Source organism: Collinsella sp. An7 (assembly GCF_002159335.1).
Classification (GTDB): Bacteria; Actinomycetota; Coriobacteriia; order Coriobacteriales; family Coriobacteriaceae; genus Coprousia.
On record NZ_NFHP01000008.1, the window covers coordinates 1 to 83060 of the forward strand.

General features: G+C 66.2%; 68 protein-coding genes and 1 tRNA gene. 59 read left to right on the forward strand and 10 right to left on the reverse strand.

Going from position 1 to position 83060, the window contains the following annotated elements; genetic code table 11:
• Positions 1-146 precede the first annotated feature (146 nt).
• The 4 genes from purF (at position 147) to B5G20_RS08870 (ending at position 5946) form a co-directional block, all read left to right on the forward strand.
• Positions 147-1799 (forward strand): amidophosphoribosyltransferase, encoded by a 1653-nt coding sequence (purF, locus tag B5G20_RS08855; RefSeq protein WP_087356553.1) that lies wholly within the window; start codon positions 147-149, stop codon positions 1797-1799.
• A 156-nt stretch (positions 1800-1955) separates the two neighbouring features.
• Entirely contained in the window at positions 1956-3071 is a 1116-nt protein-coding gene (gene purM / locus B5G20_RS08860) for a phosphoribosylformylglycinamidine cyclo-ligase (RefSeq protein WP_087356554.1), read from the forward strand.
• Positions 3072-3522: 451 nt separating this feature from the next.
• Complete coding sequence (gene purN / locus B5G20_RS08865; protein WP_239286957.1) at positions 3523-4119, forward strand: phosphoribosylglycinamide formyltransferase; 597 nt, start codon at positions 3523-3525, stop codon at positions 4117-4119.
• Between the two features lie 192 nt (positions 4120-4311).
• The gene (locus tag B5G20_RS08870) at positions 4312-5946 is read left to right on the forward strand and encodes a UDP-N-acetylmuramoyl-L-alanyl-D-glutamate--2,6-diaminopimelate ligase (protein WP_087356555.1); all 1635 of its coding nucleotides are present in this window, start codon (positions 4312-4314) and stop codon (positions 5944-5946) included.
• 59 nt (positions 5947-6005) lie between these two features.
• Here B5G20_RS08870 and B5G20_RS08875 read toward each other — a convergent pair whose 3' ends face one another.
• Positions 6006-7535: a UDP-N-acetylmuramoyl-L-alanyl-D-glutamate--2,6-diaminopimelate ligase gene (locus tag B5G20_RS08875; protein ID WP_087356556.1), complete on the reverse strand. Its 1530-nt coding sequence runs from the start codon at positions 7533-7535 to the stop codon at positions 6006-6008.
• A gap of 230 nt (positions 7536-7765) precedes the next feature.
• On the opposite strand from B5G20_RS08875, the gene B5G20_RS08880 reads away from it, so the two are divergent.
• Positions 7766-7856: transfer RNA gene (locus B5G20_RS08880), tRNA-Ser, on the forward strand.
• 455 nt (positions 7857-8311) lie between these two features.
• Here the strand turns inward: B5G20_RS08880 and gluQRS are convergent.
• Together gluQRS and B5G20_RS08890 are read right to left on the reverse strand one after the other, a co-directional pair.
• Positions 8312-9283: a tRNA glutamyl-Q(34) synthetase GluQRS gene (gluQRS, locus tag B5G20_RS08885; protein WP_087356557.1), complete on the reverse strand. Its 972-nt coding sequence runs from the start codon at positions 9281-9283 to the stop codon at positions 8312-8314.
• 205 nt (positions 9284-9488) lie between these two features.
• On the reverse strand, positions 9489-10007 hold the full coding sequence (locus tag B5G20_RS08890; protein ID WP_087356558.1) for a ferritin: 519 nt from the start codon (positions 10005-10007) through the stop codon (positions 9489-9491).
• Between the two features lie 455 nt (positions 10008-10462).
• Here B5G20_RS08890 and B5G20_RS08895 point away from each other — a divergent pair, with 455 nt between their 5' ends.
• From B5G20_RS08895 to B5G20_RS08915, 5 genes are all read left to right on the forward strand, one after another.
• Entirely contained in the window at positions 10463-12397 is a 1935-nt protein-coding gene (locus B5G20_RS08895) for a DUF2207 domain-containing protein (RefSeq protein ID WP_158094431.1), read from the forward strand.
• Between the two features lie 182 nt (positions 12398-12579).
• On the forward strand, positions 12580-14223 hold the full coding sequence (gene purH, locus B5G20_RS08900; protein ID WP_087356560.1) for a bifunctional phosphoribosylaminoimidazolecarboxamide formyltransferase/IMP cyclohydrolase: 1644 nt from the start codon (positions 12580-12582) through the stop codon (positions 14221-14223).
• 509 nt (positions 14224-14732) lie between these two features.
• Complete coding sequence (locus tag B5G20_RS08905) at positions 14733-15416, forward strand: hypothetical protein (protein WP_087356561.1); 684 nt, start codon at positions 14733-14735, stop codon at positions 15414-15416.
• A gap of 196 nt (positions 15417-15612) precedes the next feature.
• The gene (locus B5G20_RS08910; protein ID WP_087356562.1) at positions 15613-16278 is read left to right on the forward strand and encodes a response regulator transcription factor; all 666 of its coding nucleotides are present in this window, start codon (positions 15613-15615) and stop codon (positions 16276-16278) included.
• A 7-nt stretch (positions 16279-16285) separates the two neighbouring features.
• Positions 16286-17338, forward strand: coding sequence for a sensor histidine kinase (locus B5G20_RS08915; protein ID WP_087356563.1), 1053 nt, complete (start codon positions 16286-16288; stop codon positions 17336-17338).
• Between the two features lie 412 nt (positions 17339-17750).
• On the opposite strand, the gene B5G20_RS08920 is transcribed toward B5G20_RS08915, so the two are convergent.
• Positions 17751-18188 (reverse strand): universal stress protein, encoded by a 438-nt coding sequence (locus tag B5G20_RS08920; protein WP_087356564.1) that lies wholly within the window; start codon positions 18186-18188, stop codon positions 17751-17753.
• Positions 18189-18393: 205 nt separating this feature from the next.
• Here B5G20_RS08920 and B5G20_RS08925 point away from each other — a divergent pair, with 205 nt between their 5' ends.
• From B5G20_RS08925 to nhaA, 6 genes are all read left to right on the forward strand, one after another.
• Positions 18394-19335: an undecaprenyl-diphosphate phosphatase gene (locus B5G20_RS08925; RefSeq protein ID WP_087356565.1), complete on the forward strand. Its 942-nt coding sequence runs from the start codon at positions 18394-18396 to the stop codon at positions 19333-19335.
• A gap of 298 nt (positions 19336-19633) precedes the next feature.
• A complete protein-coding gene (locus B5G20_RS08930; RefSeq protein WP_087356566.1) occupies positions 19634-22483 on the forward strand; it encodes a UvrD-helicase domain-containing protein in 2850 nt (949 codons plus the stop codon).
• Positions 22484-22588: 105 nt separating this feature from the next.
• Complete coding sequence (gene brnQ / locus B5G20_RS08935) at positions 22589-23938, forward strand: branched-chain amino acid transport system II carrier protein (protein ID WP_255377037.1); 1350 nt, start codon at positions 22589-22591, stop codon at positions 23936-23938.
• Positions 23939-24234: 296 nt separating this feature from the next.
• Positions 24235-25194, forward strand: coding sequence for an ROK family protein (locus B5G20_RS08940; RefSeq protein WP_087356568.1), 960 nt, complete (start codon positions 24235-24237; stop codon positions 25192-25194).
• A 199-nt stretch (positions 25195-25393) separates the two neighbouring features.
• The gene (locus tag B5G20_RS08945; protein ID WP_087356569.1) at positions 25394-26326 is read left to right on the forward strand and encodes a DHHA2 domain-containing protein; all 933 of its coding nucleotides are present in this window, start codon (positions 25394-25396) and stop codon (positions 26324-26326) included.
• A 328-nt stretch (positions 26327-26654) separates the two neighbouring features.
• On the forward strand, positions 26655-28037 hold the full coding sequence (gene nhaA, locus B5G20_RS08950; RefSeq protein WP_087356570.1) for a Na+/H+ antiporter NhaA: 1383 nt from the start codon (positions 26655-26657) through the stop codon (positions 28035-28037).
• Between the two features lie 123 nt (positions 28038-28160).
• Here the strand turns inward: nhaA and B5G20_RS08955 are convergent, their stop codons facing one another.
• On the reverse strand, positions 28161-28415 hold the full coding sequence (locus tag B5G20_RS08955; RefSeq protein WP_087356571.1) for a hypothetical protein: 255 nt from the start codon (positions 28413-28415) through the stop codon (positions 28161-28163).
• Between the two features lie 323 nt (positions 28416-28738).
• Between B5G20_RS08955 and B5G20_RS08960 the strand changes: the two genes are divergently transcribed.
• From B5G20_RS08960 to B5G20_RS09025, 15 genes are all read left to right on the forward strand, one after another.
• Complete coding sequence (locus B5G20_RS08960; protein WP_087356572.1) at positions 28739-30061, forward strand: aminotransferase class I/II-fold pyridoxal phosphate-dependent enzyme; 1323 nt, start codon at positions 28739-28741, stop codon at positions 30059-30061.
• Positions 30058-30612, forward strand: a complete 555-nt coding sequence (locus tag B5G20_RS08965) for a hypothetical protein (protein ID WP_087356573.1) — start codon at positions 30058-30060, stop codon at positions 30610-30612. The genes B5G20_RS08960 and B5G20_RS08965 overlap by 4 nt, the downstream gene beginning before the upstream one ends.
• Before the next feature lie 8 nt (positions 30613-30620).
• Positions 30621-31337 (forward strand): hypothetical protein, encoded by a 717-nt coding sequence (locus tag B5G20_RS08970; RefSeq protein ID WP_087356574.1) that lies wholly within the window; start codon positions 30621-30623, stop codon positions 31335-31337.
• A gap of 96 nt (positions 31338-31433) precedes the next feature.
• The gene (locus tag B5G20_RS08975) at positions 31434-31748 is read left to right on the forward strand and encodes an STAS domain-containing protein (protein WP_087356575.1); all 315 of its coding nucleotides are present in this window, start codon (positions 31434-31436) and stop codon (positions 31746-31748) included.
• A 129-nt stretch (positions 31749-31877) separates the two neighbouring features.
• Positions 31878-32573, forward strand: a complete 696-nt coding sequence (locus tag B5G20_RS08980) for a twin-arginine translocase TatA/TatE family subunit (RefSeq protein ID WP_087356576.1) — start codon at positions 31878-31880, stop codon at positions 32571-32573.
• A complete protein-coding gene (gene tatC, locus B5G20_RS08985; protein WP_204207750.1) occupies positions 32573-33355 on the forward strand; it encodes a twin-arginine translocase subunit TatC in 783 nt (260 codons plus the stop codon). The genes B5G20_RS08980 and tatC overlap by 1 nt, the downstream gene beginning before the upstream one ends.
• Before the next feature lie 475 nt (positions 33356-33830).
• Complete coding sequence (locus B5G20_RS08990) at positions 33831-34190, forward strand: hydrogenase maturation nickel metallochaperone HypA (protein ID WP_239286959.1); 360 nt, start codon at positions 33831-33833, stop codon at positions 34188-34190.
• Positions 34191-34265: 75 nt separating this feature from the next.
• Entirely contained in the window at positions 34266-34946 is a 681-nt protein-coding gene (gene hypB / locus B5G20_RS08995) for a hydrogenase nickel incorporation protein HypB (protein WP_087356578.1), read from the forward strand.
• Between the two features lie 200 nt (positions 34947-35146).
• On the forward strand, positions 35147-35815 hold the full coding sequence (locus tag B5G20_RS09000; protein WP_087356579.1) for a helix-turn-helix transcriptional regulator: 669 nt from the start codon (positions 35147-35149) through the stop codon (positions 35813-35815).
• A gap of 5 nt (positions 35816-35820) precedes the next feature.
• Positions 35821-36816, forward strand: coding sequence for a DUF4097 family beta strand repeat-containing protein (locus B5G20_RS09005; RefSeq protein ID WP_087356580.1), 996 nt, complete (start codon positions 35821-35823; stop codon positions 36814-36816).
• 327 nt (positions 36817-37143) lie between these two features.
• Positions 37144-40683, forward strand: coding sequence for a pyruvate:ferredoxin (flavodoxin) oxidoreductase (gene nifJ, locus B5G20_RS09010; RefSeq protein WP_087356581.1), 3540 nt, complete (start codon positions 37144-37146; stop codon positions 40681-40683).
• A 311-nt stretch (positions 40684-40994) separates the two neighbouring features.
• Positions 40995-41606: a DUF389 domain-containing protein gene (locus B5G20_RS10610; protein WP_239286953.1), complete on the forward strand. Its 612-nt coding sequence runs from the start codon at positions 40995-40997 to the stop codon at positions 41604-41606.
• Positions 41607-41621: 15 nt separating this feature from the next.
• Positions 41622-41999: a hypothetical protein gene (locus B5G20_RS10615; RefSeq protein WP_239286954.1), complete on the forward strand. Its 378-nt coding sequence runs from the start codon at positions 41622-41624 to the stop codon at positions 41997-41999.
• Between the two features lie 384 nt (positions 42000-42383).
• Entirely contained in the window at positions 42384-44654 is a 2271-nt protein-coding gene (locus B5G20_RS09020) for a DUF6020 family protein (protein WP_087356582.1), read from the forward strand.
• Between the two features lie 78 nt (positions 44655-44732).
• Positions 44733-45746 (forward strand): glycosyltransferase family 2 protein, encoded by a 1014-nt coding sequence (locus tag B5G20_RS09025; RefSeq protein ID WP_239286955.1) that lies wholly within the window; start codon positions 44733-44735, stop codon positions 45744-45746.
• A gap of 63 nt (positions 45747-45809) precedes the next feature.
• Here the strand turns inward: B5G20_RS09025 and B5G20_RS09030 are convergent, their stop codons facing one another.
• Complete coding sequence (locus B5G20_RS09030; protein ID WP_087356584.1) at positions 45810-46589, reverse strand: alpha/beta hydrolase family protein; 780 nt, start codon at positions 46587-46589, stop codon at positions 45810-45812.
• A gap of 275 nt (positions 46590-46864) precedes the next feature.
• Entirely contained in the window at positions 46865-47770 is a 906-nt protein-coding gene (murQ, locus tag B5G20_RS09035; RefSeq protein ID WP_087356585.1) for an N-acetylmuramic acid 6-phosphate etherase, read from the reverse strand.
• A gap of 464 nt (positions 47771-48234) precedes the next feature.
• Here murQ and B5G20_RS09040 point away from each other — a divergent pair, with 464 nt between their 5' ends.
• The 8 genes from B5G20_RS09040 to B5G20_RS09075 all read left to right on the forward strand — a co-directional run bounded on the left by B5G20_RS09040 (position 48235) and on the right by B5G20_RS09075 (position 57772).
• Positions 48235-49080, forward strand: coding sequence for a MurR/RpiR family transcriptional regulator (locus B5G20_RS09040; RefSeq protein ID WP_087356586.1), 846 nt, complete (start codon positions 48235-48237; stop codon positions 49078-49080).
• A gap of 45 nt (positions 49081-49125) precedes the next feature.
• A complete protein-coding gene (locus B5G20_RS09045) occupies positions 49126-50439 on the forward strand; it encodes a PTS transporter subunit EIIC (protein WP_087356587.1) in 1314 nt (437 codons plus the stop codon).
• 136 nt (positions 50440-50575) lie between these two features.
• Positions 50576-51670 carry a MupG family TIM beta-alpha barrel fold protein gene (locus B5G20_RS09050; RefSeq protein WP_087356588.1) on the forward strand — a complete coding sequence of 365 codons (1095 nt, stop codon included), beginning with the start codon at positions 50576-50578 and terminating at the stop codon, positions 51668-51670.
• 59 nt (positions 51671-51729) lie between these two features.
• Positions 51730-52731: a BadF/BadG/BcrA/BcrD ATPase family protein gene (locus B5G20_RS09055; protein ID WP_087356589.1), complete on the forward strand. Its 1002-nt coding sequence runs from the start codon at positions 51730-51732 to the stop codon at positions 52729-52731.
• Positions 52725-53900, forward strand: coding sequence for an anhydro-N-acetylmuramic acid kinase (locus B5G20_RS09060; protein WP_087356590.1), 1176 nt, complete (start codon positions 52725-52727; stop codon positions 53898-53900). The genes B5G20_RS09055 and B5G20_RS09060 overlap by 7 nt, the downstream gene beginning before the upstream one ends.
• A 104-nt stretch (positions 53901-54004) precedes the next feature.
• On the forward strand, positions 54005-54448 hold the full coding sequence (locus tag B5G20_RS09065) for a hypothetical protein (RefSeq protein ID WP_087356591.1): 444 nt from the start codon (positions 54005-54007) through the stop codon (positions 54446-54448).
• Positions 54449-54546: 98 nt separating this feature from the next.
• A complete protein-coding gene (locus B5G20_RS09070) occupies positions 54547-54843 on the forward strand; it encodes a PTS sugar transporter subunit IIB (protein WP_087356592.1) in 297 nt (98 codons plus the stop codon).
• A gap of 1462 nt (positions 54844-56305) precedes the next feature.
• Positions 56306-57772 carry a CapA family protein gene (locus B5G20_RS09075; RefSeq protein ID WP_087356593.1) on the forward strand — a complete coding sequence of 489 codons (1467 nt, stop codon included), beginning with the start codon at positions 56306-56308 and terminating at the stop codon, positions 57770-57772.
• Positions 57773-57821: 49 nt separating this feature from the next.
• On the opposite strand, the gene B5G20_RS09080 is transcribed toward B5G20_RS09075, so the two are convergent.
• Positions 57822-58493 (reverse strand): C39 family peptidase, encoded by a 672-nt coding sequence (locus tag B5G20_RS09080; protein WP_158094432.1) that lies wholly within the window; start codon positions 58491-58493, stop codon positions 57822-57824.
• Between the two features lie 823 nt (positions 58494-59316).
• On the opposite strand from B5G20_RS09080, the gene B5G20_RS09085 reads away from it, so the two are divergent.
• Positions 59317-60204, forward strand: a complete 888-nt coding sequence (locus B5G20_RS09085; protein ID WP_087356595.1) for an aldose 1-epimerase family protein — start codon at positions 59317-59319, stop codon at positions 60202-60204.
• A gap of 275 nt (positions 60205-60479) precedes the next feature.
• Here the strand turns inward: B5G20_RS09085 and B5G20_RS10205 are convergent, their stop codons facing one another.
• Positions 60480-60830, reverse strand: coding sequence for a hypothetical protein (locus tag B5G20_RS10205; RefSeq protein ID WP_143750263.1), 351 nt, complete (start codon positions 60828-60830; stop codon positions 60480-60482).
• A gap of 322 nt (positions 60831-61152) precedes the next feature.
• Between B5G20_RS10205 and prfA the strand changes: the two genes are divergently transcribed.
• The 16 genes from prfA to B5G20_RS09165 all read left to right on the forward strand — a co-directional run bounded on the left by prfA (position 61153) and on the right by B5G20_RS09165 (position 76824).
• The gene (gene prfA, locus B5G20_RS09090; protein WP_087356596.1) at positions 61153-62220 is read left to right on the forward strand and encodes a peptide chain release factor 1; all 1068 of its coding nucleotides are present in this window, start codon (positions 61153-61155) and stop codon (positions 62218-62220) included.
• 364 nt (positions 62221-62584) lie between these two features.
• Positions 62585-63772, forward strand: coding sequence for a HemK/PrmC family methyltransferase (locus B5G20_RS09095; protein ID WP_087356597.1), 1188 nt, complete (start codon positions 62585-62587; stop codon positions 63770-63772).
• A gap of 308 nt (positions 63773-64080) precedes the next feature.
• Positions 64081-64845, forward strand: coding sequence for an L-threonylcarbamoyladenylate synthase (locus B5G20_RS09100; protein ID WP_087356598.1), 765 nt, complete (start codon positions 64081-64083; stop codon positions 64843-64845).
• A 4-nt stretch (positions 64846-64849) separates the two neighbouring features.
• The gene (gene glpK, locus B5G20_RS09105; RefSeq protein ID WP_087356599.1) at positions 64850-66391 is read left to right on the forward strand and encodes a glycerol kinase GlpK; all 1542 of its coding nucleotides are present in this window, start codon (positions 64850-64852) and stop codon (positions 66389-66391) included.
• A gap of 268 nt (positions 66392-66659) precedes the next feature.
• Positions 66660-67115: a ribose 5-phosphate isomerase B gene (gene rpiB, locus B5G20_RS09110; protein ID WP_087356600.1), complete on the forward strand. Its 456-nt coding sequence runs from the start codon at positions 66660-66662 to the stop codon at positions 67113-67115.
• Positions 67116-67349: 234 nt separating this feature from the next.
• On the forward strand, positions 67350-67676 hold the full coding sequence (locus tag B5G20_RS09115; protein WP_087356601.1) for a hypothetical protein: 327 nt from the start codon (positions 67350-67352) through the stop codon (positions 67674-67676).
• Between the two features lie 13 nt (positions 67677-67689).
• A complete protein-coding gene (gene atpB / locus B5G20_RS09120) occupies positions 67690-68487 on the forward strand; it encodes a F0F1 ATP synthase subunit A (protein ID WP_087356602.1) in 798 nt (265 codons plus the stop codon).
• 104 nt (positions 68488-68591) lie between these two features.
• Positions 68592-68783 carry an ATPase gene (locus B5G20_RS09125; protein ID WP_087356603.1) on the forward strand — a complete coding sequence of 64 codons (192 nt, stop codon included), beginning with the start codon at positions 68592-68594 and terminating at the stop codon, positions 68781-68783.
• Positions 68784-68823: 40 nt separating this feature from the next.
• Entirely contained in the window at positions 68824-69438 is a 615-nt protein-coding gene (atpF, locus tag B5G20_RS09130) for a F0F1 ATP synthase subunit B (RefSeq protein WP_087356604.1), read from the forward strand.
• On the forward strand, positions 69428-69913 hold the full coding sequence (gene atpH, locus B5G20_RS09135) for an ATP synthase F1 subunit delta (protein ID WP_087356605.1): 486 nt from the start codon (positions 69428-69430) through the stop codon (positions 69911-69913). The genes atpF and atpH overlap by 11 nt, the downstream gene beginning before the upstream one ends.
• Complete coding sequence (gene atpA / locus B5G20_RS09140) at positions 69906-71513, forward strand: F0F1 ATP synthase subunit alpha (protein WP_087356606.1); 1608 nt, start codon at positions 69906-69908, stop codon at positions 71511-71513. The genes atpH and atpA overlap by 8 nt, the downstream gene beginning before the upstream one ends.
• A 6-nt stretch (positions 71514-71519) precedes the next feature.
• Positions 71520-72425 carry an ATP synthase F1 subunit gamma gene (atpG, locus tag B5G20_RS09145; protein ID WP_087356607.1) on the forward strand — a complete coding sequence of 302 codons (906 nt, stop codon included), beginning with the start codon at positions 71520-71522 and terminating at the stop codon, positions 72423-72425.
• A gap of 1 nt (position 72426) precedes the next feature.
• Complete coding sequence (atpD, locus tag B5G20_RS09150) at positions 72427-73884, forward strand: F0F1 ATP synthase subunit beta (RefSeq protein ID WP_087356608.1); 1458 nt, start codon at positions 72427-72429, stop codon at positions 73882-73884.
• On the forward strand, positions 73885-74277 hold the full coding sequence (gene atpC / locus B5G20_RS09155) for an ATP synthase F1 subunit epsilon (RefSeq protein ID WP_087356609.1): 393 nt from the start codon (positions 73885-73887) through the stop codon (positions 74275-74277).
• Between the two features lie 51 nt (positions 74278-74328).
• A complete protein-coding gene (gene murA / locus B5G20_RS09160; RefSeq protein WP_087356610.1) occupies positions 74329-75612 on the forward strand; it encodes a UDP-N-acetylglucosamine 1-carboxyvinyltransferase in 1284 nt (427 codons plus the stop codon).
• Between the two features lie 12 nt (positions 75613-75624).
• Complete coding sequence (locus B5G20_RS09165; RefSeq protein ID WP_087356611.1) at positions 75625-76824, forward strand: LCP family protein; 1200 nt, start codon at positions 75625-75627, stop codon at positions 76822-76824.
• 907 nt (positions 76825-77731) lie between these two features.
• Here B5G20_RS09165 and pepT read toward each other — a convergent pair.
• Positions 77732-78976, reverse strand: a complete 1245-nt coding sequence (gene pepT, locus B5G20_RS09170) for a peptidase T (RefSeq protein WP_087356612.1) — start codon at positions 78974-78976, stop codon at positions 77732-77734.
• Positions 78977-79215: 239 nt separating this feature from the next.
• Here pepT and B5G20_RS09175 point away from each other — a divergent pair, with 239 nt between their 5' ends.
• The 3 genes from B5G20_RS09175 (at position 79216) to B5G20_RS09185 (ending at position 82256) form a co-directional block, all read left to right on the forward strand.
• The gene (locus B5G20_RS09175) at positions 79216-79653 is read left to right on the forward strand and encodes a metal-dependent transcriptional regulator (protein ID WP_087356613.1); all 438 of its coding nucleotides are present in this window, start codon (positions 79216-79218) and stop codon (positions 79651-79653) included.
• 6 nt (positions 79654-79659) lie between these two features.
• Positions 79660-80667 (forward strand): homocysteine S-methyltransferase family protein, encoded by a 1008-nt coding sequence (locus tag B5G20_RS09180; protein WP_239286956.1) that lies wholly within the window; start codon positions 79660-79662, stop codon positions 80665-80667.
• 197 nt (positions 80668-80864) lie between these two features.
• Positions 80865-82256: a phosphoglucomutase/phosphomannomutase family protein gene (locus B5G20_RS09185; RefSeq protein ID WP_343283997.1), complete on the forward strand. Its 1392-nt coding sequence runs from the start codon at positions 80865-80867 to the stop codon at positions 82254-82256.
• Positions 82257-83060 lie beyond the last annotated feature (804 nt).

Consider the following 83060-nt stretch of genomic DNA (forward strand, 5'->3'; position numbering starts at 1 on the left):
CCCAGCGGCCTCGCCCGCTCCGCCCCCGCAGCCGCCGCGTCCCTCGGCAACCCGCCCCTCTCGTGTGAAAAACCGCGCACGACCGCCCCTGCTCCCGCTCGCTGGCATAGAATATGCGGGTCCATTTCACCAACCAAAGGAGCGCCATGCCCGAGCGGAGCTGTCGAACCGTCTGCAACCCTGTGCCCGCCGCGACCGACCCCGCGCCCGACGACGCCCTCCACGAGGAGTGCGGCGTTTTTGGCGTGTGGGCACCCAGCCGCGACGTGGCGCGCCTTACCTACTTTGGCCTCATGTCGCTCCAGCACCGCGGCCAGGAGTCGGCCGGCATCGCCGTGGGCGACGGCGGCACGGTTATGGTCCGCAAGGAGCTTGGCCTCGTGAGCCAGGTCTTTACCGACGCCGACCTTGCCGCGCTCCCCGGCCAGCTCGCCATCGGACACGTGCGCTACGGCACTGCGGGCGCCAAGAGCTGGGAGGCCGCGCAGCCGCACCTCTCGACCATCAACGACGTCATCATCGCGCTTGCTCACAACGGCACCCTCGTTAACACCGACGAGCTGCGCCGCCAGCTGATCGACCTCGGCGTGCACTTTCTCTCCAACTCCGACTCGGAGGTCGCGGCCAAGCTCATCGGGTACTTCACCCAGCGCACGCGCCATCTGCGTGAGGGCATCCGCAAGACGATGGAGCTCGTGCGCGGCGGCTACGCCATGGCGCTCATCAACGAGCAGGCGCTCTACGCCTTCCGCGACCCCTTTGGCATTCGTCCGCTCGTCCTTGGCTACCTGCCCGCCGACGATGGTGCAGTTGGGGACGTGTTCCATCTGACCCATTCGGACGCCTCCGATACGTCCACCAACGTGGCCGGCTGGGTCGTTGCCTCCGAGACCTGCGCGCTCGACATCGTGGGCGCCGTCTACGTGCGCGACATCCGCCCCGGCGAGATCCTGCGCATCAGCGCCGAGGGCCTCGTCTCCGAGCAGGGCGTGCCTGCCGCGCGCGAGACGGCCGAGTGCATCTTTGAGCAGGTCTACTTTGCGCGGCCCGACTCCATCATGGCGGGCAAGTCGGTCTACGCGTGCCGCTACGACATGGGTCGCCAACTCGCCCGCGAGGCGCCCGTCGAGGCCGATATGGTCATCGGCGTGCCCGATAGCGGCCTGCCGCCGGCGGAGGGCTTTGCGCACGAGAGCGGCATTCCCTTTGGCGAGGGGCTCATCAAGAACCGCTACGTGGCGCGCACTTTTATCCAGCCCACGCAGGAGCTCCGCGCGATGGGCGTGCGCATGAAGCTCAATCCGCTGCGCGATAACATCGCCGGCAAGCGCCTGGTGGTGATCGATGACTCCATCGTGCGCGGCACCACCATGGTGCAGCTCGTGCGGATGCTGCGTCAGGCGGGAGCGGCCGAGGTTCACGTGCGCATCAACTCGCCGGAGGTCGTGTGGCCGTGCTTCTATGGCATCGATACCGACGTTCAGGCGCAGCTCATCAGCGCCAACCGGCGCGTGGAAGAGATCCGCGACTATATCGGTGCCGACTCGTTGGCGTTTCTCTCGGTTAAGGGGCTGCTTGCGTGCATGCCGCCGTGCGGGGCGACCCCCGAGGGCGGCGTGCGCGGCTACTGCACCGCCTGCTTTACCGGCGTGTACCCGGTGGCCATTCCCGAGAGCTTTGGCCGCGACAAGTTTATGCCCGGCTACGACCCCTGCAACCTCACGCAGCCGACGGTGCTGCCCCGCGACGTGGTGGAGCAGAAGGACCGCGACCGCACCTGGGAGTCCGAGCACCTCTAAGGCGCCGATGGGTCACTTGGAACGCGTCCCCAAATGACCCATTTTGACCCCGCCCCAGAATGAGCTATGCGTGCCGGCTTGCTCGGCGGGCGCGTGCTGGCCCGGCGTACCTGCTATGATTTGGCTATCTGAGAGCATCTTCAGAAAGGACCGCCGATGAGCGATACACCCAAGCATGTGACCTACGAGGACGCCGGCGTCGATACGGCCGAGGGCGGCCGCGCGGTCGACGCGATCAAGCAGATGGTCGCCGCCACCAACCGCCCCGAGGTCATCGGCGGCATCGGCGGCTTTGGCGGGCTGTTCTCGGCCGCGGCGCTCAAAGACATGGAAGACCCGATTCTCATCAGCGGCACCGACGGCGTGGGCACCAAGCTCGTACTCGCCCAGCTGCTCGACCGCCACGAGACCGTGGGCCAGGACCTCGTGGCCATGTGCGTCAACGACATTCTCGCCTCGGGTGCCGAGCCGCTCTTCTTTCTCGACTACGTGGCCATCGGCCACATCGAGGCCGGGCACATGGCCAAGATCGTCAAGGGCGTGGCCGACGGCTGCAAGCTTGCGGGCTGCGCGCTCGTGGGCGGCGAGATGGCCGAGCACCCCGGCGTCATGCGTCCGGACGACTACGACCTCGCCGGCTTTACCGTGGGCGTGGTCGACCGGCCCAAGATGCTCGACCCGGCAAACGTCCGCCCCGGCGACGTGATCCTGGGCCTGCCGAGCTCGGGCGTGCACTCCAACGGCTACTCGCTCGTGCGCAAGGTCATCGGGGTCGACGGCATCGTGCCGGGCACGCCCGAGGCCGAGGCCAAGCGCGCTGAGCTGGAGGCGCCGCGGGACGAGCTCGCCGGCATGAGCCTGGCCGATGCGCTGCTGGCTCCCACCCGCATCTACGTCAAGCCCGTGCTCGAGGTGCTGCGCGGCGCGGCGGCCGGCAAGGTGCACGCCATCGCGCACATCACGGGCGGCGGCATTACCGAGAACCTCAACCGCGCGCTGGCCGGGGACGTGGACGCCGTAGTCGACCGTCAGGTCGACGGGAGCTTTGGCTGGGACGTTCCGCCCGTTATCTCCTACATCTGCCGCGAGGCCGGGCTCACGCCCAACGAGGCCTGCAAGACCTTCAACATGGGCGTGGGGCTCTGCCTCACCTGCGCGCCCGAGGACGAGGCCACGGTGCGCACCGCGCTCGAGGCTGCCGGCGAGCGGCCGTTCCGCGTGGGTGCGTGCGTGGAGGGTTCCGGCAAGGTGGTGTACGCCGATGAGCGCTAACGACGAGCGCCGCGTGCCGGCGGCCACCGAGGACATTGCCGCCGCGGCCGCCCGGGCAGACGAGACGGGTACCTCGGCCGATACCTACCGCGAGCTGGTAGAGGCTGCCGAGCTGCCGCCCGAGGCGCTGCCGAGCGGCGAGTTCTTTACCGCCACGGCGGAGCAGGAGGTCGACCTGGCCCGCGCCGCCGCGGTGGCGGCCGCCCGCGCGTCGGCGCTTGCGGGTGCGGCGGGGGCCTCTGCCGGCACGGGCAACGCGCCTGCCGCCGAGCCCGCCGCTGCCGAGTCCGCTCCCCAGCCGACCGGCTCGCTCTACGAGGCCGCCTTGGCCGACGCCGAGCGCCGGCTCGCCCGCCTGCGTGAGGCCTTTGCCGGCGTTGAGGACGGCAACGACCTCGAGGCCCGTCGCGCCGCAGCGCGCGAGGCCGGCAAGGAGCTCCCGCCCCTCAAGATCGGCGTGCTCATCTCGGGCTCCGGCACCAACCTCCAGGCGCTCATCGACCGCATCGCCGCAGGTACGCTCAACGCCGAGATCGTGCTCGTTATCTCGAGCCGTCCCTCGGCCGCGGGCCTCAAGCGCGCGGCGGCCGCGGGCATCCAGACGCTTGCGCTCTCCAAAGAGATCTACGCCGACCCGTGGGACGCCGACGAGGTCATTGCCACCGAACTCAAACGTGCGGGCGCCGAGTACATCATCATGGCGGGCTACATGCGCATGGTGCACGAGCCGCTGCTCGCGCTTTGGCCCAACCGTGTGGTCAACCTGCACCCGGCGCTGCTGCCGAGCTTTCAGGGGGCACACGGCATCGCCGACGCCTACGAGCGCGGCGTCAAGGTCACCGGCGTGACGGTGCACTTTGCCAACGCGGCGTACGACCAGGGTCCGATCATCGCGCAGGAGCCCGTCCACGTTGAGGAGGGCTGGACGGTCGACGAGCTCGAGGAGCACATTCACGAGGTCGAGCATCGCCTCTACCCCGACGTGGTGCAGCTCCTTGCCGAGGGCCGCGTGCGGGTGCGCGAGAACCTCACCGTGGCGGTGGGGTAGCGAGTCCGCGGCAGCTCGGCGCCGCGGAGGCGAGCCCGCGAGGACGCGGGGCGTCCGGTGCCCATTCCGGGCGCCGCGTCGCCCCCGTTTTAGGTTTACGCCAGCCTTTGCCGATAATATGATGTCTAGGCAGCGGTTACAGCCGCATCTGGTGAGTTCCCGGACGCAGGAGATGGTGACAAGGTGGATACCATGAACGGGGTTGGTACGGCGAGGCTCGAGGGGCCTGCGGCCGAGCCGCCAGTTGCGGCCGAGCTGCCAGACATCTCCCTGGGCGATCTTGTGCAGGAGCTGGCAAGGTGGGGTATCGCGGCGGTTGCCTCGGACCCTTCTGCGGCGGTCCACGGGGCGTCCATCGATTCGCGCGCGGTGGATGCGGGCTGCCTGTTCGTTTGCAAGGGTGCCGGCTTTAGGCCGCAGTTTCTCTCCGGGGCGCTCGGCGCCGGCGCGGCGGCATATATGTGCGAGGCCGTCGCGGCTCACGACGGCGAGCCTCTCAGGCCGCCCCAAGAGCTGCGCGACGCAGCCCCGGGCGCTCCCTACCTTGCCGTCCGCGGCATCCGAAAGGCCATGGCCCGGGTCTCTCCGCTGATCTTCGGCCACCCCGAGCGCAAGCTGACCATCATCGGCATCACGGGTACCAAGGGCAAGTCGACCACGGCCTACATGCTGCGCTCGATCTTGCGCGCGGCCGGGCAGGAGCCGTCAATCTTGGGTTCCATCGAGACGGACGACGGCGCGGAGCGCTTTGAGAGCCATAACACGACTCCCGAGGCGCCCGACCTGTGGCGCCACCTGTTTCACACGGTGCAGGCGGGTCGCACGTGCATGGTCATGGAGGTCTCGAGCCAGGGGCTCAAATACGACCGCGTGCTCGGCCTGCCGCTCGACATCGCGTGCTTTCTCAACATCGGGCGCGACCACATCTCGCCCATCGAGCACCCCACGTTTGAGGATTACTTCGCGAGCAAGCTGAGGATATTCGACCACGCCCAGACGGCCGTCGTGAACCTTGCGACCAAAGAGCTCGAACGCGTTATGGCGGCTGCCGCGCACGCTCGCCGGTGCGTAACCACGCTCGCCGAGATGCCGGGGCACGAGGACGGGCTGGCCAAAGACCGCACCGCTCACCTCCCGGCTAGCCTGGGGGCCGACCATATCGCGGCATCTGCCGGTGGCGTTGACTTTGAGGTGGCGGAAGGGTCGGAACGGCACCGTATCCGCTTGGGAATTCCCGGACTCTTTAACGTCGAGAACGCCCTGGTCGCCATTGCGTGCGCGCGGCAGCTGGGCATCGGCTACGACGCGATCGCCGCCGGGCTCGCGCACGTGCGCGTTCCGGGGCGCATGGAGCCCGTGGTGTCTCCGGACGGCAAGATCCTCGCGCTCGTTGACTACGCGCACAACGAGCTGTCGTACGAGACGCTCTTCCACTCGGTCAAGGCGGAGTATCCCAAACGCAAGGTGGTTGCGGTGTTTGGCGCGCCGGGCGACAAGGCGCTCGAGCGCCGCGAGGTGCTGCCGCGCGTGGCGTCGCGCTATGCCGACCTGCTGATTTATACCGAGGAGGATCCGGCGCACGAGAGCGTCGAGCAGATCTGCGCGGAGCTTGCCGCGCACACGCCGGATTCGGTGGAGCACCGCATCGTCTGTGACCGCACCGAGGCGATACGCCAGGCGTTTGCATGGGCGCAGCAGGCTGGCGAGGCGGTCGTGCTGCTGCTGGGTAAGGGTGACGAGACGCGTCAGCACCGGGGCGACTCGTATCCCGAGGTAACGAGCGATCTCGAGCTCGCGCGGGAGATGCTGGGGGTTGCGGAGCGGTAGGCCCGGTGGGCCGGCGCCGGCTCCGATCCGCCCCGCTTGCTCTGCGCGGCTTACTCCGCCTAACCGACGATCGACCTGATCACGGCGGCGTCCCCCTCGTAGGGGAGGCGCTCCGTGCCGCGGACCACAAACGTCTCATGGCCCTTGCCGGCCAAGATCACGACCGCCGGACGCCGCGCGCCCTCGATGGCATGCCGCGCGGCCTCCCTGCGGTCGAGGATGGTCGTGATGTTCGTTGCCCCCGCCTCGCGCGCAGCCTGCTCAATCTCCTGCGCGATGAGCGCGGGGTCCTCCTTGCCCGGGTCGTCCTCGGTAACGATGATCCGGTCGGCGAGGCGGCCGGCGGCCTCGCCCATACCGTACCTCCGCTCGACGCCCTTGGTTCCCGTGGCACCAAACACGCAGGTCACCTCGTGGTTGGGATAGGCGTCGCGCACGTCGGTGAGCAGCGCCTCGAGGCTCGAGCCGTTGTGCGCGTAGTCCACGATAACGGTGAGCCCGTCCTCCTGATGGGCAATTTCCATGCGCCCGGGAACATGCACCGCCTCCAGCCCCGCGCGGATATCGGCGGCGGTGGCGCCAACGGCGAGCGCGCACGCCGCGGCGATGAGCGCGTTCTCTGCGTTGTAGAGGCCGAGCATGGGGAGCCGCACGGCAAGGGGCTCGTTCAGCTCGGGCACATTCGGTCCGGCGGTCAGCTCAAAGGCGATTCCGCCCCGCTCATGCCGGATGTTCGCGGCACGGAGGTCTGCCTCGGCCTCGGTCGTGGAGCATGTGATGGTTCGCTCACAGGCGCTCGCTGCGCTGAGGACGCGCTCCCGGCACTCCGGTTTCATGTCGAGGTTGACGACCGCGGTGCGCGCTTTCTCAAACAGCCGCAGCTTGCTTGCAAAGTAGTCCTCAAACGTGGGGTGTTCGATGGGCGAGATGTGGTCCTCAGAGATGTTGGTAAACGCGCCGACCGCGAGCTTGACCCCCCGCATGCGCCCGTATTTGAGCGCCTGGCTCGAGGCCTCCATAACAAGTGCGGACGAGCCGGACGCCATCGCGTTGGCGATATGACGCTGCAGGTCAAAGGGCTCGGGGGTGGTGAGGGTGGAGGTCTCTACCTCAATGCCGTCGTCGAGCGTGATGGTAGAGAAGAGGGGACACCGCGGCAGGCCGAGCCGCTCGGCGCGCGCCTGCAGGATGGCGCGGAGGCAGTAGGCCGTGGTCGTTTTGCCCCTGGTGCCCGTGATCGCGCAGATGTCGATATGCTCCGAGGGGTGGTTCCAGGCAAGGTCTGCCGTTATGCCGAGCGCGCGGCGGATGTCCGAGACGATGATCGCGGGGATGGAAACGCCAAAGTCCTGCTCGGCGACATAGGCAACGGCACCCGCCTCGATTGCATCGAGCAGGTACTCGCGCCGGAAGGTCGCTCCCTTGCAAACAAAGAGCGTCTGCGGGCGGACGTCGCGGGAGTCGTCGGTTGCGTTGGCAATGGTGAGGGACGCGCTGGTGGCGTCGGGGCTCGAGAGGAGGATGCCCTCCCGATGGAGTGCGTCCAGGTATTCCTGGAGCGGTCTGGTGGTTTGCGAGGTGTGTGACATGGTGGCTCCTATGTGGGGCGCGGGCAGGGCTGGCGGGTGCCGCCTGCGCGGGTAAGTGCGTACCGAGATGGTACCGCAACTGATGTGGCGGGGCGTTGTTCTACAGGGGGCCGCGCGTGTGACTCCCGGAGCGGGGTCGGGACGAGCGCGGCGTGCGCCGGTCTTTTGGAAAGTTGGGTGCGCTTCTTGTGCGACGGCCTGCTCATACGCTAATATATAGCACTGCTCACGGAGAGCTGACCGAGAGGCCGAAGGTGCTCGCCTGCTAAGCGAGTATTCCCCTAAAGGGAATCTGGGGTTCGAATCCCCAGCTCTCCGCCAGCCGATTATGCAAGCCCGGTGCCCCAGCGGTGCCGGGCTTTTGCTGTTGCGGGGCGTCTCCGCCGCCCGATCGCGCCCGGCGCGTTGCTGGCGCTTGGACGTGCGCGCCGTCGCCGTTCTTCCATGCCGTCGAAACGCCGGTTTACAAGGGGTCATACGGTCGAATCGCCGTTTTACAGGGGGTCAATACCAAAACCTCGCGCCAATGTAAGGATGAAATCGGCACGCGCAATGTAGACCGATTTTGCCCAACGTCTCTACCAGCGGTTTTGTTCATCGAATTTTGCTCTCTACTCGATAAACCGCAATTCCATCCTTACATTGGCGCGAGGTTTTGATTCTGACCCCCTATGAGCGCGCGACGGCCCTCGACGCGCGGGCGCAGGCCCGGTGGCGCGTGCGGCGTGGCGCAGCGGCGCCTCGTGGGGCCGGGGCGGCGAGCAGGGGCGCTTGCCCTAGCCAATCACCAGGTCGTCGCGGTGCGCCCGCACGGTATCCCAGCTAAAGAGCCCAACCAGCTCGGAGGCACTCCGCGGCGCGCGATCGGGCGCGAGGCCCGTGCTGCCGGCGAGCCAGCCCAGCAGGCGTTCGGGCGTGCCAAACTGCTCGCGCAGCCCTTCCATGTCGAGGTCACGGTCGCGCTTGGAGAGGCGCCGCCCGTCGGGTGCCATCAACAGCGGAACATGGGCGTATGCGGGTTGCCTATAGCCGAGCAGACGCTGCAGGTGAATCTGCCTCGCGGTCGAGCTCAGCAGGTCGTGGCCGCGCACGACCTCGGTCACGCCCATCTCGGCGTCGTCTACCACCACGGCAAGCTGGTAGGCAAAGACCCCGTCGCTGCGCTGCACCAAAAAGTCCCCGCATTCGCGCGCGAGCACCTCGCGCTGCGGCCCATAAACGCGGTCGACAAACGCGATGGTCCCGGTCGGGTCGTCCGCCGTGGGCACGGCAAGCCGTTGCGCCGGGGGTCGCCGCCGGGACCGCTCGGCAACCTCGGCGGGGGAGAGCCCGCGGCAGGTGCCGGCATAGATGGGGGTTCCGTCGCTCGCGTGCGGTGCCGACGCCGCATGCAGCTCGGCGCGCGTGCAAAAGCACGGATAGACCGTGGCCGCCTCTTTGAGCGCGTTGAGCGCCGCCTGGTAGCGATCGATGCGGTCGCGCTGGTAATAGGGGCCTTCGTCCCAGTCGAGGCCAAGCCAGTGCAGGTCGCTAAGCAAAAGGTCGGCCCACGGCCCGCTTTGCGTGCGCGGGTCGAGGTCCTCGATGCGCAGGATCACGCGGCCGCCCGCGCTGCGGGCCGAGAGCCACGCCACGAGCGCGGCAAAGATGTTGCCCAGGTGCATGCGCCCCGAAGGTGTGGGCGCAAATCGCCCGACGACGGGACGCTCGGCGGCGGTGTGGGTTGCGGTGGCGCGTGAGGTATCCATGCGCACAGTATGGGCAACGGGTGGCGCGTTTGTAAAGCCCCGGCTTGGCATGTGTCCGAGCCAAAATGGGTCACTTGGAACATGTCCCCAAATGACCCAAAACGGCCGGAGCCCCCGGGTCTGCATACCCGAGGGCTCCTGGAAAAGGGGGGACTATGGGTGCGCGGGGCGGCTAGGGGGGAGCCGCCCCGCGCGGAAAGGGAGGCTAGAGCGGAAGCGCCGTGAGCTGCGTGTAGACGCGCGCCTGATACTCGCGGTCGAGGTCGTAGAGGCCCTTGGGGTCGCAGCCAAAGAGCTTCATGTTGGTGATCATGTCGCGGGCGTTGGTCTCCTCCTCGCCCTGCTCGCTCACAAACCAATCGAGGAACTTCATCGTGCGGACGTCGTGCACCTCGTGCGCCACCTCATAGCAGCGGTGGATGAGACCCGTGACGTACTCCTCGTGCGCCAGGCCGGCCTCGAGCGGCTCGATGTCCGAGCTAAAGGTCTTGTCGGGCTTGGCGATGGCCTCCATAGTGGGGGTAAAGTCGTTGTCGAGGAGGTAGCGGCGGATGGCGAGCGCGTGGTCGGACTCCTCGCGCGCCTGGATCATGTACCAGTTGGCAAAGCCCTTGAGGCCGCGGTCCTCGTAGTAGTCGGCAAAGGTGAGGTAGAGATACGCCGAATAGAACTCCGCGTTGATCTGATCGTTGAGAATCTTTGTGACCTTGCTGTCGAGTGCCATGGGACGTTCCTTCCTCACCATTACCGGCTACGTGCGTTTCGAGTCGCACTCAACGTATACCCGCCTTTGCCGGTTCAAACGCATCCACAATTCCCTCACGCGGACTTCAACGTTTCGCCTTAATTCGTTCGGTGCGGAGCGCGCGGGCCGCTGCGCGGCGGGATGGGGCAAAACGAACACGTCCCCAACCGACCCATTGGCCGAATCTTCCATGGGGCGGCCGGGAGCTGTCCGCGCCGCCCGGTACAATGGCGCCCATAGGGGAGGCACCCGACGCCTACGAAGGGATGGTTGCCATGATGCGATTGGGCTCGTATACGGTGGGAGCGTCGACCGCGGCAGATCGAGATGCGGCGGGCTGCGGGCCACTGCGGCAAGCGCCGGGCCGCCGTTCGTCAGCTGCCCGTCCGGCCCCGAACTGCGGTTTGGCGTTGTCGGCCGCGAGGCCTCGCCTCGTGCGTCTCGTCATCGTGTTCGCGACGGTGGCGCTCGCCCTGCTCTTTGCCGCGCCGCGCCCAGCCCTCGCCTACGACATGCCGCGCGTGCGGATCGACGCTGTGGTGGAGGAGGACGGCAGCCTGCAGGTCGAGGAGGAGCGCACCTTTGCCTTTGACGACGACGTCAACGGTGTCTTCTGGACCATCCCCATCACCCAAAACGAGCAGGGCGGTCGCTCGTGGCCCGATGTCGCCTCGCTCGAGGCTGCGCTCGTCGTGCGCGGCGCCGACGAGCCGCTCGAGCGCGTGGGCTCGGCCGAGCCCGGCGAGAACGGCGTCTTTACCGTCGAGGAAGACGGCGACGCCCTGCGCATCCAGCTCTTCTCGCCGCACGCCGACGGCGAGGAGGCCACCTTCCGCCTGTCGTACCGCTTAACGGGCGCGGTCATGGCCTGGGCCGACACGGCCGAGCTCTACTGGCAGTTTGTGGGGCCCGGCTGGGACGAGCCCTCGGGCGACGTGTCGCTCACCGTCTCGTTTGCGGGCGCCACGGCGCCGGGTGCGCAGGCGGCGACGGACGAGACCTTCCGCGCGTGGGGCCATGGCCCCTTGGAGGGCAGCGTCGAACCTGACGTGCAGACGGCGACGGTGCACTACAGCGTCCCGACCGTGCGCGACGGGGAGTTTGCCGAGGCGCGGACCGTCTTCCCAGCGTCGTGGGTGCCGGGGCTCGTTGCTGCGAGCGGCAGCTCCACCGAGCGCCTGCCGCAGATCCTAGAGGAGGAGGCGGCATGGGCAGCCGAGGCCAACGCGCGCCGCGAGCAGTTGCAGACGGTCATCGGGGTGGGCAGCGTGCTGCAGATTGCGCTGCCAGCCGCCCTTTTGGTGGCTGCGGTGGCGTTTCGCCTCACGCACGGTCGGGCGCCCCAGGCCTCGTTTGACCAAAAGTACCTGCGCGAGCTGCCTTCCAACGACCATCCGGCCGTCATCGCCGCCTTTATGGAGGGCGGCGAGGCGGGTGAGCGCGCATTTGCCGTCACGCTCATGAAGCTCACCGACGAGGGCGTGGTGGGCATCGTGACGGATGGCGATGGTTCCGGCCGCGGCAAATCGCCGGCGTATCGTTTGCGTTTGCTCAAGCCGCACGCGCACGACGGGGAGGGTATCGACGCCGCGGTGCTCCGCGTGTTCTTCCGGGGCGGGCGCACCGAGTCGAGCTTTGAGGAGCTCCGCTCGTATGCCGAGTCTTCGCCCGACACGCTCAACGAGTTTATGGACGACTTTGCGGCGGAGGTTGCGGCGGAGCTGGCGAGCCGCGGGCTCAGCACCCCGCGCGGTGGCTTCCCCACGGCGGTGACGGTGGCCGGGGTGGCACTTCTTGCGGCGTCGTTTATCCTGGCCGCCTTCACCGATGGTGCGACCCTGCTTGCGCTCGGCATTGGGTTTACGCTCACGTTGGTGGCCCTCATCGTTGCGGCTCGGTGCCGCAGGATCACGCCAGAGATGGCCGAGCTCCGGGCGCGGTGCGAGGCGTTTCGCCGGTGGGTCGAGGATTGCTCGAGTTTGGGCGAGAGCATCGATGTGGACCGCCCCGAGGGCCGGTGCATGCTCGTGATGGCAACCGCCGTGGGGGTGAGCGACGAGGTCATCGCTGCATTTGCCGGGCCTCGTTCGGCAGCGGCGGATGTTGCCGAGCAAGCGGAGCAGGCGGCCTTCGAGGCGGAAACCTTTGCGTACGGTTACGGTGGCCTCTACTACCCATACCCGCTCTTCTGGTGGTATTTCCCCTGGTACGGGCATCGTCACAGCCCACACGAGAGCGTGGACTCGGCATACGAGAGTGCGGCTTCGAGCATTGCCTCGAGCCTGAGCGCCTCGGCCGGTGGCAGTGGCGGTGGGTTCTCTGGCGGCGGCGGGGGCGGCGTTGGCGGAGGCGGCGGCGGAACGTTCTAGCGGCGGCCGCGGCGAGCCGCCGCATCGGGGTGGGGTGTTGCGCACCTGCCGCGCCGGGGGTGCGGCCCCGTGTCCGACCCCCGCGCGTCCTGCGCACCAAGCGCGCCGCGTTGCGCTACATTATAGGTTCCTAGTGTTTGCCGGCGCCGCACGCGCCGGCGCCTGTTGCGCAAGGAGGGCGTATGGGAGCTGAGCGAAAGATCGCGCGTGCGCTGATCTCGGTGACCGACAAGACGGGCGTGGTCGACTTCGCCCGCGCTCTGGTCGACGAATTCGGGGTTCAGATCATCTCGACGGGCGGCACGGCCAAGGTCATCGAGGAGGCGGGCGTGCCCGTGACCCCGATCGAGGACTTCACCGGGTACCCCGAGATGATGGACGGGCGCGTTAAGACGCTCCATCCCAAGGTCCACGGCGCGCTCCTCGCCCGCCGCGATTTGCCCGAGCACATGAGTCAGGCCGCCGAGCACGGCATCGAGCTCATCGACCTCGTGGTGGTGAACCTCTACGAGTTTGAGAAGACCGTGGCCGACCCGGCTGTGACCTTTGCCGACGCCATTGAGCACATCGACATCGGCGGCCCCTCCATGCTCCGTTCCGCCGCCAAGAACAACGACGCCGTGACCGTGGTCTGCGACCCGGCCGACTACGACGCCATTCTCGAGGAGATGCGCCTGCACGAGGGTGCCACGCTGCGCTCCACGCGTCGTCGCCTCGCCGCCAAGGTCTTTACCCGCACCGCCGCCTACGACTCGGCGATCTCCACCTGGCTCAACGATTACCTCGCCGCCGAGGAGCCTGCGGTTGCCGCCGCTGCCGGCGAGGAGGGCTTCCAGCCGCCTGCGGCCCTCACCCTCAACCTCGCCAAGACGCAGGAGCTGCGCTACGGCGAGAACCCGCACCAGTCCGCCGCGGTCTACCGCTTTGCCGACGAGTTCTCGCGCTACGGCAGCTCCGCCAACCCGCTGGTGGGCGCCGAGCAGATTCAGGGCAAGCCGCTCAGCTACAACAACTTCCTCGACGCCGACGCCGCGTGGAACGCCGTGCGCGAGTTTGACGAGCCGGCTGTGGTGATCCTCAAGCACCAGAACCCCTGCGGCTCGGCCGTGGCCGAGGACGTCACCACCGCTTACGACCGCGCCTTTGCGTGCGACCCCAAGAGCGCCTTTGGTGGCATCATCGCCGTCAATCGCGAAGTGCCGCTCTCGCTCGTCGAGCATTTTGCCGACCAGAACAAGCAGTTCGTCGAGGTCATTATCGCGCCGAGCTACACCCCCGAGGCCCTCGAGCGCCTCTCCAAGCGTTCCAACCTGCGCGTGCTCGCCACGGGCGGCGCCGCGGGCCACGCGCGCCTTGAGCTGCGCTCCGTCGACGGCGGCATGCTCGTGCAGTGCGTCGACACCGTTGAGGAGGACCCGGCCAACTTTACCTATCCCACCGAGCGCAAGCCCACCGACGCCGAGATGCGCGACCTGCTCTTTGCGTGGCGCGTGGTAAAGACCGTCAAGTCCAACGCCATCCTCATCGCCAAGAACGAGGCCGGTATCGGCATGGGGCCGGGGCAGCCCAACCGCGTGGACTCTGCGCTTTTGGCCTGCGAGCGCGCCGAGGACGCCTGCAAGCGCATGGGCATCGAGGCGAGCGAGTTTGCCTGCGCGAGCGATGCGTTCTTCCCGTTCCGCGACAACGTTGACGTGCTCGCGGCGCACGGCGTGACGGCGATCATCCAGCCGGGTGGCTCGGTCCGCGACGACGAGTCCATCGAGGCTTGCAACGAGCACAACATCGCCATGGTGTTTACGGGGACCAGGCATTTCCGCCACTAGCGGGTCGACGCTGTGCGCCGGCCTGGCGGGCACCTTGCCGTTCAGCTTCGAGGGCATGGGCGTAAGCCCTATGCCCTCTCGCTTCGCGGCAATCTGCCTCGCCAAGCCGTCGCTCGCTGTCTTTAATCATTTGGGGACGGGGTTGTTTTGGGTTATTTGGGGACGTGTTCCATCTGCCCCATTTTCAGCTCGCCCGCTTGTATCGGCTTGATACAGGCGGGCGGGCTGTTTTGTTGTCCCGATAGTTAGGTACCCGCCCATTACACCAGCGTCAAATCGTGTCCAAAAACACTCACGATTTGCCGCTCATGTAATGGCCGGGTACCTAACTTTCTGGGTTGGCTGAGGGCGGGCTTGTCGGGGGCACGGGCCGGTTGGGGATGTGTTCGCTCCAACCCATTGCTGGAAAATGGGTCAAACGGGGCACGTTCCCAACTGACCCATTTGTTTTCTGGCGGGTGAGAGACCATAATGGGGCCGATTTAGGACGCGTTGTTGAGGAGGCCAAGATGTCCGAGACCGCGGAGCAGCCGGTGGAGAACGGCGCCTTTCAGCTGGGGGAGCCGGTGCTGGTGTGCCGCTGGCGCCTGCATGCGCGCAAGATCCCGCTGCTCAACCGGCATATCCGGGCGCTTGCAGCGCGTCGCGTTGCGGGCGAGCCTCTCAGCCGGGGGCTCCTCTCGTGGGCAAAGCAGCACGTAGAGTGGTCGCTCGCAGACGACACGACCGTCCCCGTACCCGAGGACGGCGTGCTCATGCTCGTGGTGGACGAGACCGGTCAGGCGGCTATGAGCACGGGCGCTTACGAGCCTCTGCCCGACACGTCTGCCGAGGCGCTTGCACAGCGGGCCATCAACGCGCAGCGCGAGGCGCAAGAGACGGATGTGGCGCCCGAGGTGCTAGCCTGCGTGGCCGATGGAGCCCTGACCTTGGGCGTTGCCGAGGAGGCGACGCTTTGCGGCGCGGCATCGCTTGCCGAGCAGCTGGCCCGGGCGCGTGGATGCGCGGTGACGCGCGACCCGGCGCTTCCGTTTCGCGCGCTCGCGGGCATGGGAGAGGCGGCGCAGGGAGCGCTCCTGCTCTCGGACGAACACGGTGCGGTCTTGGCGAGCGACGCCGACGAGCTCGCTCCCGCGGCGGCCGACCTCGCCATACTGCTGACCGAGGGCTACGAGAAGCTTCTCCGCTGCTAGGGGCGTCAGGCCGGCGCGCTGCAAGCCTCAGCGGATCGGCGGGACACCCTCCCAACCCCTCTCTTCCTTAGCATTTCTTAAGCGAGGGGGCGGTAATTTGCTGGGGCATAATAGACCCATCGACCGTTCGGCGAGCTGCAGTCGCACGCCTCATCCCCGCGGCGGCTCCGCCCCAAGTGCATGCAAGGGAGCAGCCATGGCCCTCATCTACGTGGTAGAAGACGATGCCGCTATCCGCGGCGAACTCGTGCAGGTGCTCGAGCGCAACGGCTTTACCACGGCTGCGGCCACGGACTTCTCCCATGTGGTCGAGAGCATCCAGGAGGCGAGCCCCGACCTCGTGCTGCTCGACCTCACCCTCCCCGATACCGACGGGCAATTTATCTGCCGTGAGCTCCGCGCCGTCTCCGACGTGCCCATTATCGTCCTCACGAGCCGCGTAACCGAGATCGACGAGGTCATGAGCATGACGATGGGCGCCGACGACTTTGTGCCCAAGCCCTACAGCGCCCGCGTGCTCGTGGCGCGCATCCAGGCACTGCTGCGGCGGACGTCGGGCGGCGAGGGCAAGAGCGTGCTCGAGCACAACGGCCTCGCGCTCGACCTGTCGCGCTCGGTGGCGCAGGCCAACGGCAAGCAGGTTGAGCTCACCAAAAACGAGCTGCGGATCCTTGCACTGCTCATGCGCCGCGCGGGCACGATCGTCTCGCGCGAGGCGCTCATGCGCGACCTCTGGGATTCCGATGCCTTTGTGGACGACAACACGCTCACCGTCAACATCAACCGCCTGCGCGGTACGCTCGAGAAGATCGGCGTTATGGGCTACCTCACCACGCACCGCGGCCGTGGCTACTCGGTCTAGGTGTCCCATGTCGCCGCGCGCCTACCTTAAGAGCAACCTGCCGATCCTGGGGATCTTGCTGGCCGCTGCGCTGCTCATCGTTTTTGTTCTGGAGGTAGCGGGCGTCAACCGCTACATCACGGCGCTTGCCGGCATCATCGCGCTCGCCGGTGCCGTTGCCGCGTTTAGCATAGATTACCTGCGCAAACGCTCGTTCTACAGCGACCTTGCCGAGGTTTTGGCCGATGATGTGCGGCCCCAGTGGCTGGCCGAGTTTATCGAGCGGCCCGACTTTGCCGAGGGGGAGCTCACCTACGACGCGATTCGCGCCATTGCCAAGGGTGCGAGCGACGAGACGGCGGCGGCCGAGCGTCAGCTTGTGGAGTACCGCGAGTACATCGAGACGTGGGTCCACGAGGCAAAGTCACCCCTGGCGGCAGCGCATCTCATGCTTGAGAACCTCGGCGAGACGGCGGGGGACGTGCTCGGCTACGAAAAGCTCGATGCGGTGGGCGACGAGCTCCGCCGTGTGGAGGGCTACATCGAGCAGGCGCTCTTCTATGCGCGCTCCGAGGCGCTCGACCGCGACTACCTCATTCGCGCGTACCGCCTCGGCGACCTGGTAAACGCGGCGATTAGGGCCAACGCGCCGGCTCTCATTGCGGCGCGGGTGGCGCCAGTGGTCGAGGGGCTCGACCTCGAGGTCTTTACCGACGAGAAGTGGATCGAGTTTATCCTCGGGCAGATCATCCAGAACAGCGTCAAGTACGCGCATGCCGACCGGCCGACCATCAGCTTTACGGGCCGGCTCGTAGACGAGGGGCTCGCCACGGAGGCGGTGGAGCTCTCTGTGGCAGACAACGGCTGCGGCGTCTCTGAGGCGGATTTGCCGCGCGTGTTTGAGAAGGGCTTTACCGGCGACAACGGTCGCACGGGCAAGCGTTCCACAGGCATAGGCCTTTACCTGGTAAAACGCCTTTGTGACAAGATGGGTGTCCAGCTCGAGGCAAGCTCAAGGCCAGGTGAGGGCTTCACCATCCGTTTGAGGTTCTCCACCAACAAGTTCCAATATTTTGAGTAGGCTCTGTCGCCACGTGCAGATACCTGCCGGTGCCCTCGCACCCGGGCGTGTGGGGACCCGCGCCGCTAGCGAGAGGTTCGGCCAGCGATCTCCTTTGCTCGGACGCACGGGAATTCATGCGTCCATGGGGGGCTGACCGTGCGTCTACGGCGGCTAAACCGCGTTGCGCCCCACGTTTCCAGCCGCCCTTCCCGCACCCCCATCAGGTCAAAGCTACCCACATCCTTCAACGCCCCTCCCATTCACCTCGGAGAAGCAGGCAAGCGCAACGGTGCCGCGAGGGCTGACGGCCGGGCTTCCCTCTGAACGAGTTCCACAGGAAAGGGCGCCGAAGCGCCCTTTCCGAGGACTGTTTGGAGTTCAGAGGGAAGCCCGGCCGTCAGCCCTCTCGGCATCGGGTACGGAAGCGAGCCTACTTCACGACCAAAATGTCGCACTCCGAGCTCCGCAGCAGGAAGGTCGAGATGGAGCCCAGGAGCGCGTACTTGATCGACGAGAGGCCGCGCGCGCCGCACATCACAAGGTCGGGCTGCACCACGTCGAGCATCTCGTCTTTGAGCGTCTCGCGAATACGCCCGGCGCGGATCATGATCTCCACCTCGGGGATGTCGGGGTTCTCGCGGGCTTCTTCAACCTGTGCCTCAATGGAGGTGCGGAACGCCTCCTCGAGCCCGCTGACCAGGTCGGCCGGATAGGCGCCTGCAGACTCGAGTGCCGTGGAGTCGATGACGTGCCCGATGATGAGTTTGGCGCCGTTGTTTGCCGCGACCTTGATGGCGCGCGCCAGGACGAAGTCCTGCTGCTCGGTCCCGTCGAGCGCCACGAATACCTTGGAATAGCCTTCGTTCATGAGAGCCTCCTTTTCGTGCGACGGCGAGCCGCCGCCAGCAGCCTACTTGCGGACGTTATACCCGCGTCCGCCCCAATCGTTCTTATGTTTCCGTGAACGTAGCCCATCGACCCGCCGGGGGTCTTTGCGCTGGTCGATAATGGCTTGCAACTGAGGCGCCGCCCCGCGCGGTCGAGCGCCGGCAATCGCGATAGGGGAGGCTCTGTTGAATCCCATCGAACTGCTCAAATCGGCATTTCTCGGTCTGGTCGAGGGCATCACCGAGTGGCTGCCCATCTCGAGCACGGGCCACATGATCTTGGTGGACGAGTTCATTAAGCTGAACGTCAGCGAGGAATTCATGAACATGTTCCTCGTGGTGATCCAGCTGGGCGCCATCCTTGCGGTGTGCGTGCTGTTCTTCCACGAGCTCAACCCGTTTAGCCCGAGCAAGGGTCGCGAGGGCCGGCGCGCCACGTGGTCTCTCTGGGGCAAGATCGTGCTCGCGTGCCTGCCGGCGGCGATCATCGGCATCCCGCTCGACGACTTTATGGAGGAGCACCTCTACAACAGCGTGGTGGTGGCCGCGGCGCTCATCGTCTACGGCATCGCGTTTATCGTGATCGAGATGTGGCGCAAGCGGGTGCTCGCGCGCCGCGTCGAGGAGGAGGGCGTGGTCCCGGGCAGCCGTCCGGCCGGCACGCACTTTGCTCGCCCCGCCGAAGCGGTCGAGCCCACCGAGGGCGGCGACTTTGGCGCGATCACCCGCGTGGAGGACCTGCCGCTCAAGACCGCCTTTGGCATCGGGTGCTTCCAGGTGCTATCGCTCATCCCGGGTACGTCGCGCTCCGGCTCGACCATCATCGGCGGCCTTCTGCTTGGCTGCACGCGCTCAGTGGCCTCTAAGTTCACGTTTTTCCTGGCGATTCCCGTCATGTTTGGCGCCAGCGCGCTCAAGCTGGTGAAGTACGTGGTGCTCGACGGCGGTACGTTTGGCACCAACGAGCTCGCCATCATGGGCGTGGGGTGCCTCGTGGCCTTTGTGGTGTCGCTTCTGACCATCAAGTGGCTTATGAACTTTGTGCGCAAGCATACCTTCATTGCCTTTGGCGTGTACCGCATCGTGCTCGGCGTGGTGGTGATTGCGTACTTCTTGCTGCTGGCGTAGCGCTTGCGGCTGCGCTTGCACGCGCGTGCTCGTTCGCACCCGTCCCCGCCCGTAGCGGCTGGGGCGGGTGCTTTTTGCGTGCGGGCTGCGGCGCTGGCGTCGGGGCAGCGCTGCTGAGGCCGTCGCTGTCACCGGCACCCGCCCCGCGCCGCCGTGGTGCCCGTTGTGCCCCGCGCCGCGCGCGTGCACCCTTCCTCCACAGCGCGTCGCCTGTGTCCGCGCGGCCCGGTATACTGGGTAGGCTCAAGACCACGGCTCGCCGCAGCGGGCCTTCGTATCATCCTGACGGGAGACGACCATGTCGGTTTCGCAGCCTCTACCTTGGGAAACACCACATAACGGCACGCCGGGCTCCACCTCCGCGGCCGCACCTGCGGGCGCATCGGACGCCGCCCCGGCAGCCACCGCCCCGGCCTACGAACAGGTCCCGCTCGACGTCTACGACGCCCCGGCGCCCGCTCCCGCGCGGCGCACGCCGGCCGTCGACATCGACTCGCTCAACCCCGCCCAGCGCGAGGCCGTCCTCACCACTGAGGGGCCGCTCCTGGTGCTCGCGGGCGCCGGCTCGGGCAAGACGCGCGTGCTCACCTATCGCATCGCCCACATGATCGCCGACCTCGGTGTCCGTCCGTGGCAGATCCTCGCCATCACCTTTACCAACAAGGCCGCGGCTGAGATGCGCGAGCGTCTGGGCGCCCTGTTGCCCGACGGCACGCGCGGCATGTGGGTGTGCACGTTCCACGCCATGTGCGTGCGCATGCTCCGCGAGGACGCTGACCTTCTGGGCTACACGGGGCAGTTCACCATCTATGACGACGACGATTCGCGCCGCATGGTGCGCGACATCATGCAGGCGCTCGGGATCGAGCAGAAGAGCTACCCGCTCAACATGATTCGCTCTAAGATCAGCGCCGCCAAGAACGCCATGGTGGGGCCGGACGAGTTTCAGGCGCGCGCGAGCTCGCCCCAAGAGCAGAAGGCTGCCCAGGTCTATCAGGAGCTCGAGCGCCGTCTGCGCGCGGCCAACGCCATGGACTTTGACGACCTGCTCGTGCGCGCGCTCGAGCTCTTGCGCACCCGCCCCGAGGTGCTCGAGCGCTACCAGGAGCGCTTTCGCTATATCTCGGTGGACGAGTACCAGGACACCAACCACGTGCAGTACGAAATTGCCAACCTGCTCGCGGCCAAGTACCAGAACCTCATGGTCGTGGGCGACGACGACCAGTCTATCTACTCCTGGCGCGGTGCGGATATCTCCAATATCCTCGACTTTGAGAAGGATTTCCCCGCGGCCAAGGTGGTCAAGCTCGAGCAGAACTACCGCTCGACGGGCCACATTCTCAACGCCGCCAACGCCGTGGTGCGCCATAACTCGCAGCGCAAGGAGAAGCGCCTCTTTACCGCGGCGGGCGATGGCGAGAAGATCCAGGCCTACCAGGCCTCGGACGAGCGCGACGAGGGCCGCTGGATCGCCGGCGAGATTGAGAAGCTGCACGCCGGCGGCACGAGCTACGACGATATCGCCGTCTTCTACCGCACCAACGCGCAGTCGCGCATCTTGGAAGATATGTTCCTGCGCGCGGGCGTGCCCTACAAGATTGTGGGCGGCACGCGCTTCTTTGACCGCGCCGAGATTCGCGACGTGATGGCCTACCTCAAGATGGTCGTGAACCCGGCCGACGAGATGAGCGTCAAGCGCGTCATCAACACGCCGCGCCGCGGCATCGGCTCCACGTCCATCGCCAAGATCGAGGAGCTTGCGCGCGAGAACCGCTGCAGCTTCTTCCAGGCGTGCGAGATCGCCACGGCCGAGACGGGTCGATTCTCGGCCAAGGTGCGCTCGGCGCTCGGCGACTTTGTGGCGCTGGTGCGCGAGGGCCGGCGTATGGACGGCGAGCTGCAGAACGTGGTCGAGGCGATTGTGGAGCGCTCGGGCCTTATGCAGGCGCTCCGTGCCGAGGGGACGGTCGAGTCCGAGGGACGCGTAGAGAACATCCAGGAATTCCTGGGTGTGGCGGCCGAGTTTGAGGAGACGCACGACGATATCGAGGGGACGCTCGAGAGCCTGGAGGAGCTGCGCGCGGCGGGTGTCTCGGATGTGCCGGCAGCGGATGACCTGGTCGGAGCGGGGGCGGGTGTGCCCGGCACTGCGGCGCCTGCGGACGAGGCCGGTCCGGCAGCTGTGGCGCCGGCAAGCGCATCTGCCACCGCTGCGGCACCCACCGGCGCGCAAGCCCAGCTCGCCGCGCTCATCGCCGGCAACACCATGGCGGCGGCGCCCGCCCGCGCGGTGCCCGCCGCCCAGACCGAGGCCGAGATCGATCGGACCTACGGAGCGCTCGCCTGTCGGGCACTGCCGGCGCTCCTCGAGTGGCTCGCCCTGCGCAGCGACCTCGACTCCCTTGCTGGTGAGACGCACGCCATCACCATGATGACCGTGCACTCGGCCAAGGGCCTTGAGTTTCCGGCGGTTTTTGTGGCGGGCCTTGAGGAGGGGATCTTCCCGCACGTGGCGGGCTTTGCCGCGGCGGACGACCCGGCCAAGCTCGAGGAGGAGCGCCGCCTTGCCTACGTGGCCATCACGCGCGCACGGCAGCGGCTCTTTCTCACCTACGCCGCGACGCGCCGCACCTACGGCTCCACGCAGGCCAACCCGCGTAGCCGCTTTTTGAACGAGATTCCCGATGCCGACATTGAGTTTACGGGTGTGGGCTCTGCCGGCTTTGAGGGTACGGGCTGGGAGAAGCGCGGCGACCGCCGCGGCACGTACGGCTCGGGCGTGGGCGAGGATATGTACGGCGGCCGGGTCTTTGGGTCGTACACCCGCTCGACCGGTGGGAGCGTCTCGCGCCATACGGGCATCAGCCCCGACGCCGGCCGCAAGCCGGCAACGTTTGGTAGCGGTGCGCCCCGCGCGCGAGCCGGGGCGGGCTCCGGTGCCGCCGGTGGGCACACGGTGGAGCAGCGTCGGCCCGACGCCGCCAAACGTGCCGAGACCTTTGCGCCTGGTGATATGGTGAGTCACAAGACCTTTGGCACGGGTACTGTCATCTCGGTGTCGGGCGACATGCTCGAGGTCGCGTTTGAGAAGAGCGGCCAGACCAAGAAGCTGATGAAGGGGTTTGCCCCCATCGTCAAAATCTCCTAGCCGGCCGCCCTGGGCACGCCACCTTTCCTTTCAGGCGTTCGGGCATGGCGCGAAGGCCTATTACTCATTTTGGGACGGGGTTATTTTGAATGGGGGATGGAGCGCGTGGAGAGTCGAACGGAGCGCCTGAGCGGGCGGGCGAGCCTCCTGGTGGGGGCGACGCTGTTCTCGATGTTCTTTGGCGCGGGGAATCTCATCTTGCCGCCGCTTCTGGGCGTGCAGGCGGCGTCTGAGTCGGTGCCCGCCATCATCGGCTTCTTTGTTGCGGGCGTGGGGCTGCCCGTGCTCGGTATCGTGGCGGTGGCACTTGCCGGCACGGTGCGCGAGCTCGCCGACCGCGTCCATCCGATGTTCTCACGCGTCTTTGTGGCAGCGGTCTACCTGGCCATTGGGCCGTGCCTTGCCATCCCGCGCACGTCGTCCACGGCCTTTGAGATGCTCGCCCCGTTGCTGCCCGCCGGGGTGTCGCTCGACGCCGTACGCTTGGGGTTCTCGGTGGTGTTCTTTGCCGTAGCGTACCTGCTCGCCATGCATCCGGGTCGCCTCACGCGTTTCTTGGGCCGCGTAACGGGCCCGGCGCTCATTGCGCTTGTGGTGGCGGTTGTGGGGGCTTCGATATTCTCGCTTGTCACCGCTCCTGAGCTGCCCGCGCGCGCCGCCGAGGCGCCATATAACACGGGTGCGGCGGTGCAGGGTTTTCTCACGGGCTATCAGACCATGGACCTTCTGGCGTCGCTCACCTTTGGGCTGGTGATTGCCACCAACATCCGCTCGCTCGGTGTGCGCGAGCCGCGCGGCGTCATGTGTGAGGTCTGCCGCGCCGGAGTGGTGGCGGGCGTGCTTATGATGGCGCTCTACGGCGGGCTTTGCGCCGTGGGCTTTGAGCTCTGCGAAGAGCTTGCGGGAGCGGCCAACGGGGCCGTGATCATCACCGCCTCGGCCACGCTGCACTTTGGCATGGCGGGCACGATTGTGGTCGCGGCGATCTTTCTGCTTGCCTGCCTGAACGTCTGCACGGGGCTCATCAGCTGCTGCGGCAGCTACTTTGCCGAGGAGGTGCCGCGCGTGCCGTATCGCGTATGGGCCGTGACGTTTGCGGTGTTCTCGTGCGCCGTCTCTAACATCGGGCTCGACGCGATCCTGGCGTTCTCGGTGCCGCTCCTCAATGCGCTCTACCCCATGGCGATCGTGCTGGTGCTGATGGGTATGGCGCACCGCGCGTGCGACGCCGCGCCGCTCACCTGGCCGGTAACGGTGGGTCTTGTGGGTGTGGCGAGCGTGGTTACGAGCCTGCGCGATACCTTGGCGCCGGGGATGTGGTTGCCGTTTGATGAGCTGCCCTTTGCCAGCGTAGGTCTTGGGTGGGTCGTGCTTGCGGTGGTGGGGCTGGTGATAGGCGCCGTGCTCTCGCGGGCGGCAGGTGGTCACGGTACCTCAAAGAGAGGCGCACGGTAGAACCTGCTCGTCATCGGATCATTGCAGAACGGGCGCGATGCCGGTCATTGCGCCCGTTCTGCAATTTCTGCAATTTCTGCAATTTCTGCAATTTCTGCAATTTCTGCAACGGGGTTCGTGATGTCTGTATTGCCCGACTCTGTCTCGCCGCCTGCCCGGCTGTGCTGACGTTCGCCTAAAAGACGGCGCGGCCGCCGGGCGCCTGTGCCACAATCGATGCGGTATGTTCAGCTGAGCCGGAGCGGATGCGGGCCACGGGGGCGCCGCGGCACGGCTCGTTGCGAAAGGGGCTCGCCATGGGTGAGGACACCAAGGTGTACGTGGGTATCGATGTGGGCGGCACCTCCGTCAAGGAGGGGCTCTTTGACAGTGAGGGCAATCTGCTCGGCAAGGTGAGCGTGCCCACGCCCCCGCTCGTCGACGAGACGGGCTATGCGGCCGTTACGGGCGGCATCGACCAGCTTCTCGCCGATACGGGCCGCCAGATCACCGACGTGCTTGGCGTGGGCTTTGCCCTGCCGTGCCCCGTGCCGGCCTCGGGCGAGATCACCCTTGCCGCCAACATCACGGTCGACGGCGCGGGTCTCAAGGACGCCGTCGCGGCGCACTGCACCGAGGCTGCGGTCCGCTACGTTAACGACGCCAACGCGGCGGCCATGGGCGAGCTCTGGCGCGGCGCGGCGGCCGGTCGCCGCAGCATGGTCATGGTGACCATCGGCACCGGTCTCGGCGGCGGCGTGGTCGTTGACGGCAAGGTCATCGACGGCGCGTTCGGTGCGGGCGGCGAGATTGGCCACATCACCGTCAACCCCGCCGAGGAGCGCGAGTGCGGCTGCGGCCGTCACGGCTGCCTCGAGCAGTACGCCTCCGCCACGGGCATGGTCAACGACTATCTGCGCGCCTGCGAGGCCCACGGCGCCACGCCGCACGAGCTCTCGGGTCCGAGCGATTCGCGCACGGTCTTCCAGCTCTGCCGCGAGGGCGATCCCATTGCGCTCGAGGCCGAGGGCGTCTTTACCGATTACCTCGCCCACGGGCTCGCCATCATTTCGGCCGTGGTCGACCCCGAGATCTACGTCCTCGGCGGCGGCGCCTCCGCCTCGAGCGACGTCTACCTCGACGACCTGCGCCGCAAGTTTGCCGAGCGCGCGCTCTCGGTGAGCACCACCACGCCGATCGAGATCGCCTCTCTCGGCAACGACGCGGGCATCATCGGCGCCGCGTACGTGTCGCTCCAGGCCGCTCGCGAGGCGTAAACCCAAGGGCGCGACGGGTTGCGCCATGCGGGCCGTCGCCGCTTTGCGCATAACGCGCCTCTCCACATGCCGGGTCCCCGCGCTCGCCGCAGGGGTCCGGCGTGTTTCGTTGGGCTGCACCGCGCCGCCATCTGCCACCGCGGCGCTCGATGGGCTAAGATAAGAGCGTTACGAACACCCAGCGAAAGGGGCTCAACTCATGAGCAACGTTCTCGTCTTCGGACACCTCAACCCCGATAACGACGCCATCATGTCGTCGGTCGTCCTCAGCCAGCTTCTCAACCAGGTCAACTACAACGGCGACACCTACGAGGCGCGCCGCCTGGGCCCACTGCCCGCCGAGGCCGAGAAGCTCCTCGCCGAGACCGATACGCCCAAGCCGCGCATGCTCAACGCCATCAAGGAGAAGGCCAACCCGCAGCAGGTCGTGCTCACCGACCACAACGAGGCCGGCCAGTCCGTTGAGGGTCTTGAGTTTGCGCAGATCATCGGCGTGGTGGACCATCACCGCATCGGCAACTTCACCACGGCGGCGCCGCTCCACTACATCGGTCTGCCCTGGGGCTCCAGCTGCACCATCGTGGCCTGGCTCTTTGGCATCCTCGGCCAGCGCCCGACCGATGCTCAGGCAAAGCTCCTGCTCTCGGCCATGATGACCGACACGCTTATGCTCAAGAGCCCCACCACCACCGAGTTCGACCGCATCTTTGCCGCGCAGCTCGGCGAGCAGCTTGGCGTCGACCCCATCAAGTTTGGCATGGAGGTCTTCCTCAGCCGTCCCTCCGGCTCGTTTACGCCCGAGGAGATGGTCGGCAACGACATCAAGCTCTTTGAGGTGGGCGGCACCAAGCTGCTCATCGGCCAGTACGAGACCGTGGACAAGTCGCGCGCGCTCGGCATGGTGCCCGAGATTCGCGAGGCCATGAAGGCGTATATGAAGAAGAAGGGTGCCGACGGCATCGTGCTGTGTGTGACCGACATCATGGAGGAGGGCTCGCAGGTGCTCCTCGAGGGCGAGACCGCGGTGGCGCAGAAGGGCCTCGGCATCGAGGACGTGGCCGAGGGCGTTTGGATGCCCGGCGTGCTCTCCCGCAAGAAGCAGGTGGCGGCCCCCATCATGGCAGTCAAGTAGGCATTGCCTGACCTGCGCGACCTTCTGTAGCACCCGATCTTGGCCTTCAATCGTTGGTCGGCGCCCTGAGGCGCCCCCCCTCCTCTTTCAGGTTAATCTCGGGCACTACAGGAGGCCGTTTCCGTTGTCGATTGGTCAGTTGGGGACGTGTTCCATTTGACCCATTTTGTTCCATGGCGATCTTTCTGGGCCTTTTCCCACATGCGGTTGTGAATTCCCGTTGGAATGGGTTTAGCGGGCGCGACCATGTGGTACAAAAGATGTGGCATATATCGTAGATGCGGCGGAGAGTCCAGCGGGCCCTCCGCCGCTTTTTTGAGAGGAACCGATGTCCACCAACACGACCAGTTCGCAGGGCATGGCTGCGCTCGTTGACGATCGCGCGCGTCGCCGTCTCGAGCGCAAGAGCACGCTCGAGCGCATCACCAGCAACGGCACCATCTCGGCGCTCGTGATGATCGCCGCCGCCGTGGCGGCCGTCATCTGCGCCAACACCGACGCCTACGAGACCATCCACGCGGCGCTGCTGGAGCCCATCACCGTCGCGCTCGGCCCCTGGAGCTTCTCGCTCTCGGTCGAGCTCTTTGTCAACGACTTCCTCATGGCGATCTTCTTCTTGCTGGTGGGCATCGAGCTCAAATACGAGATGACGGTCGGCGAGCTCCGCCGCCCGCGCCAGGCGCTGCTGCCCATGCTTGCCGCGGTGGGCGGCGTGGTGGTGCCGGCGTGCATCTACGGCATCGTCAACCGGGGCGGCGCGGTGTACGGCTGGGCCATCCCCATGGCAACCGACATCGCCTTTGCGCTCGGTGTGCTGTCGCTCCTTGGCAGCCGCGTGCCGCCGGCGCTCAAGGTGTTCTTCTCCACCCTCGCCATCGCGGACGACCTGCTCGCCATCGCTGCCATCGCGATCTTCTACGGCCACGCGCCGAGTCTTCTGTGGCTCGCCGCCGCCGCGGTGGTGACGATCCTCTTGGTGTTCCTCAACGTGAGCAAGCGCTACCGGCTCGCCCCGTATCTGGTGCTGGGCCTGGCGCTTTGGTTCTGCCTCTTCCAGAGCGGCGTACACGCCACGCTTGCCGGCGTGATCTTGGCCTTTACCATTCCGGCGCGCTCCGACATCAACGCGGGCGAGCTGGTGAGCTGGCTCGGCTCTAAGCTGCCGGTGCTCGAGGAGCGCTTCGACAACGAGGCGCACATCTTGGGTCAGCATGACTTTACGCACGCCACGCGCGGGGTCGAGCGCGTGATGCACCGCGTCACGCCGCCGCTGGAGCGCCTTGAGCACTACATTTCCACGCCGGTGAACTTCCTCATCCTGCCGATCTTTGCCTTTGTAAACGCGCAGGTGCGCCTGGTGGGTGTGGAACCGCTCGCGCTCGTGCTCGACCCGGTGGCCATCGGCGTGTACGTGGGCATGCTGCTCGGCAAGCCGCTCGGCATTGCGGGCGTGACGTTCCTGATGGTCAAGGCGCGTCTGGCTGAGCTGCCCACGGGCGTGGGGATGCGCCACATCGTGGGCATCGGTATCCTTGGCGGCATCGGCTTTACCATGTCGATCCTCATCTCGGGGCTCGCGTTTACCGAGATTCCCGCCGAGCTTCTGGCTGCCAAGACGGCGATTCTTGCCGGCTCGGTCTCGGCCGCGGTGATTGGGCTCGTCTTTATGCACTTTGCCTGCCGAACTAAGCCGGCAAAGCAGCAGTCATAGCCCGGACGCACTCCTGCGCTACGTATGAGCCGCCCGGCTCGCTCGCAACCTGCCCTGTGCAGGCGTGAGCGGGTCGGGCGGCTTTGTTTTTGCCGCGATGACGTTGCTGCCTGGCGACCGAATTTACTCCACGGTGCCGTAGGTGCCGCCCCAGCCGTGCGCGGCGAGGGCGGAGTTGAGCTGGTCGCAGAGCCGTTGGCGGCTGTAGCGGCCGGGTGGCAGCAGATCCACGATCTCGATTAGGTCGCGGTCGAGATCCTGCAGCTCGGCTTGGACCACCACATCGAGCCGGTCGACCTCGTTGCGCCCCAGGTAGAGCGCGTCTACCAGACGCTGCAGGTCGCCAAACGCCTCGGATTGAAACGACGCGAAGTCCATATGCGCTCCTCCCTCGGGGTCGATGCTGCGGTCCGCGTGCTGTCGGCGGGCGCCCACTGTCGCTACGGCGTGCGCCGCTGGCGACTGTCTGCCGCCGTGGCCCGCAACCCGGTTGGCCCATTCTGCCCGTTTGCCGCGCGCGGCGCAAGATGCCGATGCCACGCGGCGCCGCGCGTCGGCCTGCCGCGCAACTTGTGTTTCCCCCGTTTGAACGCGCGCCCGCCGCAGCCGACCCCGCGGCGTTGCCGGTATACTTTTGAAGAATGACTATCGGCGCAGCGGTGGCGAGTTCATCGCCCGCGCGCCTTCAAGGGGGTATTCGCATGCAGACGGCGTACGAGAAAGCCGAGGAAGAACTCACCCGCACGATATACGAGAAGATGCCCGACGACGAGCTCGCGCGCACCGTTGAGGAACTGCGCGCCGAGGTCGCCGAGGTCAAGGCCCGCGGCCTTAAGCTCGACATGGCCCGCGGCAAGCCGAGCCCGGCGCAGGTGGACATCTCGCGTCCCATGCTCGACATTCTCACGTCCAGCGCCGACCTTACCGACGGTGGGGTGGACTGCTCCAATTACGGTTGCTTTGACGGTATTCCCTCGGCCCGCCGCCTCGCGGGCGAGTTTCTCGGGGTGCCGCCCGAGCAGACGATCGTGCTGGGCTCCTCGAGCCTCAACATCATGCAGTCCGTCCTCATCCATTACTGGGAGAAGGGTGTGCCCGGCTACACCCCGTGGAACAAGCTCGACCACGTCAAGTTCCTCTGCCCGAGCCCCGGCTACGACCGGCACTTTGGCCTCACCGAGGACCTGGGGATCGAGAACATCCCCGTTCGCATGACCGAGACCGGCCCCGATATGGACCAGGTTGAGTACCTCTGCGCCACCGACAGCTCCATCAAGGGTATGTTCTGCGTGCCCAAGTACTCCAACCCTACGGGCATCACCTATTCCGACGAGACGGTCCGCCGCCTTGCGGTGATGAAGGCCGCTCCCGATTTTCGCATCGTGTGGGACAACGCCTACGTGGTGCATGACCTCTTTGACGAGGGCGACAAGCTGCTGAACATCCACGACGTGGCGCGCGAGGTGGGCAACGAGGACCGCATCCTCGCAGTGGCCTCGACCTCCAAGATCACCTTCCCGGGCGCGGGCATTGCCTTCTTTGGGTCGTCGCCGGCCAACGTTGAGGAGGTTGCCGCGACGCTCCAGGTGGGGCTCATCAGCGCCAACAAGCTTAACCAGCTCATGCACGTGCGCTTCTTGCCCGATATGGACGCCGTCCGGGCGCACATGCGCAAGCACGCCGAGTTCCTCCGCCCGCGCTTTGCGGCGGTGGAGCGCAAGCTCACCGAGGGTCTGGCCGGCACGGGCGTGGCGCGCTGGACGCACCCGCGCGGCGGGTACTTTGTCTCGTTTGACGGGCCCAAGGGTTCGGCCAAGCGGGTGTGGAAGCTCTGCCGCGAGATGGGCGTTACGCTCACCACGGCGGGTGCTACCTGGCCGTATGGCAACGACCCCGACGACACCAACATCCGCATCGCGCCGACGTACCCCACGGTTGACGAGCTCGAGCAGGCGCTCGACGTGCTCGTGCTAGCCGTTAAGCTCACGGCGGCCGAGCTGGCGCAAGAGGAGCGTGCCGCATGACGGAGCCGCAAAACGACACGATGGACGACTTCTTTGACGACGAGCTTGAACTCGAGGCGGCGGCCGAGCAGTCTGCGGCCAAGGTGAGCGCCGGGGCGGCCGAGCAGTCGACGGGCGAGGACACGGCGGCTGCTTCTGCGGGCGGGTCCGATGCCGGCGCGGCCGACGCGCCGAGCGAGCCCGCGGGCACGGACCCTGCTGCCAGCTCCGAGCCCGCGCCGGAGCCCGCCGCCGCGGGCCCCACGCCGCCGCCCTTCTGGATGGTGCTCGTCATCACGGCGATTGCCCTTGTGCTGGGTGTCATCATCGGCTACCTGCTCGGCTCGTCGGCGGCGCTCGCTTCGCTCGAGTCGATGCAGTCGCAGGCGCAGGCTGAGCAGGCGACCGATGCCGCCGACAGCTCGGCTTACGAGCTCCCCGAGGGGCACCCGCAGCTCGAGGTCGATACCGACGGCACAGCCCATGTGGCCGACGGGTCGGACGCTTCCGACGGCAGCGCCAACAGCGCAAGCGACAGCTCCGCAGCCACTGACGCCGCGGGTACGGAGTAGGGGGCACCATGGCGTTCAACTCCCAGCAGACAACGCGCGCCCGCGCCATCGTGCTCATCGCGGCGCTCGTGGTGGTTGTGGCGATCGCCGTGGCCGTGATCGCGGGCGGGCTCAACCCGGCATCGCAGGCCGCGCAGGGTGCGGACACCTCGGCTGGCACCACGGCGGGCCAGGCCTCAACCGACGGCACCTCCTCCGACGCTGCGGATAGCGACGCCGACGCCATGGAGACGGTCGACGCCCAGTACGGCACTGCCGCGCAGTCGCTCCGCGCTCAGCACGAGGCCGACCCCACCAACCCCACGACCCTGCTCAACCTGGCCAACGGCTACTTTGACTGGGGCGTGGCGGCGCTCAACCACGCTGCAGACGATGACGACGAGGCCCATGCGACCGAGCTTCTCAACGAGGCCATCGGCTATTACGATAGTTACCTCGCCGATAACGCGGGCGCCAAGTCGGCCATCGTCGACCGCGCCATTTGCGTCTTCTACACCGGCGACCACGCTTCGGCCATTGCCGCGCTCGAGGACCTCGTAACCAATCTCGACGCCGGCTTTGCCCCCGCGTGGGCCAACCTCGGCATGTTCTACGAGGCCGAGGGCCGCGCCGAGGAGGCCTCGAATGCCTACCAGACCGCTATCGACGCGGCGGGCGACGAGGACGCCTACGGCGTGCGCGACTACGCCGAGAGCCGCCTGGCCGCGCTCAATGGCGCCTCGTAGAAGCACCCGATCCGCCTGCGCCCGCGGCCCAGAGCGCCCGGCGCGCCACCTCTCCGCGCTCGAACACCCGAGCGCGTGCTTAACGATTGGAGACCTATGGAACTCAGCATCACCACCAACCCCACCCCCGAGCTCTACACCATCACCGTGACGGGCGAGGTTGACATCTCTAACGCCGACCGTCTGCGCGAGGCCATCAACTTTGCGCTCGAGCAGCCCACCGAGGAGATTCAGCTCGACCTGGCGCAGGTCGCCTACATCGACTCCACGGGGATCGGCGTGCTTGTGGGCGCGGCGCACCATGCGGCCGAGCACGGCAAGGGCTTCTCGGTTGTTAACGCTCAGCCCGGCGTGATGCGCGTGGCTCAGCTGTTGGGTGTTGATCAGGAGATTTCCATCAGGGCTCAGTAAGGTTGAGCGCCCGTGGCTGTGCGTGCGGTCGCGGGCGCTATACTGTTTCGGTTGCACCTACCGCGCTTTACGCGGTGCAAGGTCCCGCGGCGTCAGCGCGGCGGGCAGGTACGATTCAGGAGGTTTCACGTGAGCATCGGTGGTACCGAGCTGCTGATCATCGTGATCTTTGGCTTTTTGCTTTTTGGTCCAGACAAGCTGCCCCAGATGGGTCGCACGATTGGCCGCGCGCTCAGGCAGTTCCGCGAGACGCAGCAGCGTATGACGTCGATGGTGCAGTCCGAGGTCATCGACCCTATGGCTGCCGTGGTTAACGGTCCGGCCTCGCCGGCCGCCACCGCCGCGCGTGCCGACGACGCCGATGCCGAGGATGGCACCGACGCCCCAGCTGAGGGTGCCGCGCCCGCCAAGAAGGAGACCTTTGCCGAGCGCCGTGCCCGTCTGGCCGCCGAGAAGGCCGCCCGCGAGGCCGGGGCTGCTGGTGAGGGAGCCGAGGCTGCGGCCGATGTGCCTGCCGGGGACGCCGCGCCCGCTATGGCGGACGACGACAAGGCCGCCGCGTCTGCGGAGCCTGCCGCTGCTGCCGATGTCGCGGCGCCCGCGAGCGCTCCTGCTGCCGAGGAGCAGAAGGCCGCCGCGCCGGCCGAGCCGGAGGAGGAGCCCGCCGTCAAGACCACTGCCGACCTCTACGCTCGCCGTCCGCGCCGCAGCCGCGCTGCCGAGGAGGCCGCTGAGGAGGCCGCGCCCGCTGCGGACGCCGCCGCTCCCGCCGAGGCCGCTGACACGGCCACGCCCGCCGCGCCCGCGGAAGGGGGTGAGCGCTAATGCCCATCGGACCTGGACGCATGCCGCTTCTGGACCATCTTGGTGAGCTGCGCCGCCGCCTCACGATCGTGGTCGTTACGCTCATCGCCTTCACGCTCATTATGTACTTTGCCGCACCCACGGTGATCGACCTGCTCACCGACCCCATCAAGCCCTTCGTGCCCGATGGCAAGTTCTACATTGGCTCGGCGCTCGGCGGCTTTACCACGCGCTTCTCCATCGGCTTCCGCACAGCGCTTGTGATGTGCTCGCCCATGATCGTATGGCAGGTGCTGGCGTTCTTTTTGCCGGCGCTCAAGCCCAACGAGCGCAAGTGGGTCGTGCCGACGGTCCTCGCCGCCACCTGCCTCTTCTTTGTGGGCATGATCTTTTGCTACTTCTTTATCGTGCCGCCGGCGTTTGAGTGGCTCACCGGCGAGGTCGAGGCCGTGGCAAGTGCCTGGGCCATGCTCGATGATTACATCGGCACCGAGATGCTCCTCATGATTGGCTTTGGCGTGGCCTTTGAGCTGCCGCTTATCGTGTTTTACCTGGCTGTCTTCCACATTGTGCCCTACGCTTCGTTCCGCTCCGCATGGCGCGTGATCTACGTGGTGCTCGCCGTGGTCGCGGCCTGCATCACGCCCGACGCGAGCCCCGTTACCATGCTCCTCATGTTTGCGGTGCTCGTGACCCTCTACGAGCTCGCCCTCTTCATCACGCGCTTCGTGATTGTGGCGCGTGAGGGCAAGGACGGCCTCAAGGCCCGCCGCGTGAGCCTGTTTGCAGACGACGACGAATAGCGCGCGCTCCTCGACGACGAGGACATAACGCGACCTTGCAAGCGCCCTTCGGGGCGCTTTTGCGTTACGGGGATCTTGGTGCGTACATTGCAAGGCATTTTGCCGAACCCCTCTGTACATAATTCCGCGCCATGAACCCGGAAATGCGCTGTAGGGGCATAATCCTACCGCCAGGTGCATAGCACGGAAAATGTACAGGCAGCTACCTGCGCTTTCCCCGGTCGCGCATTTGCGGGTTCACCGACGGGTTCATTGCCGCGAGAAATGTACACCCAGGCGGGACAAAACACGCCGCCATGAACCCGGAAATGCACGATGGAACGCGGCGGCGCACGGTGACGGGGCGGCCCTGCGCGCACGACGCACCTGCGGCGAACGGGTAAGATATGGGGGCGAATCGCATTACCCCGCAAGGGCGGCGGACAAGATCTCCCGTCCCCGCTGCAGGGGAGAGAGGACGGCTTCCGTGCACGAGATGAGTATCGTGAGCGGCATTTTGGAGAGTGTGACCGAGGTCGCGCGCCGCGCCGGCGCCTCGCGCCTCTGCCAGGTAAACCTTCGCATCGGTGTCATGCGCGAGGTGGTGCCCGAGGCCATGGACCTCGCATGGGAGGTCCTCTGCGAGGAGGACCCGCTCACGGACGGCTGCAAGCTCACGGTGGAGGACGTGTATCCCGAGAGCGTGTGCAACGCGTGCGGCGAGCGATTCACCCACGACCGCTTCCACCTGCGCTGCCCCGTGTGCGGGAGCGCCGATACGCGCCTCATCCACGGTCGCGAGCTCGATATCATCTCCATCGAGGTCGAGCATCCCGACGAGCCCAGCCAACCGTAACGGCGCCGCATCGCCCTCTCCAACAGGCGGGCATCACCCCGTCCAGCCAGCTGCAACCGTAAAGGAGTATGACCGATGTCCTCCGAGACCCTTACCATCGAAAGCCCCATCTTGAACCGCAACGAGCGCTTGGCCGCCGAGCTGCGCGAGCGCTTCCGTGCGGCGGGCGTCTACGTGATCAATGTGCTCTCGAGCCCGGGTTCCGGCAAGACCTCCACGATTCTCGCGACCGACGCGCGCCTGCGCGAGCATGGCCTGCGCTCGGCGGTGATCGAGGGCGACATCGCCTCGGACGTGGACGCCCAGACCATGAAGGAGGCGGGCATCCCCGCGGTGCAGATCAACACGGGCGGTCTCTGCCACCTCGAGGGCAACATGATCGGGCAGGCGGTCGATGCGCTCGACCAAGGCGTGGGGCTCGCCAACATCGACGTCATCTTTATCGAGAACGTGGGGAACCTCGTGTGCCCCGTGGACTTCGATCTGGGCGAGAACCTCTCCGTCATGATTCTCTCGGTGCCCGAGGGCGACGACAAGCCCGTCAAGTATCCGGGCATCTTCCAGCATGCGGGCGCGCAGCTGCTCAATAAGGTGGACGTGGCACCGGCGTTCGATTTCGACATGGCGGCCTACCATGCGGTGCTCGACGACCTCAATCCCACCGCACCGCGCTTCGCCGTGAGCGCGCGCACCGGCGAGGGGATGGACGCGTGGTGCGCATGGCTGGCCAACGAGATCGAGGCGGCCCGCGCCTAGCGCGCCCGCGCGAGGGCGCGCCCCTTCCATTTTGGCGGCAAGCGTCTGTCCGACACCGCAAAAGGCCTCATCAGGGCCCCCGCAACCGATGGTTGCGGAAATTCTTACCAGAGTAGGTGGCCTCTCTTGCGCTGTTTCCGTAGATTGAGGCTAACGGATCCGCGTGTGCACCAGTCGTAGAACAGCGGAAGGGATGCAGCATGAACGTGCAGATAGCTCAGCGCTTGGCCGAGCTCCGGCGCGCCAAGGGATACAGCCAAGAGTCGCTTGCGCGGGAGCTGGGGCTCTCGCGGCAGGCGGTGAGCAAATGGGAGCGGGCAGAGAGCTCGCCCGATACCGAGAACCTCATCGCACTCGCGCGCCTCTACGGGGTGAGCCTGGACGAGCTGTTGAGCGTCGACGCCGACATAGCGGACGACATCGCGTTTGAGAACGCCGAGCGCGCCGACAAGACCGCCGCAGATGATGCGGCCCGCGCGGCAGACCGCGAGACCGCGGCGCAGGCAGCGGCTGCAGCGGCCCAGGCGAGTCGGGCTGCGGCGCAGGCGGCGGAGGCTGCGACGCGCGCGAGCAGTCAGGCGACGCGGGTGAGCGAGTCGGCGGCAGAGGCGCACCGGCGCGGCGCGTGGCGGTCGTTCCCGTATGCGACGTTCACCGTCATCCTCTTCTTTGTGTTCGGATTCTTCTTCCACGCGTGGGCGACGGCGTGGCTCATCTTCCTCACCGTGCCGATTTACCGCTGGGTGGCGAGCATCTTGGACGGTGCCGCGGCGCGCGCCCGCGGTGAGCGTGTGGCCGATGACCGGGGGCCGACGCCGGCTCCGCCGCATCTCGGCGCCATCAACCGTGCCGACGAAGAGGGGAGGTAAGGGCCATGGCGACCAAGAACAACCAGCGCCCCGAGGTACCGCAGACCCCGGCAACTGCCGGCACGGCGCGGAGCGGGCGCCGCTTCAGCTTCACCCGCGGCGAGGCCGTCAAGGTCGGCATCGGTGTTGTCCTCATCGCGGTGCTCGCGCTCGGCGCGGCTGCGCCCTCGTGCACTTCAACTGTGCTCGGAGGTGCGCTCCGCGTCATTCCCGGCGTATCGTTCAACCTCGGTTCGTGGAGCCTCAATCCGGGTAACCCCACGACCCTCTCCGAGCCCATCGATACCACGAACGCATATAGCACCGACGAGGTGACCGACCTGCGCGTAACATGGCGCGGCGGCACGGTGCGCATCGTGCCCACCGAGGGCGCGGAGCTCGTGGTGCGCGAGGAGGTCGCTGCGGGCGACTATCAGATGGACCCCACGCAGGCCACCTTTGAGCTCAACGGCGGTACGCTCGCCATCGCAGATGGCCTGCCCGAGTCGGACAACGGCTACGACTATCCGGACATGCGCCTTACTATCGAGGTGCCGGTGCGCGAGGGCTGGCGGCTCCACCATGTGAGCATCAGGAGCACCTCCTCGGCGCTCGACTTCAGCAGCCTTTCCTGCACGGTGCTCGATGTTGACGCGGTGAGCTCCGATCTTTCAGTCGCAGACCTTGTTGCCGAGCGGGCCGAGCTCTCAAGTGTGAGCGGCAACATCAAACTGTCGGGCAGCGTGTCGGCCGATCTTGCCGTCGATACCGTTTCGGGCGCGCAGGACCTCACGCTTGCGGGCGCCCTGCCGCCGCAGGCGTCCTGCGACACCGTGAGCGGCGATATCTCGCTTCAGATGCCGGCGGACGCTGGCGCCACGGTCGAGGTTTCGAGTATCTCGGGCGGTTTTTCGAGCAACCGGCCTGCGAGTGCGCAGTCGGGCGACACCTACGTCTACGGCGACGGCTCGTCGCGCATCACCATCAACACCGTGAGCGGCGGTATCCGCATCCTGCCGTAGCGGGATAGGGCGAATGGCCCGGGTGACAGGGGCGGCTCCTATGTCACCCGAATCGTTTGCCGCAGCAAACGATTCGCGGCAGTTCCGTGGCCGGGCCCCGCTTGTCTAAAACGTTGTGACGCGAGCGAATTATTCCGGCGCCGTCGCGGTACAATAACCCTGCATGCGGATTTCTGCCGGCCGTCACGCTCGACCTTGTCGCCTGAGTCGCGCACGGACCCGCCCGCAGGGGCGCTCACCAGCAGAAACCCCGCAAGCGCCGTTGACTGCTCGGCGCGTACCGTGCGCGCCGGGGGACTGTATACCTACACGAGAGGAGAGGGGTATATGGCGCGTTCGTTCAAGTCCATGGACGGCAACGAGGCGGCCGCATACGTATCGTATGCGTTCACCGAGGTTGCGGGTATCTACCCGATTACGCCGTCCAGCCCTATGGCCGACCATGTCGACCAGTGGGCAGCTCAGGGCAAGAAGAACATCTTTGGCACGAAGGTGAACGTCATCGAGATGGAGTCCGAGGCTGGCGCCGCGGGCACCGTCCACGGCTCGCTCTGCGCGGGTGCGCTGACCACCACCTACACCGCCTCGCAGGGTCTTCTGCTCATGATCCCGAACATGTACAAGATCGCGGGCGAGGGCCTGCCGGGCGTCTTCCACGTCTCGGCCCGTACGGTCGCCAGCCACGCGCTCAACATCTTCGGCGATCACTCCGACGTCATGGCTTGCCGTCAGACCGGCTTTGCCATGCTCGCCGAGACCAACGTCCAGGAGGTCATGGACCTCTCGGCCGTTGCACACCTCTCTGCCATCAAGGGCAAGGTGCCGTTCCTCAACTTCTTCGACGGCTTCCGCACCTCGCACGAGATCCAGAAGGTTGCCACCTGGGATTATGATGACCTCGCCGACATGGTCGACATGGCTTCGGTCCAGGCCTTCCGCGATCACGCGCTCAACCCCGAGCATCCGCACAACCGCGGTACCCACGAGGACGGCGACGTCTTCTTCCAGCACCGCGAGGCGTGCAACACCGCCTACAACGAGCTCCCCGCTGTGGTCGAGGACTACATGAACCAGGTGAACGCCAAGCTCGGCACCAACTATCACCTGTTCGACTACTACGGTGACCCCGAGGCCGAGAACATCGTGGTCTGCATGGGCTCGTTCGTCGACACCCTCGAGGAGGTCATCGACTACCTCAACGCTCACGGCCAGAAGGTCGGCCTCATCAAGGTCCGTCTGTATCGTCCGTGGTCCATCAAGCACTTCATCGCGGTGCTCCCCGAGACCGTGAAGAAGATCGCCGTGCTCGACCGCACCAAGGAGCCGGGCTCCCTCGGCGAGCCGCTCTACGAGGACGTCGTCGCCACGCTCTACGAGACCGGCCTCACCAACATCAAGGTTGTCGGCGGCCGTTACGGCCTCGGTTCGAAGGACGAGCCGCCCGCGGCTGCCTTCGCCGTCTACAAGGAGCTCGAGGCTGACGAGCCCAAGCAGGAGTTCACCATCGGCATCGTGGACGACGTTACCAACCTCTCGCTCCCGATGGACGCCGACGCGCCCAACACCGCGGCCGAGGGCACCATCGAGTGCAAGTTCTGGGGTCTCGGTGGCGACGGCACCGTTGGCGCCAACAAGAACTCGATCAAGATCATCGGCGACCACACCGACAAGTACGTCCAGGCCTACTTCCAGTACGACTCCAAGAAGACGGGCGGCGTGACCATCTCGCACCTGCGCTTTGGCGACCAGCCCATCAAGAGCCCGTACTACATCACCAAGGCCGACTTTGTGGCGTGCCACAACCCGAGCTACATCACCAAGCACTTCAAGATCGCCCAGGGTGTCAAGCCCGGCGGCACGCTCATGATCAACTGCCAGTGGAACTTCGACGAGCTCGCCGAGCACCTTTCCGCGGCCGAGAAGCGCTACATCGCCAAGAACGACATCCAGCTTTACACCATCAACGCCATCGACCTGGCCGTTCAGGTGGGCATGGGCAAGCGCACCAACACCATCCTCCAGTCCGCGTTCTTTACGCTCGCCGGCGTGCTGCCGCAGGAGGATGCTATCCGCTACATGAAGAAGGCCGCCGAGAAGTCCTACGCCAAGAAGGGCCAGGATATCGTCGAGGCCAACTGGAAGGCCATCGACGCCGGTGCCACCGCCTTCGTCAAGCATGAGGTCCCGGCCGAGTGGGCCGACTGCGCCGACGACGCCCCGGCTGCCGCCCTCAAGGGCCCCGAGATGCTCGTCAAGCAGGTCAAGGAGATCATGGAGCCCATCAACCGCATGGAGGGCGACGAGCTCCCTGTGTCCGCGTTTATGGACCACGCCGACGGCCAGTTTGAGCAGGGCGCCTCTGCCTACGAGAAGCGCGGCGTTGCCGTTATGGTGCCGCATTGGGACGCCGACAAGTGCATCCAGTGCAACCAGTGCTCCTACGTCTGCCCGCACGCCACGATCCGTCCGTTCGGCCTCACCGAGGAGGAGGTCGCCGCGGCGCCCGAGGGTATGCGCACGCTCGACATCAAGATCCCGAAGGACACCGGCCTGAAGTTCACCATGGCCATCTCCCCGCTCGACTGCATGGGCTGCACCAACTGCGCCAAGGTCTGCCCCAAGGGCGCCCTCACCATGGTGCCGCAGGAGCAGGAGCTCGAGGAGCAGAAGACCTTCGACTACTGCGTCGAGAAGGTCGCTCCCAAGCCCGTGCTCGAGTCCGGCAACGTCAAGGGCAGCCAGTTCAAGCAGCCGCTGCTTGAGTTCTCCGGCTCCTGCGCCGGCTGCGCCGAGACCGCGTACGCGCGTCTCGTCACGCAGGTCTGCGGCGACCGCATGTTCATCTCCAACGCCACCGGCTGCTCCTCGATCTGGGGCAACCCCGCCGCCCGTTCGCCCTACACCGTCAACAAGGACGGTCACGGCCCGGCGTGGAACAACAGCCTCTTTGAGGACAACGCTGAGCATGGTCTGGGCATGGCCCTCGGTTACGAGGCCGTCCAGAACAAGCTCGTCGAGGACTGCCAGGTGCTCTGCGAGAGCGACGCGGTGAGCGACGAGTGCAAGGCTGCCGCCAAGGCCTGGATCGACGCCCGTAAGGACGCCGAGGCCTCCAAGACCACCGCGGCCGCGCTCGTGGCCGAGCTCGAGAAGGTCAAGGACGTGCCCGCTGCCGAGCAGATTCTTGCCGACAAGGCGTACCTCACCAAGAAGAGCTTCTGGATCTTCGGTGGCGACGGCTGGGCGTACGACATCGGCTTCGGCGGCCTGGATCACGTCCTCGCCTCCGGCCACGACGTCAACGTCTTCGTCTTCGACACCGAGGTCTACTCCAACACCGGTGGTCAGGCCTCCAAGGCCTCTAACCTCGGCCAGGTCGCTCAGTTCGACGCTGCCGGCAAGACCACCAAGAAGAAGAGCCTCGCCGAGATCGCGATGAGCTACGGCTACGTGTACGTGGCGCAGGTCGCCATGGGCGCCAACCCGGCTCAGACCCTCAAGGCCATTCAGGAGGCCGAGGCCTACGACGGCCCGTCCATCATCATCGGCTACAGCCCCTGCGAGATGCACTCCATCAAGAAGGGCGGTATGCAGAACTGCCAGGCCGAGATGAAGAAGGCCGTGGACTGCGGTTACTGGAACCTCTTCCGCTTCAACCCCGCCGCCGAGGTGGGCAAGAAGTTCACCCTCGACTCCAAGGAGCCGAAGGGCGGGTACCAGGAGTTCCTGATGAACGAGGCCCGTTACGCTTCGCTGACTCGCTCCTTCCCTGAGCGCGCTGAGGTGCTCTTCAAGGAGAACGAGGAGGCCGCTATGGCTCGTTATCAGCACCTGCTGAAGCTCAAGGACGTCTACGCAGAGGTCTAATGCTTCGGGCCTAATGCGACGTTAGTCGTGCGGGGGACCCCAAAGCTCATCCGGGCTTTGGGGTCCCTTTGTATGTGGGGGCTCTGGTGCGGCACGGCGGGCGCGATGGGGCGGCCGCGGCGTGGCGCGATGGCTGCAGCGAGGCGGCGGCCCGGCGGCGTGGAGTGGCATCGCGACGACTGCGGCGGTGTGGTGGCAAGCAGCGGCTGCGGTGGTTCGACACGGTGGCGCGGTGGGCTGGTAACACCTCGCACACGGGCCTGTGGGATAGGGATACTATCGAGAGAAGAGGCGCGTGAGGGGTGGCTGCGATGAAGAGAATCTCACAGGTGCTGCTGGGCGGCTCGCTCGACGAGGCGGTGCTGCGTAATGCCGAGCGCTCGATGCTCATGCTGGTTGACGAGCCGCTGCGCCAGTACTCGTCGTTTGTGTTGCGCCTCTTGGCCGCAACGGTGGTGGCCACGGCTGGCGTTGCCGCCGACTCCGCGACGACCATCATCGGCGGCATGCTCATCGCCCCGCTCATGTCGCCTATGCTCGGCACGGCGCTGGCGACGGCGCTGGGACGCCCGCGCGAGGCGGTGCGCACGCTCGCCATCACGGTGCTGGGCGTGGCACTCGTGGTGGGCGCATCCGCCCTCGTGACGGCCATCATTCCCGTGGCCGCCAACATGGAGACCAACTCCCAGGTTCTGGCGCGCACCTCGCCGCGCCTCGTCGACCTGATCATCGCGCTCGCGTCGGGGTTCATGGCCGCGCTCGCCTCCATGCGCCGCGACATCCCCGATGCGGTCCCGGGTGTGGCTATCGCCGCGTCGATCGTGCCGCCGCTATGCGTGGTGGGCTCCGCCCTGTACGAGGGCGCTCCCGTGCAGGCGCTCGGTGCCTTCGTGCTCTTTCTTGCCAACTACGTGGCGATCTAGGTGATGGGCGGGGCGGTGTACCTTCTGATGGGCTTGGGCGCCAAGAGCTTCTCGGTGGTGAGTGATAAGGCGCGCAAGCTCTGGTACACGATCGTGGCCGTCTGCGCCGTGGTGCTCGTTTCGCTCCTGTTTAACGAGAGCGTGGGCGTGCTGAGGACGTCGATGCAGGAGCGCGCCGCGCAGGATGCCGCCGTGGCCTGGCTGGAGGGGACCGACTACCGCGTGGTGGACCTTACGCTCGATGAGGGGGAGCTCTACATTCAGATTGCGGGAACGGGGGCAAAGCCGCCTCTGAGCAAGCTGGCGCGTTCGCTCGAGGGCAGCGAGGTGGGCCTTACGGGCCTGTCGGTATCGGTGGTGGACGAACGGCGGATATCCCTGAGCGAGGAGTAGGGGCGCCCCATGCCGGGTGGTCCGGGTGCAAGGCGCGTGCAAGGTCCTCGCGGGCTGCCCCATGGGGATGCCGGGCGTGATGTCCGGATAGGTCTCTGCCGCTGCGCGATAACCCCTTAAAAACTCCTCAGTTACTAAATAAACCCTAAGATATCCTGACGTTTTCCCGCTGAGGGCGGCTGCAAAAGAATCCGGCACGGTGCTTTGCTATAATCCCGTCAATCTGGACAATAGTGGCTCCAAGCTGGACCGATTGTTTTCTTTCCGATGCAAGATGCGTCGGGGGGGGGCATGTCAAAACAACAGGACGGGTGTCGTGCGGCCATGCGCATGCGTTCAAAGAGCGAGTCGACTTTAGATATAACCCCCTATGAGACAGACGATATGCACTTGCGTGCGCTCGGCGCACGGCAGCTTGCGGCAGGTGCCGTGCTGGGCGTGGTGCTTGCGTGCTGCGCGTCGATGAGCTTGGCGCCGGTTGACTCGAGCGATGTGTTCGCTCTCGTAAAAGACGCCACCGGTGCGGGCTATATCGTGCTCGAGGTGCTGTGCGGCCTCCCGGCGCGCGATGCGTGCCTCGTGCCCGTGGCGCTGGGCGCCCTGTTGGCGCGGCCGTGCTACCGGGTGTTTCTGGCGCACGGGCGCCATCGGCGGACAGCCATGCCGTCGCCGGGTTTCGCCGCGGCATGGGTGCTGCCCATGCTGTTTGCCGCGACGATGGCCTTTGGGCAGAGCTTTGACGGCTGCGGCTCGGCCGAGTGGATCACCGACGGCATCTCGCAGGGCGTCAAGGGGCTGCTCTTGGGTTTGGGCTGGTTTGGGCTCGCACGGATGGGCCTGACGTACCTCTTTGCCGCGCTCGACCGGGTGCGTGGCCGGGCGGGGGAGCGCGAGACCGCGGGCGGGGCATGCCCGCCGCGACCGGCGGAGGATGCCTCTGGGGTACGCGGGGCTCAGCCCGGAGAGGCCGCGCGTACGGCGGACGCCTGCGCGTACGCGGACGACGAGGGGCATGCCACCGCCACGCGCGAGGCGTCGGCGCGGACGGTCTCGCTCCCGCGGCGCTACGTGGCCGCTGTGTGCCTGCGCCGGGTGCGCCGTCGGCTGGGTGCGTGGTGCGCGCGCCATCCGTTTGCCGCGCCGGCGCTCGCCCTCGGCCTTCTCTGGCTGCCGACGCTCATCGGGTACGCCCCCGGCCTGGTGATGTGGGACACCAAGACGCAGCTTCTACAGTGGTTTGGAATGGAGAACCACGTGAGCGCCTCGATGGGGCTCGACCCGGCGACGGCGCAGACCATGGTCACCCAGCATCACCCGCCGCTGCATACCGCGCTGCTCGGCCTGTGCATGCAGGCGGGGCTCTACCTTGCGCACAGCGCGACGGCCGGCGCCATGCTCTATTCCGTGCTGCAGTACGTGGTGGTCGTGGCGTCGCTCGGCTACGCGTTCTCTACGCTGCGGCGCCTCGGTGTGCGCCCCGGCGCGCGGCACGCGGCCTTTGCCGTGATCGCGTTCGTTCCGGTGTTCTCGGGCTACGCGGTGCTGATGAGCAAGGACGTGCCATTTGCCGCGGCGCTGCTCGCGCTGCTCATGGCGCTCGTGCGCGTGCTGCGCGGGGCGGCCGCGCACCACGACCGGGCGCTCCTGGTGCTGAGCGCGCTCGCGGCGAGCCAGCTGCGGAGTGCGGCGGCAGTGGTGGTCGCGGCGGCGCTCGCCGTTGCGTGCGGTGCGGCGTGGCACCGGCGCGCGGCGCGGGCGAAGGAGCGGGCGCAGGCGCGCTCCACGGCATCCGCCCTCGGGCGCTCGTCGCTTCCCCTGCTCGCGGGTACGCTCGCTGCCGTCCTTGCGCTCACCATCGCGCTCGGCTCGGTAATTTACCCCGCGCTCGGCGTTTTGCCCTCGAGCACGCGCGAGATGCTCTCCATCCCGGCGCAGCAGGTGGCCCGCTACCTGCGTGACAACCCCGATGGCATCACGGCCGAGGAGCGTCGGGCCATCGGCGCCGTTTTGGACGTCGATCAGCTCGGGGAGCTCTACAAGCCCAGCAAGTCCGACCCGGTCAAGAACACGTTCAACAACAACGCGTCGTCCGCCGACCTCGCGCGGTTCTTCCAGGCGTGGGCAGACATCGTGGCGCGCGACCCCGAGAGCGCCGTCACGGCCACGGCGGCCAACTACTACGGGTACCTTTATCCGCCGCACACCGTGCGGTGGTCGTACACCTCGGACTTCAGCCAAAAGGTCATGGAGAACATCGACGAGGTCACCTCGGAGCCCGGCAGCACCGTGCACCTGCAGATCGCGCAGCCGGACTACCCGCTCGTCCGCATATGCGACACGCTCGTCAGCATGTACCGGGCGGTCTGGCAGCGGCTCCCGGGGCTCACGCTGTGCATGCAGGCGGCGCTGTGGTGCTGGCTGCTTGCGGTTGCCACGGTGTACGCCGCGCGCGTCCGGGCGGGCGCGGCGCCGCTGCTCATGCCGCTTTGGCTCGTGTTCGGCATGGCGCTCGTCGGCCCGTGCAACGCGACGACGTACTTCCGCTATGTGTATCCCATCGCGGTCTGCCTGCCGTTTATCTGCGCGCTCGTGCTGGGTGCGCCAAACGCCGCGCGCCGCGGGGCGCCGCGGCCGCAGGCAGGCTCCAAAGCCTGACGCAAAGGCGGTCTGACCTGCGATGAGAACGATTCAATCAAGAAAGACGGGTGGTGCTCGATGACGGCAAGGCAATCCATGGAGCAAGCGATGGGGCGGGAGGCGCCGGCCGACACGGCGGGCCTCGCGCGCGTGGCGGTGCTCATCCCGTGCTACAACGAGGCACTCACGGTGGGCAAGGTCATCGACGTTTTTCGCGCGGCGCTCCCCGGGGCGACCATCTACGTGTACGACAACAACTCGACCGACGATACCGCCGCCATCGCCCGGGAGCACGGCGCCGTGGTGCGCTTTGAGCCGCGTCAGGGCAAGGGCAATGTGGTGCGCTCGATGTTTCGCGACATCGAGGCCGACTGCTACCTCATGGTCGACGGCGACGACACCTACCCCGCCGAGCAGGCGCTCGAGCTCTGCCGGCCCATCCTCGAGGGCGCGGCCGACATGACGGTGGGCGACCGCCTCTCCAACGGCACCTACGCGGCCGAGAACCAGCGCGCCTTCCACGGGTTCGGAAACAACCTCGTGCGCGGGCTCATCCGCATCATTTACGGCTACACCTTCAACGATGTCATGACCGGCTACCGGGCGATGTCGCGTCTGTTCGTCAAGACGATGCCCGTGCTCTCACCCGGGTTTCAGATCGAGTGCGAGCTGTCGATCCATGCGGTCGACAAGCGCTGGCGCATCGTAGAGGTGCCGATCGTCTACCGCGACCGGCCCGCGGGCTCGGAGTCCAAGCTCTCGACGGTGCACGACGGGGTGCGCGTGGTCTCGGCAATCACGGGGCTCTTCAAAGATTACCGACCGCTCAAGTTCTTCATGCTGGTCGCGGCGGTGCTGATGCTCTTGGGGCTCGTGGCCGGCGTGCCGGTGATCGCGGAGTTTGCCGCGACGGGCCTGGTAACCAAGCTGCCTTCTGCCGTGCTCGCGGTGGGGTTGGTGTTCTGCGGCGCGCTGGCGCTGGCAACGGGGGCCATCTTGGACACCTCGGCCAAGAATGCCCATCGCCAGTGGGAGCTCGAGGTCCTGCGTCTCACCGAGGAAGAAGCGCGGGAGAGGGCCGGCCGCGGCGGGGTGCCGGGCGGAGAGTGATGCCCGCTTGGCAGCCCGGCGCGCCGGCTGGCGTGCGCCCGACCCCATGGCGCCCGGCTTCAATCACCGAGCGGTAAGCCAGGTAAAGGCCGGCAAAATCGCCTGCGCCCAGGTGGTCCAGCGATGTTCGCCCGGACCCTCGACGTACTCGTAGCCGATTGCACGGCTCTGCGCGTATTGGGCAAAGCGGCGCGATTCCTCGAGGAGAATGTCTTCCGTTCCGCAGAAGCTGTAGAGCCCCGGTAGTGCATATCCCGCGTCAAGGTCGCGGTCGAGCAGGTAGAAGAGGTCGTTTGCGGTGCCGGCAACACCGAGGTCGTCGCCAAACGCAAGGCGCGGGTCAAACCCCTCCTGCGTAAACGTGGTAACAAAGCGCTGGATGTCGAGTGCCCCCGAGAGCGCGGCGGCCCGGCAGAAGCGCTCCGGATAGGTGAGGGCGAGCTTAAAGGCGCCGTAGCCTCCCATGGATGCACCGCAGACCATAGTGTCCTCGCGCCGGGTGGAGAGCGGCAGAATGCTTGCAAGGTAGCGGGGCAGCTCGTCGGCCACAAACGAGAAGTAGGGCTGCCCGTGTGCCATATCGGTGTAGAACCCGTGCTCGACCTGCGGCATCACCACGGCAACGTCGGTGGTGCGCGCAAGGTCCTCGATCGTGGTGTTGCGCAGCCAACTGGTGCGGTCACCGCCCAGCCCGTGCAGCAGGTAGAGCACGCGGTACGGTCGCATTGCCTCCGATGCGCCGCCGCGAGGGCCGAATTGCTCGTCGCGCTCGGGAAGCAACACGACCACATCGGCCTGCCGGGCAAGCACGCGGCTCGCAACGTTGATCGTAAGCAGCGCCATGATGTCCTTTCGTTGGAGCGTGAGGGGTTAGGCGGAGTGTCGCGCTGTAACGAAACGCGGCCGTGGCCAAAAGTCGTCTCGAAAAAGTACATTGCAGTGCGGCGCAGACGTTCCTAGCGGGCACAGGCGCGTCATCCGGGCAATCCGGGGCGTTCAGCAAGCATATTAAGGCACCCGATCGCGTCAACAGCCCGCGCCAAGGCCCCTTTTCGCGCAGCCAAGTCGGCGGTACATACTTTTTCGGCGCCAGTTTTGGCCATCCGCTCTCGTTTTTCCTAGTTTCCAGCTTGCGCAAGCGCCGTGCGGACCTTGCCGCCCGCCGCCTCCAGCGCGTCTTTGGCTTCAGCGGGGGAGACCCCGAGCAAAATCGAGGCGATAGCGAGCTTTACGCTGCCGTCCGCGGCGTCGAGCGCGGCGTGGGCCTCGCCCTCGGTGCACTCGCACGCGGTCGTCACGATGCGGAGCGCTCGGGCGCGCAGCTTCTCGTTGGTCTGCTTAACATCGACCATCAGGTTTTGGTAGACCTTGCCCGAGCGGGTCATGGCCCCGGTCGAGATCATGTTGAGCACGAGCTTCTGCGCGGTGCCCGCCTTGAGTCGCGTGGATCCGGTCAGTACCTCGGGGCCCGTTACCGGCTCGATGGCGAGCTCGGCCACCCGCCCGACCTGCGACTCGGGTACGCACGCGATGGCCGCGGTCTTGCAGCCGAGTTTGCGCGCGTAGGTAAGTCCGCCGATCACATAGGGGGTGCGCCCACTCGCGGCAAGCCCGATAACCAGGTCGCGCGGCTCGAGTCCGATGCGTTCGAGGTCGCTCGCGCCCTCCGCGGGGTCGTCTTCAACGCCCTCACGCGCCACAGTAAATGCGTCCTTGCCGCCGGCGATGAGCCCCACCACGGTGCTCTCGGAGACCCCGAAGGTCGGCGGGCACTCCACCGCGTCGAGCACGCCGAGGCGTCCACTTGTGCCGGCGCCGAGGTACACCATGCGTCCGCCGGCCGCGAGCGCGTCCGCCGCCCACTCGATGGCGGCCGCAACCTGCGGCAAGACGCGCTGCACCGCTGTCACGGCGTTTGCGTCCTCGGCGTTCATGGCCTCGGCAATCTGAAGCGGAGTCATGGTGTCGAGATTCATGGTGCGTGGGTTGCGCTGCTCGGTGGTAAGACGGGAGAGGTCGACCATTGCTGTTCCTTATCAAAATCGGGTGCGATGTCGGGTGTTCGCCACGGGGGCGGGTCGCGGTGTGTATGGTGCGCGCCCCCGAAAGAAACGTGGGCGCGCTGCCAACCGAAAGATAGAGCAACTCCCCGGGCCGAACAAGAAAGCGCGACTCCGCCCGCAGCGCCGGTGCCGCCGCGCCCCTTTTGCGGACGCATCGCCGGTGCAAGCAGCCATTAAAGTGTGAAAATCTGCAGGTCAACGGCAACATGTTCGTGCACCGCACCGCCCGCCCTCATCGTTTCGGACCGCGCGGCCGCATCCGCTGGGGCGCGTTGCGTTTCATTCCGCAGTGCCGCGAGCGGATGTTTTCGACCGTTTACCGACGCGTCGTGTCATAATATGAAATTAAATTTCAAACTCGCCATAAAACAATGACAAAATATTTGCTGCTCTCTAGAGTGGGTCGCAGGTTGGAGGACAAGCCCATGGCAAGTCTCTTGGCACGTTTACAGCAGTATAGGGAAAGCGCAAGCCCGGCCGAACGCGGGCTGGTCAGACAGATTCTCGAGGATCCCGCGAGGCTTTCGGGGTTGAGCATCCACGAGCTCTCCGAGCGCACGTTCGCCTCACCGTCCACGGTGAGCCGTCTGTGCCGCAAGCTCGGGCTCAGCGGGTACCGCGATTTTCAGCGGCAGCTCATCTACGATCTCGCGATCTTGCGCGAGTCCGAGCGCGCGATCATCGGCGACCTGCACCCCACCGACACGACGGCCCAAACGGCCACCAAGGTCATTGGAGGCAACATAGCCGCCCTTACCCTCACCGAGAAGCTCAACGACCCTGCGGTCTTCGACGCTTGCGTGGACCTAATGACTGCTGCACGGACCATCAACCTGTTTGGCATGGGGGCGTCGCTGCTCTCTGCGCGGGATCTGCACTACAAGCTCCTGAGGATCGGGGTGGTCTGTAATCTGATTGACGACTGGCACGGGCAGCTGCTCTACGCATCGAACAGCATGCCCGGGGACGTGGCCATCGCCATTAGCTACTCGGGCTCGACCCGCGAGGTCAACACCTGCGTGCGCAAGGCGAGAGAGCGTGGGGCCAAGGTCATCTCCATCACGGGGAGCGGGTTCGATTCCGAGCTCGCCCGCAACTCGGATGAGGTGCTGCTCGTGGCCTCTACGGAGCCTCTGATGCGATCGGCGGCAACCGCCTCGCGCATCGGACAGCTCGGCGTTATCGACATCCTCTTCAAGTCGTTTGTCAATCGCGATTACGAGCGCTACTCGGAGATTCTGGAGCGCAATCAGATCCTCAAGCAGAAGTAGGCCTGCGCGGGAGGGCGCGCCTCGAGGAAAAGGAAAGGGAGAAGCATGGAGAAGTTCCAGCAGTTTCTCGAGCGGGTCCTCGGGCCCGTTATGTCCGTGCTCGGCAGCAACCGCTACCTGCTCGCCGTGCGCGACGGCGTGGTCGGCGCTCTGCCGCTGATCATCGTCGGCTCGTTCTTTATGATTCTGGCCAACCCGCCACTGCCCTCCGACTGGGGCGTGTACCAGTGGCTCGTCGAGAACGCGGCCGTGATCCTGCTGCCGTACCGCATGACCATGTACATCATGGCGCTCTATGCGGTCTTTGGCATGGGCCACAGCCTCGCGCGCTCGTTTGACCTCGACGCGCTGCAGGGCGGCGTTCTCTCAGCCATGGCCTTCCTGCTCACCATCAACCCGGTGAACATCCCGGCGGAGGCTGCCGAGGTCGCGGGTGCTTCGGGCTTTGTGCTCCCCATGGCGAGCCTCGGCTCGGGTGGCCTCTTTGTGGGCATCGTGGTGACCTTCTTCTCGGTGAACGTCTATCGCTTTACCCAGCACTCTAAGTTCAAGATCACCATGCCCGATCAGGTTCCGCCGGCGGTGACCAAGTCGTTTGAGGCCCTCACCCCGACGCTCATCGTGATGCTCGTCATCGGCGCCATCACCTACTGGATCGGCTTTGACTGGAACGGCACCATTACGGCCATCATCTCGCCGCTCGTCGTTGCCACCGACTCCATCCCCGGCGTGCTCGTGATCACCTTCCTCTACGGCTTCTTCTGGTTCTTTGGCATCCACGGCGCCTCCATCGTGGGCTCCGTTGCCCGTCCGCTGTGGCTCACCCTCCTCGAGGCCAACGCCACCGCTGCCGCCGCAGGTGTTCCCGGCACCGAGCTGCCTGCTATCGCCGCTGAGCCGTTCTTCCAGTGGTTCGTGTTCATCGGTGGCGCCGGCTGCACCATCGGCCTCGGCATCATGCTCGTGACCGTGTGCAAGTCTAAGTATGCCAAGGACCTCGGCCGCATTGCCTTCCTGCCGTGCATCTTTAACATCAATGAGCCGCTGATCTTTGGCACGCCCATCATGCTGAACCTCACGCTCGCCATCCCGTTTGTGCTGACCCCGATGATCCTCGGCGTGTTTGCCTACATCGTGACTTCGCTCGGGCTCGTCAACCGCGTGATCGTGAGCGCTCCGTGGACGCTTCCCGGACCGATCGGTGCCTTCCTCGCCACCGGCGGTGACTGGCGCGGTGCGGTGCTGTGCATCGTCTGCATCCTGATCGCACTCGTGATTTACTACCCGTTCGTCAAGATCTGGGACAAGCAGTACCTCGCTCAGGAGTCCGAGGACTCCGCGGCGGTGGAGGCTGCCTAGCCGCAACTCGGTAAGAGGCGGGGCGCTCGCATGCGTGCGGGCGCCCCGTTGCGGAGGGGGCGCTGGTTGATGACGGTGCTCTCGGGGCGGCCTCTCCGCCGCCCGTGTGTTTTGGTACGCGTTGGAAAGGACCGACATGCAACGACTCGGCATCTCCATCTACCCCGAGAAGGCTCCGCACGAGGAGACTCTCGCCTACCTGGAGCGCGCGGCCGCCGCGGGCGCCACGCGCGTCTTCAGCTGCCTGCTCTCCGTCGAGGCGGGCCGCGAGCAGGTGCGCCGCGACTTTAGCGAGATCAACGCCCGCGCCCACGAGCTCGGCTTTGAGGTTGTGCTCGACTGCAACCCGCGCGTCTTCTCGGAGCTTGGGGTCTCGTACCAAGACCTCTCGTTCTTCCGCGAGATCGGCGCCGACGGCATCCGCCTCGACATGGGTTTTACCGGCAGTGAGGAATCGCTCATGACCTTTAACCCCGAGGGGCTCCTCGTTGAGGTCAACATGAGCAACAACACGCACTACATCGATACCATCATGGATTACTGTCCCGACCCGACGCATCTCATCGGGTGTCACAACTTCTATCCGCACGGGTACTCGGGGCTCGGGCTCGACTACTTCAACCGCTGCACGGAGCACTTCCGCCGCTACGGGCTGCGCACCGCCGCCTTTGCCACGTCGCAGGCGCCGGATACCTTTGCCAACTGGCCCGTCACCGACGGCCTGCCCACGCTCGAGATGCACCGCCACCTGCCGCTTTACGTGCAGGTTGAGCACTTTATCTCGATGGGCACGATCGATGACGTCATCATCTCCAATTGCTACCCCACCGATGAGGAGCTCGCCCAGGTGGCGGCGCTGCCGTGGAACCTCGTGAGCTTCTCGGTGGAGCTCGTGGAGGGGCTGCCCGAGGTCGAGCGTTCCATCATCCTCGATGAGCTGCACTTTAACCGCGGCGATGTTTCGGAGAACTTCCTGCGCTCCACGCAGAGCCGTGTGAAGTATAAAGGTCACGAGTTCGCGCTCTTCCACGCGCCCGAGACCATCCGTCGCGGCGACGTGGTGATCGAGAGCAGCGAGTACGGCCACTACGCCGGTGAGCTGCAGATTGCGCTCTCTGACATGCGCAACTCCGGCAAGAGCAACGTGGTGGGGCATATCCCTGAGGTGGAGCACTTCTTGTTGGATGAGGTGCGCCCGTGGCAGAAGTTCCGCTTCCATGAGGCGTGGTAAGCGCGACGGCGTGCGGGCGCCCGGAGGACGATTCGGCAGATGCAGGTGAGGGGACTTCTATGATGTGGCTCGGGGTCGACGGCGGCGGGACCAAGACGGAGTTTGTGCTCTTTGACGAGGAGATGCGCCCGCGGGAGCGCTTCCGCCTGGGCACGTGCCATCCCGGTCAGGTGGGCTACGACGGCATGACCGCCGTGCTCGGCGAGGGCGTGGGCTTGGCCTCTGCCGCCGCCGGCGCTGCCGGAGACACAATCTGCGGCGTGGGGCTCGGGCTTGCCGGCTATGGGCAGGACCCGGCAATCCGCGCGCGCATGGCCGAGGCGGTGCGCGCCGCGGTGGGCGACGTGCCGACCGAGCTCATGAGCGACGTTGAGGCGGCGTGGGCATCGACCCTGGGGTTGCGCGACGGCGCCGTGGTGATCTGCGGCACGGGTTCTATCGCCTTTGGGCGCCGGGGCGACGAGACCACGCGCGCCGGCGGTTGGGGTTACCAGGTGGGCGATGAGGGCAGCGGCTACTGGATTGGCCACGAGGTGCTGCGCCTCTTTAGCCGGCAGGCCGATGGGCGCGACCCGCGCGGTGCGCTCTTTGACACGGTGATGCGCGAGCTTGAGTTCTCGGCACCTTACGACGTGATCACCTATGCGCGCGATGTGCTTGCGGGCGACCGCACGCGGATAGCCTCCCTCACGCGCGTTCTGCGCGCCGCGGCCGACGCGGGCGATCCGGCGGCACTCGCGTGCTACCAGCGCGTTGCCGCGGAGCTGGCCGACATCGTACGCGCTGTGGTCGAGGCGCTCTACGGGCGCGATGCGGTTGCGGGCGGCTTGGCGGTTGGCGATGGCGCCGCCGATACCAAGATTCCCGTCGGGTACGTCGGCGGGGTGTTTGAGGGTGCAGGCGAGTTTTTGCTCGAGCCGCTTGCACAGGCGCTACCTGCCGGGTGCGCGCTTGTTGCCCCGGCCTATGAGCCGGCCGCGGGGCCATGCCTTATGCTGCGCTGCCGCCTTGGCGTCTCGGGGCCGGCGGACAGGGCGGAAGGGGCAGATGCCTCGTGCTAGCCGTTGGCCTTATGAGCGGCACGAGCCTCGACGGGGTGGATGCGGCGCTCGTGCGCATCGATGGGGTGGACGCTGCCACGACGGTCGAGCTCGTGGCGTTTGAGACGTACCCTCTGCCCGAGGCAACCCGCGCGCGCATCCTCGAGGCGTGCCGTCCGGATGGTGCCGACGCGCGGTTGCTGTGCTCGCTCAACATGGAGCTCGGCCACCTTTACGCGCAGGCCGTGCAAGCCATCTGCCAAGAGGCGGGTGTGGAGCCGGCAAGCCTTGGTTTTGTGGCGTGCCACGGCCAGACGGTCTGGCACGAGCCGGATGCCTCGCGCGACTACGTGGACGGCGCGCGCTACCACGCGGGCACGTTCCAGCTGGGCGAACCCGCTGTCATTGCTTATACGTGTGACGTGCGGGTGGTGTCCAACTTCAGGGCGATGGACCTTGTGGCTGGCGGGCAGGGGGCGCCCCTCGTGCCATTTTCCGAGGTGGTGCTCTATGGTTCGGCATCGCGCAACCGCGCGCTGCTCAACCTTGGCGGCATCGGCAACGTGACGGTGCTTCCGCGCGGCCGGGGTGCCGAGGGCGTTTTTGCCTTTGACACCGGCCCGGGCAACATGATGATCGATGAGGCTTGCCGGCGGCTCTTTGGCGTGCCGTACGACGAGGAAGGCCGTATCGCCGCTGCCGGGCAGGTGGACGGCTCTGCGCTTGCTGAGCTCCTCGCCAATCCCTACTTTGCCGCCGAGCCGCCCAAGTCTACGGGGCGCGAGCTCTTTGGCGCGGGTGCGGTCGAGGCGTTTCTTGCAAGGCACCCGCAGCTCACCCCAGCCGATGCCGTTGCCACCCTCACCGAGCTCACGGCTGCAAGCGTGGCCGACGCCTGCGTGCGCTGGGTGGTGCCGCGGCTCGAAGGCGGACTCGGTGAGCTCGTCGTGGGCGGAGGCGGCGCGCATAACGCTGATCTGGTTGGCCGGATTGCGCGGCGGCTGCCTGGCACGAGGGTTTGCACGCAGGAGGAGCTCGGGTATTCTTCCGATGCCAAGGAGGCGGTGGCCTTTGCGATCCTGGGCAACCAGACAGTCGCGGGGCGTCCGGCAAACGTGCCCGCTGCCACCGGAGCCCGCGAGCCGGTGGTGCTGGGGAGCATAACGTATCCGCCTCGGCCACAGGGCTAAGGAGCGGCCGCGCGCGGGCAGGCAGCGCGTGCAGACGGGCGCCCATCCGGCGGCCGGGGTAACTCGGCGGTTGAACGGTGAGATAGAGAGACGAGGGAGCGACGATGGGAAAGAAGCAGAAGAACCGAGCGCGTGCAGCGGCGCGTGGCACCGCCGCAGACCCCGCGCGCATGGCGATGGCGGGCGGCAAGCGGCTCGGCAGCGACGCTAAGCTGGTCGGGACGGTGCCTCAGACCATGGCGGAGGAGATTGCCGGGCGATCGGGTGTGGCCCCCTTCACGTTTAGGAGCGCGCTCATTTTGGGTGCGGCGACCGTGCTCGGCGTGCTCGTCATTCCCTATATCGCCTCGCTTGGTGGCGTACCCGCAAACGTGTCGGTCTTGGTGGCGTTTCCGCTGTTGCTCGCGCTCGCGCTCGCCTTTACGCGCTGCTTTATCGATACCGACCGCGGGTTTTCGCGCGCGTTTGTGGCAACGTTTGGCATCACCTTTGCGGCTACCCTGCTCATCTGCTGGCTCGCCCTCTATCAGGGGATGCTGCCGTTCTAGTGATGTCGCTGCGGCGACGTTAACGCCGCGGTGGCGTGTACGCCTTAGGTTTCCATGCGCGGGGCAGAGGGCTCCGCGCCGATAAGTAGGAGGTTCCCATGAAGGTTCTTCTTGTGTGCGCTGGTGGTATGTCCACCTCGATCCTCATGAAGAAGATGGAGAAGTATGCAGCCGACCAGGGCATCGCGGATTTTGAGATCGCGGCTGTGGGCGTGGCGGCGTACAAGGATATCTGGCAGAACTACGACTGCATCCTACTCGGGCCGCAGGTGGGGTACCGCAAGGCCGATATCGCCAAGGACGTGGAGATCCCCGTGGCGGTCATGGCTCCGCAGGACTACGGTCTGGGCAACTGCCCCAACATCTTTAAGCAAATCGAGGGCCTGATCGGCTAGGTTGAGCTGCTGGATTGGCCGACTCAAGCTGCCACAGCGGTGTTGCGAGCGCCATCTGGGGCGAGCTGATCTGACACGGCTCGCGGAAGTTTTCTGCGGGCTGTGGTGGAGACGCTCGCCCCGGATGGCGCTTTCTGTGCCGGGCGAGGCGGACGCGCCCCTGTTTGACAAGTTGTTGCGCGATTCGGTGGTAGTTTCTCAATCAGGATCGTCCTGTTCTCTTTACATGGCAAACTGCGGCACTGGTGAGGGCTGCGGCGTAGTTCCGTGGCGGGTTGCCAAAACAAGGCCCATTCAGGTCCCTTTGTTTGACAAGCCGCAGCCGAAGTGTGAGCTCGGCCGGAGTAACCTCGCAGATTGTCAAGCTAAGGTCCGTCCAGCTTCTCTTGTTTGACAAAGCGCAACCGAACCGATGGCGTGCGCGGAGTAATCTTGCAGATCGTCAAACAAAGCGCCGAGTGGACGACCCCCTTTGACAATCTGCGGTGCAACTGCGAATGGCTGCACAGTTCCATTGCGGCTTGTCAAACGGTGGCCCATGCGGGCTCTCCTAATTGACAGTCTGCGGCAACGGCGGGCGCTGCACGTCGCTGTTGCCGCACGTTGTCACATAAGCGGTCGATTTAGCCGTCTTGCGTGACAATCTGCGGCAACGGCGGAGCCGTAGCACACGCCTGCCGCATGTTGGCTCCTAACGGTGCCCGATGGGTCCCCTTGTGCGACGGTCCGCATCAACACCTTGAGCGGGCTCGGGCCGGCACCGCGGATCAGCGCGACCGCCCCGCCCGCCTGTCGGCCCGGCCCCGCCCCCCTGGATCGTCCTCGTCACCTGTTCTGACCTCGCCATCCTCCCGCCCTGCGCGCTTGACGGACCCGGCCGGTCGTCTGGCCGACGTGCGGGGGCCGAATCTCGGCAAATGCGGTACTGTTATTTCTATATGAGTCGTTTTCCGCGCTTGCGCAGGTCGGGCGCGTGGATGGGGGAGCTATGGGTACCGCGGGATCGGGAGACAGCCGGCAGTCGGGCAACGCGGGTCGTTCGCCCCGCCGCCCGCTGCGTCTGGCGGGCACGCAGGCAGGCGCCGGAGCACATGGCTCGGGCGCTGCCGGAGCATCCAGCGCGTCGGGATCGGCCGGCGCATCCGCCCACGGCAGCGTCTCGCGCAGCGCAGCGCCCGGAGCTCGCCAATCCCGTCCCTCCGCCGGGGCCTCGTCGCCCAAGGGCGGCCGGTCCCGTGCAGCGGCGCCCTCATCGCGCCCCGCGGGAGCTTCCGACCGCGCCTCTGCCCGCGGCCGGGGAGCCTCGCCCGCCACGCAGGGCGTCCCCGCAAGCCAGCATCCCACTCAGCGCCGTCCGCTCGGCTCGGGGCCTGCCGGGCACGCATCAGGCTCCAGCCAGCGGCCCTCGCCCCGCCGTCAGCAGGGGCAGCGCGTCAACCGTACCCGCTACGGATACCCCACGGTGGGCGAGCGTCTCGCCAAAACGACGCGCCGCACCGGCCCGGGACGTCGCCCCGTCATCGGGACCACGGTTCAGCACAACGGGTCGCTCGGCTACATCCGCCGCGGCCCCTTCCGGGGCAATGCCCAGCGGCGCGCCGCCCGGGCGAGCCTCCTTCATGTGTTGCCCTATGCTCTCGGTGTGCTCGCCATCGTGCTCGTGCTCTGGGGTGTGGGGTCGCTCGTGCAGGGCGGCTTTAACCCGTTTGCGGGCTCGGCGGCCTCGGGCGACGCCTCGCGGCTCGGCACGCTCAGCCACGCGTTTGCGGACGGCTTTGCCACCCCGCCTGCGCAGGCAAAGCTTCAGGCAGATTCGCCGGGCGCGGTGGTGCTCACGCCGGGCCGCGTGACCGACTCGGGCACCGGGCGCGTAACGTTCTCGGCCGTGGGCGATAACATCGCTAACGAGAATCTGCTCGAGCTTGCCGATGCCGCTGCGGGCGAGACCAGCGACGACCAGTACGACTTCAACGCGTTCTACGACGGCATTCGCGATGCGGTGCAGTCCTACGACATCTCGTTCATCAACCAAGAGACCACGCTGGGCGGCCCCGACCGCTATGGATACAACGGGTATCCCAGCTACAACACGCCCGACTCGCTCGCCGATGCCGTGGTTGCCGCGGGCTGGGACGTGGTTTCGCTCGACTCCAACCACACCTACGACACGGGCGTCGAGGCCATCCAGCACTCGCTCGAGGTGTGGAGCGGCAAGTCGGACGACGTGCTCACCCTGGGCAGCTTTGCCAGCGAGGAGGACCGCTCGCGCGTGCGCATGGTGGAGTGCAACGGGGTGCGCATCGCGTTTCTCTCGTACTGCTACGGTCAGAATGGCTACGACCAGTCCGAGCTGCCCAACGACTACTATGCCGTGCCGTACACCACCGAGGGCATGCAGGCCGATGTGGCGCGCGCCCGCGAGGTGGCCGACGCTGTGGTGGTCTACATGCACTGGGGCACCGAGTACACGCACGACCCCGACGAGACGCAGCTCACCCGCGCTCAGGAGCTGGCCGATGCGGGCGTGGACCTGGTGATTGGCAGCCATGCGCACGTGATCCAGCCGATGGCCTGGGTCAACGGGGCAAATGGCGGCAAGACGCTTGTGGTCTACGGGCTCGGTGACGTGTGGAGCGGCTACCACGATTACCCCGAGTGCATCTTCTCGGGCATGATGAGCTGCGAGTTTGTAAAGCTCAGTGCAGACGAGGCCAAAGAGGCGGGCCGCAAGGTCTCGATTGAGAACGTGGTCTGGCACCCGCTCATCGAGCACTGGGAGGGCAACACCGACACGGTCTACCTGCTCTCGGACTACACCGAGGAGCAGGCGCGCGCCAACGAGCTGCTCGCCGGGCTCGACGACCCGTACACCTGGATGCAGGACCTCACCAAGCAGGTGATTGGCGAGGAGTTCACGATCGATATGTAGCGCGGGGCGGGGCGGCTGTTGCGGGCTACGTCTCGTCCCGGCTCCGTCGTTACGCCGAGAACGCCCAGTAGTTGCGTGCGTCGTGCATGATGGTGTCGAGGTCCCACGAGGTCTCGTTGTCCTCGGGCGCGTTGGGGTTGTGGATGCGGATGCGCCCGTCGTCGTCCACGCCCACGAGCACGATGTAGTGCCCGACCTTGGTAAATGCCCCCGGGCCCACGTTTACGATCACGGGGTGGCCGGCTTCGACCTCCGCGCTGATGCGCGAGGCCACGTCGGGGAGCGTCTCCACGGTGAGGCCGAGCTGCGCGCCACCGTCGGTCATAAAGCGCCACGAGGTGCTGTTGGCCTCGACGTAGTCGTTTTCTTCGCTAAACTCCGCCATCTCGACGGGCCCCATATCGGTCTTTCCGGTGAGCGCGATGTAGACCATCGACATGCAGGTCACGCCGCAGCCGTTCTCGCCGATGGTGCCGCCGGCGTATGGGTCGTCTGCCCAGGCGGGGTCGGTCTGAAAGAGCTCGGGCACCGTGCCCTTCTTCCATTTGCTCTTGGGCGTTGAAGTGGGCCCGTCCGAGTCTTTTTGAGCGGTGTCGCTTGCTTGGGTGGCTGTGGTGGTGGAGGTGGCCGCAGGTTCTTCGGGCGCGGGTGAGAAGAGGCCGATGAGCGCGCCGACTCCGTTAACGATGCCGACCCCGATGACGAGGACGGCAAGGACCATAACGATGAGCCGGGCGGGGATACGTGGCTGCTGAGCTGCCGGGCGGCGTGTTGAGCTCCGTCGCGTGGGGGTGGGGGAGGCTTGGCGTGCGCGGCGGGAAGGCCGTTGCGTTGCGGGGCCGTTAGAGCCTGCGCACCGGGTGCGCGAGGCGCCGCCGCCAGCGTAGCGCCCGCGCGGCGCGGATGAGCCGTTGCGAGGCTGACCGGCCTGCCCGGCGGATGCGCGGCGCGTTGTGGGCCGGTCGGCGGGGGAGTTGCCGAGGGACTGGGAGGTGCGCTCCGCCGAAGCACGGCGCGGCGTTGGGCGAGCTGCCCCGCTGCGCGCCCGCGGGTCCTGCGATTTGGCGTCCATAGTTGCCTCCCATCGCCATATGAGCCTGAGTGTAGCACGCAGCGGCGGGACGACTGCCTGCTCGGCCTTTCATTAGCGTTCTGTTTTCACGTTGTGCATGTTCGCGATACTTCCCTGCCGCCCATCTCGCCTTTCCCGGTTGGCCGGTTCTGGTCCCGCCCGCCGACTGATTCCTTCTACTAGAAAGAATCAGTCGCTTCTGCCCTAAAAACGTCCGAAGCTATCTAATAGGAGGAATTGGGCGCACGGCCCCGCGCTCGCAGAATGAACCGTACACGCGGCGGCGCGCGGGCAGAAGGAATCGGACAGGCCCGCCCGTAACCCTTCGGGCCCTCCGCCCCCGCTGCCGCGCCGTTCGCCCGCCGCGTCCTGCACCCCCTGTGCCCAACGGGTAAGATGGTCGTGGCTGCCTGGCGCACCGCCTGGGTAGCGCCGCGCCACAGTGGCGACTGTCATCAAGAAAGGGGCTCGCATGTCCACCATCACCACCATCGGCAAGGGCGCCCTGAGCGCTTCCATCAACTCCAAAGGAGCCGAGCTCCAGAGCCTCAAGCTCAACGGCGTCGAATACCTCTGGCAGGCGGACCCTGCCCTGTGGGGCAAGCACGCGCCGGTGCTCTTTCCCATTGTGGGCTCCATCCGCAACGGCCGAGCTGATTCCGCCGAGGGCCCCTGCACAATGGACCGCCACGGCCTTGCGCGCATCAACGAGCATGAGCTGGTGAGCGTTTCCGACGACGGCACCTCCGTCACCTACGAGTTTGTGAGCACGCCCGAGACCCGTGCCGCTTACCCCTACGACTTCAAACTCAACATGACCTACACCATCGTGGGCGAGGCTACGCTCGCCCAAACCTTCCGAGTGGAGAACACCGGCGCGGTGCCGCTGCCGTTCTCGGTGGGCGGACACCCGGCGTTCAACATTCCTGTTGAGGGTACGGACGAGGCGTACGAGGACTACGAGTTCCGCTTTGCCGAGCCCTGGACGGCCGACTGCCCCAAGCTGGTCGAAGGCGGCCTTGCCACCTACGAGGACACCTTCCGCACCGTGGACGGCTCGGATACGCTGCCGCTTTCGCGCGAGCTCTTCCGCTACGACACGATGATCCTGGACCACGTGCCCGGCGACACGCTGTCGCTCGTGGGCAAGCGTTCGGGCCACGGGATTCGTGTCGACTTCCCCGGGTTTGACTACCTGGGCGTTTGGTCGGCTCCGGGCGCGCCGTTTGTGGCGCTCGAGCCGTGGACCGGCCACACCACGCTCACTACGGAAGACGACGTGCTCGAGCACAAGGAGAACATCACTATCCTCGAGCCCGGTGCAGTGGATGAGCGCACCTTCACCATCACGCTGCTGTAGGCGGTGCGAGCGCCGGCTGCGACGTGTTGATTGACCATCTGCAGTAGAACTCGCCCTGCCCGGTGCGTTGTGCTGCAGATGGTCAATTCTCAGGCCCGTTTTGCCCGCTTGTTTGACAACCTGCGGCGCAATGCTCGCGCCCCGCGGCACAGTACGTCGCAGATCGTCAATTGAGACGCCGCGGCTGTTTTGCGAGGGTTCTCCGCCACGTTGGTTAGGTACCCGGCCATTACCTGAGCGGCAAATCATGGTGTATTTTGACCATGATTTGCCGCTCAGGTAATGGCCGGGTACCTAACTGTTTGGACATGGGGGTCGGTTGAGGCCGTTGGGGTGCAATCGAGGAAGAAAAAACGACGGGCAGTGGCCAAAAAGGGTGCCGAAAAAGTAATCTGCTCGGACATGATCGGGCCCCGGGCTGCCCGCAGCGTCTCGAAGAGTCTCGAAGAGGGTTCCAGTGCCCGGTTCTCGCAGTCGACGGCGCGCGCGATGCCTTCCAAAGCAGACGAGATTACTTTTTCGACGCTGCTTTTGGCCACAGGATCGCATTGTTTTTTTGCGAGGGAGAGGTCGCAGCGGCTTTTGGGGCGCGACGCATGCGGAGACCGGTTGCTGGCAAAGGGCATGCCGACGCCTTGCCCCGGTTGCGTTCAGCGAGATCATTTGCCATGGCCTGCGCGCTTCGGCCCTCTCCGCACTGAGGCTGACAGGGTCGCTCATGGGCCGCGCGCTCGTGGATTTTGCCGGTAGCGTCGGGTGCAGCTTGCCCTTTTGCCCGGGCTGGGTATGATAGGTGGGCGAAAGAAAGGTGTGCCATGTATCTCAGGTTCGACATGTTCTAGCTGGGCTCAGCCCTTGCCGCAGCCGCGGCTCCATCCGCGCGGCCACACCGCACCATCCATGCCGAGCATACGCCGGCACAGCCGGCCCAACCGTAAAGGACGCACCATGCGCGACAAGCTCGAAAAACTCATCGCCGCCTACGAGGAGCTCGAGAAGAAGCTCGCCGACCCCTCCGTGGCCTCCGACATCAAAGAGTACACCCGCCTTAACAAGGAGTACGCGCACCAGACTCCGCTCGTTGCCGCAGCCCGCGAGTACCTCTCGGCGCTCGACGACATCGAGGCTGCCAAGGAGATGCTGCACGATACCTCCGATGCAGACGAGAAGGCCATGCTCCAGGAGGACATCGCCGAGAACGAGGCCAAGCTCCCCCAGCTCGAGGAAGACATCAAGTTCATGCTCATCCCGGGCGACCCCAACGACGAGAAGAACACCATCGTAGAGATCCGCTCCGCTGCCGGCGGCGACGAGGCGGCCATCTTTGCGGGCGACCTCTTTAAGATGTACCAGCGCTTCTGCGAGGAGCACAAGTGGAAGCTCGAGGTGCTCGACGCCAGCCCCTCCGAGGCGGGCGGCTTTAAGTCCATCGAGTTCAAGGTCTCGGGCGACAAAGTCTACTCCGTGATGAAGTACGAGAGCGGCGTGCACCGCGTGCAGCGCGTGCCCAAGACCGAGAGCCAGGGCCGCATCCAGACCTCCACGGCCACCGTGGCGGTGCTCCCCGAGGCAGACGAGATCGACATCAAGATCGACCCCTCCGACCTGCGTGTCGACACCTACTGCGCCTCCGGCCCCGGCGGTCAGTGCGTTAACACCACCTACTCGGCGGTGCGCATTACCCACCTGCCCACCAACACCGTGGTGCAGAGCCAGGAGCAGCGCAGCCAGATTCAGAACCGCGAGGTCTGCATGCAGATGCTCCGTGCGCGCCTCTACGAGATGGAGCTGCAGAAGCAGCAGGCCGAGCTGGGCGCCGAGCGCCAGAGCCAGATCGGGCACGGCAACCGCTCTGAGAAGATCCGCACGTACAACCAGCCGCAGGACCGCGTGACCGATCACCGCATCGGCTTTAACTCCACGTACAACGGGGTGCTTTTGGGCGATCAGCTGGCCACGGTCATCGACGCGCTCGCTGCCGCCGATCGCGCGGAGAAGCTCGCCCAGGCGGTGTAAGCGCCTTCGCTTGCGGGCGAAGTTGTCCTTGTTGGCTGCCGGCTCGTTGGGTGTTCCCCACGGGCCGGCGGCCTTTTGCTGCGCAGGGTGAGCGGGGCGGTGGTGCGCGCCGAGGGCTGGGCCGTGTACCTATTATGGAGACGCGTGGGGCGCTGCACATGGCGAGCGGTGTGGGACGTCGAAAAACGGGGCCTGCGAGCTGCGCGGTTAGAAAACGCAGAATTCTGGTCAGATATTGGTCAGACCTGTGCCAGAAACAGTCAGAGACTGGTTAGATGCCCACGATAGCCTGAGCGCAAACGCGTCGGCGGTGGGGTGCGCTTGCGGTAGAATCGCCACCGGTACGGGAACACGAGGGGTCACCATGGCACAAGAAGAAGACATCTGGACCGTTAAGCGCTGCATGGACTGGACGATCGGCTTTCTCGAGCGCAACGGCGAGGAGCGCCCGCGCCTGGCGGCCGAATGGCTGCTCTGCGCGGCGATGGACATGAAGCGTATCGATTTGTATCTCAATCTCGATCGCCCGATGAGCGAGGAGGAGCGCGCCTACGTACGCAGCGGGCTTCAGCGTCGTCGCAAAGGCGAGCCGCTCCAGTACATCATCGGTGAGACCTCGTTCCGTACGCTCGAGCTGTTCTGCGAGCCCGGCGTGCTTATTCCGCGGCCTGAGACGGAGCTCCTCGTAGAGGTGGTGCTCTCGTATCTGGACCATGAGGTGCTGGGTGGCCCGGCTGCGCTTGCGGCCCGCCGGACGCGCACCGAGCTGCCGTGGAATGCCGAGGTGGAGCGGGCACGCGAGGCCGAGCGCGCCGCGCAGCGCGAGCGTGCGGCGAATGGTGCGGACACAGCGGGCGAGGCGGCGGACTTGGAAGACGTTGCGGCGGAGGCTGCGCTCGAGAGTGCACCAGCCGAGGCTGCTCTGGGGGTCGAAGCGGTCGGCGTGCAACGCGATGCCGATGCGCTGGGTGCCGCTTCGACGCCTGATGCGACCGGTGAGGCTGCCGCCGTGCCCACGCCGCACCGCGCACGCGTCCTCGAGGTTGGGTGCGGCACGGGCTGCATCTCTCTCTCGCTTGCCACCGAGCGCGCGGGGCTTGTGACCTGCGTGGCAACGGATATCGAGCCTCGGGCCGTGGCGCTCGCCCAGCGCAACCGCACCCGGGCGCAGGTAGATGCCGCGGCGGTCGACATCCGCGAGGGCGATCTGGTTGCCCCCGTGCGCCCCGAGGAGTACGGAACTTTTGACGTGCTCGTCTCAAACCCGCCCTATGTGCCGTCGAGCGTGGTGGATACGCTCACGCGCGAAGTGCGTGCCTTTGAGCCGCGGCTCGCGCTCGATGGCGGTACCGACGGACTCGATATCTTCCGCCGCTTGCTCGACGAGGTGCCGCGTATGCTCCGTCCGGGCGGTCTTTTTGCCTGCGAGCTCTTTGAGACCGCGACGGAGCCGGCGGCTGAGTTCTGCCGCGCGGCGGGGCTGGTGGAGGTACGGGTTGTCCCCGACCTGGCAACGCGCCCGCGCTTTGTGGTGGCACGCCGTCCGCGGTAAAAAACGGACCGTCTGCAAAAACCGCATCACATTTCTGCCGCATTTTGCCCCATTTGCCGAGCATCTGGCCCCGTTTACGCACCGTATTGACAACGTGTCGCCTTGCAGGGCCGGGGCGTGAGACAATACACCGGAAAATGTCAGCAACAGAGGGCTTTGCTCATCGTTAGGCGCCGTGGCGCCGGGATGGGTCGATGTCGCGGCGCTTGGGAAGTCTGCCGCTGCGGTGCCTGGAAGAACCGCCACCGCAGCGTTGCGGGGTGAACCTCTAGGGCGCTCTCGGCGGGATGGAAGGACGACAGACGCGCATGCAGAAGGTGTATCGGGTCGAGGACGGCTGCACGCTCGATGGCTCGCCGGCCATCGAGGTCGCGGCGCGGGTGCTCAGGGAGGGCGGTCTCGCGCTCATCCCCACCGAGACCGTGTACGGGCTCGCCGTTGCGGTCTCAGCCTTCTCCGGTACGCCCGCAGCTACCCTCTCTACCTCCGATGACGCTCCCGCCCCGCTCGTCAACGGTTGCCCCGTGCCCGCCGAGGGCAGCGGCTACCGGCGCATCTTCGACCTCAAGCGGCGCGACCTCACGCAAACGGTTCCCTGGCTTGTGGGCGGTGCGTCCGACCTCGACGTCTATGGCCGCAACATCGATGTGCGCACTCGCGCGCTTGCGCAGTCGCTCTGGCCGGGAGCGTTGACGCTCATCGTGCCTGCAGCTCCCAGCGTGCCCAAGTTCATGTGCGCCGCGGATGGGACGGTAGCTCTTCGCGCCTCGGCCTCCCCGGTGGTCGCCGCGCTCGTGCGCGCGTGCGGCTGCCCGCTTGCCTGCACGAGCGCCAACACGCACGGCGTTCCTGCGCCGGCGTCCTTCGACGCGGTCGAGCCGCGCATCCTCGCGGGCGTCGACATTGCGCTCGATGCAGGCGCCACGCCCTGCCAAGACGCCTCGACCATCGTGTCGTTCCCCTCGGGCACGCTCAAGATCGTGCGCCAGGGCGCACTCCCAACCTCTGCAATCGACCGCGCGCTCACCGGCGTTTCCGCCCCTGCGGGAGCCGGCTCGGCGCGGGGAAGGTGATACCATGCCGCTCACGCTCAAAGACCTTGGTCTGGCCGACCCCGCCTACGCCTTTGGCGGCTCCTACATCATGTCGCTCGACGCCGGCACCACCTCGGTCAGGGCGGTTATCTTTGACGAGTTTGGCGGGGTGGTGGCGCAGGCGTCGCGTCCGCTCACCATGTACTATCCCGAGCCCGGCTGGGTCGAGCAGGACCCGACCGAGATTCTCGCCTCGATGATCTCGGCCATCGTTGAGGTGCAGTTTAGAAGCGGCATCCACTCCGACAGCATCGCGGCGGTGGGTATCTCCAACCAGCGCGAGACCTGCGTGGTGTGGGACCGCGAGAGCGGACAGCCCGTCTACAACGCTATCGGCTGGCAGTGCCGGCGCACGGCACGCGAGGCGCAACGGCTCATCGATGAGGGCCTGGGCGACACCATCCGCGAGCGCTGCGGTCTCACGCCCGACGCCTACTTCTCGGCCACCAAGATCGCGTGGATCCTCGATAACGTTTCGGGCGCGCGCGAGCTGGCCGAAGCCGGCAAGCTCGTCTTTGGCACCATCGACACCTGGCTCATCTACAACCTCACCGGCGGCACGGTGGTGGCCACGGACTACACCAACGCGAGCCGCACGATGCTCTTTAACATCCACACGCTCGATTGGGACGACGAGCTGCTGCGGATCTTTGACATTCCGCGGGCGATGATGCCCGAGCTTAAATGGAGCGCTGACGACTACGGCTGCGTCTCGGCCGAGATCATGACCCACACCCCGCCCATCGCCGGCGTGGCGGGAGACCAGCAGGCGTCGCTCTTCGGCCATTGCTGCTTTAACCCCGGCGACACCAAGAACACCTACGGCACCGGCTGCTTTATGCTCATGAACACGGGCGATGCCGTGGTAGATTCGCACGAGGGGCTGCTCGCGACGGTGGGCATTGCCGAGGGCGGCCGGGTGAGCTACGCGCTCGAGGGGTCGATCTTCCACGCGGGCTCCGTTATGCAGTGGCTGCGCGACGGGTTGGGCATCTTGGGCGACGTGACCGACTCCTCGGCGATTGCCAAGAGCCAGCTTGACAACCGGGGTTGCTACCTCGTGCCGGCGTTCAGCGGGCTCGGAGCTCCCTGGTGGGACTCCGACGCGCGCGGCATCATCTGCGGGCTCACCGCGGCGGCAGATCGCTCGACCATCGTGCGCGCGGCCTGCGAGTCGCTCGCTTACCAGACCTACGACGTGCTCCGCGCGATGGAGCGCGACTCGGGCCGCACGCTTGAGGCGCTGAGCGTGGACGGCGGGGCCTCGCGCAACGAGTTCATCATGCAGTTCCAGGCCGATATCCTGGGGATTCCCGTGATATCGACGGAGTCGGTGGAGACCACGGCCCTCGGCGCTGCCTACCTGGCCGGTCTCTCGGTGGGATATTGGGAGGACCGCGACGAGCTGCTCTCCAACCGTACTGGCGGTGGCCGCTACGAGCCGCTGACGGGGCCGGAGGCCGAGGCGCGCCGCGAGCGGAACCTCGCCGGCTGGCACGACGCCGTCGCCCGGGCTCGCCGCTGACGTCTGCAATCGGCAGCGTGCGTGCCCACGGCAAGGTAGCTGATGAGGCGCCCTGACCAGTATGGCAAAAGTGCTGGTCAGAGCGTTGCCTGTTTGCAGACTTCCCAGCAGCGCACGCGCGAGCCGCCGTTGCCTGCCGCTAATGCTTGCAATCAGAGAATGGTCGGTATATGGCCCCGCTGCGCCCCCGCTCCCGGCCGAGTACGGTTCAGCACCGGGTGGGGTAAGATGAAAACGTTGACCTACACTCCGAACGAGAGGACACAGCATGCGCATCGCCATCGGTGCCGATCACGGCGGGTTCGAGCAGAAGCAGCAGCTTGCCGCCTACCTTACCAACGAGTTGAACTGCGAAGTCGAGGACATGGGCTGCTTCTCGACCGAGAGCGTCGATTACCCCGACTACGCCGCTCCCGTGGCCCACGCCGTGGCCGAGGGTCGCGCCGACGCGGGCGTGCTCGTGTGCGGCACCGGCATCGGCATGGCCATCGCGGCCGACAAGGTGCCGGGCGTGCGCGCTTCGTCCATCACCACACCCGCCTTTGCCGAGCTCTTCCGCCAGCACAACAACGGCAACGTGGTGTGCCTCTCCGGCCGCTTCGTCGACCTCGACACCAACAAGGCGATCGTGCGGACCTTCCTCGAGACCCCCTTTGAGGGCGGTCGCCACGAGGGCCGTATCGCCAAGATCTGCGCAATCGAGGCCGAGGCCGAGGAGGCGTAGGCAAAAGGGGGTCATCGCCCATATTTGCCGCGTCGCAGAGGGCCGCGAGAGCGTGATATCTGCACCGTTTCGTCACGATTCAACCGGCACAATATGGGTGATTATCAGGCAAAACGAACGAACGAGCCCAGCCGGTCATTTTGCTGTTGATTTTTCGGCGCGGCTGGCTAGACTATCTGGAACGAGTTTCGAAACGCCCCCAAGGGGGTGCTTCGAACAGGGGAGGTGCGAGCGGTGCCGAGCATCGATTGGGCAGGCAGCGTCCCGCACGTCGTCGCTGGGTTCCTGGTGGGCCTGGTCGCCTTCATCCCCCTCGTAGCGGCGCTCGCGCCGGTGCTTCGGGGGAGCAACAAGGCGAGCATGGTCGCGGGGATGCTCGCCCTGGGCGCGTCGTTTGCCGTGCTCGCGGGCGGTGTGCTCGCGGTCCGTCTCCTCACGCCGGACGGTCTTGCGCCGTTCGCGGTGGGTGAGGCGGCCTCCTTCATCGGGGCGCTCGCCGCTCTTGCCGCGGTTCTCGTGGTGAGGTTCGGTGAGCAGCGGCCCGGCGGTAACGGTTGTTAGAAAAGGTGGGATCTTGGACGCGTTCGCAAGGCTTTCCGATGAGATTCAGGAGCTGGTCTCCGAGTTCTCCTCTGCACCCGTGGTGGGCAACCTCACGTTCGGCCTCACGCAGTATTCGTTCTTTCTGCTGGTGGCCGCGGTGGTCTTTTGCATCATCATGGCAATCTTTGTAAAGAAGCAGAAGCTCGTTCCGCACGGCTTCTTCGTTAACGGGGTCGAGTACCTCGTCGAGTACGTCGAGAACGATGTAGCCAAGGGCGTCGTGGGCACGGGCTGGCGCAAGCACTTCCCGTTCCTCGCCACGATCTTCTTCTTCATCCTCATCAACAACTTCATCGGCCTCATCCCCGGCATGAAGCCCGGCACGGGCGCCATCGGCTGCACGGCCGCGCTCGCGCTCGTCACCTTTATCTACTTTGTGTACTACGGGTGCAAGAAGCACGGCGTCATCGGCTACCTCAAGAGCCTGGCCCCCGCGGGCGTGTCGTTCCCCATGAACGTCTTTGTGTGGATCATCGAGGTCTTCTCGCTTCTGCTCCGCCCCATCACGCTTGCCATCCGTCTGTTCTGCAACATGTTTGCCGGGCATATCGTCATGGGGTCGTTTGCCATCATGGCCACGCTCTTTGCTGAGCCGCTGCTCGAGCACTTCAGCGCTATGAACGCCCTGGGTGCGCTCCCGAGCATCGCCTGGCTCGTCATCCTGCTCATCATCTACGTGGTCGAGCTCATCGTGGCGTTTGTGCAGGCATACGTCTTTACGGTGCTCGCCGCCGTCTACATTCAGATTGCGGAGGCCGAGGGCCACTAGCCCCGCCGCCGCGCAACGTTTGGGTCACCGCGGGCTCACTCCCGAGCCCGGTGCACATATCAGAGGGTACTCCGCGCCCCTGGGCGCACGACAAAGGAGGAATCGTGGGAGTTATCGGTTACGGTCTCGGTGTTATCGGTGCAGGCCTCGCTATCGGCCTTGCGGCGTTTGGTGCGACGAGCGCCATGGCGCGCCAGCCCGAGATCCAGGGTCGCGCCTTTACGGTCTTTATTCTGGCGTCCGCCTTTACCGAGGCGCTCGGCCTCATCGGCTTCGTCGTGACGCTCATCTCCTAAGGGCAGCTCGCAAACGTATTTGAGTTAAGGAGCTGACCGTATGAAGCTTATCCATTGCGCAAAGGGCGCCCTCGCCGGTGTCGGCGCTGTGGCCGTGGCCGGCGTGCTTGCCGCACCCCGTCCGGTCTTTGCGTCGGAGTCTGCCGGCGGCGCCGAGATCCTCATCCCCAAGATGGCGGAGTTCATCCCGGCGCTCATCGCCTTTCTGATCATCTTCTTCGTGCTCGCCAAGGTGGCCTGGCCCAAGGTGCTCGCCACCATGGAGGAGCGCGAGCTGCGCATCGCGTCGAGTCTCGACGAGGCCGAGGCCACGCGCCAGAAGGCCATTGCCGACCGCAAGGCGTCCGACGAGATCGTTACCGACGCGCGCCGTCAGGCGGCCGAGATCGTGCTCGAGGCCCGTCAGGACGCCGAGCAGGAGCGCGCCCGTATCATCGCCGCCGCCCACGCCGAGGCCGAGGACATCCTCGCCAAGGCGCACAGCTCGGCCGAGGAGGAGCGCCGCTCCATCTACGCGGGCGCTGCGGCCTCCATCGCCGATCTGTCGGTCTCGGTGGCCTCTAAGATCGTCGAGCGCACGCTCGACGAGGACGGCGAGCAGCGTCGCCTCATCGAGCGCTACATCGAGGAAGCGGGTAGCCTGAATGCCAACTAGCCGCAGGGAGGAGCGGGTCCTCGAGACCTACTCCCGCGCCCTCATCGAGGCGGGCAAGGCCAAGGGGCGTGTGTTTAAGAATCGCGCCGACCTCGAGGCCCTGGCCGCCGCCTCGCCCGAGCTCCTCGGCGTCATCTCCACCATGGTGGAGCGCGGCCAGCTCGACCTTCTGCCCAAGGTGGCCGAGACCTACCGCGCCATGACGGAGGAGGACGAGGACGTGGTGGGCGTGACCGTTACCACCGCCGTCCCGCTCGACGACGAGCTGCGCACCAAGATCGCGGCAAAGGTCCGCGAGCACTTTAACCGCGAGGTCTTCCTCATCGAGCAGGTCGACCCGTCCATCATCGGCGGCCTCATCATCGAGGCGCGCGGCGAGCGCCGCGACGTCTCGGTGCGCACGCAGCTCCGCGCCGCGCGCGAGGCCCTCGATTCCACCACGACTACCATCGGAGGGGAGGCAGTCCATGTCTGAGATCATCGACGCCCAAAGCATCGCCCGGATTCTGTCCGAGCGTCTCGACTCGCTCACGGCGACCGTCGACACCCATGAGGTCTCCACGGTCGACGAGGTCGGCGACGGCATCGCGCACGTCACGGGTCTGCAGAGCGCCATGGCCGGCGAGCTCCTCGAGTTCAAGAGCGAGGAGACCGGCGAGAAGGTCTACGGCCTCGCGCAGAACCTCGAGCGCGATGAGGTCGGCGCCGTGCTCTTTGGCAACGTAGCCGCCATCAAGGAGGGCGACGAGTGCCGTACCACCGGGCAGATCATGTCCATCCCGGTTGGGCGCTCGATGCTCGGCCGCGTGGTCAACCCGCTCGGCGAACCCATCGACGGCCTCGGCCCCATCAACGCCACGCACACCCGACCCATCGAGTTCAAGGCGCCCGGCGTTATCGACCGTACGCCCGTGTGCGAGCCGGTGCAGACCGGCATTCTCGCCATCGACTCCATGATCCCCATCGGCCGCGGTCAGCGCGAGCTCATCATCGGCGACCGCAAGACGGGCAAGACCGCCATCGCGGTTGACGCGATCATCAACCAGCGCGGCAAGAACATGGTCTGCATCTACGTCGCCATCGGCCAGAAGGCCTCTACGGTGGCGGGCATTCGCGCCATGCTCGAGGAGCACCATGCGCTCGACTACACGGTCATCGTCTCGGCCACTGCGGCCGAGTCAGCGCCGATGCAATACATCGCGCCTATGGCCGGTGCCGCCATCGGCGAGTTCTTTATGTATAACGACGAGAACGGCAACCCCGCCGGCCCCGAGAACCCGGGTGGGCACGTGCTCGTCATTTACGACGACCTCTCCAAGCAGGCCGTTGCCTATCGTCAGATGTCGCTTACGCTGCGTCGTCCGCCGGGACGCGAGGCCTACCCCGGCGACATCTTCTACCTGCACAGCCGCCTGCTGGAGCGCGCGTGCAAGCTCTCGCCCGAGCTGGGCAGCGGTTCCATGACGGCACTTCCGCTCATTGAGACGCAGGACGGCGACGTGTCGGCCTACATTCCCACCAACGTGATTTCGATCACCGACGGCCAGATCTACCTGCAGAGCGACCTGTTCTTGCAGGGTCAGCGCCCGGCCGTTGACGTGGGTATCTCGGTCTCGCGCGTGGGCGGAGCTGCCCAGGTCAAGTCGATGAAGCAGGTCGCCGGCAACCTCCGTCTCGACCTTGCCTCGTACCAGGAGCTCGCGGGCTTTGCCCAGTTTGGCTCCGACCTCGACGCGGCCACCCAAAAGCAGCTCACCCACGGTTCGCGCATGACTGAGCTCCTCAAGCAGGCGCGCTACCGCCAGCTCGACGTTACCGAGCAGGTGGCGGTGCTCTTTGCGGGCAACCAGGGCTACCTCGACGATCTGCCGATCGCCCAGGTGCTCGAGTTCCGCGACGGGCTCGTGACCTACCTCAAGAGCAGCTACGGCAAGCTCTTGGCGCGTCTTTCCACCGAGAAGATCGCGGGTGACCTCGAGGTCGACCTCGACCAGGCCATCGCCGACTACAAGCGCGAGTTCGCGGCCAAGCATGCCGCGACCGACGACGAGCCGGCCGAGAGCCAGGAGGCATAGCGCACCATGGCGAACCTTCGCGAGATCAAGAAGCGCATCAGCTCGACCACGAGCATGAAGCAGATCACGCGCACGATGGAGATGGTCTCCACGGCCAAAATCCGTCGCGCGCTCGAGCGCGCCTACGCGGCCGAGCCGTACAAAGACGCGCTGACCGATGTCATGCTCACCGTGGCGCAGGATACCGAGGCTGCCGGCGGCGCGCCGCTCCTCGCGCGCCACGACGCCGAGCGCCGCGTGCTCGTGGTCGCCATCGCGAGCGACCGCGGTCTCGCGGGCGGCTTTAACGTGCTCGTGGAGCGCGAGTGCGAGAAGATCATCCGCGCGTGCGCCGAGGCGGGCACGGAGTGCGAGGTCATCACCTGCGGCCGCAAGCCCACGGAGTACCTCTCGCGCCGCGCCAACGTGGTGATGCACTTTGAGGGCAACTCCGCCGAGCCCACCCTCGAGCAGGCGCGCATGATCGCGAGCTACATCACCCGCAGCTACACCGCCGGCGATATCGACCGCGTGGAGGTCATCTACCACCACGCCAAGAACCGTGTGGACCAGGTGCTTCGCGTGGAGCATCTGCTGCCGCTCGACACCGAGATGGTCGCCCTCTCGCGCGGGCCGCGCAAAAACGAGGACGAGGCGCCGCAGCGCATCTCGTCGAGCTTCAGCTTTGTGCCGTCGGCCGAGAGCGTGCTCTCGAGCCTCGTCTCGTCGTACGTGCTCACCGTTATTCACCAGGCGCTGATAGACTCCGCGGCCTCCGAGCAGGGTGCCCGCCGCAAGGCCATGCACTCCGCCACCGAGAACGCCTCCGCGATCATCGCGACCCTCACCCGCACCTACAACCGCGTGCGCCAGGCTTCCATCACGACCGAGATCAATGAGATCGTGGGCGGCGCCAACGCATTGGAGGAATAAGATGGCTCACACCACCGATTTGAACGACATCAAGGACGCCGTCGAGCGCCATACCGCGGGCGAGGGCCGCATCGTCCGTATCGTGGGCCCCGTCGTGGACGTTAAGTTCGAGGGGCAGGTCCCCGCGATCTACAACGCCCTCACTGTCGAGGCCGACACCCCCATGGGGCACGTGTCGACCATCCTCGAGGTCGAGAGCCAGCTCCCCGGCGGCGTGGTCCGCACGGTGGCCATGAGCTCCACCGACGGCCTCATCCGCGGCATCGCGGTCACCGACACGGGCGGCCCCATGACCATGCCCGTGGGCCCCGGCACGCTCGGCCGCATCTGGAACGTGCTCGGCAAGCCGGTCGACGGCAAGCCCATGCCCGAGGTTGAGGATTACTACCCGATCCACCACCCCGCACCCGCCTTTGACGAGCTCACCACCAAGACCGAGATTTTTGAGACGGGCATCAAAGCCATCGACCTTCTGGAGCCCTACATCCGCGGCGGCAAGACCGGCCTCTTTGGCGGCGCCGGCGTGGGCAAGACGGTGCTCATCCAGGAGCTCATCAACAACCTGGCGCTCGAGCACAACGGCACGTCGGTCTTTACCGGCGTGGGCGAGCGCACCCGCGAGGGCACCGATCTCTACCTCGAGATGACCGAGTCGGGCGTTATCGACAAGACCTGTCTCGTCTACGGTCAGATGAACGAGCCCCCCGGAGCGCGTCTGCGCGTGGGTCTCGCCGGCCTCACCGCCGCCGAGTACTTCCGCGACCGCGGCCAGGACGTGCTGCTGTTTATCGACAACATCTTCCGCTTCTCGCAGGCGGGCTCTGAGGTTTCGGCACTGCTCGGCCGTATGCCGTCGGCCGTGGGCTACCAGCCCACCCTCGCCACCGAGATGGGCGACCTCCAGGAGCGCATCACCTCCACTAAGACCGGCTCGATCACCTCGGTGCAGGCCGTCTACGTGCCCGCCGACGACCTGACCGACCCGGCGCCGGCCACGACCTTTACCCATCTCGATGCGCAGACGGTGCTCTCGCGCAACATCGCCTCGCTCGGCCTCTACCCGGCCATCGATCCTCTGGCCTCGAGCTCCGACGCGCTCGACCCGGCGATCGTGGGCGAGGAGCACTACCGCGTGGCCGTCAAGGTGCAGGAGATCCTCCAGGAGTACTCCGACCTCCAGGACATCATCGCGATCCTGGGCATGGACGAGCTCTCCGAGGAGCAGCGCCTTACCGTCAACCGCGCGCGCAAGCTGCAGCAGTTCCTGTCGCAGTCGTTCCACGTTGCCGAGAAGTTCACCGGCAACAAGGGCGTGTACCTGCGCATCGAGGACACGGTCCGCAGCTTTGCCGCCATCGTGGACGGCGAGTGCGACGACCTGCCTGAGCAGGCCTTCCGCTACGCCGGCACCATCGACGACGTGCGCGAGCGCGCCGCCCAGATGGAAGCGGGCCAGTAAATGCGCATCCGTATCGTCTGCCCGGAGTTTAACGCCTACGAGGGCGACGCGGTGTTTGTGGCGCTGCCCTCCACCGACGGCGAGCTGGGCGTTCTGTCCAACCACGCCAACGAGATCTGCACCGTCAAGGCGGGGATCGTGCGCGTGAGCGATCGCGAGATGGGTACCGTTGACCACCGCTTTGCGGTGGAGGGTGGCTACGCCGAGGTCACGGCCGACGAGGTCGTGATCTTGGCGCAGCGCGCCGCCGACGTGGACGCCGTCGACCCCGAGGAGGTCCGCGTAAAACTCGCGGTATTTGAAGACCAGTTGAGTAATTTAGCGCCAGATGATGCACGCCGCGCCTATCTCTATAATGAGGTGGCGTGGTGCAAGCTCCTGCTTGCCGCGTAAGCGCTCGGTCCCGGCCGGGCCGGGACCAGACAATCGCTGAGGAGTAGGAACTTGGACATCATACGTGTTCAGGGCGGTCGCACGCTCACAGGTGGCGTGCACGTCTCGGGTGCCAAGAATTCGGCACTCAAGCTCATGGCCGCGACGCTGCTCGCGCCGGGCACCACCACACTCACCAATGTGCCCAATATCTCCGACGTGCACGTTATGGGCAAGGTCCTCAAGGGGATTGGTGCCCGCATCGACGTCATCGACGAGCACACCCTGGCCATCGACACCTCCGATGTCGACTCGTGGGAGGCCCCCTACGAGCTCGTGGCCAAGATGCGTGCCTCCACCGCCGTGATGGGCCCCTTGCTCGGGCGCTTTGGGCGGGCTAAGATCGCCATGCCCGGCGGCTGCAATCTCGGCGCGCGCAAGATCGATATGCATATTCTGGGGCTCGAGGCGCTCGGCGTCTCGTTTGACACGAGCCACGGCTATATCTTTGCCGATGCCGAGCACGGCATGACCGGCACCACCGTCACGCTCGAGTTTGCGAGCGTGGGCGCCACCGAGAACCTCATCATGGCGGCTGTCCGCGCAAAGGGCACCACCGTTATCGACAACGCCGCTCGCGAGCCCGAGATCGTGGACCTCGCCAACATGCTCAACGAGATGGGCGCCCAGATTGAGGGCGCCGGTACTCCCGTGGTGACCATCGAGGGCGTGGACGAGCTTCACCCCGTGGAGCACCGCGTGATCGGCGACCGCATCGAGGCCGGTACGTTCATTGTGGCCGGCGCGCTCGCCGCCGACGAGGATGGTCTGCTCATCGAGGGCTTTAACCCGCACCACCTTGGCATGGTTCTCAAAAAGATGGAGCTCATGGGCATCCGCCTCGAGCGCGGCCAGGATTGGGTGCGTGTTTGGCGCGCCCCGCGTATCGTGCCGGTGGATATTCAGACGCTGCCCTTCCCGGGCTTTCCCACCGATATGCAGGCGCAGATCATGGTGCTCTCGGCGCTCGCCGACGGCAGCTCCGTGATTACCGAGAACATCTTTGAGAATCGCTTTATGTTTGCCTCCGAGCTTATGCGCATGGGGGCCGAAATTCGGATCGAGAGCCATCATGCCATCGTGCACGGCGTCTCGGCCTTCTCGGGCGCAAAGGTGGTCTCGCCCGACCTCCGCGGCGGCGCGGCCCTCGTGCTCGCCGGACTGGTGGCGGAGGGGGAGACGGATGTCTCCGCTGTGCACCATATCGACCGCGGTTACGAGCGGTTCTGCGACAAATTGGTTGGGATGGGGGCGGCAGTCTCGCGCGTCCAGGTGCCCGACCTTGCCGAAGACTAGGTTAGGTACTGTATGAGCATACGCAAAAAGCCCGTTCAGCAATCGCGTCGCCCTTCCACGGGCGCGGCGAGCAGGATCTATAGTCGTGAGAATGTGGGCCGCTACGCCGAGCGTGCGCGTCAGCGCCGCCGGGGTCGTACTATCCGTCGCGGCATTCTGCTGGGCGTGCTGGGCGTGCTCGTGGTGGGCGCCGTTGCGGCGGGCTCGTGGTTCACGAGCATCGTCTCGCGCCTCAACGACAGCAACATCATCACCGGCGACCTGCTGGCCACGCTGGTCGATTCCGACGTGACGCAGGATCCGTTTTACATGCTCCTGCTCGGCACCGACGGCCGCAACGAGGACGAGGTCGACCGCACCGACTCGATCATCCTCGCGCGCATCGATCCCACCGAGAAGCAGGTCACGCTCATCTCGATTCCGCGCGACACCGCCTACGAGTACAACGGCAGCACCGTGAAGATCAACGCGGTCTTTAGCTATGGCGGCGCCGACGACATGGTCAAGGCCGTCAACGACCTGTGCGGCGTGGAGATCGCGCACTACGCCGAGGTGAGCTTTGAGGGCATGAAGGCCCTCGTGGACGCCGTGGGCGGTATCGACCTTTACATCCCCGAGGGCGACGGCGTTGACGACCCCGAGGCCGGTCCCGTGGTTGTGGAAGAGGGTCAGCAGCATCTCGACGGCGAGGCGGCGCTCACCTTCTCTCGCGCACGCCACCAGTTTGCCGACGGCGACTACACCCGCATGCGCCATCAGCGCATGGTGATCGGTGCCCTTGCCAAGAAGATTCTGAATGAGCTCGAGCCCTCTAACGTCATTCCGCTGGTGGAGTCGCTTGCCAACATGGTGGTTACCGACCTTTCGCCCACCGACATCGCAGCGCTCGTCAACGCCATGCGCGGCATGGACCCGGACGAGATGTACTCTGCCAACCTCCCGAGCTGGGCCGGCCAGGATACCTACATCAACGGCCAGAGCTTTGTCTTTGTGTATGAGGATGACCTCAAGGAGATGATGGCGCGCGTCGACGCCGGCAAGGACCCACAGGGCCCGCAGACCATGGGTACCAGCGGCGAGGGCGAAGGCGGCACCGTGGGCGACCTCTACAACAACAGCAACGAGGATTGGGTCACGGGCAACGCTACAACGAGCTCGGAGTCTGAGGAAGACTCGGGCTCGGGAGGCGAGGGGTCGACGTCAACGGAGTAAGCCCTGCCCCTTTGCTGATCTGACTGACCTGACCCGTCGGCGGCGGCCCGGTTGTCCCTACGCTCGAGGTCCTCAGCCATTCTGCGCTTTGCGCGGAATGGCCTGCGGGAAACTCGCTACGGGACAACCGGGCCGCCGCCGGCCTGTTGGTACGTGGTTGGCGGGCGGGCGCTTGCCCCCGGTATGAATTAAAAAAAGATGCTGAGCTGGTGCCGGGAGTGCACGGGGGACGTGCTTCCGGCGCCTGTGGCGGTGGGTGAGAAGGGCGTTTGAGGTCTGGTGCCGCTTCTGGCGGCCAAAATCTTGAGAAATCAATGACTTGCTTCGGATGCTCTGGCGATGCATAAAACGCGACCTGCGGATTTGCTGCCATGGGCGATTGGATTATCAGTCGAGGGCCCGCGTGGGCCTCGAGAATCGTTGATTTCTCCGGATTTTGACCACCGGCAGCGGCGCGTGGGGCAGCAACGCATTGTGAGATAAAACGGTATGCTAAATAGTGGATACTACTGTAGAAATATGCAAAAATAAAGATAAAACGGTAGAGCTGCTCAATTCCGGGTTCTCGAGCTTATAGGGAACGCCGAAATTAGGGTGCAACCCGTGTGGAGTCGCGATGTCTGAGGGGCGCTTAAAACCCGCGCATTCGCATAGACGCTTCGACCTGCGAATCGCCTCGGGACCCATTCTTTCTTCCTAACGAGCCGGACCGGTCCCGCGACGGCAAGATTGCCCCTAAGGTGCGGGCAGCAAGGCGGCGAAGCCGCCGAGCTCCTCAACCACGTGCCGCCGCCCCGCTTGGGTGTCCCGTAGCGAGTTTCCCGCAGGCCGTTCCGCGCAGCGCGCGGAACGGCCGAGGACCACGAGCGAAGGGGCACCCAAGCGGGGCTGCGAGCCAGGTCAGGCACTAGGCAAACCGAGCGACGAGCGCCTCCAGTACGTTGACCATCGTCTCCAACGAACGGACCGGCACAAACTCGTTCACCCCGTGGCAGCAGTACCCGCCCGTGGAGAGGTTGGGGCAGGGGAGTCCGCGGAACGAGAGCTGCGCACCGTCGGTGCCGCCGCGGATGGGCAGTACGCGCGGCTCAACGCCCGCAGCGCTAAAGGCCTCTTTGGCCGCATCGATGAGTTCGGGGTAGTCGGCCACGATCTCCGCCATGTTGCGATACTGCTGCTTGATCTCAACCGTCACGCGCTCCTCACCGAGCTCAGCATTCACAAACGCCGCGGCGCGCTCCATGAGGGCGAGTTTCTCGTCAAACTTGGCGGCACTGTGGTCGCGCACGATGTAGCGTGCCGTTGCGTGCTCACAGGTGGCCGAGACCCCCTCAAGATGGATAAAGCCCTCGTAGCCCTCGGTATGCTCGGGCCGCATGTGGGCCGGCAGCAGCGTGTGGAAGGCGGCAAAGAGGTTGCCGGCATTGACCATCTTGTCCTTGGCATCGCCCGGGTGGATGGAGTATCCGCGAAAACGCACCGTGGCCTCGGCGGCGTTAAAGCACTCCCACTCCAGCTCGCCGATGGGTCCGCCGTCCACGGTGTAGGCATACGTGCAGCCAAACGCGTCGATGTCGAGGAGCTCGGCGCCGTGCCCGATCTCCTCGTCGGGGCAGAAGCAGATGCTAAGCGCCGGATGCGACAGCTCAGGATGCGCAGCCAGGCGCGCAACGAGCGCCATGATCTCGGCCACGCCGGCCTTGTCGTCAGCACCGAGAAGCGTGGTGCCGTCTGTCACCACCAGGTCCTCTCCTACAAGGTCGTCCAGGGCAGGGAGCTTCTCAGGGGTGATTTGCACGGGCGCGCCGCCGACCTCGCCGGCAACGAGCGGACCGCCCTCGTAGCGCACAACGCGCGGGTTCACGTTGGTGCCGCTTACGACCTCGGTGGTGTCGAGGTGCGCAATGAGCCCCAGCGCTGGGCGATTCTCGGCACCTTCGCTCGCGGCGATGCGCGCGGTTACATAGGCGTGCTCGCTCACCTGCACGTCGTGCGCGCCAAGCTCCTCGAGCTCCTGGGCGAGCAGCCGGGCGAGGTCAAACTGCTTCTCTGTTGAGGGCACGCGGTCGCAGTGCTCGTCAGAGGAGGTGGTGTCGATACGCACATAGCGCATAAAGCGCTCGAGCACGTCGGAGGGGGCGGTGTCGGACATAACGGTCCTTTCTGTTGGGGTTGGGACGGCACCACTCTAGCACGGTGCGGCACACGCGCGGGCGTATCTGCTGGCTGCGGACGTGTTCAGCGCGCTCCGGCCCAGGCCGGTTGCGCGCCGCACTCAGCCGCTTATGGCAAAGCGGTGCGGGCGCACGCGATGGGGTAGAATCAGCTCCACGGCAAGTACCGCGTCAGGGGCTCATGCTGCGGACCCCGGCGAATCTACAAGGAGGGCCCATGGACACCACCGAGAGCTCGCGCGAGCTGCACCTCACGATGGCAAACGAGGACTACCTCGAGTGCATGGTGCGCATTGAGCACGAGGGCGGAGACGAGGGCGGAGACGAGGGCGGCGTGCGCTCCGTCGATATCGCCACCCGCCTGGGTGTCTCCAAGGCGTCGGTTAACAAGGCGGTCTCGGTCCTTAAGAGCCAGGGCCTCGTGGAACAGGCGCATTACGGCAAGGTCATGCTCACGCCGCAGGGCCGGCAGATCGGCGAGGCGGTGTGGTATCGCCACCGCCTATTGCGCACGTTCCTCATTCAGGAGCTCGGCGTGCCGTTTGAGCGCGCCGACGCCGAGGCCTGCCAAATGGAGCATGCGGTCTCGGAGGACACTATGGCCCGATGGCTCAAGTACCTCGAGGGCCAGAACATCGTGGTAGTGGAGGAGTAGCTAGCTATGACGGACGAGGGCGAGCGTGTTGCTGAGGGTGCTGAGGCCGACGCGGTAATGCGAGGCGACGTGCCGGACGGCAATCCGCCCTCGGCGGTGCCGCGCGAGGCTCTGCCAGAGAGCGCCTACTACAACCGTGCCGGCGCGGACGAGCTGCGCGCACGGTTGGCGTCCGAGACGCTCCTCGCGCAAGGGCCCACCGGCACGGTGCTCATGAGTGAGCCGGGTGCGGCGGATGTTCCTCCCGCATTTTGGAACCTCGCCGAGCCGCAGACCGTCACGCGCGTGCACGAGCTTTATGTTGCCGCCGGTGCCGAGGTGCTCATCACCAATACGTTTCAGGCGTCCGCGCCCGCCCTCGAGCGCGACCAGATCGACCCGAGCGTGGCCGAGGTCAACCGCGCGGCGGTGGACGACGCGCGTGCCGCGCGCCCGCAGTTGCTGTTGGGCTCCATCGGCCCGTGCGGCCTGGAGTGGTTCAAGCGCGATACGCCGGAGTTTCGCGCCTGCCGCGCCGCCTATCGCGAGCAGGCATTAGCGCTACTAACAGCTGGGGTGGACGGCCTTTTGCTCGAGACTTTCACCTCCATACGCGACCTTGAGCCCGCTCTTGCCGGCTTGCTGGACGTGGCCGACGGCATGCCGGTTCTCGTGAGCTTTGCGGTAGATGATGAGGGTAACCTTTTGGGGGACGGCCTGGGCATTGAGGGGGCCGTCGTGTACGCCGAGAAGCATGGCGCTGCGGCGGTGGGCATCAACTGCTGCTCGCTGGCGGCCGCTGAGGTCTCGGTGCCGCGCCTTGTGCGCGCCGCGCGCACGCCGGTTATGGCGCGTCCGCACGCGGGGCTGCCCGAGCGCACGCCCGAGGGCGATCTGGTGTGGCCGGAGGATCCCGAGGCGTTTGCCCGGGCTGCGGCTACCTGGCGCGATGCCGGCGTGGCCCTCGTGGGGGCCTGTTGCGGGGCCACGCCGCGCACCACGGCGGCCCAGGCCGATGCGCTTGCTGAGGAGTAGCCGGCGCACGCGCCCACTTCCCTTCGCCACCGCTCAGCGCTCAACGTTGCTTGCCTCGCTAATATCCCGCGGCACCCCACGCCGCCCGCGCAGGCGGATGTGGAATCACCGGCCGTCGGCGTTTCTGCGCGGGCTCGCTGGGTATACCTCACTCGTATGACCAAGCTGACCGCACGGGGTGTGTTGTAGTGGCAACCATGATCAACTTCGGGACGGACGGGTGGCGTGCCCGCCTGGACGGTGACTTTACGGCAGAGAACCTGGTGCGCATCGCCGATGCGGCCGGTGCCGTGTGGGCGCAGGGCGCGCCGGGGGCCATCGTCTACGTGGGATATGATGCGCGCTCCGGCGCCGATCGGTTTGCCCTGCTCGCAGCCGAGGTCCTTGCCGCCCACGGGCTTGCGCCCAAGATTTCTGACCGCCCCTCGCCCATGCCCGCGCTCTCGTGGGCCGTGGCAAACGATCCGCGCGCCTGCGGGGGCTTTGAGGTCACCGGGTCGCACTATCCGCCCGATTACCTTGGCGTAAGGCTGCGCGGGGCAGACGGTGGTACGCTTTCGCAAGACACGGCCGATACCATCGCCGCATACATCGATTCTGAGGCTACGCCGCAGCGCGGGCCGGTATCGCGCAGCGACTTTGTGACGCCCTATTTCGATCGCCTCTGCAGCCTGGCTGATGCCGAGGCCATCTCCGCCGCAGGGTTGCGTGTGGTGTACGACCCTCTGTACGGCGCAGGGCGCGGCCTAGTGCCGCAGATGCTCGGTGCCCTCGGGGTCGATGTGGTGGAGATTCATGGGTCCGACGACGCCGACACCCCCAACATTCACCCCGATGCCGTAGAACCCTGGATCGATGACTGCGAGCAGGCCGTTGTGGCCCACGGGGCGGTGGCGGGGCTCATCACCGATGGCGATGCGGCCCGCGCGGGCGCGGTGGACGAGTATGGGAGGCTCGTGCCCTCGCATAAGATCATCGCGCTGCTTATCGAGCATCTGGTGCGCCACCACGGGCTTACGGGCCGTGTGGTAATCAACCAATCCACCTCGGTCATCGCCCGCCGTGTGGCGCGCGAGCTCGGCTGTCGGGTGAGCGTTAAACCGGTCGGGTTCCGCCATATCTGCGACGAGATCCGCAAGGGCGGCGTACTCATCGGCGGCGAGGAGTCGGGCGGCATCGGTATCCCGGCGTTCGGCCCCGAGCGCGACGGCATTGCCGCTCTGCTGCTGCTGTGCGAGCAGATGGGCGTGACGGGCAAGACCCTGAGCGAGCTTTCCGCCGAGCTTGATGAGCGCTTTGGCGCCACGTCGTACGGGCAGCGCGACCTCAGGCTCGAGGCGGAGGTCATTGAGACTTTCCGCACGCTGCTACCGGGGCTGAACCCCCGCACCGTGGCGGGCAAAACGCCCGTGCTGGTGAGCCATATGGACGGCCTGCGCCTTGAGTTTGACGACGAGAGCTGGCTTTTGCTGCGTCCGAGCGGCACGGAGCCCGTGGTACGGGTGTGTGCGGAGGCCACGACGGTCGAGGCGCGCGACGAGCTTCTCGAGGAGGGCTGCGAACTGGCCCGCGGCGAGCTGGGCATCTAGCTGGGGCTACGGGGCAACCGGCGGCTGTCAGTTTGAGTGGGGCTTGGAGGCGTACTCCCGCGTGACGTACGGGGCCCTCAAGTCAACGGCCGCTGTATGCCTGGAAACTGTGCGAGTACCTGTATAGGTAGCTAGGTAGAGAAGTGCCAGAACGGTATAGCGACAAGAAGGCAAACGCCGAAGGAACGCCCACCAAGGCGAGAAGGCGTCGTAGCGGCGAGCTTTGCGCCGCCGTAGACCCTATTGTGATCTCCATGTTGTACGTGCAGGGGTTAGCGCCTACGGGGTAAGGTGCACGGCAAGAACCAAACATATATAGGAGTAGCAAAACGACGAGGTGAAGTGGTCCATACCGCGATAGGGATGGGCATGACGCTCGGTTCTTGTTCGGGGCGCGGGCAAACCGTACCTATATAGGTAGATGGGCGCGCGCAAGAAGCTTGTCCAAGCCAAAAAGGAAGTCCTACCTAGATAGGTGAAGACAAGATACAGCGCCGTAAAGCCTTTCGGGGAGCAATCGCAGTATATAAAGGCGTCATCGTGGGCCGTTGGGCGGATCGCAGAAAAAAGTTTTCTTAGCCGAAGAAGAAAATATCTACCCGTGGACGTCGCTGAGCGGTAGCAAATAGTAGGTGAGCGTGATGCGACCACAAGATATAGGGGTCAGTATGTCGAGTTGAAGACGAATTGTGTAGGAACTATGGAGCCCCGGATTCCCCCTTGCGCCCCGGGGGGAGGGCTGGCAATATATCTCCTTGCCGCGCGGCCCGGAGCCGAGAGCGAGGGGACGCGGCGGGCACCTTG

What these genes read in the sequence shown, in the direction of transcription:
- B5G20_RS09000 (WP_087356579.1), top strand. Translation starts at nt 35,147, where the DNA reads ATGAACGTGCAGATAGCTCAGCGCTTGGCCGAGCTCCGGCGCGCCAAG.
- B5G20_RS08955 (WP_087356571.1), bottom strand. Translation starts at nt 28,415, where the DNA reads ATGGACTTCGCGTCGTTTCAATCCGAGGCGTTTGGCGACCTGCAGCGT.
- tatC (WP_204207750.1), top strand. Translation starts at nt 32,573, where the DNA reads ATGCCCATCGGACCTGGACGCATGCCGCTTCTGGACCATCTTGGTGAG.
- B5G20_RS10610 (WP_239286953.1), top strand. Translation starts at nt 40,995, where the DNA reads ATGAAGAGAATCTCACAGGTGCTGCTGGGCGGCTCGCTCGACGAGGCG.
- B5G20_RS08960 (WP_087356572.1), top strand. Translation starts at nt 28,739, where the DNA reads ATGCAGACGGCGTACGAGAAAGCCGAGGAAGAACTCACCCGCACGATA.
- murQ (WP_087356585.1), bottom strand. Translation starts at nt 47,770, where the DNA reads ATGGTCGACCTCTCCCGTCTTACCACCGAGCAGCGCAACCCACGCACC.
- B5G20_RS09025 (WP_239286955.1), top strand. Translation starts at nt 44,733, where the DNA reads ATGGAGCAAGCGATGGGGCGGGAGGCGCCGGCCGACACGGCGGGCCTC.
- B5G20_RS09085 (WP_087356595.1), top strand. Translation starts at nt 59,317, where the DNA reads ATGTCCACCATCACCACCATCGGCAAGGGCGCCCTGAGCGCTTCCATC.
- B5G20_RS08940 (WP_087356568.1), top strand. Translation starts at nt 24,235, where the DNA reads ATGGGTGAGGACACCAAGGTGTACGTGGGTATCGATGTGGGCGGCACC.
- B5G20_RS08890 (WP_087356558.1), bottom strand. Translation starts at nt 10,007, where the DNA reads ATGGCACTCGACAGCAAGGTCACAAAGATTCTCAACGATCAGATCAAC.
- B5G20_RS08920 (WP_087356564.1), bottom strand. Translation starts at nt 18,188, where the DNA reads ATGAACGAAGGCTATTCCAAGGTATTCGTGGCGCTCGACGGGACCGAG.
- prfA (WP_087356596.1), top strand. Translation starts at nt 61,153, where the DNA reads ATGCGCGACAAGCTCGAAAAACTCATCGCCGCCTACGAGGAGCTCGAG.
- atpD (WP_087356608.1), top strand. Translation starts at nt 72,427, where the DNA reads ATGGCTCACACCACCGATTTGAACGACATCAAGGACGCCGTCGAGCGC.
- purM (WP_087356554.1), top strand. Translation starts at nt 1,956, where the DNA reads ATGAGCGATACACCCAAGCATGTGACCTACGAGGACGCCGGCGTCGAT.
- atpG (WP_087356607.1), top strand. Translation starts at nt 71,520, where the DNA reads ATGGCGAACCTTCGCGAGATCAAGAAGCGCATCAGCTCGACCACGAGC.
- B5G20_RS09100 (WP_087356598.1), top strand. Translation starts at nt 64,081, where the DNA reads ATGCAGAAGGTGTATCGGGTCGAGGACGGCTGCACGCTCGATGGCTCG.
- B5G20_RS09095 (WP_087356597.1), top strand. Translation starts at nt 62,585, where the DNA reads ATGGCACAAGAAGAAGACATCTGGACCGTTAAGCGCTGCATGGACTGG.
- B5G20_RS08970 (WP_087356574.1), top strand. Translation starts at nt 30,621, where the DNA reads ATGGCGTTCAACTCCCAGCAGACAACGCGCGCCCGCGCCATCGTGCTC.
- purF (WP_087356553.1), top strand. Translation starts at nt 147, where the DNA reads ATGCCCGAGCGGAGCTGTCGAACCGTCTGCAACCCTGTGCCCGCCGCG.
- rpiB (WP_087356600.1), top strand. Translation starts at nt 66,660, where the DNA reads ATGCGCATCGCCATCGGTGCCGATCACGGCGGGTTCGAGCAGAAGCAG.
- B5G20_RS09045 (WP_087356587.1), top strand. Translation starts at nt 49,126, where the DNA reads ATGGAGAAGTTCCAGCAGTTTCTCGAGCGGGTCCTCGGGCCCGTTATG.
- B5G20_RS08910 (WP_087356562.1), top strand. Translation starts at nt 15,613, where the DNA reads ATGGCCCTCATCTACGTGGTAGAAGACGATGCCGCTATCCGCGGCGAA.
- hypB (WP_087356578.1), top strand. Translation starts at nt 34,266, where the DNA reads ATGTCCTCCGAGACCCTTACCATCGAAAGCCCCATCTTGAACCGCAAC.
- B5G20_RS09050 (WP_087356588.1), top strand. Translation starts at nt 50,576, where the DNA reads ATGCAACGACTCGGCATCTCCATCTACCCCGAGAAGGCTCCGCACGAG.
- B5G20_RS09040 (WP_087356586.1), top strand. Translation starts at nt 48,235, where the DNA reads ATGGCAAGTCTCTTGGCACGTTTACAGCAGTATAGGGAAAGCGCAAGC.
- B5G20_RS09185 (WP_343283997.1), top strand. Translation starts at nt 80,865, where the DNA reads ATGATCAACTTCGGGACGGACGGGTGGCGTGCCCGCCTGGACGGTGAC.
- B5G20_RS08875 (WP_087356556.1), bottom strand. Translation starts at nt 7,535, where the DNA reads ATGTCACACACCTCGCAAACCACCAGACCGCTCCAGGAATACCTGGAC.
- nhaA (WP_087356570.1), top strand. Translation starts at nt 26,655, where the DNA reads ATGTCCACCAACACGACCAGTTCGCAGGGCATGGCTGCGCTCGTTGAC.
- pepT (WP_087356612.1), bottom strand. Translation starts at nt 78,976, where the DNA reads ATGTCCGACACCGCCCCCTCCGACGTGCTCGAGCGCTTTATGCGCTAT.
- B5G20_RS08870 (WP_087356555.1), top strand. Translation starts at nt 4,312, where the DNA reads ATGAACGGGGTTGGTACGGCGAGGCTCGAGGGGCCTGCGGCCGAGCCG.
- B5G20_RS08965 (WP_087356573.1), top strand. Translation starts at nt 30,058, where the DNA reads ATGACGGAGCCGCAAAACGACACGATGGACGACTTCTTTGACGACGAG.
- atpH (WP_087356605.1), top strand. Translation starts at nt 69,428, where the DNA reads ATGCCAACTAGCCGCAGGGAGGAGCGGGTCCTCGAGACCTACTCCCGC.
- B5G20_RS09180 (WP_239286956.1), top strand. Translation starts at nt 79,660, where the DNA reads ATGACGGACGAGGGCGAGCGTGTTGCTGAGGGTGCTGAGGCCGACGCG.
- purH (WP_087356560.1), top strand. Translation starts at nt 12,580, where the DNA reads ATGGGAGCTGAGCGAAAGATCGCGCGTGCGCTGATCTCGGTGACCGAC.
- nifJ (WP_087356581.1), top strand. Translation starts at nt 37,144, where the DNA reads ATGGCGCGTTCGTTCAAGTCCATGGACGGCAACGAGGCGGCCGCATAC.
- B5G20_RS08905 (WP_087356561.1), top strand. Translation starts at nt 14,733, where the DNA reads ATGTCCGAGACCGCGGAGCAGCCGGTGGAGAACGGCGCCTTTCAGCTG.
- glpK (WP_087356599.1), top strand. Translation starts at nt 64,850, where the DNA reads ATGCCGCTCACGCTCAAAGACCTTGGTCTGGCCGACCCCGCCTACGCC.
- B5G20_RS08930 (WP_087356566.1), top strand. Translation starts at nt 19,634, where the DNA reads ATGTCGGTTTCGCAGCCTCTACCTTGGGAAACACCACATAACGGCACG.
- B5G20_RS08990 (WP_239286959.1), top strand. Translation starts at nt 33,831, where the DNA reads ATGAGTATCGTGAGCGGCATTTTGGAGAGTGTGACCGAGGTCGCGCGC.
- B5G20_RS10205 (WP_143750263.1), bottom strand. Translation starts at nt 60,830, where the DNA reads ATGCCCTTTGCCAGCAACCGGTCTCCGCATGCGTCGCGCCCCAAAAGC.
- B5G20_RS09175 (WP_087356613.1), top strand. Translation starts at nt 79,216, where the DNA reads ATGGACACCACCGAGAGCTCGCGCGAGCTGCACCTCACGATGGCAAAC.
- B5G20_RS08975 (WP_087356575.1), top strand. Translation starts at nt 31,434, where the DNA reads ATGGAACTCAGCATCACCACCAACCCCACCCCCGAGCTCTACACCATC.
- atpF (WP_087356604.1), top strand. Translation starts at nt 68,824, where the DNA reads ATGAAGCTTATCCATTGCGCAAAGGGCGCCCTCGCCGGTGTCGGCGCT.
- B5G20_RS09080 (WP_158094432.1), bottom strand. Translation starts at nt 58,493, where the DNA reads ATGGTCCTTGCCGTCCTCGTCATCGGGGTCGGCATCGTTAACGGAGTC.
- atpA (WP_087356606.1), top strand. Translation starts at nt 69,906, where the DNA reads ATGTCTGAGATCATCGACGCCCAAAGCATCGCCCGGATTCTGTCCGAG.
- B5G20_RS09030 (WP_087356584.1), bottom strand. Translation starts at nt 46,589, where the DNA reads ATGGCGCTGCTTACGATCAACGTTGCGAGCCGCGTGCTTGCCCGGCAG.
- gluQRS (WP_087356557.1), bottom strand. Translation starts at nt 9,283, where the DNA reads ATGGATACCTCACGCGCCACCGCAACCCACACCGCCGCCGAGCGTCCC.
- B5G20_RS09055 (WP_087356589.1), top strand. Translation starts at nt 51,730, where the DNA reads ATGATGTGGCTCGGGGTCGACGGCGGCGGGACCAAGACGGAGTTTGTG.
- B5G20_RS09165 (WP_087356611.1), top strand. Translation starts at nt 75,625, where the DNA reads ATGAGCATACGCAAAAAGCCCGTTCAGCAATCGCGTCGCCCTTCCACG.
- B5G20_RS08945 (WP_087356569.1), top strand. Translation starts at nt 25,394, where the DNA reads ATGAGCAACGTTCTCGTCTTCGGACACCTCAACCCCGATAACGACGCC.
- B5G20_RS09020 (WP_087356582.1), top strand. Translation starts at nt 42,384, where the DNA reads ATGCACTTGCGTGCGCTCGGCGCACGGCAGCTTGCGGCAGGTGCCGTG.
- B5G20_RS09005 (WP_087356580.1), top strand. Translation starts at nt 35,821, where the DNA reads ATGGCGACCAAGAACAACCAGCGCCCCGAGGTACCGCAGACCCCGGCA.
- B5G20_RS09070 (WP_087356592.1), top strand. Translation starts at nt 54,547, where the DNA reads ATGAAGGTTCTTCTTGTGTGCGCTGGTGGTATGTCCACCTCGATCCTC.
- B5G20_RS09065 (WP_087356591.1), top strand. Translation starts at nt 54,005, where the DNA reads ATGGGAAAGAAGCAGAAGAACCGAGCGCGTGCAGCGGCGCGTGGCACC.
- B5G20_RS08915 (WP_087356563.1), top strand. Translation starts at nt 16,286, where the DNA reads ATGTCGCCGCGCGCCTACCTTAAGAGCAACCTGCCGATCCTGGGGATC.
- atpC (WP_087356609.1), top strand. Translation starts at nt 73,885, where the DNA reads ATGCGCATCCGTATCGTCTGCCCGGAGTTTAACGCCTACGAGGGCGAC.